Genomic DNA, 114,131 nt, shown 5'->3' with positions numbered 1-114,131 from the left:
TATTCAATGTAGATCATATGCGTCTTCTAATCAATTGTTATGCTGTATAGCTCTCAGAGTACATGCTCATGTGCTCTGATTGATAATTGAATGTCCCTCGTTGGTCAGCGATTTTGGCAGGGGAGGTACACCCGGTCCCATTCCGAACCCGGAAGTTAAGCCCCCTAGCGCCGATGGTACTGCGGAGTTAGTCCGTGGGAGAGCAGGACGTCGCTGACCAACGAGGGACATTTGTATATCGCGTGTCTCTGGTTGGATGTGTGTGAGACATCTGGTTTCTGTTTGTGGGATAAGCTGCTTGAGAACTTTTAGTTGGTATAAATCAACCTTCGAACTTTCTTCGTTCACCATAATTTGCACTATTAAGAGATTCATAATTACTTATTGAACCTTGTCTTTAATAGGTAATTTCTTATAAGTTGTAAATAATCTCAATAATTTTTTCTGCGGCCCATGCTTTGGTCTAAGGGTTTTCTTAAATACGTTGCGCTTTTAATCCACCTTTATTTTATTATTATCTATTTTATTTGTATCAAAACACAAAGCGCATTTCTGTACCAACGCCAAGCTCGCTTTTTATATGAATAGTTGCCGAATGAATGTCGGCTATATGCTTTACGATCGCAAGACCTAATCCAGTTCCCCCTGTTTGGCGTGCATGCGACTTGTCAACACGATAAAAGCGCTCAAAGATACGCGCTTGTTCGGCTTCTGGAATGCCAATGCCTGTATCCTTTACCACGATTGTTGGTCTTGTATGTTCGATAACAACGCATACGCACACGCTACCAGACGTTTTGTTATACGTAAGCGCATTTTGTATTAAATTTTCAAGCATTTCACGCAACAGTGCATAGTTGCCCTGTACTCGCACCGAAGTGCCGCTACACGTTAAGGTTAATCCGCGTTGCTCCGCAATCGGCTGCAATGCTTGAGTTGTTTCGCGCGCTAACATAAGTAAATCCACGTCTTCAAACTTATGCTCAAATTCAGGGTGATCAAGCTCCGACAAGCGAATAGTGTCGCACACAAGCGACAGTAAACGGTGCGAATTTTCCCTAATTTGTGCAGCTACATGCACGGCTTCTTCTGCGTCAACCATCTTATTTTCGATAAGCTCGGCATAACCGCTGATAGCTGTAATGGGTGTTTTAAGCTCGTGCGTTACATTTGCCGTAAAATCTTGTCTGCTTTTTGCAGCAAGAAGGATTTTTTCGTGCTGCTCACGCATTGTTCGTATAAAAGGTTCTAGCTCTTTATACACAGGTGTGCTTGGTGGTAAGTCGTAATTTTTTGCAAGGACATCTAAATGCCCCAGCAAGTCCTTTGTAAGATGTCTGCCTACAAGCACACAAATGAGGAATACAACAAGGACAATTCCTCCAACAATGGGTAGCGTGGCAAAAAAGATGTCGGCAATGGTCTGCACATGCATGGAAAGGCGGACGATTGTTCCGTTGTCCAGCAAAACGGCATAATAATAGGTATCAAAATGCGATGATGCAGAGTGACGCGTACTTTCGCCTTGCCCTTTGTGCAGCGCGTCTTGAATCTCGGGGCGATCAAGATGGTTTGCCATTGAGTGCTCATCAACGTCGTTATCAAAAAGCACGCGACCATCTGCGCGAATCCACGTCATCCGTAAATTATTGTTATCAAGCGAGCCATACAAGCGCTGCACCGATGAGGCATCTTGTGTTTGTCTGAGCGCGTCATTAGTGCAAATGAGCTCTGCGTTAACGCGGATATCGTGCTTGATTTGCTCAAAAAATATACGATAAAACACACCTGTGAGTGCGCACGTGCACAAAATAAGCGCCAAGCACGAAATAATGGCCAAGTGCAGACTGATTTTCTTCTTCATAGCGCCGCTCCCATGCTGCATGCTTATCGTTTTAGAACGCAGATGAACATTCCTTGAAACTAAGTTGCTCCTACGCTGTATGGATATCGTCTGATTTAACGCAATACCCAACACCGCGAACCGTATGCACGTAGCACGACGCGTCCCCTAGCTTTTGTCGCAGTGTTTTAATATGCATATCAACTGTTCTACTTTCGCCCTCAAAATCAAAGCCCCACACTGCCTGCATAAGAACCTCGCGTGTAAACACCAGTCCTTCGTGTAACATAAGGTAGTGAAGTAAATCGTATTCCTTGTGCGTAAGATTAACAGGCGTATCGTGCACGCACACGTAATGGCGCGCGGGATCAAGCATAATTGCACCTACTCGGCACACAGAGTACTTATCGGCAGGCATTTGCGCAGGCGTTTGTGCTCGGCGCAAGAGCGCGCGAATGCGAGAGAGGAGCTCCATAACAGAAAACGGCTTGCGAATATAATCATCCGCGCCGTTATCAAGCCCGCGTATCATATCCATTTCGGTTGTTTTTGCCGTAATCATAATAATGGGGATGTGTGACCATTGGGCGTTGCTTCTTAGAGTACGTGTAATGGTATTACCGTCGGCGTCGGGCAGCATGATATCAAGCAAAATGAGCTGCGGCGTGCGTGTTTTAAGCGCAGCAAAAAAATCGGCGGCACACGAGAAGGCTTGCACGTCGTAGTTACTGTTTTTAAGAGCGATAATTTCAATTTCTTGAATACTCACATCGTCTTCAACAACATAGATACACTCCATCGGTACACTCCATGCTTGTATATCACCTTGCACTAACCAAACCGTCCCATAACATAATCTGCGCAGCGTTCATCATGAGGCTCATGAAACAGTTGGTACGTGCTATTAGTTTCTACCATCTCGCCCAAAAGAAAAAACGCCGTATAATCGGACACACGTGCCGCCTGCTGCATGTTGTGGGTAACAATAACAACAGTATAGTGCTCTTTGAGGCTTGCGATAAGCTCTTCAATTTTAGCAGTTGATATAGGGTCAAGGGCGCTTGTTGGTTCATCCATAAGCAACACTTCTGGCTCAACGGCAAGCGCTCGTGCAATACATAAGCGCTGTTGCTGGCCGCCTGATAAGCTGAGTGCCGAATCGTTGAGGTGGTCTTTTACCTCGTTATAGATGGCAGCGCGTTGTAAGCTGCGCGTAACAATTTCGTCTAAGCTGCTCTTTTTTGTAATACCGTGCACGCGCGGACCATATTCAACATTGTCGTAAATGCTCATCGGAAACGGATTCGGTTGCTGAAACACCATACCAACGCGTTTGCGCAAGCGAATTACGTTACTGTTTGGCGCGTATATGTCTTTACCATCAAGAAGGACGTTTCCGCTGATACGAGCCGAGGACAGCGTGTCGTTCATTCTGTTAAGACAGCGCAAAAACGTGCTTTTGCCACAGCCCGAAGGTCCAATAAGCGCAAGCACACTGTGATTGTAAATGTCGAGCGTAATGTTTTGCAGTGCATGCGTGGCTCCGTAGAACACATTTAGATGAGAAATGTGCATTTTGGTGGAGTGCTGCGCGGACGGCGTTGGAGCTGGCTGCACGCACAGCGCTAGCATTGGAGCTGCTTGCACGTGCGGCGCTGAGCTTTGGGCTCTTTGCACTCCCTCCTGTGCGTCTTGCGCGGTGGTTGGTTGCGTCTCTGTAAAGAATGTCATACGATCTGAACCTTTCTTAGGCTTGTTTTATGCTGGTAGAATGCTTATAGGCAGGTGGTACTATGAAGTTTGAAGAGTTCTAGAACTAGTGCGTGCTATAAGCGCGTGAGTTGCCACATTGATGAGCAGAGTGAACACAAGAAGAATGCAAGCAATGCCAAATGCTGTGGTAAAATCGCCCTGACTGGTAGCACTTAGATAAAGTTGAACAGTAAGAGTTCCACCCGATGTAAACAATTTTGAAAACAGCGCGTCTATACTTTGAGGCAACAGTTTTGCGCTTCCTGCAGTAAAGAGCAACGCTGCGGATTCGGCAACAATGCGGCCAAGCGCCAAAATAACGCCTGTTACTATAGAAGGTGCTGCCACGGGCAACAAAATGGTTCGGATAGTATGCCATTTACCTGCACCTAAGCCAAAAGCGCCAAGTTTATAGCCTTGGGGTACACACGTAAGTGCCTCTTGCGTGTTGCGCGTAATGAGCGGAAGCACCATTAACGCAAGCGTCAGAGCACCGCACAACAGACTATATCCAAGCCGAAGGACTTGTCCAAAAAACAGCATGCCAAATAGTCCAAAAATGATAGAAGGAATGCCAGCAAGAACATCGGTGGCAAAATCTATAACACGCACAAGTTTTTTGTTAGTTGCATATTCTTGCAGGTAAATGGCGCCTCCAACGCCAATCGGTATGGCGATGGCAAGTGTTGCCACCACAATGATGAGTGTATTGATAATATTTCCTGCAACGCCTATGGTGCCTTTTCGTAGTGACGTACTACACGTAAAAAACTCGAGGTTAAGGGCGGGCCACCCTTGGGCAAGTACGTACCCAATTATACCTACCAGTAGCAACACAATAAGAGCTGCTGATATATACACACATGTGTATACGGTGAAATCTGCAGTTGCAACAGCAATTTCATGTGGCAAGCGTGGTGCGCGCACGGCAGTGGACGCGCAGACGTTGGTAGACGCGCCCATGGTGTTGGACACCTGTGCCGCGCCAGAAGCGGGGATAGTGTTATTCTCCATAGCAATGCTTCTTTCGTTTTGTGAGGAGTACGATGCTATTTATGCAGATAATAAACACATACAGTACAACACCTACGGCAAACAACGCCTCTTTATGAAGCCCTTGCGCGTAGCTCATCTCGCTTACGAGCTGGGTTGTAAGCAGGCGCACCGAAGCGAACGGAAGAGGTAGGTTAACGCCACCACCAGCTACCATGCTAATTGCCATGGCTTCGCCCAGTGCTCGTCCAACGCCCAACACGATTGCGGCGAAAATACCTGATTTAGCTGCAGGAATAACAACTTTTACGATTGTTTGTATGCGCGTAGCGCCAAGCGCATACGACGAGGCACGAAGCGATGTGGGTACCGAACGAAGTGCCGACACGCTCATACCTATCATGGTTGGAAGTACCATAATTGCTAGTACGCATACGCACGCAAGCATGTTAGAGCCGCCGGAGTATTGATGTGCTGGATCATTGCTGTATATAGCAAGTTCAGCGTGGTATAGCAGGGGACACAGCACAACCATTCCCACCAGACCATATATTACGGAGGGGATTCCGGCTAACAGTTCTATAAAGCTACTTACGATTGCTGCAACACGCGCAGGCGCAAGCTCCGTTATGTAAATTGAAACAGCAATGCTTAACGGCAGGCCAATGCAAACACTTACCGCCGTTGCAAGAGCAGACGCAAGAATAATATAGTTTATACCGAATACAGGAGGGTTTGTTGTTGGGCTCCACTGTACGCCGCACAGCATATTACCAATACCGATATGCATAAGCGCAGGTAATCCACTTATTAAAATGTATACGCTTATCGAGGCGACCGCGAGCGCCGCGATACACGCGCAAGCTGCGCACACAGTTTGAGCGGCGCGCTCTTGTACACGCTGTTTTTGATGAAGAAGCATATGTCACCTTCTACTGTGCTGTTGCGTCTGCTGTATTTGACTTGGCTGGCATAACACCAGCACGTTGTATTATTTGTATGCCCTCGTCAGATTCTATATATGAAAACCATGCTTGTACCAATGCTGATTGTTCGGACACCGCTCCTTTAGTAGCCATAATAAATGGTCGTACAAGTGGATATTGCTGTGAGGCAATTGTGTCTGCCGTTGGAGCCACGCCATCAAGTACCAGCGCGTTAACCGAGTCAGAAAGAGCGTCTAATGAGATATAACCAATTGCGCCTGGCGTTGAGGCAACTTTTGCAAGTACGGCTCCTGTTGAATCGAGCTCTTGAGCATACACGCAGCTATTTTTAACATCAACAAGCTCTTCAAATGCACTACGCGTACCCGAGGCATTCTCACGGCCGATGACAACGATAGCAGCGTCTGCGCCGCCTACATCACTCCAAGAAGTAATCGAGCGGGTAAAAATTTGTTTGAGCTGGCTTTTTGTAATGCTCGTGCAGGTATTTGCTTTGTTAACGATAACGGCGATACCGTCGAGTGCAACTACGTTCCCAACGATACCCGATGATTTTTCGGCTTGAGAAAGCTCTCGAGAGCTATTAGCAATGTTGCACAAGCCCGACGTAAGCGACTCTATGCCAGCACTGGAGCCCGTGTATTCAACCGAAACACGCACGTTAGGATATGTTTCCATAAATCCTTCGCTAAGCGCTTCGCACATCTTTTCCATGGATGTGCTGCCCGCAAGCGAAATACTTCCCTGTAAATTTGAGCTAGAGGTATCCGCGGTTTTGTCATCTGTCTTTGCACAGCACGTTAATGCTAAGTTAGCAGCACTAGCCAATAGGCCGGCTCCCAAAATACATGCTTGGCGTCGAGTTATATAGTGTGTCATTCGTTCTCCTTTGTGTTGTTTTACGTTATGACTTTGAGCTGTACCGTACGTAGTGTTTGTACGATGCGCTTACATTCATGCTACTAAGTAGATGTAAAGTGCAGGAATTCATTAGGTAAAATTTGGGTAAAGTTATGCAAGGCGCGCGCCAGCCTTTGATGTAATGGACGCGCGGCTATGTGTGGTGTTTTAGTTTGAAGGATAAGCTTGTGAGCAATGTGCACTCTGTGAGCAAAACTGCCCTGAAATCCATGTAATTTGCCGTCAGATGAGGCCCTGGCGACCCCATTTACAAAAAACTTTGAGAAAAATTCGAAAAATACCCCGTTTGACACGAGTTCTGAAGCCAAAAATTGCCCTTCGCGGCGGTTTTAAGACGTTCTCAAAACTTGCTCAATGCGCCTACCTGGTCAAATGAAAAACACATTTTTTGTTCCCATGGCTCTGCGCTACAAAAACTCGTGTCAAATAAGGTTTTTTTCGAATATTAAGCGTAATGTTCTGTAAAGCTGGTTCGAAACTCCGCCGCGGCGCCTAGATGGCGCAGAATCATACTGCGCGCAACACCGAGCTGCACACGACACCGAGCTGCGCGTGCGCTAAGCCATTCCCACAATCAAATTATTCCTGATGCTCGCTATATTTTTTACGGAACTCGTCAAATTGCGCTTGGGCAAGGAGATCCTTTACATGAGCATGGCTTTTTTCGTACATCGTTTGGCCATTTGTGATGAACTTTTGATATCCATGCTCGGCATGCTTAAGGAAAAGATACGCTGCCTCAACGCTCGTTAAAATTATGTGGCGTGAAAAGAGAGTTGAGTGTACAGCACGGCATGAATAGTGGTCACGCGTTTTAGCGCTGGGAGAGAGTTGCCGTTAAAAGGCTTACGATTTGCTTGATAATATGCCATATTATAGTTATTCCAATTGTTCCTTATAATCTCTTCTTATGTAAGCGACTGTAAAATAAGGTATTGTCTGTAAAGGTCCATCTATCGAACAGCTCTCATCTTTAATTGTTTGTCCATAACGGTACGTTCGGGATAAACTCAAAAATGGAAAACCAATTATTAAATTCTTGTCAATAGATTTAAGAAAATAGTATAAAATAATAGCAATATAATCACATAAGATAAGACTTCAATCTTGTCTGACGAAAGGAGGTTCAATTATGAGCCGCACTCATCGCTTAGGGCTTTTTATCGTTGTGGGTATAGCCCTTTCTTTATTTATCCCTACTATTCCTGTTCAAGCTTCAAGCGTAACAGAACATGAGTTAATAAATGAGATTGTACGCACTAATCCAGGTACTACTGAGCACATGGTTATTGAATCTGCCGATAAAATAGCTGAAAGAACAGGTAAAACAAGAGAAGAAACATTGCAAGATATCGTTAAGGAAATTCGTCAAAATGCTCGCTATCGTGACGAGACTCTTGCCGAGATTCGTTTATTACAAACAAAAAGCAATGCTAATAATGAATCAGTTCAACTGCCAACTTCTTATAACAAAGGTGATATGTTTCTTACTCCTGCTTCTACACTAGGAGTAGAACATGGACATATCGGGATTTATGGGGGCTATAATTGGATTGTAGAAGCCCAAGGGCCAGGTAAACTCAGCAGATGGGCTTGGAATTGTGAGGTAGTGGTTCAAAAAGGCACGGTTCTTATGGAGACTACTTGTACACAGGATCAGCAGAATGCAGCAGCCGATTATGCGTATTTCAATTTAGTCGATCGTCCATATAATCTCTATTTTTGGGACAACAAGAATTTAGATTCATATGACCTCAATTGTTCACAACTTGTCTGGATTGCATATATGAAGGGCGCTGGCGTTGATCTTGATGGAAATGGTGGCTCGGGAGTTTTTCCCTACGATATTAAGGAATCAACGTATACAAAGGTTAATTGGGTTGTTGAAACAGCGCCCGATAGTTGTAAAAGAAAAGATCCCTACCAATAATTAAACAATTGTCCAACTATACACAAATGAGGAACGCTATGAAACGTCGAATTTTAGCAGTCATTGCTTGTGTGGTGGTTTGCAGCGCATTGTTTGCTCTCTACTATTTCTTTAAGCCAGCTCCCACTATAAGCGCTCGAGATTTTACTACAAAAGATCAAGCGCTTGCCATACGCCTAACTAGTGTTTATATTGCTGGTGATACAAGCCTCATTCCAAAAACTGGATATACGGTGCTTGCTGATCCTTCTGGTAATATCCGCGCGTTTCAATGTGGCAAGATGGATTCTGCAAAACTCGTCTGGACACATGCTGGTGTCTTTTATGGTGGCCCTGATCAGGAATTCTTTACCAATGAAGAAGGTACAAAAGTTCTTTCTCGCGACATCAAGCTGGCAATAGAATATGCTCGTTATCCACGTAATAACGTGCAAGGGTTTATGGCATTCTATGGAGCGGGAGGATCTCCCGATGGCTATAAACAACCTGTTATTTTAGGGGATTCAGAAAAAACCGAAATCATTGATGTCCGTGGCGGATATATGAGCATGGGAGCGTGTGATGATACGCTTTATGCTATAACGCAAACTATACACGCGCCCAATCTTTTTGATCAAGCCAAAGAGGTCTATCAAAAGCATTCAGGTGTATCAGATGAAGAGCTTGCACAGATAGAAAACTTCGACGTTTTAGTTCAGGCGTATCCAGCAAATCATCCTCAAAACCCGCAGGTGCTTGAAAGTATTCCTTACCGTAGGGGCGTTGTGCATGCAGAAACATGTTATCAGCGCTTAAATGACTGCATCTATCTTTTAAGTTTTAAACTTGATTATCCCGATGGTGAGCCAGGTGACGGCAAGGATCATCGTGCAGGGCATGGCGTGTTAGAAGAGTGGAACCTCAAAGATCACACGTATCGTATTATTGATGTAGTAGATGAAAAAGGCAATTTTGTTGGTTCTAATATGGGAGTTTGCAGAGCCAGAGGCGTTATACAGGGCACCAGCTGCTATTATCTTACGAGTGGTAAGGTGTTTTCAATTGACCTGACAACAGGAGCTGCCAAACAGCTCTATGAGTTCGAAGATCTCCCTGACGGAAAAGACTATGTTAAGTTTGAAATAACACCGTCTGCAGTATATTGCCTTATCAGAGGGAAGGACAAAGATGATCCTCTTGAGTTCTCTCGTTATGTATTTAAGACCGGCACATACGAACATCTATTTGATGTAAGTAGCTTAGCTGAATATCGCAAAAATAATGTAGGCATTAGTGATATTGCCATAAATCCCGCTTGGGAGGAATCGCTGAATAGCGAATAAGCTCTAAACTGATGGGTGCCTTTGTGCGTATAGTGAAGCAAGCGTGCATAGTAAAGTATTACACATAGTGTGGGGCGATACTTATAGAAGGTGGCTTTCTCGCAATGAGGGAGCCATCTTACTTTTTGCTTGCTTATTATGAGGTGGCTTAACAGTATTTAAGCAAACGCCTAGCTACGCAGACCTTTTCAGCCTGTAAATGACCATTCCACTTAACGTGGGTTTTTGGTATGCTGAATATATTCTGCCAGCTAAAACTCACTAGTTACAAGACTTACTAGTTACGATAATACTTGTTAAGGAGGCTAGTATGAAGAAATCTGTGTATCAAGCTATACGATTATTCCTTTTTTCATTATTATTACCTCTTTTAGGACTAATCCTTAACTCACTTAGATTGTTTAACCCAGAAATTGCTTATGACTCACCTGTTTTATTAGTTTTCATAGCTCACGTATTTGGTTTAACAAGACTTGTACTTTACTCAATCGTTGTCAATCAAAAAACACTCGAAAACTTAGGAGTTTGTAAAACCATCGTTATCGCGCTCATCGCACCTGCTATTGATTTATTGATATTACAAGAGTCTCCTCGGCAATTGGGTAATAGCTGGACTTGCACATACATTACATTTTTTGTTACTCTTGAATGTATTCCAACTATAATTCCAATCATTGTTAAAGAGTTTTTACGAAGAAGAAAACAAAAGCGCAAAGCTTAAATGTGCTTGGCATTAGGCTCATGGTACTAACACAGCGCCCCTCACATGGGTTGCATTACGCGATTTTCTATAGTATTTATTGAGAATAAGAAATCTTATATATTTCTGGACACCACGTTTCCATTGTCATCTTACTTTGCTGGCTTAATTTAAATTTCTTATTGAATTGATAGAACGGGTGGGAAAGCTACACTTCCATCAAAACCCTCTCTTTGAAGTCCATTGTTTCAACTATGATAGCTTTCTCGAGGGTCAAGCTCTCGAGTGTGAGCTGGCTTCGCAGCATAATTTACCAACTATTCTCCGCTGTCACCCAACGAGCGAGGAAAATTATAAGCGTCTTGCGCATGATTTGTCTTTGCACGGTTATAAACTCATAACAGACGCGCTCACAGCCTTTTCTTGCACATGGGACTACAGGGTAGTGCATAACCCCCGCTTATCAAAATACCTGCTTGATAAAACTAATGTCGGTGCGCTGTTTGGCTCATGCGGTGGTGATTACGAACCGGCAACTGTGTATGTCATTCGAGATGACGATGGGTCGTTATTTAATTTTGAGGGAGAATATTTCCTCATTGGTGAACAGTTTTTCAGTACGTACAAGCAGCGTGTAAACGATTTCATACAAGAAAAGGGCAATACGTTTACGGGAGAAGCATTCTTTGAATTATATGCTCCGCGCGTCTGTTATGAGGGCCGTCCTGTGGTGTATCGCGTGTTTTATTATTACGGGGAGCCCTTTTTTCAATCCTCGCTCGCGCCAATCCGCGAGCGTGAAAATGATAATAACGAAGATAGAACAGAGCCTGCGCGGAAAGTGCCAACGCCGCCTCAGCAAATGGTAGATGCCTTTAGAAATATAGGGCATAACACATTTTACGCGTGTGATTTCACTCTTATAGCTGGTGGAGGGTGGGTGTGTACCAGAATCTTTGACGGGCAAATGTCTCAAGTATTTAGGCGTCATCACTTAAAAGAGTTTTATGCAGCATTTTCTCAGGTGATTGCTGCTGGACCAAAAATTCCTGCGTGGATTTGGTGCCTAACTGCAACGGTGCGAGCTGAAAATGTTATAGGAGAAGACAAACGGCTTGTCCATGGCACACGACATTTTCGACCTGGTACAAAAGTATTTCTTCATCCACCCAACTGGGATGATCGAGTGGCAGCAATTGGTATTCCTCGATATACTGACAAATATGTCCGCGTTGTTATGAGCACTCATAAACTGGAAAATTTCTCGTTAGAAAAAGTTTCTAATCCCGAATTGGTAGCGGCTCTCCAGCATCCCTATGGTAGTTGGCCGTTTGTTCGTATGGCACAAACTTATGTGGGGCGCGGCGTTTGGGACCAAAGCGATGAATGTAAGCAAAGAATTGAACATACGATAGCGTATCTTACGGAGTCAACAAGCTAGTTTTGTAACTTATGTCGTTGTCCTCAATACAGACTGAACCAGCGGGTGAAGCGGCTGATAAGGTAGAATAGGGATACTTATTCCAGAGGAGAAATATCATGCAATACAAACCTTTAGTAAAATACTTTGATTGCATGGCGGATGGTCGGACTCAAATGGCAGAGGAGTATACTATCGTGTCCGCCGCTAAAGGGAATAGTCTACAGTTAGTACCCCTATTAGCTGTGTTGGTAGGTCTAGGAATACTAGTTTATCGCTTCTGGTGGAACACCTCTGCTCTGTATACCCCATTCTACGCTCCCATGGCGTGTGGGATTGTTGCTGCGTTGATCCAGTTATTGGCTGCCATAATAAACTAACTGAAGAAGAAAAGACTCTTTTTGAGGAGAAAAAAAGACTTGCAAAGTGTAGAAACATGAGTCATTTCATCCGCAAATGCGTTTTGGAAAAGGAAATTTATCAAGTGGATTTAGAGCCTTTCAGAAATTTACAAGGCTTACTTTCCAACGCAACAAACAACATCAATCAGATTGCAAAGTGAGTAATCTCTACCGGCATAATCTATAAAGACGGTATAAACGATATAAAAACAGATTGAACATTTCTCAAAAGAGTTGTGGCAAATTCATTCACTACTTCTGAAAAGAACATCTGAAACGGGAGGTGAATAATAATGGCTATTACAAAAATACACCCTATAAAATCAACCCTTCATCTTGACATTACTTATATTGTTAATGGAGATAAAACAGATGATTAGCTTTTAGCCAGCACTCATAAATGCCACGAATCAACTTCCCACACTCAGTTTTTAAGGACAAGAGAGGGGGAGGGAACTAAGGAAACTGTCCTTGCAAGACGTCTAATTCAATCTTTTTTACCGGGAGAAACAAGCCCTGAAATGGCTCACTAGATTGGTATAAAGCTGTATAAGAATATGTTTAAAGACGAGTACGAATTTGTCTTATCTACTCACGTAGATAAGGGGCATATCCACAATCACATCATCTTCAACAATGTAAATATGGTAACGGGTAGATGCCACCAGTCTAATAAGAAAAGCTGTCATCAAATCAGGTATCAAAGCGACAAGCTATGCAAAGAAAACAACCTATCTGTCATTGATGGGTTTTACGAAAGTTACAAGAAGAAATATAAGACTAACGGTAAATCTTGGTATGAGAATAAACAGACAAAGCGTGGTACTTCTTAGAAAAGCAGGCCGCAATTTGATATTGACTGAATGGTAAAACAGTTTAAGGATTGGGATAATTTTTTAAAGAAAATAGCTGATCTTGGCTATGAAATTAAGTATGGCAAACACATTGCTTTTAAGCCAAAAGATAAGACGAGATTTACAAGTGCTAAAACAATCGGAGAAGATTATACTGAAGAAAGGTTAAAGGAACGCATTGCAGAAATATCGTCTATTAAAACCCCTGCTGTCAAAAAACGCATTGGCAATGTTATTGATATGAACACCAATGTGAGAGTAAAAGAAAGCAAAGGCTATGAATATTGAGCAACCAAACATAACCTTAATATAATGGCTGAGTCTGTTGTCTTTCTCAGAGAACAAGGTATTAAATCCGTTAAGCAACTTGATGAGTACATCCAAAAAGCAGCCGATGAAAGGCAAAATATACAAGAGAAAATCAAGGCTATTGATAAGGAAATGCAGAAGCTTTCTGCTACTATGGAACGAGTTCATACTGTTAAAAAGTATCGAGCCTACTACAAAGAATATAAAGCAGATCCTTCTAATAAGGCATTTTTTGAGGAGCATAAGGCTGAAATCACACGCTACGAAAAAGCTCTTACAAAACTAAAAAGTCCTATTCAAGTCGCCTAATTCAAAGGATATTTAGATAAACTTGATAAATTGCAAGAAAAAAATACCATTATGTAAGAGTATTCTTCTGCAAAATCTACTATGGACGAGCTTTATAAGATACGAAAAAATTACGGAATATATATATGGGTAAGGAGATGGAGAGATAGCCATCTCCTAATAACCCCTGCTGTATCAAGCATCATTCATACATTGTAAAAGCTCATAATTTTGAACATACATCTCACTATTTAGTAAACTATATTTTTCATTTTCTAAAACTTTTATATTTATATTCGAATTGATGCTATAGTCTTTTTCTGAAAATCCTATTGCCGAAACAATTAACTGACTAAATTGATCTGATGATTCCATAATATACTCGACCAATGCCTGCTTCTTCTCCTGGTCTGTTTCCGCATTATTGGGACTATCAAACACCATTGGAAATGTTGTTCCGTCAGGATTAAATTTCTGTTTTAAATCATTGAGTGTTAGATACCATATAACAGTTGATAATGGTTTATTGCTTCCACTTGCACAAAAATTTTTAGATAGTCGCTCATAGCTGTCACTTTCCAACTCATTTAAATTGAATCTTATCTTTAGTTTGTCAATCAAATAATAGTAATTTTCATCAACAGATTTGATTTTATCGTTAACACTTTTAAATTCCTTCTTTAGTGGCTTCAAATCCTCCTTTGTACTGTCTATAATTCTGTGATTAATCGCCAGATCATTATTAATCTCATCGATTAGTTTATTTAATCCTCTAAACTTGATATAATCCTTGATTTCCCTTTTGTTTTTACAAATCTTTTTATCATGTTCCTCCAAAACCAAAGCCAAGTTTGAATATACGCCTTCATTTTTCAGTATTTCGTCTTCAATATGGGCATTTTCTGTTTTTATTGCATCTTTCAGACTAAGAGCATTGTCAATATGATTATACCTCTTACTCCTTAATTCCAAAGTTGAATCTAAAACAGAATGACATTCAGGACAAACTTTTGACTTTAAAATGGTTTTTATTTCCTTTTCTTCTCTTGTCTCAAATTTAGCTATTTGAGACAAAGTGATATTCTGTTCAACTAATTGATTTCTCAAGTCAACAAGCTTATTTCTTACCGAATTCATTTCATTAATCAGCGATGAATATTTTTTAGTTTCTATATTAAGTTCATTTTCTAAGGAGCTACTTGTTTCCGGACATGAAAAACCATCCAAAATTGAATTGGTTCTGTCTTTCATTTTAATTAGTTCTTCAATTTCTTCTTTCTTGCTTTTAATTTCAAGTTCCAATTTATCTTTGGATTTCACAAGTTCGAAATATTCTTTATTATAAATACCCAGATGTGAGTAAATGACATTAAGCTTAAAATTACTAAACTGAGCAAGGCTTTTAAACGAATTGAATTTTGTACCTATGTATTCGTCTTGATCTAAAAAATTCAGCAAAAAACTATATGCAGGTGGTGCTATTACTAATTGATTTGTATTTTTTTGCGGCAACCATATAGAAAAATTAAATAAATTGTCAAAAAAATATGCCAACTCACTTCTGTGAATAGTAGTAAAAATAAGATTACCTTTTAAATTAAATATTTTAAATAATTTTTGAGATCTATAAATCGAAAAACCTTTATTATCCACCTTAAAAAATAATATATAAACCTTATCTTTTTCTCCCCACTTCGAGTCAAAGTGAGAATCTGCACCCAAGGCATGGTATAAGCTTCTTAATAAAACTGATTTCCCTCTATCTGTTCCGTCTATACCACTTGATGTAATAATATTAACTCCTTTTTTAAAATCTGTCGAATAAGCCTCTTTTTTTACAACATCAAATATATATATTTTGTCAAATATAACATTCATTATAAGATTCCTCCTGAAGCATACATATAATAAATCATTATGTATTGAACTGATTTCATATCATTAGTAAATTCCACATCAAAATCGTCATTAAATAATTTTGATATTTCTTTTAAATAATTTTCAATATCATCTAATGAATCCTCATGTTTTGCAATAAAATCATAGATTTTTATTTTTATTACTCGTAAAGACTCACTTTGCTGTATTTCAAGTATATTACCAAGAGCGGTATTATATCTTCTTCGCTTAGCAAATGGCAGATTGTTTATATACTCCTGTGTTTCATTGATTCCATTTTTAGATTCTTTTTTATGTGCATTTAACATTTTATCAAATTCACTTCTCGTAATGCCTTTATTTTTTACAACATCTGCATAAGTACCTAAATCAAATTCATAAGAAGCTTTTTCTTTAACAGAATCAACGACCAGTCTATATAATGCATTCGGATTTTGAGGTTCTTCCCCTTTAATATCCACAAAAGACTTTACTAATTTCCCTCTAATAGAATCCTCTGGATTTAATAAATCCATGTTATCAAATATATAAAATACATTATCTAAGCACACCGTGTTTAATTTTAATTCTGCACACAACTTTTCTCTAACATCATCAAGTACATCTTGATCTAAATCTGCAAAACATTGCTCGGGAAAATCAATTTCCTTATTTTTGATTTTAAGTTGTTTATTGCACACAATTGCTAATTTTATATTGTAGTTTGGTGAGTATAAAGCATATAATTTCCCTAAAATAGAGTTGTTCTCATTCTTGTCTTTCTTACATAAATTATTCGAATTATAATTACCACTTTTTTTCGTCTTAATTTGGTAAAAATCCAATTCATCATCTTTATGTAACTCAATATCACATTTAAAATCAAAAATTATCGTATACTCATTATTCGCTTTATGCTCATCTATTATCTTACTAATTCCCCATAGTAATTCTAATCTAAAGCGATTTTTAGCAATGCTTCCAGATAAATCTTTTGGCAAGTTCATATAGTACTTTTCTCTATCCATAATTAACCTCCTTTCAAAATCTATTTATCAATTCTTATACACTCTACTATTTCCTCAATATCGCAATCCAAAGCATTGCAAATTCTAAGCAAAACATCCGTAGTTACATTCTGTCCATTTTTCATTTTATAGAATGTACTTTTGCTGACTTTTGCTTTTTTCATAAGTTCATTATTTGTCATATCTAAATCAATCATTTTTTTGAACAATCTTTTATAACTGAAAATTTTCATTCTATTCCTCCGCTCAATAAAACTTTCTTTATTTTATTATATCATAAAATATCCTTATCGAATAAATATATTCTCTTTATTCGAACTTTTGCAAAATAAAAAAAGAGCCGGTGCAGTCCTAAGACCACACCGACCATAAATTGATCTCTCAGCTTCTTTTGATGCGTCTTTCTTTTCTTTAGGCTTCTCCTTATCTTCAGCCTGATATTTTTTGATAGCTCCAAGCACAGACTCTTTCTTTTCATCTCGACCTTTCATCTGTTCTTTTGCCTTTAAGAGCTTTGAAGAAAGTATCCTGATGTTAGTATGTTCCTTGCCATTATCGTCAACGGAAGTTCTGATCTGTCCAAAGAGTTTTACAAAATCTCCTGCTTAAAGTCCTTTGGAATATCACTCTTTTCTCCATAAGCGGAGCAGTTGTGATATACCTTATTTCCCGCATCATCTTTAGATACAACAGAGAAATTCGCTATCTTTAAGGCTTCTCCGTTCTTATTTTCCCTTTCAACTACATTGACCTCTCCAACGATATTTCCGACAATATTGATGAGATTATTCTTTTCTTCCTGAACATAAGGTAAGTCTTTTATCTGTCCCTGTTCCCTTAAATCCTCGATCATATAGTCAAATTTCTCATGCAGCAAATTAACGGTGTCATTGTCCATATAAGTCTCATAGAGCTTATCCAAAGCACTTTCATCGTTGATACCTTTTTCCATGCTGATAACCGTCTTAACAAAGTCCTTGTGATTATCACTTACCATATCTTCTATCTGATTTCTCATTGTTTTGTAATCCATGTTTTATCTCCTTTCATGATAAAAGGGAGGTTTCCCTCCTTTATCTTACATATTCCTGTTCTTTTGCAGTTTGTTTTTCTTCTGTTTTACTTTCTTCCTGATAGGCTTTTATCTGTCCTAAGATAGAGGGTTTATCACCCATTTTCTGTGCGGCTTCCTCTTTGGTATGCAAATTATCTTCAACATCATAGGTTGACTCAAAATAATCGCTGTCCTTAAAGTCATTGTCATATCTGTCAGCAATTCCATCATTATCAAGGTCTTTAGAAAGTGGATCATAGAAGTTACCTTCATCATCAATTTCAGGTCCCATTGCTTGCTTTAATTCCTCTTCGGCATTTTCAAGTTGTTCTTTTATGCCGATGAGTTTTTCTTCAAGCCTCTTTAATTGCTCAGGCATTTTCTCAAGAGCATTATCCAGTCTTATGATATTTCTGTCCGCATTTGTTCCAAGCTCTCTGGAATGCTTTGCAGCATCGTTTAAGCTGAAGTTATGCTCATTAGCAAAGAAGTTATAGCTGACCTCTAAATCCATATGTCGATACTGACCGATAACTTTGCTTTCATTAATTTTTACTTTAGAAATAGTTTCAAGCAGCTTTTCTCCAGCTAATTTCTTATCTAATATCTTCTCACCACCGATAGTAATGGAAGTAAACTTTTCCTCTCCTTCTGGTTTCGACTCAATCTCTGATATGTCTTTCTTGACAGCTTCAATGAGTTTTTCTGTTCTTGCGATTTCTTCCGGATAGTTTTTAGCAACCTTTTCCTCTAATCTGTAACGGTTGGACTTATAGTTTGCTTGAAGCATTTTAAGTTTTGTAACTTCATTATCCAAATCCACCTTTTTCTTAATCTTCGGATTACCTGTGGTAAGTGCTTTAAGCTCTGCATAGTTTAGGGAGCTTTCATCCACATCTTCCGCAACTCTGACAGGTGTTTTACTGGTCATATTTGGGTTATAGGACAAAAAGTGTGTAAATGAGTTATTCTGTTGTATAGGGATAAGGATCGCTTGTTGTAGTTCTGACCACACCACAGCGTTTCCATATGGATTGAGAGAACTCCTAGTATGTTTACACTTTTTTGAGTGTACACTATGGATATTGGGTGCACTTTTTAACGATAGAAAAAGCTATCGTTAAAAGGTTTAAAATTGGCTTAATAGCTTGATTCTTGAGTGAAAAATATTACTAGTTTTCCTTATAACCTATAGCAACATTACCTGCTTTATCGATGCCTGGTACTTTAAGATCATCAGAGGCTGGCTTGTCTTTTAAATCAAATTTCCCAACCAAAAATAAAGCTTTAAGTCCTGGACCAGGTAAATTGAACGATGAGTCAACTAACTTGATACGCTTATCTCCAAGAGTGACTTTAGACAAATCATAATGAGAATCAAGAATATCCCGCGACACAAAGAGATACAACTCATCTTTATTCATATAGTTTTCTGGTATACGAAACTCTTCCTGAGACACCGCTACTGTTTCCCAATGATACGAAGCAAGCTCCGCCTTCTCCTCATCGGCAGCGCACCCAGCAAGAGAAAAGAGAGAACCTAGCAGCAAAAGTACAACAAGACAACTTTGAAAAATGTTTTACAAAAAATAGTTTTACTTCTCATAACACTACTAGCCTCCTTTTTTGTAACACCACTTTGTATCAAATACTTATAAAACAGATTATTCAGTAAACAAGATCTACCATCGCTTTGATTACCGTAATAATCTTTACATATATATATTATTTTTTTATTAATTTGTCTAGATAGTAATCACGCTTTATTTCCATAAACTTACGCCTCTCCCTATTTAGAATTATTTCCGTTTCAGAATTTAATCTAACTACATTAGGAGGGATAAGCCCATGTAATTCAACTCTATTTAGGAATAACTCCATAACGGACATATTTTGAAGTTGTATTTACAAAATGAATTTACACCACTTTTAGGGCTTGACCTAAGCTGAGATTCTCCATTCTTTGGTGTCCAAAAGAAATTTGCAAGCTCGATATTGATAAGCTGTTTTCAAAGTGATATATTTATAACACATGTTAGAAATATATCACCTTATAATTTTACCTTAGAAGGAGATTAATATGAAGAAAAAAGTATCAATACTAGAAATTGTAGCAACAAAAATTGTCATTGCCTTATTAGTTGCAGGTTACTATTGGATGTGGAGTAGATCCGATTGGGTGCCCGAATATCGCCAATATTCAGCTTGCTTCGGCGGATTCTTATCCCTTATATTGCTAGCTCATTATCTTAGGGTGCATAAGTACAAGAAAGAATGTTTTGACGAGTTGGCGATAAAAACGCTACACAAATGCGATGCAATATGCCTGAAAGTTCTAACTGTTTTAATGATAATCGTTGCGTATGCGGGAGGGATTTTAGGGCACGTCAATGCAATTTCAACTGCAATGATGGGCTGGCTAATCATCGGAAGCATTATCGCAATCGCAATGCTTCGTACCATGCTGTTCCTTATCTTGAATTCAAAAGGGGTATAGCTATGGCGTTAATGACAAAACTAAAAGATTACCGAGAAAAAGCAAACTATAAACAGTCAGAGTTGGCCGAAATGGTTAATGTCAGAAGAGAAACTATTGTTCATCTAGAAAACGGTAGGTATAACCCGTCTTTGAAATTGGCCATGGATATCGCAAAAATTTTCAAAGTAAAAGTAGAAGATTTATTTGAATTTACTGATGAGTAATCTATTGGGAAGTCTGTCTAAATTTTGAGTGCACACTATGGATATAGGGTGCATTTTTTAACGATAGAAAAAGCTATCGTTAAAAGGTTTAAGACTCGCTTGACAGCGCGTTACATTACAATTGTTCCAGTTGCGTAGCCTGATCTCTTCTCGCGTAAATAACCGCGAGTATTTGGACTTCTCTTTTATTCTCATCAACCCAAAAGTAAACGTAATAATTTTTTACGCGTATTTTTCTAAAACCAAGCTCACCCCACGGCTGCTCATCTATACACTTCACACGATAAGGCATTGTCTGTAAAGATGTCATTTCCGACTTCAACAGCTCGAGCATTCTTTTAGCTATTATCGGCCCTTTTAACTCCGTGGCGATATATTCTCGAATAATCGCAAGATGCTCTTTCGCCTGACGAGTAACTTTTACCTTATACTCATCCATTAAAGACCCTGCTCAAGCTCTTCAAAAACATCATCTATCGGATAACTATCGCCACGAACCGCCTGATCATAACCTTTAGACATCAAAGCATTAAATGTTTTCTCATCCATAGCGTCTCGCGCAGGGAGTGACTTTGGAATAGTAAGCGAAAACGGAATACCCTTATTAAGAATGATTTGACGATAAAACATGTCAATAGCAGTAGCTCTAGGAATTCCAATCGTTTCCAGAATCTGCTCAGCCTTCTGCTTAATATTTTCTTGTATTCTCACATTTACATTCGCTGTTTTAGTAACTGCCATATCAATCAACCTCCGTACCCATATAATAAATTATTGTATCGCATATTGCAACACAATTTACATGAATAAGGTTCCTCGAGCACAATACACGCTTTCCGTGTTCGCGTTCCCACATCTATAGCACGGTCAAGCGCCATGATGGTGGGGAAGCCCCGCCTATTTTTTTTTGAGTTTGAACATAAAAATAGCAGATAAAGGGAAGGAAATGAATTTACACCAAAGTTAAGACTTGACCGTCTAAACCTCATTTTCCTCATTATATTGCTGCAAATTACCTTCAAAACCAGTAATCTTTTCATTCTCGATAAGTAACAAAGAATCCGCTACATTGTTGATAAAGGACGCATCATGCGTCACGAAAAGCAAGGGTCTGTCGTAGCCTTGAAGCAGCTCTTCTAAGGCTTCTATGGCACGAATATCTAAAAAGTTAGTTGGCTCATCCATCACCAAATAATTAAAGTTACCTGTTAGAAGCTTCGCCAATTTCACCTTGGCTTTTTCACCATCACTAAGCACATTCACTTGCTTGAACACATCATTTGTTTTGAAACCTAGACGAGCCAAAATGATTCTCGTCATTGACTGGTCATAGATTGAATAAGGTAATACGTTGTCCAGAATCGTTTTTGTATAGTCGAGTGTTTCTCCTAGCTGACTATAGTAACCAATTCGTAAATTCGGATGTGTCCACGTTTCACCGTTAAGAATCATGTTGCGCAAAGTGGTTTTCCCTGAACCGTTGTCACCTAATAAGGTAACTTTATTTGTATTGTCTATCGTAAAATTGACATTCTTAAAAATCACCTTGCTATCAAAGCTCTTATTGAGATTTTCTGCTCTGATGAGTACCTTGGAATGAATTTTTTCTCGCTCGTCCATATTGAGCTTGATGGCTGCATTTTGATGCGGCTTACTCTTCACCTCTAGTTGATTTACTCTTTCTAAAGTGGCTTTTACCTGTTTGTCGAGCTTCTTCTTATTTTGTTGCCCACCCATTTTATGCAGCCTAGCTTCCGAGTTACCCATCCTTTTGGGTGTGGTTTTTACTTTTGCTGACTGCTGTTTTATTGCATTTGCAACCTGTAAAAGACGCTTCTTTTCTTTTACATAACTCTCATATTCCCTCTCAGCACACTTATACTTCTTTTCTCTTTCGCATAGGTAAAAAGAATAATCACCGCTATAAACCTCAATTTTCCCATTGACCAATTCGAAAATTTTCGTACAGGTTTGATTAATAAAATCTCGATCATGGGAGACAAGAATAAAACCCTTATTGCGAGCATGGAGCCGCTTAGCTAATAGCTTTCTTTGCTTAATGTCTAAATGTGATGTAGGCTCGTCAATAAGCAAAAATGCTTTATTATCAACTAAAAGGTGCTCCAGTTTCAATCTTTGCTGCTCGCCTGGACTACTACAATTCTGCTGAAAACGACGCTGATATATAAAACCGAGTTCATCTTCTAAATTGTTGAGCAAATAACCAATCTCGTCGTTCATTTGAACTCGCCCCGCATAGTCAGTATCAAGACTTGAAAGTATGCGTAAAAAGGTGGTTTTGTCTGTGCCGTTATCACCAATTAAACCAACCTTGTCACAAGCACCAATAGATAGATGATCAATCACAAATAAAGTTCTTGCACCTACAACTTTTGTTAAATCATCAATGCGCATCATAAATCCTCCTTGAAAATACCGAGAGGATTTAACCTCTCTACATTACTTAGAACAGGATTTATTAATTACCATTTTTTGATACCTCCGAAAATAATTGTCACTATCATACCATGTACTCATATATAACTTAGTACCTCAAGCAACTTAACTATCGTCTTACTTATTTCACAAAGCTGGTTGCAAAGTGGGTGCACCTTTTAACGATAGGAGGGGGCTATCATTAAAAAGTTTGAGAATCTATTTTCTACAAAACAATTTTTTATTCTGGTAGAAAATTAAAGCACCTTTTTGTGGTGCTCCCAAAAGTTAGATTTTTGGTCCAATTTTTGGGAGCACTACATTAATTAATTAATTAGGTGTTTTTAATCAATAATTCGATTATAAAACTTACTTGCAATAATATTCGATTGCCTTGTTGACAAATACCGATGTCCCTTCGCCTGCAAACGCATCTATATTTTTCGTAAAATCACCACCAGAAGCATACATCTTGCCAAGTCCGGATAAAATCTCATTCGAGCACTTATAGAAATTAGCTGTAATAAAGTCCTGCAGTTTCTTTACCAAAGCCTGAACTTCAACTGAATCGCTGGGTTGTGATTTTACCTTGCCAAATTCTGCAAAAATCGGCATGAGTTGTTGATGGAGCATTTTTGTTTCCTCGCTGTTTTTCCTTTTTTCTTTAGCTTCAAATTCCTTGAATTCCGGTGTATCTCCCCAATACTCTTTTGCCTGTTTGGCATACTCATCAATTTTGCTTGTGTCAAATGCTGTAAAGTTCATATAGTTACCTCCTAATGCTTTTAATCCCTTTGCTAAAAGAATTAAATTTTCCAAATGCTCTTTTTTCAGGATTAATAATTTGATTTGTTGTTCCAGCACTAAATCTTTGTCGAAATGCTCACTGGTTATTATTTCTTTAATTTCTTTGAGCGGAAATTCCAGAGCTTTAAATAGCAAAATGGATTGTAGTACTTTTAGATTCTCATCACCATACAACCTATATCCTGACTCCGAATAAGCGGACGGTTTTAACAAACCGATTTTGTCGTAATACTGAAGAGCGCGAATACTAATTCCTGCTATCTTACTGACTTCATTCACTGTTTTCATCACTATCTCATCTCCTTCCTTATCGCTAGAATAAAGTATTACGCAACGTCATAGTCAAGTATTTTTGCTAGCATTGCCGTCTAATGCTCAACCTAAGACTGTTGTATTTATACAGCTTCAATCGGCAAACCATGAGTTTCGATTGACACCTGTCACATCTTTTCTTAGTTAATAGTTATGACGTAGATTTGAAATACTTAGGATTGATACATCCTAAAATATAGGGTACAATCTCCTTAAAAGGAGGCTATCGTTATGAATGTAAATACAGATACGCTGATTTCAATTTCTGAAGCCAATCAAAACTTCTCAAAGGTTGCTCGTCTTGTCGATAAATACGGCTCGGCTGTAATACTAAAAAACAACTCTCCGCGCTATGTGATTTTAGAGTTTCCTAAAGCCGATGAGGTTTCTGCTCCAGCTGATGATGAGGTCATGGCTTTATCGGATATGTTCATCAAAAAGAATACAAAAGTCTATGAGGAATTGGCTAAATGAAGTATCTAACCGAAGATCAAGTAGTCAGACTTCATCAAGCTCTGATTGAAACAAGTGGTGGCTCGTTAGGTATTCGTGATGAGGGAATGCTCAACTCTGCGCTAAAAACTCCACTACAGACTTTTGATAAAAGTGAACTTTTTCCTTCACTACTGGATAAAGCCACGCGGCTAGCCTTTGGTTTGATCAAAAACCACCCTTTTATTGATGGCAATAAGCGTATTGGCACCCACGCCATGCTAATCTTTCTAGCTCTCAATGGCATCACGCTTTCTTACAATGATGAAGATTTGATCGATATCATCCTCAAAGTCGCATCTAATCAAGCCAATGAAAGCGATCTTTATCAGTGGATAGAAAACCACCAAGAATAATGTCCCCACATTCGAGAGCATTTTTTAGAACTTGTCAAAGTCTGCCTGACCTGCAAAGCCTACCTTTTATTTTACCTTTTGAGCTATATTTTCCCACTTCACAGGGTGGGTGCAAAGTGGGTGCGCCTTTTAACGTTAACATCCTGTGCACTCGACCCCAGAGCGTTGATATCTTCCCTCATACAGCCAAACTGCGCTCAAAAACCACGCCAAGCCAGCCTAAAGCCGTCGCACGCTAAACCTTTTAACGATAGCCCTCGCTAAGCCCTGCTACATAAGGGCAAACTTGCACCCACCTAATCAGCCTTTGACATCAATACGACAGTCTCGACGTGGATTGAGAGAACAGGTAGTATATCTACACTTTTTGAGTGCACACTATAGATATTGGGTGCACTTTGTAACGATAGGAAAAGCTATCGTTAAAAAGTTTAAGATTGGCTTAATAGCTTGATTTTTGAGCATAAAAAACAGCCTAGAGAGGATTACCCCCCCCCTAAGACAAAGTATTAGTATAGAAATAATATTCTATTTTTCATGTAATATAGTAAAAGTAGTGAATAAAGTACGAGGAGGTAATTTGTGAAGAAAAGATATATGTTGAGAAATATTTTTAAAACCAAATATAATTTCCATAATATTGTTTTAATCGTTTTCATTGGACTATTAGCAGGTTTTTTATCAGGATTGTTCGCTGTAGGTGGGGGAATTGTGATAGTTCCTGCATTAACTGTTTTTATGAAATTTGATCAGCGTCATGCTACTGCTACTTCTCTTGTTGCCATAATTATAACGTCGCTTTGTGGAAGCATTGTTTACGGTTTAGACGGCAAAGTGTCATTTTTATCAGCATTTTTTCTAATAATAGGTTCAGTTTTCGGATCACAAATTGGGGTATATTTTTCACATATTTTGCCTAAAAAAATATTTCCTTGGTGTTTTACACTTTTTGTATTACTAGTTATATGTTCTAGTCAAGTTTGGATTCCGTTAAGAAATGTAGATTTTAATGTTGGTTTTTTAGAAGCTATATGTCTTATATTTATAGGCGTTTTTTCTGGTATTTTTTCAGGTATTTTAGGCGTTGGTGGCGGAGGAATTATAGTGCCATGCGTGCAACTTTTGCTCGGCATGGGAGACCTTATGGCAAGAGGAACTGCTTTGCTTGTCACGCTTCCTACAGCTATAAGTGGTAGTATTGCTAATGCTCGTTACCATTATACTCATTTTACTGAAGGAATTATTATCGGTATTTTTGCGACATTTACTGTAAAATTAGGCGCAATAATTGCGTCCAGTATTTCACCTTTTATATGCAATATATTGTTTTGTATTTTTTTGTTCAGTGCATGCTTACGAATGATATTAAAAACAGGTATTTTAGCTAAGAATAAGCGTGAAAAAGTTTAAGATTGGCTTAATAGCTTGATTCTTGAGCATAAAAACAGCCTAGAGAGGATTACCCCTAGGCTGACTTTTGTAACATTTCAAACGCTCACAGTCTTTTGGCTTTTACGATGCCCTTTCAACATCAACACTAATCTCTGATTTAAAAGTTACGCTGAACCTGTCCTCGTAAACTTTTATTTTCTTGATGTACTTTCTTACCAGCTTCTCGTCATATTCACTAATATCGTGACTCTCACTTTTTAAGAAAATCTTCCATTTCTCTGATTCGTCTTTTAGCATCTGCTTGACCTGCTTTTTCTATAAGAAGCTGCTGTTTCTTACCTTTCAGTTCATCAATCTCGTTGGCAGTTTTCGTGTAGTCTTTTTTAGCTTTAAGCAAGGTTAGTAGTATCGCTTGTTTAACTGCAATTCTTTTATCAACCGTTTCAATCTCGTTTAAGTTATTGCCCGCGATAATTTCTCTAATATTATTCTTCAACGTATCCAATACTTCATCCGATTACCCTAACTAATCACCGGCTAAACAGGACGGACATTGAGCCTGACTTTAAGATTCATAAAAAGAAGTGACTATTACTGACAGAAATCAGTAATAGTCACCCAACGTGAGATATTCAACTATTGACTTGAACCAAACAAAATTCAATCAGTCTTTCGAAGGACAGTCTTAAGCGAGATCACTGTGACACCAATAACAAAAGAGGTAAAACCAATTCTAATAGCAAATGTGCCATCCCATATTAAGGCAACCAGCATCGCGATTAAGGCAACCGTCAAGCCGAATGTCGCTACTTCACGGCAAAAACGAACGAGCTTGTCCATTTCCTTAAACACCTCCTCGTGCACATACTAATAATCAGGTTTCATTTTACCTTTTGAGCTATATTTTCCCACTTCACAAGATGGGTGCAAAGTGGGTGCACCTTTTAACGTTAACATCCTGTGCACTCGACCCTAGAGCTTTGACATCTTTCCCCATACAGCCAAAACACGCTCAAAAACCGCGAGAACCCAGCTTAAAGCCGCTTCGCATTAAACCTTTTAACGATAGCTCTCGCTAAGCCTTGCTACACAAGGGCAAATCTGCACCCACCTAATCAGCCCTAGACATCAACACAACGCTCTCGTCGGTATTTTCCTTAACCCGGAAGTCTTCCGCCTCGACGACTTTCTGGGTTGGCTTACCATTTTCATCTTCAAGATGCGTTAACTCGAAAGTTCGCTGTCCTTCGTATGACAGCGGAATTTTGAAGCGGATTTTCTTGACAATGTCCTCGCCGTTCTTCCAATTGGCGTTTTCGTAAATTTCTATGTGGTCGATGAACGTGGCGTAGAAGCGCTTTTTGGCGTAGTTCTGGACGCCTTTCAGTGCCTGCCCGAAATAAGCCAGATACTCCAAGGCATCATCTGACGATGCCTGCCCCAACTGAACACTTTTGAGCTTAGACGTCGTCTCCTTGATGGACTGTTCCAGCTTAGGTTCAAAGAACTTACTTCTTGCCCGTCTGTTCCTGCCTGAGTCTCTCGCGAGCACGCATTATCTTCTGATAATCGGAATTCGTAAATCCGTCAGCGCGGACAGAGTTTGGGTCATCTGGGTTCCACATCTTCGTCAGTTCGATTGTCGCACCAGTCTTGTTAAAAAACCCTGCGCCAGCTTCCGTGTAGTATACGTTCAGCCCCGTCCCCGTTGTGCCTAGCGTCTTGGTGGAATTGCTGTTCGGCCACGGGTCGCTCTTTGCAACCGAAACGGTCGCCCCTCCGCCGTAGTCGTTGGCAGGCTGGTGGTTAAATATCCACGTATGGTCGTCCTCCTGCCTCACGCTCCACTCGCTGGACTTCCAGCTGGATGGTACGTCAACATAGAAGTAGTCCGTCATGAACGAGTGCCCACTGTTGCTCGCTTTGGTCTCAGCAGCTTTTTGTTCTTCAGCGGCTTTCTCCTCGGCTGCCTTCTTCTCTTCCTCCACCTTCTTGGCCGCTACGGCAGCATTCCTGCGCTTCTGTGCCTTTTCCTTCAAATCGTCAAGCTTGGATGCATCGATTCCGCTGTCCTTCGCTGCGTTATAAGCAGCTTCAATTTGCTCGTCTGTCACCTCTTCCGCAGGGATTGGCTCGATGGTGATTTCCTTCTCAACGTCGGTCTTGCCGTCCTTGGCTATACTTACCTTTGTAACCGCGTCCTTGGTGTCGTAAATGGTGCCGTCCTCTGCGATGGGCGATGCCTCAATCGCAAGGCTGTAGTCGCCCGGCTTGAGCGCTATGTTGGAAGAACTTGAACCTATGTAGAACACGCTGTCCACACCATTGTCCTTGGAATCTTTTCCAGTAGCGTGGACAGAGATTTTTGTGCCCCTATCTGTGTCAAGCCCCTTGGCATTTACGACTAGCGGAACGCCATAGGCCTTCGCCGCTTGCGCGTTGAAGTACAGATATGCACCTCCGTAGCCGACTGCTATTGCTGCTGTGACGCCAATCACTATTGCCACTATGACGCCAATCACCGCCCATAGTTTCGTTCGCTTCTTTTTACCTGATTCATCAGTCATTACTTTTCCTCCGTTTCCTTTCTCATGCTGTGTTCTGTCATTTATGGAATCAACTTGAAGTGCTTAAAAGCCTTGATGATTACATCGTGCTTTTCCTTCGGGCATTGAGGTCGATTTTTAGCAGCCATCCCTTCCTTTTCGTAGGAGAATTGTTTCTCAAGCCCTAGTTCATTTTTCAAAGTTGCGATATATAGTGGCGACACCTTCAGACCGTACTTTTCAAGCACGTATGCCTGAATCTGCTTGTATACCGGCTTTGGCGGTAGTTTCTCACGCTTCAGGTCTTTCATATCAACATCCACATATAAATGTTCTTTGACATTTTGCCGGGTTAAGAGACATACCGATTCTGTATGTGGCGTATGCGGAAACATGTCAACTGGCGTAATGCTTTCAACACTGTATCCGCACCTATAGAATTCGGCTAAATCGCGAACCTGCGTCTGAGGGTTACACGAAATATAGGCTATGCACTTAGGCCGAAGAGATGCAGCTGCTTTTATAAATTCAGGTGTAGACCCCGCACGTGGTGGATCCATAATAATTGCCTCAAAGCGCGACACACCATTGCTCGCATATGCAAAGTCCTGCATAAAACGTGTCGCATCTTCGCATGAGTAAACACAACGTGTTTTTAAGTGATTAAGACGTCTGTTCTTTTTTGCGCGCTCGATTGAATCTTCTACCTGGTCAAATCCTATAACGACCGCGTTTTTTATTTGGCTTGCCACGCAAATGCCAATAGTTCCGCATCCACAATATGCGTCCATAATCCTTATGGTGTGTTTATCTGCTTGTTCGGGTGTTACCTGCTGCGCTTTTCCATGTGCGTGCTCTAAGCCAGATGTATCTAAACGTTTGCTGTCAATAGACGCACCGTGTGACACATAACTCAAGGTATCGCAGTCGCTCTTGCCCGTATTACAGATGCGTTTAATACCGTCAATTGCAGTTTGATACAAAATTTCGGTTTGTTCTGGATTGGTTTGGAAAAAGCTTACAGGACCTATCTCAAAGGTACATCCCAGCAGCTTGTCGTGTATTTTACCCGAGCCAAACAACACAACATTGTAGCTTCCAAGCATAGCATTAGTATTTTTTGGATTTACGTTTTGCACAACGGTTGTAATGTGCGGATATGCCGATAAAATGTCTTGTACCAGCAACTTCTTTTGTGCAAAATTTCGCGTACGTGTAACAATTACAAGCATAATTTCGTTGCAACTTCTACTAAAACGCAAAATAGCGTGGCGCAGTATTCCAATTTGTGTATTTTCGTTATACGCTTTAATGTTTAAACGAGCTGCGTCTTTTGCAATAAAATTGAGAATTTTGCGTGCGCCCGGTACTTCTGACGGGCAAAAATCACACGGGATAATATGGTGAGTTCCAGGTTCAAAAAAGCCGCAGGCAATACCTGACATGCGCGCGTTAGTTTGCACCTTGCTGTTTGATTTTGGAGCACGCGAAGCAAAAGACTCAGGAAGCGGAGCAAAGGGTGTTGCTACCTTGTGCCTAAAACAGCGCGGCATATTGTGAGGCGCTCTGTCTTTTGTGCACTTCATAGGCACAATTGAGCGCAAGAGATCTGCACAGCTTTTGCCCTGCTGGGTCACGAGCGGTTCAAAAAGCTCGCGCATGTATTTATTTTTACGCATAAGCTGTTCGGAATAGGGGATATTCAGCCACTCACAACCGCAATAGTCGCGAGCGCGAGTAGCGGATGCCCTTTTGCGCGTCTCAACCTGTTTATTTGCGTTTTTGCGAGCAGCGCCTGGACGCTTTGGGCGCGCTTGCCTCTTGCCTTGCGCACCTTGATGTATAGCGTATGATGCAGCTGTTTTCTTATGTGCTTTTGCGCGTTTTTGCATGGGTTTTTAAGCCGTCCTGTTCAGATTAGGTACCACGAAGTATCAAAAACCTCGCTTGCTATGAAATTGTATCGTAATTTGCTCAAAAGACGGCTTGAGTTGCTTAAAAGTCTGCACCAAATTCATCTTGAACCTTTGGACAGTGCATAGCGGCTAAGGGCAGTTCTGCAGGCAGCACATAACAGCTACTCCCAACACATAACGGCGCTCAAATTCACCACAAGTTTACCCGCGGACAACGATCTTTGCGCAAGCATTTACGCACGCTCTTTCTTAGCCGCTCATCACGCTCTATACGCTCATGCCCTATATTGTGACGTTGCCCGATATGTTGCTGTTGCTTGTTGTCAATTTACGTATGCTAAAAGACAGTTTTATATAAGTTTGGGTCTTACGCATGCTTGATAAAACTGTGTTGTTCCGCGTTTTATGCACAACCACAAACGCCAATAGATGTTGCTAGGAGGAAGTATGGTACAAGAAATATCGCAGGTAAAAAACTTGGCACTTGTTGGACAAGGTGGAGTCGGTAAAACCATGCTCGCCGAAGCAGCACTCCATTTAAGTGGAAAAACTTCGCGTTTGGGCGGTCATGCTGGCACAAAACCAACACTTGACTATGACCGCGAAGAAGGCGCGCGCGGATTTTCGATTTCAACCACACTTGCCCCCATTACATGGCATTCCTCTTGTATTAACGTCCTTGACGCGCCGTGTTACCCCGATTTTGTAGGCGACGCGTACGGCGCGCTTTCCGCTGCAGAAACAGCAGTGTTTGTTATTGACGCCTCATCGGGTCCTGGTGCTATTACCACGCGTTTGTGGTATGCTGCGCAAGACCTCTCGCTTGCTCGGGCATTGTTTATAAATCGTTTGGATCGCTCGGATGCCGATTGGCAAACAGCACTTGACCGTGCCCGCGAGCTCTATGGCGATCGTTTGGTTCCCGTAACTATGCCTATGGGTTCGGGCGAAAACTTTTTGGGCATTATTGATGTTATTCACATGCGCGCACGCTCACTTAAAGACGGCGTTATCCACGAAGACGATATTCCACAAGCCTATCAAGCTGCTGCTGACGCCGCTCGTGCGCAGCTCATAGAGTTTGTCGTAGAAATCGACGACGACCTTATGATGAAATACCTTGAAGGCGAAGCCGTTACGCAAGAAGAGCTTGAAAATCTTTTGGGTAAGGCTCTGGTCGCGCGTACGTTTGTGCCTGTATTTGCTGGTGCTTGTGTTCGCGAAGAAGGCGTTACGTCACTTCTCAATGCAATTGACGAGTGGTTCCCAAGCATGAGCGATTTTGGTCGGATTCCGCTTATCAACGGCGAAGAGCTTGATATTTCGCCTGATGACACACGCCCTGTTGCGTTTGTTTTTAAATCACTCAACGATGCACAAAATGGCCGGCTTTCATTTGTAAAGGTTCTTGCAGGAACGATTGCACCATCTTGCGAGCTTATATGCGCGCGCACGCGTAAAAAAGAGCGTCTTGGTCATCTGTATCATATGTGCGGAAAAGAGCTTCTCGAAGTAAAAGAAGTGGCAGCAGGCGATGTGTGCGTTGTTCCTAAATTAGATGTTCAAACAGGAGATACTCTCTCTGCTACAGGTAAAGTAGAGGCGGCTTCGTTTAGGTTCCCCAATTCGCTGTACCGCGTTGCTATCGAACCGGATGAGCGCGGCAGTGAGGGCAAGATTTTTGCGTTTATTGAAAAAAGCGCAGCCGCAGATCCTACCTTGCATGTTGATCGCGACGAAGAAACAGGTCAAACCATTGTGTCGGCTATTGGCGAGGCTCAAGTTGCCGTTCTGCTGGATCGCTTGCAAGCGCGGACGGGCTTGCATGCACATGTTGTTGCGTTGCGTATTGCGTATCGAGAAACCATACGCCGCGTGGCATCTGCGCAGGGCAGGTACAAAAAGCAAACGGGCGGTGCTGGTCAGTATGGTGATTGCTGGCTTCGTGTAGAGCCTAATCCAGATAAGGGCTACGAGTTTATAGACGAGGTAGTAGGAGGTCATATTCCGCGCGGCTTTATACCGGCTATTGACAAAGGAGTGCAAGAGTGTTTGCACGAAGGCGTTTTAGCTGGTTATCCGATGATTGATCTTAAAGTTGCCGTATATGAAGGTTCATATCATCCGGTAGACTCAAACGAAATGGCGTTCAAAACAGCAGCGCGTTTGGCGTTTCAAAAAGCGGTTTCACAGGCAGAGGCTGTTTTGCTTGAGCCAATGGCACACATGCGCATCACGGTTCCCGATAGTTACGCAGGCTCGGTGATGGGCGATATCAGCGCATCTCGTGGGCGCGTGGAAGGCATGGACGCTTGTCGTGCGCAAGGATATCAAGGTAGTACCACTATAGAGGCAACAGTTCCTTATGCCGAAGTTGTAGACTATGCAACGCGTTTGCGCTCGCTTTCCCGTGGTACAGGCGAGTACGAGTTATCCGTTTCGGGTTATGAGCAGGTACCCCATGATATTCAACAAAAACTTGCCGACGAGTATGCGCGTCGTAGGAGCGAAGGTCGTTAGAGCTTTCCCAGCGTTCATGTACGCGTGTGTCATCTGTTTGCGTTGTGTTTAGCAGCAAGCGGCATGTAGCGATAGTGCGCGATGAATAGTGCGTACCCGTTTCAACGGTTGCTCTTATCGCATAGAGGAGCAACCGTTTTGTCATGTTTCATGGTATGATGTACAAAGATGTATCGAAAACACTTTGTGATTTTGGGTATGATTAGTCATGCACAGTTGATTACCAACTGTTTGTGGCTCTGTTTTGCACTGCCCTTTCAAGTCTAAGAGGTGCGCTTGCTCGTATGGATACGATCCTGCCTATTGTTGTTACGGTTCTTTTAACCATTGCAAATGGTTACTTTTCTATGGCCGAGATGGCACTTTCTACTGCTAAACGCATACTTATTGAGCACGAAGCGCAAGAGGGCGACAAACGTGCTGCTCGTGTGCTTTTAATCACACAAAATGATGCTGATTTTTTAGCAGCTATTCAAGTAGGAATTACTCTGCTCGGGTTTTTAAGTTCTGCGTTGGCGGCAACGAGTTTGTCTGAACCTCTTGCAACTTTGTTCATCGATCAAAAAATGCCCCCACACCTGTCGCACATGCTGGCCACCGCGCTTATTACGGTTATTGTTTCGTATTTTTCTATCGTTATAGGCGAGCTGGTTCCCAAGCGCATTGCCCTGTCGCGTCCCGAAGAGATCGCAAAGCGTGTGTCGTCCTCAATAGCTGCATTTTTAACTATCAGTAAACCTCTTGTTTTGCTTACATCCTTAAGTGCGCAGGCAGTTTGTGCCGCTTTTGGCATACACAAAAGTGAAAACAGGCAAGACGCTTCAGAAGACGAAATTCGCTATTTAGTTAAAGATTCTGGCGAGCTGTCCGAAGAAGAAAAGTCAATGATTCATGATATTTTTGATCTTGCAGACACCGTTGCTCGCGAAGTGATGATTCCTCGTGTTGATTTAACGGTTTTAGAGGACAGCGCAACGCTCGGTGAGGTTTTGGATGTTATGCAAAAAACGGGATATTCGCGTATTCCCATTTATCACGAAAATATTGACAGAATTGTAGGTATTGCGCACATCAAAGACCTGATAGGGCCGTGTGTTGGTGAACATTGCATGGGAAATCCTGTAGTTGGTTATCTGCGCAAAGCCGAATTTGTTCCCGACACCAAAGACATTATTCCGCTTCTTTCGGAAATGCGCCAAAATCACGAACAAATGGTAATCGTGGTAGATGAATATGGTGGTACCGCAGGCGTTATTACCATTGAGGACATTGTCGAAGAGATTGTGGGCGAAATTGAAGACGAGTTTGACCCCGATAATAAGTATTTAACCAAAATCAACGATCATGAATGGATCGTAGACGGAAGATTTTCGGTTGATGATGCGCGCGAGCTAGGCTGGCCTCTACAAGATGGCGAGGGTTTTGAAACGGTCGCGGGCTTTATTCTCGACATTGCCGATGGTCTGCCCGAACAAGGTTCGGTATTTCATGTTGAGGGCTATACATTTCGTGTACAATCGGTTCGTCGCAAGCGTATTTGTCGACTTCATGTGATAGCACCTCAAGAACCAGCGCCTGCGCCTGAATTGCCAACAGATACTGACGCGTCTAAGTAATTTGTTTTTGTTAAGACCTCTTTTGCGCTCTCACGCAGAACTTATAAAATTCAGCGCCGTTTTTAAGTGTGTGTGTTATGCTTATATGCAATTATGCATTGGTTTGCGCGTGTCTTGTTTGTGCATAGGTGCTGTGCTTTGGTGAAAGGACTACCATGAAAAGCTCTTATCAGTCATCTGTTATTTCTCTTAAGAAAGTAGCCATAGACGCAAAAAAGTTTGTAGCTACCATTGAGCTTAGCTCCAAAGCGCCTCTTATGACGTGCGATGATCTTGAAGCAACTACGCGCATTTACAATCTGTTCCCAGCTATTATTAACCATGTTTGCATGGGCGATGCGTCTGACACGTTCAAAGATGTTATGGGAAATACCGAGCTTGCGCACCTTCTTGAACATGTGTGCGTTGAGCTTTTGGCACAAACCAATCTTGCGGGCGATATCAGTGCAGGTAAAACCTTTATCGCTCGGGAGGATGCGCGCACGTACACGCTTGAATTTATATGCAATGATGATGTTTTGGTAACTGCGGCCTTTTCGAGCGCGATTTGGATTATGAATTGGGCTTTTGGTGGTGCCCGTGGTACTAAGCCAAATGTTGAGGCTATCGTTTCGGGTCTGTGTGCACTTATAGATTCTCTGCCTTCCGAACTTGAACTGCCACCTGAAGCGCGTACATCTGTTGAGGACAGCGCTACTGCTTGTGACAATGCAGAAGGTAAGAGCGACGCTGAGGCTTGTGACAATGCTGAGGCAAGCGACGACGTAGCTTGTGATAATGCCGAGATAAGCGACGTTGCAGATCACAACGGCGATACCAAAGATAACCCAGATGTCGCGGACACTCAGTCTGAGAATGCTCACGACGTATCAGTGGTTGAAAACGCTGATGATGAGGTAGAAAGTGCAGAGAGTGCAGACGCCGAACCAGCTGCAAAAACTCCTGCTGATACAGAATCTGTTGATACAGAGTCTGTTGATACAGCGTCGTCTGCTACAAATTCTGATGCCGAAGCTTCTGATGAGTTGCCTATAGAACCAAAACCAGCACCTGTGCCACAAGAAACTTCTCGTACTACAAGCACAGAAGACGCACCTGCAGATAAGAAAACGTCTCGTCAAAATAAAAGCAACTCAAAACGCGCTGACTTAGACGGTACTATGAAGCTGCCTCGTTCTAGAAGAATACGTTAAACAGTTACATAGCAACACGGCTTACATACACACAATTTTGTTCATCGTCTGCAGTGCGTATGCGTAGCGCAAAATGCATAACGTAGCGGTAAACTCTTGTTTATGGCTGCCAAGTTAGTGTTTGCACACGCCGCGCCATAGACGCCGAGCTCTTTGTATCCTGACTTTTTTATGCAAAAGCATAGTTTAGTGTTATTCACTAAAATTTTTGGTTAAGATATTTATATACGTAATTACACACATATTATTGTGTGAGGGAAATACTTTTTATAATCATTTATTTGTATTATACGTATTGGATCGACGTACTTGCGCGAAGCTGTGCATATTCGTTCAGCCAATATATTTAGATTTTTCTCAATAATTACAAACACATAACAAATATGTTCTGAAATAAAAAAGGGGAGGTTTATGACTACATCAGCAAAAAATACTGAATTATCTTATTCAAATACTCAAATTGTTTCAATTTTAACTAAAAGCATGCGAGAATACACGGTCCCTGCGTTGTTAACGCCGCTTTTTGTAGTAGCACAGGTGGCTTTTGAATGTTCTATTCCGTTTTATACGGCATTTCTTATCGATACTATTAAACAGGGAACAAATCTTCAAACCATTATGTATATGGGAGGTATATTGGCCTGTATTTCTCTGGTGTCACTTGCTTTTGGCATGTTAGCAGGTTACACAAGCTCATATGCAGCGTGTGGTTTGGCAAAAAATTTACGCCACGATATTTTTAAGAGTACGCTTCATTTTTCATTTTCTATTATTGATAAATTCTCGTCTTCCAGTTTAGTAACTCGTCTTACGACAGATGTTATGAATGTGCAGTTTGCAGGTATTCAGATTTTAACGATTGCAATTAGGGCACCTATAGTTATTTGCGCTGCTTTGGTTGCCTCTGTTTTAATGGTTGGCTGGAGCGCTTGGGTTTACCTGGGAACATCGCTTATTATGTGTGTAGGGCTCGCTGTAGTTATATACTTTGGCGTGCGCATTTTTCGCCGTGTGTTTCCTAAGTATGACCGCCTTAATCAAATTATCGAAGAAAATATTTTAGGTATTCGTGTGGTAAAGAGCTTTACGCGCGAGGATCACGAGGCAAAAAAATTCTCCTCTGCAGCTGATGATCTCTTTTGTGATTATACACAAGGCGCGCGATTAATGTCACTAAATGCTCCTCTTATGAGCATGGCAAGTTATACAATGTTTACGCTTGTGCTATTTTTTGGTAGCTATGCAATTATTTCAACACGAGGCACCAACCTTGATATAGGTCAGCTTTCAGCGCTTATTACCTATGGCTTTCAAATTCTTATTGGTTTTCTTATGCTTTCGTTTGTGTTTATTGCAATCGTAATATCCGAAGAAAGCGCTTTGCGTATTTGTGAGGTTCTTCAACAGCAGAATAACATTACAAATCCGCCTACTCCAATAATGCACGTGCCTGATGGATCTATTTCTTTTCGTAATGTTTCATTTAGATATACGCCTACTTCGCAGCATAGGGCGCTCAAAAATGTTTCGGTAGACATACATTCAGGCGAAACGGTAGGCATTTTGGGCATGACTGGATCTGCAAAAACTACGCTCATTCAACTTATTGCGCGTATGTATGACGCGACCGAAGGAGAAGTGCTGGTAGGCGGTCATAATGTTCGTGAATACGATATAGCGTCTTTGCGTAAAAACATTGGATACGTTTTGCAAAAAAGTTTGCTTTTTAGAAGCACTATTAAAGATAATTTGCGCTGGGGTAATCCTTTGGCAGATGACCAAGAAATTATGTCGGCTTGTAAAGCGTCTTGTGCTGATGAATTTATCCAAACGCTTCCGCACGGTCTTGAATCTTTTGTTGAACAAGGCGGCTCTAATTTTTCTGGAGGTCAAAAGCAGCGTTTGTCAATTGCGCGCGCTCTTATTAAACGTCCAAAAATCTTGATTTTTGATGACTCAACTAGTGCTGTTGATACTAAAACCGATGCACACATTCGAGCCGAGCTTGCGCGCTTGTTGCCAGCTACTACAAAAATTATCATTGCACAACGCACGTCGTCTTTGCGCGGTGCTGACAAAATTATTGTAATGGAAAAGGGCGAGATTTTAGCAGTTGGTACGCATAATACCCTTATGCATGAATGCGAATTTTATCGCGAAACGCACCTATCACAAACGCATGAATCTTATGAGGAGGCGATCAATAATGCATAACCAAACATATGAAAAGCACGACGCCGAGCAGCTTGAACGCACTTCGCACAAAGGCATATTGTCCTCAAATGAGCGTAAGAATTCAGAAGATGATAAAAAAGATTTAATGCTTTTTACCACAAATTTTATGCGCCTCATGTCTATGATATTTCATTTTTATCCCTATATGTTTATAGGCATACTACTAACCATACTTACCAGTGCGGTTATTTCTGCGCTTCCTCCTATCTTTATGCAGCAAATTTTAGCTGTCATAGCCAAATATTGGCAGTCGGGTGATTGGCACGCGGCAATTCCTTATATAAGTTCTAGTATTATCGCGTTGATATGTGTATATGTGTGTGCTCTTGCGTCTACTACTATTGGTACTCAACTTTGCGCGGTATTTACCGAATCAACCATCAATAAGCTTAGGAAGCTCATGTTTTCGCACATGGACTCTTTGCCACTTTCGTATTTTGATAAACGCTCTCATGGTGACATTATGTCTATGTACACCAATGATGTGGACGCGCTTAGACAAATGCTTTCGCAAAGCCTGCCCAACGTTGCCATGACGCTGGTTACTATGGTAACTTTAACTGCGGTTATGCTGTATTACAGTGCGTCATTGATGGTAGTGGTAATTCTTGGCGTCGCTTGCACCGCTGCGGTCACAAAAATAGTTGGCAAAAAGAGCGCGGGGTATTTTCTTGCTCAACAAAACGAAACAGGTAATGTAGAGGGTTTTGCACAAGAGTACATGAACGGCCTTAAGGAAATCAAGGTATTTACCCATGAAGCACAAAGTCTTGAGGCGTTTGACCAAGCAAACGAAAAGTTATTTGTAGTTTCACATAAAGCAAATTTAACTGCAAATATGCTTCCACCACTTATTTTTAATATTGGAAATTTGGCGTATGTAATGGTAGCGCTTGCAGGGGGTATATGCCTGCTGTATAACCTACCCAATGTAAGTCTTTCGGGCATGGCGCTCTCACTGGCGGTGGTCATACCGTTTTTGAACATCACTAAGCAATTTGTGGGGCAAATAGCGCAAATATCGCATCAAATCAATTCGATTGTGATGGGTTTTGCGGGAGTATCTCGTATTTTTCACTTGCTTGATGAGTTGCCCGAACAAGACGAAGGCTATGTAACATTGGTTAACGTAGAAAAAGCGTGTGACGCTAAGGGGCAATCTTGCGTGCACGAAGTTGATACGTGTACAAACCTTTGGGCATGGAAACATCCTCATACCGCAAGCCAAGAAGTTACCTATACGCCTTTACGTGGCGACGTTTTGCTGAAAAACCTCGATTTTGCTTATGAACCCAATAGACTCATTTTGCATGATATTTCCATTCATGCACAACCTGGGTATAAAATTGCTTTGGTGGGTGCTACGGGTGCTGGCAAAACAACCATCACCAACCTGCTCAATAGGTTTTATGAGGTTGCAGATGGGAAAATACATTACGATGGTATTAACCTTACCAAGATAAAAAAGCGTGATCTTAGAAAATCTTTAGGCATCGTACTTCAAGATGTAAATTTGTTTACAGGAACAGTTATAGACAATATTAGGTATGGGCGTCTTGACGCGAGCGACGAAGAGTGCATGCAGGCGGCTCATTTAAGTGGTGCTGATACCTTTATAGAACGTCTGCCTGATGGCTATGAAACACGCATTACTGACAACGGTTCTAATTTAAGCCAAGGACAGCGACAGTTGCTTGCTATCGCGCGCGCCGCAGTAGCAAATCCTCCCGTAATGATTTTGGATGAAGCAACAAGTTCTATTGATACTCATACCGAAGAATTGGTTCAAAAGGGTATGGACGCACTTATGCGGGGTCGTACGACCTTTGTTATTGCACATAGATTATCTACCGTGAGAAATGCGGATGAAATTGTGGTATTGGATCACGGCCGTATCGTTGAGCGCGGATCTCATGACGAGTTACTTTTAGCTAAGGGAGTATATTATCAACTGTATACTGGTGCGTTTGAGCTAGAATAGGCATAGAGTGCCAAAAGTGTTTTACATGCGCTGACAAGTACCGTATCAGCTAATTTATAACTAAATACGTGGCGGTACTCATGGTTTTTACGCACGAAAAAGCACTTTTATGTTTCAACTTTGCCATGAGTGCGCTACACTAATATCGCGAGAGATTATTACGTTACATATGAACCTGAATATAACTGTATATTCGGCTTTCAAGGAGGAAATATGAGCGCAAAAGGAACTCTGGGTTTTATTGCTGGTAGCATTGTTGGTGTTGCTGCCGGAGTTGCCGTAGGTATTTTAGTGGCTCCTCGTTCGGGCAAAGAGAGTCGCGCGCTTGCCGCCGATGCAATTAATGATGCATGGGATAATGCAAGAGATTCCTATGAGCGTAATTCAGCATTAGTAAACGATAAATTTGATGCTATGCGCCCAACCATTAGCGCAACTACCGACGAGCTTCGCGCTAAGGTAGATCGTGCGCGCGAGCGCATGGATTTGTTGCGCAACTCGCTTTCTGAAGCTGTTGCAAATTCAACGGCGGCTGTTCATCAGGTTGTGGATCACGAGGGTGAAGGCGCTCATATAGAGGTTGTGGAGTCGGCCGAACCTGCTAACGCCTAGTAATATGCACATATCATGGTAAAGCGTAGCATGGATAGTGCTACGCTTTTTGTATATCCATGTAATGTGTTGTGTCGCATGATCTTTGTTAGATTTCTTTGGGAAAGTGAGAGGCCGTGAGCATAGAACGAATTTCGCAATGTGTGAATAAAAAAGCATATATTATACGCACAAAAACATCTAACGGCGTAACGGTTGAACATAAAAAGCCGTTGGGTAAAGTTCATTTTACCCTGTTTACGCCTGCAGGTGATAGGCTTGTTGGCTTTCTTATTAAACGACCAGATATGCTGTGGATGTTCAAGCGTAAAGATATATTTGTTCCCCTAGATGTGTGCCATTTACAAGGCTCTGAGCTGCACATTCATGCGTCTATGCGCCAATTAGGAAAATCGGCTCTTTCACGCTTAGCTCTTGATTGGGACAGCTGTATCATTTGGCAAGGGATGGATGTTGTATCGCAGGACAAGCAGATGATTGGCCATGTTAGCGACGTGGCGCTTAACGCCAGTTCGGGAGCTGTTTTAGCGTTTATTATCGATGATGGAAAAATTGCCTCGCGCTTAGTTGGACACATTAAAATACCTTTTAGCAGTTATGAATCGTGCGAAAAAGGGCGCGTACTGGTAAACACGCAAGGAATATCAACCGAGCTTTCTAAAGGGTTGGCAGCTGACGCAGGTAAAAAATACGCCGAAGCAAAATATGCAGGTAAAAAGCTTGCCCAACGAGTTAATAACAAAATTGATGAGGTAAGCAGCTCACAAGAATATACCAATGCGGCAAAAAGTGTAGGCCGTCAGATTAAAAAGAGTCGCTCGATGTTTGGCGACTTCTTAGATGAATACAAAAAAGCCAGTAAATAATGTATAGAAAAGTGGTTGTATACAAATAAAATAAGCTTTTATGCAAAGTTGCTACTGTTCTACGCCAAGTTTAAAGTGAGTATATATGAATACAAAGGATTCTTTAACGTCACCATTGCCAGAGGGTAAATCCTTGGCGGTGTGCGATCAAACGCGCGTGCAAACCATTTCGCAAAAATCCAATAGCGTACACGCGCGTTCGTATGGAAGATCTGCCTTTGAGGCGCGCCCCTGTACGCTTGAGCGCCAAGTTATGAAGTATGCCGATGGTTCGTGCCTTATTACCTGCGGAGATACGCGCGTGCTTTGTAGTGCAACGGTGGAAGACACTCTTCCTACTTGGCGAAAATTATCTCACCTGGGATGGGTGAGTGCAGAATATGCTATGTTGCCCGCTTCGGCAAAACGAAGAACACCGCGCGAATACAAGGGGAGAAAAGGCCGTTCGATGGAGATTGAGCGTTTGATTGGTAGAAGTCTTCGCTCGGTTGTTGATTTTTCTAAGTTAGGCGAGCACACCATAACTATTGATTGCGACGTGCTGCAGGCAGATGGCGGTACACGCACTGCGTCAATTGTGGGCGCGTGGGTGGCATTGCATGACGCGTGCCGTAAGATGGTTGAAGCCGACAAGATTGCCCGTTGTCCACTTACGGGGCAAGTTGCTGCAATTTCAATGGGCATTGTGCATGGGGAACTGCTGGTTGACCTTGATTATCCCGAAGATAGCAATGCAGATGTTGATCTCAACGTTGTTATGCGCGACGACGGTGGACTCGTTGAAATTCAAGGTACTGGTGAGCGTGCAACTCTTTCGCGCCACGATCTTAATGCACTGCTTGACGCAAGTGAGCCTGCGCTTACTAAGTTGTTTGCACTGCAAAAATCGGTTACCAATTTTTAAGCGCTTGTGCTGATTTTTAGCGAGCTCACTGCCGTGTTAATTCTTTGTTAGGATAAGATATATCCTTGTGAATTTGTTGCAAAGGAGCTTGTATGGCAAGCGTTGTTGACTTTGATCCAAAATCTACCATTGTTGTTGCAACGGGCAATGCCCATAAAGTTATCGAGATCGAAGCAATCCTTAAGCATGTCCTTCCGCAGTTTTCTTTTGTGGCGCTTCACGACTTGGGCTCTTTTGCTGATCCTGTTGAAGACGGCGCTACTTTTTATGATAACGCGGTTATTAAAGCACGTCATGCCCTTGATTCGGTTGGCTGTATGTATGCGCTTGCCGATGATTCTGGCATATGTGTAGATGCTCTGTCAGGTGCACCTGGTATTTATTCTGCGCGTTATGCGGGCGAGCACGGCAACGATAAAGCAAATAATAAAAAATTATTGGAAGCCTTAAAAGATGTAGACGATGCTCATAGACGCGCGCATTTTCACTGTTCTATTGTGCTCATAAAGCGCGAATGCGACTCTTCGGTTGAACAAATTTTTAGAGGCGAAGGCAATTGCTTGGGCTATATTGCCCATGAAGAAATTGGCGCGCAAGGTTTTGGATATGATCCGCTCTTTTTACCCGATGCAGCCCAGGCAACGCATAGGTCTATGGCGCAACTTTCTTCCGACGAGAAAAACGCAATTTCTCATCGTCGTCGTGCGCTCGAAGATTTGGCGCTTAAGCTCCAGTAGCTTATGTCGGCTGCTGCGTGCTTTTTGCAATTGTAGTGCGAGCGTTCTGCAATCACGCTGTGCTTTGCAATCAAAGCGCGCGTGTGTTTATGGAAATCTTCACAGCTCACGTGCCTTTCGTTCACAACTGGTATTAAATAAAATACCAGTTAAAAAGGATTTTCTGTATAATTTAATACCAGTTACTCATTGTTGCTAAATTTTTTGCCTACTTGCGCGACAATAAAAATATACAAGGCGTTTTGCTGAGCCTTTGGCGCTCGCAATCTTTGCTGTTAAAACCTTTGTTGCTTGTCAGATTTGCGCGTTGGTTATGGAGGACCTCATGAAGATTATTCGTACGCTCAATTACAATGATATGAGCCGTAAAGCTGCTAATGTTATTTCCGCCCAGGTCATTCTTAAACCTAATTGTGTTTTAGGCTTGGCAACGGGCACCACTCCTATAGGCACCTATAATCAGCTGGCACAATGGTATGAAAAGGACGACATCGATTTTTCGCGCGTTTCTACGTATAACTTGGATGAATATCGTGGTCTTTCTCATAGTGATGTGCAAAGTTACCACTATTTTATGCGTAAGAATTTCTTTGACCACATCAATATCGATATTAACAACACGCATGTTCCCGACGGCTCTAATTTAGACGCCGAAAGCGCCTGCCGCTCTTATGACGAGCTGGTCAAGAAGGCAGGCTATCCCGATTTACAGTTGTTGGGTATTGGTCGCAATGGTCACATTGGTTTTAATGAGCCCGACGATCATTTTTCGTGTGGTACGCATTGTGTAGACCTTACCGAAAGTACCATTAACGCAAACAGCCGTTTGTTTGAGCATAAGGAAGATGTTCCTCGTCAAGCATATACGATGGGTATCCAAACCATCATGTATGCTCGTATGATTTTGATTATTGCAAGCGGTGAAGATAAAGCCGACGCCGTATATAACATGTGCTATGGCGCTATCAATCCAAATTGTCCTGCCTCTATTTTGCAGTTGCACAATAATTGCGTGGTAATTGCCGATGAGGCCGCGCTGAGTAAGTGTCCGCGCACTATCTAAGCAGCAACGTTAATACAGGCTCTATGTGGTAATACTACGGTTTTTTTGCGTAAATGCATAAACTGTAATACAATACTAACTTGCGCTATGTCGCTATGTACGAGTTTGCATTGTGGTTGCAAGAAAAAAGAACCTGATGTAGTGATTGGGTGCTTTGAGCTTTGTGTATTTCCATTATCTGGTACTTATTTAGACACGCGCAGCACCTAATGTTAGCGTGTGTATGTTTTCTTAACGCAAGCTTGTTACAGCGACTCTTTAAGACAACAGCACATCCAAAGCGCTACCTGTATTGAGTGGAGGCATGTATGGATAGTTTAACACCTTCTAGTCTACGTGTTGAGGATATTCGCGAAAAATTAAAAACACTTGAACAGCAGCGCATTAAAGTTCGAGCTAATATGGGTAGATCGCGTGTGGTCGATCGTATGGGCATGCTGGTAGGAGTTCACCCGTCACTGTTTGTAGTAGAAACCGAAGAGCGTCGTGGTCGCGTTGAACGTCAATCGTTTCAATATGTTGATGTACTAACGGGCGCGGTTGAGCTTTTTGACGCCGATACGGGAGAGCGCCTGTTTGACTGCGTTGTAGAAGAATTTTAGGCGCTGTAATCGTTTTGTATGAATAATTCGGTGACTTGTTGCGCATCGTATCAAGACGCTGCGCCTGCTTACGCAAAAATCAATCTTCACTTAGGAATATATCCGCATAACGTTGGCGAAAGTGGGTACCATCGTGCCGACTCGGTTATGGCTGCGCTTGAGCTGGCGGATACGGTAACGCTTAGCTATAACGAGCGCGCTCAACAAAATACGGTTGTCATGGATGCAGGCCCCGATGTTGCCATGAAGGATAACACGGCGTTTCGCGCGCTTGAAGCTATGTGCCAAACATTTCATAAACAGCCAGCATATACCGTAACCATACAAAAACATATTCCAGCGCAAGCTGGGTTGGGCGGCTCAAGTTCAGACGCAGCCACCACTATAAAGTTGCTGTGCAAATTTTGGGGGATAGATGCTCTTGACGCGCGCGTGGTGCGTGTGGCTCAATCTATTGGTGCAGATGTTGCCTTCTTTTTACATCCCATTCCTGCGTACTTAAACGGTGTTGGAGCAACGCTGCAAGAATCTTTTGAACATGTACCTTCGATTCCCTGCGTTATTGTTCGCCCTCAGGCAGGAGTGAGTACTCCTGTTGCATATCGTCTTTTTGACGAACATGTTCAGACTGGGGTAGAGACAGAGTTAAAGCCAAGGTCAGAGCTCGGGGCAGAGTTAAAGCAAAGGTTAAATCCAGAGGCAGGAATACAATCGTTTATGCCTCAATCGCCCGATAGGATCATTCAGGCTTTACGTGTGGGCGATGTTTTAGCACTTAATGGACTTTTATACAATAACTTGGCCGAGGCCGTTATCCAGCAAGTTGCGGATATTCGCGAAGTTTTGGCATGGCTGCGCACGCAGCAAGGTATTTCTCATCCTTGTGTAACGGGTTCGGGAAGTGCTGTTTTTGCATTTGCTCAAAGTTCTGCTATTTGTGATGAAATTGCTCTAAAAGCTTCCAAAATGCGGAATTGGTGGGTATATTCTACTAAGACACTTGGATTAAATCACGTTTTTTGATACAGTAAGCACGCATGTGCAGCCCCTTTAGCGTGTTGTATCATGTGTTTTGTTTTGTCGGGTTGTGGCTCAGCTTGGTAGAGCGCTCGGTTCGGGACCGAGAGGTCGCTGGTTCGAATCCAGTCAACCCGACCATTTTTTTCTCCCCGTAAGATAATAGGTGCATGTGCGGTAGTGAGCGGCGCTTTTGGCATTAAGCGTAAAAAGAAAGCTTGTAAAAATACCAAGTAATTGTTAACTTGTGCGTTTATGGGCGAACAAAAGCTATAAACAACTTATATGGTTTTATGTGCCCCCTTACACAAATCATCTTGTAAGGGGGCACAGTTTTTGCGGTGCCTTATGAGAGAAGACGGGGCATAGACTCGATTTTGCGGTTCTGCTGCATATATCAAGCTTATTTAAGGTGTGACAACCTATCGCTCAAAGCCTGATATTCATCCGAATCTCTATCAGTGTTTAAATTCTCTAGGGTCTTGGTGCATAAATCAAGCTCTTCCTTATCTTTTGTTTTTTCTACATGAGCAACCATGGCTTCATAAACGGCATAGGTACTTTGGACAAGTGGATGTGACGCATCGAGACTTTCCTTTTCTTCAGCTTTTGCTAACAATTTACTTTTATCTTGCGCCATTTCAGGCAATAATGAGCCCATTGTTTTTTGCAAATCTGTCTTATTGGTTGAAAAGCCCATTTGTAATAATTCAGGAACTACACCCAGTGTAGAGCTTACATAATTATTACCGTTGAAGCTGTTTGGATTCTTTTCTTTATTCGTAACTGGTGAATTAATCTTATTAGTTAGAAAGACCACTACAAGATTTTGTTCGGGATTAATCATGGTTAGTGTTCCTGTCCAACCTTGATGACCTATGGTATTCGAGCTGGACTGCGTGCCAAAATACCATGCACGGCTATTGCTTGCTTCTCGCCACCAACCTAAACCCCACCTTGCACTTGCAGCGTCTTCTTTTTTGGGTGCGGTAAATGTATCAATGGCGTCTTGTGAGAAGAATTTATGAGTATCCCAACCACCTGTGAGCATTACATTTGCTAGTTTTGCTAAATCAGTTGCGTTTGCAAATAAGCCTGCATGACCGCTTATACCACCCATAGCGTAAAATGCTTTTTCATCATGAACTTGACCTTGCAATGTTTTGGTACGCACACCACTAAATTTAATAGCTCCATCACGCGTATTTCCATTGAGCTCGGTTGCTGCACAATCATCGGGTGAAAATCCGTGTTCAAGAGGATTATATGTTATGTGCGTGAGATCCATTGGTTTCCAAAAAATTGTTGAGAGAAAATCATTTAGGTTTTGACCAGTTGTTTTTTCTACGATAAGCCCTAACAGCATGTAGTCAACATCTGAATAAACGGTTTTTGTTCCTGGTTTATACATGAGCGGTGTTTTGCAAATGGATTCAAGGGTCTTTTGTTTTGTCTCAGACGTTCCGTCAGAACCAGAGTAGAGTACGTTAGTGACGGCTGGATTTGGTTTCTGTTCGCTTTGGTCAAAAGCATCATTGTGATATTGAGGATCTGCAGGAAAACCGGCTTGGTGTCTTAAAATATCGCGAACCGTAAGTTCTTGTTTCCACTTCTTGTTATCCTCTAAGCTTGGATTTTCACCTTTTTTGTAGGTGATGTTGATTGTATCATCGGCAAACTTTTGTCCTATGATATCAACAATTTTTGAATCAAGGTTAAACTTATCGTGTGTTACTAAGTATTGAATTGCATAATTTACTGCATACATTTTGGTGTTAGACGCTAAGTCATAAAGCGTGTCATTGGTAACATCTGGTGCTGTTGTGTTTGCTGTGCCATCTTGGTTGTATGAGTCTGTTTTTCCCCATGCATTTTGATAAATGAGTTTTCCGTCTTTAATTACTGCCATTTGAGCAGAAGTAAACCCATGGTTAATATCAGATATAACTATGTCGGATATAGTATCAAAAACAGATGGTTCAATTCCCACGTCTTCTGGTGCATAACCTGTGAGAACGGTAGGATAGGGTATGTGTACTTTAACGGTGCTATTTTTATCATTAGGGGATATTCCAGTTATTTGTAAGGTATTTATTCCGTCGATCGTTTTATCTGAAATATCAATTTTGTTGGTTTCGCCAGCTTTTATATTGTCTGTACTTATTTTTTTATTGTTTACAAAAAGTTCAAAATGCGCAATATCCTCAGAGGGCTCTACATATATTACTCCTTGATCTTTGAAACCTTTAAAAGAATACATGCTGTTAAGCGCAAGTGTGTCATCTACTGATTTTTGCCAATCAGGAAATGTAATGTCGGCTTGCCATGTTCCTTGTGGTAGTTCTTCTTGAGTGACATTTGCCTGTTCTGCTTGTTGTGTTTGAGAGACTGGAGCATTCAAAGAACAGCCACAAATGCCTAGACCAATCGTAGCAATGAACATTGTTGATAAAGAAACATAGTGCATGGTATTCATACATATCCTCCTTTGATATGAAATGAAAAATGTGTTAAGTCCTCCCGCGGATGACCGAGAGGACTTTTACATATTGGACATGTCGCTATGTACAATTTTCATTATATGAAGAAGGACATGGCTCGCAACAAAAATGCGAGCTTGTGAAAAAGAGTTTCAGAGTCTGAAATGACCGCTTTCAACCAGCCTACAGCCCAGCTCCCAATCAGCTTCCAACCCATACGGTGTAAGGCAGCCCCTCTAGGCAACGATAGAGTCTCCTTGATTTACTGAGCCACTCTTTTTGAAGTTGATGGTCTGCTGTTGCGCGTCGGTAATAATAGTCATAATGCTCATATTATACGTTTGTGAAAGTTTCTTAACATCAACTTCTACCATTGGTTTTCCTGCTTTGACTGTATCGCCTTGGCACACGTCCAACACGCGCAAACCCTCACCATGAGCTTCAACCGTATTGATACCTATATGGACAAGTATCTCAACTCCATCGGGGCGCGTAATGCCAAAAGCATGTCCCGTTGGGAATAAAGCAGATACGCTCCCATCGGAAGGCGAGCACACCGTAATAGTGTCTTCACACGGAGCAATTGCACATGTTTCACCCAGCATTTTCTGTGCAAAAACGGGATCGGGAAGCGTGGCAGCATCAATGAGACTACCTGAACAGCAGGCAATAATATCGGCGCTATTGTTATGAGAAGTGCTGATATGTGTTACATCTGGTGTTGCTTGTGTACACGCGTGCTCATTGCAAGGCGATACTTCAGATGAGTGCTCCAGCGGATTTTTGCACGAGCTGGTTTTAATCAAATGTTTAAACATATTAAACATGGTGCTCTCCCTCCCTTTCGTTCTTTGGTATGTGTTTGACAATACGAGTTTTACTTAAATAGGTAAAGTTTTTCTCGTAATCGCTTACCGCAAATGCCGTATATAAGATATCAATAATGTTGAGCTGCGAAATTCTGCTACTCATTGCAGCGCTTCTAAAAAGTGATTCATTACTGGTGGTATAGAGCAAAACATCGGCCAGTTTTGAAATGGGCGATTCGATACAACGTGTTATCGCAATAATAGGAGTATTATTGTGCTTTAATATTTCGGCGCATGTTAGTGTTTCTGCTGTTTGTCCTGAATATGAAATTACTATTCCTACGTCTTGAGAAGTGCTATTACGCGCTGTTATAAGCTGAAGGTGCCAGTCATCGTTAATTAAACAAGTTTTATTTACGCGCAAAAATTTGAGATTAGCATCTTTGGCGGCAATAAGAGAAGCACCAAGTCCAAACAACAAAATGCGGTCGCACGCTTGCAAAAGTTCAACGGCTTTTTCAATAGTTTCTGGATCAATTAAACGCAGCGCATCATACAGAGAGTGAATATTTTTGAGCGTAATTTTTTTGATAATGCTTTCGAGCGTATCGTTTTGTTTGATGTCTTTGGTATCAAGGGGAAGAATAAGCTTTTCGGTTGCAAGTTCTCGAGTAAGTTCGGTCTTAAATTCTTTAAAGCCCTCAAAGCCAATAGACTTACACATTCTAACCACTGCAGCCGGAGATACAAATGAGCGTGCAGCAAGTGCCTTTACCGACAAGCGATTACTTTCATGAGGGCATTGCAACACGTATCGAGCCACAGCTTTTTCTGCAGGGTTTAGGAATCCAATATTTTCTCGTAAACGAATTATAATATTTTTCATAGGATATTACCTGCGCTTTCTTATAATCGTAATCGTATCACGCCTTATTGGTGCTGCACAATTTAAAGTCCGAAAAATCATAAGTTGAAATAAAGTTTCACGCTTGCGCGCAAATCTTGAAATAAAGTGAAGTCTTAATACACTTAAAGCAAGGAAAGCGTGCGGTGCTATTTATGGGCGCAATACTTATTACGCACAATCATTTATTACGCCAAGTACGTCAGCACATAATTTTTTGAAAGGATGCATGACGTGGACATACAGTTAGACACTATGACAACCGAAACGCGTAATCCTCGGACAATGGAACTTGATCAAATGAGTGCTTTGCAGATTGCGTCCATTATGAACGAAGAAGATGCGCGCGTTCCTCAGGCAATTCGTCCTGAACTTGAAAAAATCGCTTTAGTTGCGCAACGTGGTGCTACGGCCATAAGTTCACATCATCGCATTTTTTACATGGGAGCAGGAACAAGCGGAAGGCTCGGTGTATTGGATGCAGCTGAGTGCCCTCCAACATTTGGTGTTACAAAAGATGTTGTTATCGGCCTTATCGCAGGTGGGGAATCGGCTCTTATCGATGCGGTAGAAGGCGCCGAAGATTCACGAGAGTTGGGTGCTTTAGATCTTAAAAATCGCAATCTTACCTCGGACGATATAGTTGTTGGTCTTGCGGCAAGCGGACGTACTCCCTACGTTATTGGCGGTCTTACGTACGCTCGCCAACAGGGATGTTTTACAGCTTCAATTACCTGCAACAAAGATTGTGAAATCTCGCGTCTTGTTGATGTTGCAATTGAGGCAGTTGTAGGGCCAGAAGTTCTTACGGGCTCAACGCGCCTAAAATCGGGAACTGCTCAAAAGCTTGTGCTCAATATGATTTCTACCACAGCTATGATTTTGTCTGGAAAAGCATATCAAAACCTTATGGTAGATGTTTTACAAAGTAACGAAAAACTTAAAGTTAGAGCCAATCACATTGTTACCGAAGCTACTGGTGTTGATAGCCAGACCGCTGCTCGCGCTCTTCAAGAAGCACAAGGCAGCTGTAAGTTGGCGATCGTGATGATTTTGGGTTCATTTACACGCGCACAAGCAGAAGAAAAACTTTCACGTGCGCATGGACATGTTCGAGAAGCTCTTGCGCAAGCATAGCTTGATCAGTTGCAAACGCTTATGCATACCTACTATAGAGTGTTTGCATTATTGGGTGATAAGGGTATTAAAGAGTGTAAAGCTCACGAAAGGGAGGCTACCATGACCAATGAGGAACTGGTACAAAATGTATTAGTGCATTTGGGAGGTAAAGAAAATGTACGTTTGGCAACAAACTGTCAGACGCGTTTACGTGTTGAAGTTGCAGATGATGCCAAAATAGATGAGGATGCACTTAAAAATGTTGAAGGCGTGCTTGGCATTGTTCACGACCGCACAAATTATATTGAGATTGTGGTTGGACCTGGTAAATGCCGTAAATGCGCTGATATCTGTGCTGCTATGGGTATTGCAACTTCGGAAGAAGGCTTATCTTGTGATAACGACTGGAAAGCCAACAAAAAAGCTGTTAAGTCGCAGCAAAGTGACTCTCGCATAAGATTGATCCTTAAAACTTTTGGCGAAATTTTTGTTCCTCTTATTCCGGGTGTTATTGCCGCTGGTTTGTGTGCTGGTCTTTCGTCTCTTATTCAGCAGCTTAATCCTGGATGGAAATCGGACATGTTCTTTTCGGTGTTGATTCCATTCTTAGGACTTATTAACACGTCATTTTTGGCTTATCTAACGGCATGGGTAGGTTATCGTGCTGCTGAAAAATTTGGAGGAACTCCAATTTTGGGTGGTATGCTGGGTATGATTACTGGTCTTCCAGCAATTAACGATATTTCTGCTGTTGTTGGTTTGTTTAATAAGACTCAGCCGTTGGATGCTATTTTGCGTTCTGGCCGTGGTGGTGTATTAGCTGCTGTTTTGGGCGTATTTCTGCTTGTTAAAATCGAAAAAGCTATTCGCGCTAAAATGCCCGATTCTTTGGATATCGTATTTACTCCAGTTTTAACACTGATTGTTACCTTGATTCCTTATATTTTTGTTGTTATGCCTTTATGCGGATTTATCTCTTCGGGTATTTGCATGGGATTACAACAGCTTTGCATGAGCTCGTCAATTGCTGTACGCATCATTGCTGGTTATATTTCAACTGCCTTGTTCCTTCCTTTGGTTGCTATGGGTATGCATCACGGTCTTGTTGCCATTTACTCTATTCAGCTTGAACAATTTGGCTATGTTACTTTGTATCCTGCGCTTGCTATGGCTGGTGCTGGTCAGGTTGGTGCCGCAATTGCAATTTATCTTAAGGCAAAGCGTGGTGGCAATAAACGTATTTGCAACGTAATTAAGGGTGCTTTACCAGCTGGTTTCTTAGGAATTGGTGAGCCTTTAATCTATGGTGTTACCTTACCTATGGGTCGTCCTTTCATTTCTGCAGGTCTTGGTGCAGGTTTTGGTGGCGCGCTTGTTATGGCTTTGGGCGTTGCAGCTACAACTTGGGGTCCTTCTGGCTTGCTGGCGTTGTTTGTTATGACTGCTGGTGAAGGCGGTGCTATTGCTTCGGTCTTAACTTATGGTGCTGGTTTGGTTGTTTCTTATATCATGGGATTTGTAATTACAAATATTATGGTGAAGAATGAGGAAGTCGCAAATGCATAAAAATCCACTTGGATGTGCGATTTCTTTAACCGAATATAATAAAACCAAAAAACTGCCTGCCGCTCTTTGTGCGGCAGGTGGTGTTTGTGTGTTTATCTCGCTTCATATAGAAGAAGAATTTTGCTCATCGTATACGCAGCAAGTTAAAGATTTATGCGCTTTGCTCTGCTCAAAGCGCGCGCGCATCCTTGCAGATGTTTCTCCAAAAACGCTTGAAATTTTTAAGATGAGCTCTTTTTTTGAGTTAAAGCAAACACTGGGCTTATGGGCCTTGCGTATCGATGATGGTTTAACTCCACAAGAAATTGCCGATTTGGCCAAAACGATGCCTATTGTTGTAAATGCTTCTACCATATGCCCTGATGACGCGCAGTTGATTGTGCAATCTGCTCAAACTTCGTCAAATCCTTTGGTATATGCAATGCATAATTTTTATCCGCGCCCACTAACTGGCTTGGATAGTGCGTTTTTTGATGAGTGCAATGATACCTTAAAACGTTTAGGTATGCATATTATGGCGTTTATCCCAGCGGATAAAGTTAAGCGCATTCCACTTCGAGAAGGATTACCAACGCTTGAACATCAGCGCACGCTTTCGCCGTATGTATCTTTTGCTCAAATGAATATACGCTATGCGATTGATGAGGTTTTTTGCGCCGATCCCGAAATTTCTTCTCATGAACAAGCGCTGATAGATATCTTTATACAACAAGATATGCTTGTGATACCAGCTGAGCTGCACCCAGGTTATGAATATTTGTATCGTAAGATTTTTACCTGCAGAAAGGATAGCCCTTCCTGGCTTGTGCGTTTTGAAGAATCGCGCCAGTATGCTTCGGATCAATCAAAAGGCTCACACTGTATTGAGCCCTTTTGTACAACTTTTCGCAAGCGTGGTTGTATCACGATGGATAACAAACATTTTATGCGCTATCAGGGTGAAATTGAACTTTTACGTAACGATTTTCCAGCTGATACGCGCGTGAATGTTATTGGACGCGTAGACGAGCATTATGTAGAGCTTATTGATCTTATTGGTCGAGGAACACGCTTTATGCTTGTGCCCGCACAATAGTTTGTTTGTTGCTCGTTACACAAGCTTTCCGCTCTCCACATGATAGATCTTATCTGCGCAGTTAAGCGTAGACGTTCTGTGCGAAATAAGCACAATTGTTCGTTTTCTTTTAATTTGGTTAATACTTGTAAGGACGCGTGCTTCATTAAGCGCGTCCAAATTGCTCGTAGGTTCGTCAAGCAGCAACATTGAACCTTGGTGTAAGAATGCGCGGGCAACACCTATGCGCTGACGCTGTCCACCTGATAGTGAGCTTGAGCCTTGGGTTAATACGGTGTCATATCCGTGAGGCAAGCTCATAATAAAATCGTGCAATGAAGCTTGTTTACAAGCATGAACAATCTCATCAAAGCTTGCTGTTGGACGAGCAAGCCTAATGTTGTCTTTTATGCTTTCGCGAAAAAGATACGTATCTTGTTCAACAAGCGCTTGACCAGAACGTAAGCTTGTTGTTGTAATATCTTGTATGGGTGTTTTAGAAATAGTAATAACACCTTTTGATACATCCCAAAAGCGCATTAAAAGTCTGTATAATGTTGATTTCCCCGAACCACTTGCTCCTGTAATACCCACAATAGATCCTTGTGGTATATCGCAGGATACATTCTCTAAAACTGGATTTTGATGGTGCTCATACAAAAAGCTTACGTTTCGTGCGGCTGCATTGTCGCACGAAACACAAGATCCATCTACAACCTGGCGCACTAAGGGCGCCTCGTCCAGCAGCGACAACACGCGTTCTCCAGCAGCAAGGGTGCCTTGTAATGTTGAACCAAGCTTCGCCAATGCGAGTACGGGTCCAAAAGAAGAAAATAACATGCCTGTGGCAATTATGCCGTCAAGAGGCAGAATGATTTCATGAGTTACCAGCGTGTACGTTAAGGCAAGTTGAGACAGGCTACACAGCATAACTACTGCATGAGACACCGATGTACTAAACCCCGTTTGAGCAGCTGTAATCTTTTGAACTTGGAGTAACTCATGCGATTTTTGTATCATGTGCTCTTTTCTAATATCGGTGGCTAAAAACTGATGCGCAACACGAACCCCCTGTATATTTTCGAGCACACAGTTGCTTAATGTAGCAGTTTTAGAACGAAGTTGCTTTCCAAGGCTGCCCATGCGTGTGTATGTCCACAGAGGCAACAAAATACCAGTTACGGCGTAGGAAATTAACGCAACCAATCCACAAAGAGGATGAATACCAGCTAAAAGTATGGTCATGATCGTGCTCACAATGAGGGCAATGAAAATCGGAGATATGGTATGCGCGTAAAAGACCTCAAGCAACTCAACGTCAGAGGTAATAAGTGAAATAAGATTGCCAGCATCAGATGAGCTTAATTTAGCAGGAGTAAGTTCTCTCATTTTGCCAAAAACTTTGTCACGAATATCGGCAAGCAGCTTAAAAGCTATGTAGTGGTTACACAGTTGTTCAAGATAGCGCAGCGCTCCGCGCATGAGTGCAAGACATATAAGTATGCCAATAATCAATGTAAGCGTTGTCTGCGCCGAGTACCCTCCAAAGCTAGAGCTTGGAAGATGCAGAGCCATCCCCAAACCAATAAGGGCGCCTACAGGAATAAAAATAGCGCACAAAAATCCAAGAATACCGCATACGGTTGCCGCTACAACTACGCCTATAAATGAGTGTATAAGCTTTAACATGGCAAGGATGCATGAAAGTGCCGTGCGCTTGTGCTGGCGTATCGGCGATGGATTTGTTGTATGTTGTTGTGCGCTCATTATGCCAGCTCTCCTTGTCTAATTTGTTCAAGCTCTTGTTGAGTTTTCCACATTGTTTGATATGCCAAGCAATGAGCCAACAATTCAGCATGAGTACCTTTTCCTACAAGTTTGCCTTTATCCAGTACATAAATGCAGTCAGCAGGTACAACATTTGCCAATCGATGTGAGATAACTAATACGCCCTTGCTAGATGCAAGTTCAAGGATCGCGTGGTTGAGGTGTTCTTCTGATTCAACATCTATGCTATTGGTTGCTTCATCAAAAATGTAGTATGCGCTGTTATGCAAAAGTGCACGTGCAAAGCACAAACGCTGCTTTTGACCACCAGAAAGGTTAGTTCCTTGCGTTTCTACATGCATTTCAAGTCCGCCGTGTGCTTTGACAAAATCAGCAATGCGCGCCTGTTTGAGTACATGCCAGAGTAGCTCGTCAGAGGCATATCTATCTGCTAACAACAACATTTCTCGTATCGTGCCGCTAAATATATAATTTTCGGCTGAAACGGTGGTTATTGCACGCGATATAGCGTTTGTGCTTATATCATTGATAGAGCGGCCGTTGAGCATGATACTACCCGAAAAATGAGGGTATGCACCTGCAATAAGATGTGCGATAGTTGATTTTCCGCTTCCGCTTGTACCAACAAAGGCGCTCATTCCATGAGTTGGAAGCGTAAATGATACATCATGTAAAACGTTTACAGGCACTTCATTGCTAACATTGTTTTGCAAAGGATATGCAAAGCTTACGTGATCAAATGTAATGGTACAGGTGTCACTCATAGGTGATTTTTGCGCAAGCACAGGTAAATCGTGTATTCCGCGCTTTGTTTCGGGCGTATTCAAAAACATAAATATTTTGTTGCTTGCACTCATACCGTTCATGGCAATATGAAAATATGAGCCAAGCGTGCGCATGGGTATAAAGAACTCTGCAGATAATAGGACGATAAGCAAAAATCCAAACACGTCAAGCGACCCGTTCAAAAGTTGGAAAAACGCTACGCTGATGCCAGCGACCGCTCCTCCAAATGCTGCCACGTCCATCACCATAATTGAATTGAGCTGCATTTTAAGCAGACGCATGGTTGCACGCCGAAAATCCTGTGCTTGTTCGTTCATGGCTTCATGACGCGCTTTGTCGGCATTGTATATTTTAAGTGTTACTAAACCTTGTAAATTTTCGAGAAAAACATCGCCTAAATTTGTATAGGATTTCCAGTATGCACCCATAACGCGTTTGGCAATAGACTGAATAATCATAATAATTGCAGGTATAAGAGGCACAAATACTAAAAGCGCCGCTGCTGCAACTATGTTTACAAACGCCAGTACCACAAATAACGTAAGAGGTGCTAAACACGCATATACAAGTTGCGGCAAAAATTTGCCAAAATATATCTCAAGTTGCTCAGTTCCTTCAACGGTAGTCTGTATCAGTTCTGCTGTTGAAATATTTTGTGCTGATGCCGCATCTAAGCGCGCTAGCTTTTCATAAATCTTGGACCGTAAGACAAGTTTAATGTCACGAGCCGCCGCAAATGAATAAAGCTCTGTTGCGTATGACGAGGCACATTTTAATATGATCGCCGTCGCACAAACACCTAGGCAAGCATATACAGCTATGCTTGTGTGCGTAAGCATAGCTGCTAGGACATATGCCAGTGTGGCCGAAAAGCATATGGTGGCAATAAGACCTATATATTGTGCTGCTACCGTTTTTGCAATTTCTTTTTTTGCTTGTGGAACTAATGTTAAAAGTCGTTTGTCTACCATGATTTTCTCGCTTTATGGTGTGGCGTACTTGAGCTACTCTGCGTTTTTCTATTTAGATGTTCGCAAAAGCTTCGTGCGATTTGTGTCTATCGCTATTGTACAAAATATTGCAAGAGCGCGTATGTGTAGATTTATTGTTATAGATATCCTAACTATTAACTGTATGTTTCATGCATTCTAAACGCACGTAAAACTCGTTATATTGTGAATGTAGGACATGAGTCGGGCGCACCTCACGCCTCGTTGTGTGCATAAGCGCACGTAGGTATCATGTTTTACAGAGCTATACCTTTTATAAAGCGTTTCATTTGGTACGTTCAGAAAGGAAGTTCTGGTATGTCGGATGTACATGTTTTGTCTCGCGACAAAACTAAAGCATCGTTTGTTTCGGCAACTAACGCAGGCGCGCAGCCTTGCGTTGCGGTGGTTATGGGCAGTAAGTCCGATTGGGAAACCATGAAGTTAAGTTGCCAAATTCTGGAAGATTTTAATATTCCTTATTCCAAGCAAGTAATTTCTGCACATCGCATGCCGCTTGAAATGCGTGAATTTGCAGTTGCAGCCCGCAAAAATGGAATTAAGGTTATTATTGCAGGCGCTGGAGGAAGCGCACATTTACCAGGGATAATTGCAGCTCAAACTACACTTCCTGTTTTGGGCGTTCCTGTGCAAACTCACGCACTCCACGGCATGGATTCATTGCTGTCAATTGTGCAAATGCCGGCAGGGATTCCGGTTGCAACGCTTGCAATTGGCGCGGCTGGTGCAAAAAATGCAGGACTTCTTGCCGTACAAATTCTTTCAATTACAAATCATCAACTTGCGGAAAAGCTCGCTGCCTATAGGCACGAGCTTAATTTATCTGCGCGCGAAATGAGTGAGAATCTTGACTAATACAATAGATATAGCCTCATCGCCTGCTAAACAAATTCTACCTGGTCAAACCATTGGAATCATAGGCGGCGGTCAACTTGGTCAAATGCTTGCTCAATCTGCAAAAGAAATGGGCTATCGCGTAGGTATTCTTGATCCGCTAAAAAATTGCTCTGCAGCTCAGGTAAGCGATTTTCACTATCAAAATGAGTATAGCGATGTGGAAGCACTGCGTTCATTTTCCCAAGCATGTGATGTTATTACCTATGAGTTTGAAAATGTTGACACTGGTGTGCTTGACACCTTGCAACACGAGGGAGCACTCTATCTGCCTCAGGGAACAAAACTGCTACGCGCAAGCCAGAACCGCCTCGATGAGAGGCGTTTTTTGTTGGACGCGCATACCATAGTTGCTCCTCATGCGCGTGTTGCTACTCCGCAAGATTTGAAGGAGGGGATTGAGCGCTTGGGCATGCCGTGTGTCCTTAAAACATCTCGTTTTGGATATGACGGTAAAGGTCAGGTAGTCATTAGATCGAAAGATGATATAGACGCAGCTCATAAGCTTATTGAGCAACAGGTATGTTTGTTAGAAGCCTGGATTGATTTTGTGTGCGAAATTTCGGTTATGGTGTGTGGCGACACATTTGGCACCATGGCACTTTTTGAGCCGTCTGAGAATATTCATAAACATAATATTCTGCATGCTTCTGTGGTACCAGCGCGTATTTCAGAGTTTATTCGTGAGCGTGCACGTGCTGAAGCGCTCAAAATTGCCCATGCAGCGCATCTTGTTGGTGATTTAGGCGTTGAGATGTTTGTATTACACGATGGCTCCATCATGATAAACGAACTTGCACCCAGGCCGCATAATTCTGGTCATTACACCATTGAAGCCTGCGATTTTTCGCAATTTGATCTACACATACGAGCCATCTGTGGCATGCATATAGCCCAGCCACATCTGCTTTCACCTGCTGTTATGATGAACGTTCTTGGTCAGCACGTTGAAGGCACCTATAACAGTATGAATGAGCACGCTGACTGGCATTATCACCTGTATGGCAAGGGCGAGGCTCGTTATGCACGCAAAATGGGGCACGTTACCGCATTGTGCAAAGACACTACGCTACAGCTTAAAGCGTTCGATGAATGCGGTATTTGGACAAAAGATAATGTGTAGCCATAGGTTACTGCTGGTAAAGATGGTACATGTAGATGGTTAGTAGGTAAGACAAAACGTACAGCGAGAAAGGATTGTACATGCAAAAGGGGAAACTGTCTTATGTGGGAAAAGCAAAAGATATGTACGAAACCGATGACCCTCGTCTGCTTTGGATGGTCTATAAAGATCAGGCAACTGCAGGTGATGGTGCTAAAAAAGAGCAAATAGCTGGTAAAGGTGAGCTCAATCAAAAAATTACACGCCTTATTTTTGCATATTTAGCTGATCACGGCATTAAAACCCATCTCAAAAAGATTATTTCCGATACAGAAGAGCTTGTTGAAAAACTTGATATGTTTGAGCTTGAAGTTGTGTTAAGAAACCTCGCAGCTGGAAGCATCGTTCGACGTCTTGGTATTGAAAAAGGCACCGAGTTTAAGGGCGGCATGATTGAGTTTTACTATAAATCTGACGATTTGCATGACCCGCTGTTAACAGACGATAATTTGATGTTTATGCACTTGGCAACCCCTGCTCAGCTGCAAGAAATTAAACGTCTTACCCTAGAAGTAAATACGCTGCTCACAGAACTTTTTAAGCGCGCTGGTTTAATATTGGTTGATTTTAAGCTTGAATTTGGTACAAACGCCGATGGAGAAGTTGTATTAGGAGATGAGTTTTCTCCCGATAACTGCAGACTTTGGGATGTACACACGCACGAGAGCTTTGATAAAGATATTTTTAGAAACTCCGACGAAGATATGATTCCCTTCTATAAAGCAGTTTACGAGCGTCTTTGTTCTGCTTTGTCTTAAACCCAACTAAGAGATAGGTTGTTTGATGTATAACGTAGAAATTTATGTAAGTTATAAAGAGTCCATTTTAGACCCTCAAGGTCAGGCAATTAAAAAGGCTGTACATCAGATGAATTATGCTTCGGTGGAAAGCGTGCGTCAGGGCAAATATTTTGAGATGATGCTTGACGATACCGAAGAACATCCTGTGAATGTTGTTGAAGAAATTGCCGACAAATTGCTTGCAAACGTTAACACCGAAAGCTTTGTGTATACCATTTGGCATCATGACAGCGCAACTGGAGAAACAACGTTAATTGCCGATACAAAATGCACGCAAAACAATTCCTCAGCTGCGGATACACACTAAAGGAGCGGGTATGAAATTTGCCGTTATTCAATTTTTAGGGTCTAACTGCGATATGGATATGCTTTGCGCGCTTCGTGATGTTTTGGGCGAAGAAGCACAATACGTACCTGCTTCACAAACTTCACTTGAAGGATTTGATGCGGTTATGTTGCCAGGAGGTTTTTCGTACGGTGACTATCTACGAAGCGGCGCAATTGCTCGTTTTGCACCCATCATGTCAGAAGTTAAGCGCTTTGTTGAACAAGGAAAACTTGTTTTAGGAACTTGCAACGGTTTTCAGATTCTTGTTGAGGCAGGCTTTTTGCCTGGTGCATTTTTGCGCAACACTAACTTACATTTTGTTTGTAAGTGGCAAAAATTAAGGGTTGTCAATAATACAAGTGCATTTTCCTCGGCATTTAAGAAGGATCAAATTATCACGCTTCCCATTGCTCATGGTGAGGGTAATTATTATTGCGACGAACAAACGCTTGCATCTATGCGTGCACACAATCAAATCATTTTTACCTACGAAGGCGAAAATCCTAATGGCTCCGTTGCAAATATAGCAGGTATCACCAATGAGCGTGGCAACGTAATTGGCATGATGCCTCACCCCGAGCGTGCTGTTGAGGAGCTTTTAGGCGGCAAAGACGGTCTTTGTGTATTTAAATCAATGGTTGCAGCATTTAAGAAAGACGAGGTACATGCATGAGTTCCTATGGTAAAGAGCCTACGTGTGAAGAAATTCGTCAAACAAAAATATATAAAGATTGGGCGATGTCCGAAGAAGAATACGAACATGCGTGCAAGATTTTAGGTAGATTACCTAATTATACGGAATGCGGTTTATTTGCCGTTATGTGGAGCGAACACTGTTCATATAAGAATACAAAACCAGTATTGCGTAAGTTTCCCACAAAAGGCCCTCGTGTAATTCAAGGACCAGGTGAAGGTGCAGGTGTTGTTGACATTGGTGATGGATTGGCTGTGGTATTTAAGGCCGAGAGTCACAATCACCCGTCTGCAGTTGAGCCTTATGAAGGAGCTGCTACTGGCGTAGGCGGTATTTTACGCGATATTTTTAGTATGGGTGCGCGCCCCATTGCCGTTTTGGATTCGCTCAGGTTTTCCTCGCTTGATAACGCTCGTACAGAATATTTGTTCAAAGAAATTATTCATGGTATTTCGGGGTATGGCAATTGCATTGGTATACCAACCGTTGGCGGCGAAATTGCTTTTGATGAATCATATCAGGGAAATCCGCTGGTTAACGTTATGTGCGTTGGTCTGATGAAAACGTGCGACTTAAAGCTTGGTCGTGCAGCTGGAGCTGGAAATTCTATCATTTATGTAGGCGCAAAAACTGGTCGTGACGGAATTCACGGCGCAACGTTTGCAAGTGAGGAATTTGATACCACTAAAAAGTCTAAGCGTTCTGCTGTTCAAGTAGGAGATCCTTTTATGGAAAAGCTCCTTTTGGAAGCGTGCTTAGATATCATTACAACTTGTCCTGATGAGTTGGTAGGTATTCAAGACATGGGCGCAGCCGGCCTTGTTTCTTCTAGTTCGGAAATGGCTTCAAAAGCGCATATGGGTATGGAGCTCAACCTTGATTTTGTTCCACAGCGTGAAACACATATGACACCATACGAAATGATGCTCTCCGAATCTCAGGAGCGCATGCTTTTATGTGTTGCAAAAGGTCATGAAGATATAATTATTCAGATTTGTAAAAAGTACAGCTTGGATGCGGTAAAAATTGGTGAAGTTTGCGAAGGACACCAATATAAGCTATATCACAAGGGTAAGCTGGTTGCTGATATTCCTGTTGATGCATTAAGTGAGAATGCACCCGTATATGAAAATGAGTCGCGTGAGCCTCAGCGTATCGCGCAGGCGCTCCAAGAGCAGTATACGCCCTGCTTTACCGATGCGGTTCAGACGCTTAAGAATCTGTTGGCGACTCCTACCATCGCTTCTAAAAAGCGTGTATACGAAACCTACGATACCATGGTACGCACGTCTACGGTTGTGGGGCCAGGCTCATCAGCTGCGGTTATTCGTGTTCGTGGGACTAATAAAGCACTTGCCGCTACCACCGATTGTAACGCGCGCTATATCTATCTTGATCCTTTTGTGGGAGGTCAAATTGCTGTTTGCGAAGCTGCGCGCAATTTAGTGGCAACGGGTGCTCAGCCTTTGGCAATTACAGATTGTCTAAACTTTGGAAATCCAAAAGACCCCGAGATATTCTACGAGATTAAAGAAAGCGCGCGTGGTATTGGCGATGCTTGCTCTGCTCTTAAAACGCCTGTTGTTTCGGGAAATGTATCGCTTAATAACGAGACAAATGGCCACGCTATTATGCCAACTCCTATGATTGGTATGGTGGGCTTGATCGAAGATTTATCGCATATTACTTCTTCTCATTTCAAAAAAGCTGGTGATGTAATTTATACGCTTGGTACAACACACGCCGACTTTAACGGATCTGAGCTGCAAAATCTTGAGTGCGGACGTGTAAGCGGAAAGCTTTTTGCCTTTGATCTTGAGGCGGAAACGCACAATCAAGAGCTCATTTTGCATGCAATTAAAGATGGCTTTGTTTCTGCATGTACCGACGTGAGCGAAGGTGGACTGGCAGTTGCTTTAAGCGAGTGCTGCTTTGAGCATGGCGTTGGAGCTACGGTCACGCTTGATATGCATACGCCGTGCATATTTGCCGAAACGCAATCGCGTTTTGTTTTAAGCGTTCCTGCAGATAAGCGCCCTGCGTTTGAGCAGGCTTATGGAGCTCAATTTAAGCAGGTAGGCTATGTAACCGAAGAAGCAGAGCTACGTATTACAACATTGGATGAGCAGTTGAGTGTTTGCATAGACGAGCTTAAGTGCTGCTGGGAAACAACTATTTCGCGTCACATGTAGGAGCAGGAGATCATATGACCGAAACAACTTTTATGCATGAATATGACGCGCAGGCAGGCGAACTTGTAAGCTGCGATTATCAAGACATTGCTCGTGATGAGCCGCATGAAGAGTGTGGCCTCATTGGCGTGTACCATCACTGTGATGCAAGCCTTTTGAGTTTCTTTGGACTTATTGCATTGCAGCATAGAGGTCAGGAAGGCGCAGGTATTGTAAGTTTTACTCACCTCGGTAAAGATGGAGCGGCACAGCCGCGTGTTTATCAAAAACGTGGTCTTGGTTTAGTAAGTGAAGTTTTTTGCCAACGTAAGGATTTTTCTGAGCTTCCAGGCGATATTGCATTAGGACATGTTCGTTATTCAACTTGTGGCGATGCGTCAATTAATAATATTCAGCCATTTGTATTCAGATTTTCGGATATAAATGTAGCGCTTGCGCATAACGGCAATCTTGTAAACAGCATAACACTGCGGAAACGTCTTGAAGACCAAGGAGCTATTTTTAACTCTACCAGTGACTCAGAGATTTTAATGCATCTTATTCGTCATAGTTCAAAAAGCTCGTTTCATGAGCAGATAAAAGACGCACTTTTTCAGGTAAAAGGTGGATTTACCTATATTTTAGCAACGGGCGATGAGTTGATTGGTGCCTGTGACCCCTGCGGTTTTAGGCCTTTGGTTGTAGGAAAACTGGGCGACGGTGCATATTGTATGGCAAGCGAATCGTGCGCGCTTAATCAAATTGGTGCATCATTTTTATTTGATGTTGAGCCTGGTGAAGTAGTGTTTATTAAAGACGGCCAGGTTACACGCGAATATTATACCAGCCACCATCAACAGGCAATTTGCGCGATGGAGTATATCTACTTTGCGCGACCCGATTCGGTTATTCACGATGTATGTGTTCACACGGCGCGCAAACGCTCTGGTGAAATTCTTGCGCACGAGACTCCGTGTCCGCAGGCCGATTTGGTGATAGGTGTACCCAATTCTTCGCTTTCCGCAGCTATGGGCTATGCTGAAGCGTCGGGTTTGCCTAACGAAATGGGGCTCGTTAAAAATCAGTATATTGGCAGAACGTTTATACAACCTACTCAGGCCGAGCGCCGGCGAGGCGTACGCATGAAGTTGTCGGCGGTGCGCAAGATCGTTGAAGGTAAAAGCATCGTGATGGTTGATGATTCAATTGTGCGTGGCACTACCTCGCGTTTAATTGTTGCGCTGCTCTTTGAAGCTGGTGCGCGAGAAGTGCACGTACGCATTGCGAGTCCTGCTCTTAAATATCCGTGTTTTTATGGAATTAATATTTCGGATACGCGTGAGCTTATTGCAGCAGGTCACAGCCTTGAATACATTAGGTCCTTTATTGGAGCAACATCACTTGCGTATTTAAGTGAGCAAGGTCTTATTAAAGCGATTGATCTGCATGTGGATGCTCCGTATCAAGGTTTGTGTATGGCGTACTTTAACGGTGATTATCCAACACGCTTGTTTGATTACGAGCAGGATTACAAAGCCTCACTTGCCGAGGTAAATCAAGTGCCGCTTAAACATGCTTCGCATATTACCGATCGTGTTCAATAACACAGGCATGCATGTACGATGTGTTTTGCATTCCAAATGGAAAGGATTCTTATGAGCCAAAATGCATATTCTCAAGCAGGTGTTGATGTAGAAGCAGGATATGAAGCCGTATCTCGTATAAAAAAGCATGTTCATGCAACATATCGAAAAGAAGTTTTGGGCGATCTGGGTGGCTTTGCTGGTTTATTTTCGCTTAAAGACTTTCACTTTGACGATCCCGTTTTAGTTTCGGGAACCGATGGTGTTGGTACTAAAATCCTGTTAGCAAAGCAACTTAATCGACTCGATACTGTTGGCATAGACTGTGTTGCTATGTGCGTAAACGATGTTCTTGCACAAGGTGCTGAGCCTCTGTTTTTCCTCGATTACATAAGCGTGGGCAAAAATTCGCCTGAACGTATGGAAGCGTTGGTTAAAGGCGTGTGCGAGGGGTGTAAACAAGCAGGTGCTGCGCTTATTGGCGGCGAAATGGCAGAGATGCCTGGTCTGTATGAATCAGATGAGTTTGATTTAGCAGGTTTTTGTGTGGGCATTGCCGAGCGTCGTGCGCTTTTGCATAAATCGCTGGTGCATGAGGGTGATGTACTTGTAGGATTAGCTTCTTCGGGTGTACATTCAAATGGATTTAGTCTTGTTCGTTCTATTTTAGGTCAATCGCTATCGCAACATCCTGAGCTTTTGGAGCCTACTAAAATCTATGTAAAAAGCGTTCTTCCGCTTGTACAGCAAGGGCTTATTCACGGGATCTCCCATATCACAGGCGGTGGATTTGTTGAAAACATTCCACGTATGTTGCCAAGTGATTTGTGCGCACATATATACGATGGATCATGGGAAAAACCAGCCGTCTTTAGCATGCTTCAAGAGCAGGGTAATCTTGAGTATGCGTCTATGTTTGAATATTTTAATATGGGCATTGGTCTTGTCCTTTCTGTTGGTAAAAGCGATGCCCAAAAGGTAATGGACGCTCTAAAAACCGCAGGTGAACAGGTGTTTGTGATTGGTGAGGTAGAGGAAGCTGATTCTATGGAGTATGGCTCGTCTGCATATTTACAAGATAGGCCACAAATTGTTATAGACACAAAGACCTCCGAGGAGCACTAAGTTATGAGACTTGCTGTTTTTGCATCGGGTTCTGGAACAAATTTTGAAGCAATTTATGATATATGTTGTCGTCAAACGCATGTTTTAGATATTGCGCTTCTTTTTTGTGACAACCCACATGCGTATGTGTGTACGCGCGCTAAAAAATTAGGCGTTCCGCTTGAGGTTTTCTCTCCTTGTGATTTTGCAACGCGTGCAGATTACGAGCAAGCTCTTGTTGCACTTTGCAAGCGCTATAAAATAGATTTTGTGGCATTGGCAGGCTATATGCGTATTTTACATAAGCCTATGTTGGACGCATTTCCCCAAAAAATCATCAACATTCATCCTGCACTTTTACCTTCCTTCCCAGGAGCTACAGCTATTGCAGATGCTTTTGCTGCAAAAGTAAAGATTTCAGGGGTAACCGTTCATTACATTGACGAGGGAATAGACACGGGAACAGTTATAAGTCAAGTGCAAGTTCCTCGCTTTGACGATGATACCATTGATAGTTTTGAAGCGCGTATTCATGAAGCAGAGCATTTGTTATACCCTTCTGTTTTGATAAAAATTGCCTGTAAAAGTACGTTTGATACTGATGAACTCGTGAGTGCGTAACATATCGCACACGAAGCACACGAAGCACACAAAGCACACAAAGCACACAAAGCACACAAAGCACACAAAGCACACAAAGCACGAAAGGATGTCTCATGGACATATTGGTTGTAGGTTCTGGCGGCCGCGAACACGCCTTAGCGCGCTCGTTTGCGAAATCGCCTCAAGTGACACGCGTTTTTTGCGCACCTGGTAATCCAGGCATGTGCGCTGAAAAGATATCATGTGTTCCAATTTCTCAAGATGACTTTAAGGGATTAGCCGATTTTTGCGTACAACATAACATCGATTGGACATTTGTTGGACCCGAGTTACCTCTCTTTTCTGGCATTGTTGATTATTTTGAGGCACGTGGGCTCAAAATTTTTGGTCCAACTCAAAAAGCCGCACAAATAGAATCATCAAAATCATTTGCTAAAGACTTGATGGAAGCACATCACATTCCTACGGCAAAATATTCAGTTCATACATCTTATGAAAGTGCATTAGATGCTGTAAAAAAACAGTGTGTCACCTCGTCTCATTTTGCTCCTATTGTTATTAAAGCTGACGGTCCAGCGGCAGGTAAAGGTGTTATTATTGCTCGTACTTTACACGACGCAGACCAAGCGCTTCAAGAAATATTTACACTTCATGAGTTTGGGAGCCAAACAAAAGTTGTTCTTGAAGAGTTCCTTGAAGGTCCTGAATTTTCGTTCTTTACTCTTGTATATGGCAATAGTCGTATCTATTTACCTTGCGCACAAGATTTCAAGCGCCAAGGTACAGGAGATACTGGCTTAAATACAGGAGGCATGGGCGCGTATACGCCTGTTCCCTTCGTAACGCCTGAACTGGTTCAGCAAACTATTACAACTATCGTTGAACCTACTTTGTCGGCACTGCAACAAAGCGACGCTCAATTTAACGGAGTACTGTACACGGGGCTTATGCTTACAAGCTCTGGTCCTTATGTTATAGAATTTAACGCCCGTTTTGGTGACCCCGAAACACAGGTTATCACATCAGTTTTGGATGAAGATACTGCATCGATGGTGACCGAGTTGCTTAGCGGCACAGATACCAAACGCTTTGCCAAGGCACATGGTTCATGCGTAGGAGTTGTTGTTGCTGCTGATGGTTATCCAAAATCTTATATAAAAAATATTCCACTCACACCTTTTATCAACCCTCCTTCTTCGATTGAATTGATTTATGCTGGAGTAAAGTCGGACACAACGTTAGATACACAAACAGATGCAACACCACGTGAAAAGTTAGACGTAAATCAAGGTGATCTGGTATCCGCAGGTGGTCGTATTCTTATGGCGCTTTCGCAAGGTTCTAGCATTGCACAAGCCCGAAAGCACGTGTATGACTACCTCGATTTGTTAGACCTTCCGCATATGTTCTATCGTTCAGATATTGCACTTAAAGCTCAAAACAACAATGTATAGAGTGTTTCTAACATCTGATGCATGGAGCTTTTCTGCCATCTGATGCATGGAGCTTTTCTGCCATCTGATGTATAAAGTGTTTCTAACGTTTTATTCAGCAATGGCATGCGGTGTATCCAACAACAGGCACGCTTTATACGAAATGAGCAGTGTGTATATAACGTGTTTATGCATGATGACCTCCAATTTGTTGGTTTCTCTGCCTTCCTGTTGCGTGTGGCAATAAGCTTGTTCCTCGCAACAGGGAGTTTTTACCATATTTATGTTTGACGGCAAGCGTGGCATGTGCAAGTTTATATTCGTTAGTGTGCGATTCATCTCCTTCAAAAAGTGTTGGAGTAACTTGTGCTTGGGGCTTAAGATTTCCCAGTGTAATGCAAATTTTGCGTATAAGACGATCTTTATCAACGCGTGTGTCCCACAGCGTATCAAGAATTTGTTCTAGTATGCTGCGTGATGCTGTATGGTATGAAAGCGTATGAGAACAGTGAAGTGTGTGCTGACGATTTTTGAGATAAACAGAATCAATACTGTTTATCTGCGCTAAGGGCGTGTTGGTATACATAACCTCAAGCGTAATGCACGAGCAGGTATTTCTTTCTTCAATAAGACGAAGACATGAGTCATAAATCATTTCTTTACAAATACTTTTTGCTTCTGCTTCGCTATAATCGCGCATAAGTACCTGCCCATTTGATATCGACTGATGTTGTGGTTTGTATGCCTTGATTGAAGTTATGGTGCACAAATCAAGGCCCCAAGCATGATGAATAAGCGTGTGCGCGCCTATGCCAAATTCTCGCAACATAATTTCATTGGGAATGCCACATACGCCATGCAGATCGAACACGCCATAACGTGCAAGTTTTTGTGCGGTGCTTGATCCTATGCCCCATATATCTGTCAGCGGTCGATGATGCCATATATCACGATAAAAGAGCGTTTTGGTAAGAATTCCCATGTGTGCGTTATTGTGTTTTGCGATAATATCCATGGCAATTTTTGCAAGAAACATATTGCTTCCAATACCCGCTGTTGCACAAATATGTTCTTGCTCATATACGGCATCGATAAGCATTTGCGCAATTTGTTGTGACGACATGTTATATCGTTTGATATACGGTGCAATATAGATAAAACACTCGTCTATTGAGTACGGAAAAATATCGCACGGTGCACAAAATTGTTCATAGATAGAGCGTATACGTGCAGAAACATCAACATAGTGCTGCATGCGTGGTTTTACTTTTAAATACGTTATGTCTTTAGGGATCTCGTATACTCTACAACGATTTCGTACACCTTGTGCTTTAAGCGCAGGTGTAACGGCCAAGCAGATGGTTCCTTCTCCGCGATCGGGATCGGCAACTACCAAGTTGGTTGTAAATGGATTGAGTCCTCGATCGGCACATTCAACTGAAGCGTAAAAAGTTTTAAGATCAATGCACATATACGGTAGGGCATCTATATGCTCATACGCGGCTTTTTGCGCGTATAGACCTTGTGTTGCTTTGGCATGTGCTTGGGATGTAGCATTAAAAGGAATGTATCCTGCAAGTGTGAACACCGAGACTCCTTAGAACAAAAGTTCGGAAAACATGTGTTCTAGTATAGAACGCATGTACGATAAAAGCAAGTCTCATTACATGTTATATATGTGTGCAAATATACCTACAAGCCATGGGTTTGCCATATGCTGACACCTTGGCGTAATACTTGAGCATAATACCTTGGCATATAATCCGCCTACGTGCGCATATAACCGTTTAGACGCGCTAAATAATTTGAAAGATGAAAAAATCCAAATAATGGGTTTCGGGCATACCCCATATAATAGGATGATCGCATGCCTGTTGCCGAGCTTCAATTTGTTTGAGCGTAACCTGGGCTTGTTGTGCTGCGCTTCGAAGCACGTCTTGCAAAAGCTTTGTTGACATAAAGTGACTACAACTACAAGTGGCTAGATATCCGCCACGTGGCAGAAGTTTCATGGCATGGTAATTGATTTCTTTGTAGCCTCGCATGGCCGAAGAAATGGTGCTCCTACTTTTAGTAAATGCAGGAGGATCAAGAATTATTACATCAAAAGGGCCGCCTTCGGCATGTGCATAGTTTTTATCCTGCTCCAATTTACGCAGATAGTCCAGAACATCTGCACAGCTACAGTGCACAATATGTTCAACATGGTTAAGACGGGCATTTTCTTGAGCCAGTTTGAGTGCAAGCTCGCTAATATCAACCGCTCGAACAGTTTTTGCTCCTGCGACGGCTGCATTAAGGGCAAATGGCCCAACGTGTGAGAAGCAGTCTAATACGCGTTTACCTGCACATATGCTACGTATTGCTCGTCTATTGTATTTCTGATCCAGAAAAAAGCCCGTTTTTTGGCTGTTTTCTACATCAACAGAAAAAGCTATTCCATTTTCATGCATGATAAGCTGCGATGACGTGGGCACGCTAAGCGCAGGTGACAATTTGGTATACCAGCCCTTATAAAGCGTTAAACCTTCTTTAGTACGCACAGGCGAATCGCAGCGTTCATACAGTGCGCGGATATCTTCGCCAGCCTCGTGCAAAACTTCAACAACAAGCCGATAAAGTAGGTCTTTTATGCGCTCAACACCAACTGTGGTAATTTGACATACCAAAACACTTTCATACCTATCGACTATAAGCCCAGGAATGCCGTCCGCTTCGGAAAAAATAACGCGGCAACAGTGCGTATCATCGGTATGGGGAAGACTTTTTTCTTTCATGCAGCTTACACGGTGTTGCCATGCCCACATAATGCGACGTTTCCAGAACGCTTCGTCAAAACGATCATTAGCGTTTGTGCTTACCATACGTAGACGAATGGTGCTGTTTTGAGAAAGAAACGCCGTACCTCGATACGTTCCATTTTCTTCGCAAACATCTACGAGTGAAGCATTTTCCACTGTTCGCGCAGCTTTATCACGTGTTTCAATTTTTATAACCTCGTCAGCATAGACCCAGCTAAATCCATCTTTAAGCGCTCGCGTGGCCTTTTTGGTAATAGTGGCTATAGGATATGTTCTACTTTGCTTCATCGGCGCTCCTCGGATACGCTTGTTACCGTGTGTTTTAGACAGACCTTCATAATCAACGGTTTATCCATCAGGACAAAACGTTATGCATTATCCCAAATTCGATGTGTAAAAACACCGTCTTCATAGATACCATAACTATGCGTGCCGTCTTTAGGAAGACCAACGCTGCCTGGATTAAAGCACCATATACCTGGGTATGCTGCGCTTTCCTCGTTTATTTTTTTGTGAGTATGCCCAAATATCAAAGCACTTCCTTGCGGAAGAGGCGGCATATGATCACAAGAATTATGAAAACCTGCTCCCCATTTATGTCCGTGTGTGCAAAAGAGTGCGCGACCTTCTATGAGCTTACCATACTCGTCTGTACGCTGAATTTTGGTGCCAATATCGCTATCAAGAGTTTGATCCCATAAAATGTTATATTCTGCTAAACAAGGAAATTCCAAAACCCATTGATCAACTTCTGCTTCGCAGTTACCGCGCACTACAATAAGCTGTTCTTTAATTGAATTGAGCATAGCGATAACTTCTTTATGATTATAATCAGCAGGAAGACTATTACGCGGACCGTGATATAGTAAATCGCCCAACAATATAACACGATCAGGTTGATGCTGGTCAAGCTCATCAATTAAGCGGCGACACCATTGAGCAGCACCATGAATATCCGATGCAATAACGAGCTTCATAAAATCATCTCCATAAATTTGATGAGTGCGCGCACGCACATTAACGCGCGCAACTTGTATCAAGTGTACTACAACTGTATTGTGACCTGTGCAAATACAGAACGTATTCAAGAAGACGCGCTCTTGCGCCTATGCTCAGATATGAAGGTGCGGCGTATAATATCTATGATATGTGGAGATATAAAAAATCTAGTATGAATACACTTAGATTATGTATAGTATTCATATATAGAGGGAACAATTCTGATAGTGCGTGAGAAACGCACCTTTAACGAAATGTAAAACATGCACGATATCCATACAAAGCGTATGTGTGCTTGTGCATGTCATGATGAAAGGATACCAGCTATGAGTAAAGTATTGGGAATCGACCTTGGTACCACAAACTCGGCAATGGCAGTGCTTGAGGGTGGCGCACCTACTATTATTGTAAATGCCGAAGGCGATCGCACCACACCTTCAGTCGTGGGTTTTCGTGCCGAAGGCGACCGTATTGTAGGAAAAGCTGCTAAAAACCAAGCAGTTACCAACCCTACTAACACGGTATTTTCTATTAAGCGTTTTATGGGTCGTCGTTTTGACGAGGTTAGCTCAGAGATTAAAACTGTTCCTTATACCGTTAAAGGCGGTACTGGCAATCGTGCTGTTGTAACCATTAACGGAGAGGACTTTACCCCTGAGCAAATTTCGGCCATGGTGCTTTCTAAGATGAAGGCTGACGCTGAGAAATATTTGGGAGAAAAAGTTACCGAAGCTGTTATTACCGTTCCTGCTTACTTTAATGACGCGCAACGTCAGGCAACTAAAGACGCAGGTAAAATTGCAGGTTTGGACGTTAAGCGTATTGTAAACGAGCCTACGGCTGCAGCACTTGCATACGGTTTGGATAAAAAAGATATTGACCAAAAAGTTCTCGTATTTGACCTTGGTGGCGGTACGTTCGATGTATCGCTGCTTGATTTGGCAGATGGTGTGGTAGAAGTTCTTGCTACTAATGGTGATAACCACCTGGGTGGTGACGATTGGGATCAGCGTGTTATCGACTGGCTGGCAGATAAATTCCAGTCGGATAACAATATTGATCTGCGTAAAGATCCTATGGCTCTTCAGCGTCTTAAAGAGGCTGCTGAAAACGCAAAGAAAGAGCTTTCAAGTGCTCAACAAGCAGACATTAACCTGCCCTTTATTACTGCTGATGCAACTGGTCCTAAGCACCTCAATTACACACTTACCCGTGCCGAGTTTGAGCGCATTACGCGCGACTTGCTTGAGCGTTGCAAAGAGCCTGTTACCAAGGCACTTCACGATGCAAATATTTCAATCTCCGATGTAAATGAAGTCATCCTCGTTGGTGGATCATCTCGTATGCCTGCTGTTCAAGAGCTTGTTAAAACCATTACGGGCAAGCAACCTAATATGAGCGTTAACCCCGATGAGGTAGTTGCTGATGGTGCAGCGGTTCAAGCTGGTGTTCTTACCGGTGATGTTTCGGGCATTTTGCTTTTGGATGTAACTCCTTTAAGCTTAGGTGTTGAAACTATGGGTGGCGTTATGACCAAGATGATTGATCGTAATACAACCATTCCTACCAGCAAAACCGAGATTTATTCAACTGCTGTTGACAATCAAACATCTGTTGAAATCAACGTTTTACAAGGCGAGCGTGAGCTGGCGCGCGACAACAAGAGCTTAGGTAAGTTTAGTCTGACTGGTATCCCTGCAGCTCGTCGTGGAGTTCCTCAAATTGAGGTTACCTTTGATATCGACGCAAACGGTATTGTAAAGGTTACTGCAAAAGATAAGGGAACAGGCAAAGAACAGCAGATCACCATTTCTGGTTCAACAGCACTTTCTGATGATGAAGTAGATCGCATGGTTAAAGATGCTGAATCTCATGCTGAAGAAGATAAAAAGCACAAAGACGAAATTGAAGTACGCAATCAAACAGACTCGCTTGCATATTCAACCGAGCAAACTTTGAAGGATTTGGGTGACAAGGTTCCTGCTGATCAGAAGAAAGCTGCTGAAGATGCGGTAGCTGAAGCTAAGAAGGCACTCGAAGGCCAAGACATCGAAGCCATTAAGGCTGCTGGCGAAAAACTGCAGGAAGTTGGCCATAAACTTGCTGAGATCGCGTATTCAAACGCACAACAAGCAAGTGCACAACAGCCACAAGGTGGCGCTGCAGACGCGCAACAAAAGCCTCAAGATGATGTTGTTGACGCAGATTATGAAGTTGTAGACGACGACAAAAAGAACTAAGCGTTACACGCATAGCTAGTAGCCGGGGCAGTACACAATTTCTGTACTGCCCTCTATACCATAAGGAGGTAGAACGTCTATGATGCCTAAAGATGAAAAACAAGATTTCTCGCACGAAGGTGCAGCGGACGCATCTCAACAGATGCCTCACAGTCATCACGATATCCCATCTGCACATAAGTCGGATGATAAATCACCTGCTCAAGCTTGTAGTTCGTGTGATACTGCTGCGCACGGTACAGAACATTTAGATGCATGTGCCGATGAGGACGCTACCGTAGCTGCAGCTATTGCTGCAGGCGAAAAAGCCGCGCGTGAAGACATTAAGGCAGACTTTGACAAGCTTAAAAAAGAGCATGACGAGCTATCTGGACAATTAGAAGATTTACAAGACACACTTGACGCAAAGTCCAAAGAGGCAGCGGCGGCAAATCAAAAATTTATGCGCCTGCAAGCAGATTGGAATAATTACAGAAGACGTACGGCTCAGGAACGTCTGGACGAGCAAGCGCGCGCAGCCGAAAAACTGGTTCTAAGCCTTTTACCTGTTATTGATGACATGGAGCGCGCAGCTAATCATGCAGCTTCTTTGGATAACAAGGATGATAACTTTACACAGTTTTTGGATGGTATTTCTCAAGTTCACGATAAAATGCTTGCAATTTTGGCAAAAGAAGGCGTTGAGGTTATTGATCCTGCAGGTAAAGCCTTTGATCCTTTGATTCATCAAGCAGTGGGCAGACAAGAAAATAAAGATGTCTATGCCGATACAGTTGCCGATGTATATCAAAAGGGTTATCGCATGGGTGGAAAAGTAATCCGCAATGCTATGGTTACGGTGACGTTTGGAGGCCCTGCTCGTCCTGCAGATACTCAAGACGATGCAACGAGCTCAGACGGTGCTTCTGAACAAGCATAGTGTGCTCAACCTTTGAATTGTTGAAAGGAGGCGCTTGTCAAAATGGCGCAAAGAAGTTATTACGATATTTTAGGCGTATCAAAAAGCGCCACCGATCAAGATATTCGTCGGGCATTTCGTAAATTAGCAGCAAAATATCACCCCGATGCTGGCGGTGACGAAAAAAAATTTAAAGAGATCAGCGAGGCTTATACAACGCTTTCAGATAAAAACAAGCGTCGTGAGTATGATCAAATGTTGCAATTTGGTGGTATTGGCGGTTCGGGTTTTGGGTCCTACGCTTCTGGTGGGCGTGGCTCATCCTATACGTATGCAGCCAATATGGGCAACTGGAATGATGTTTTTACTAACATTCGTAATGGTAATGGTGCGTTTTCAGATTTTGATTTTTCAAGTATTTTTGGGAATGCCGCAGGTTCGCAAGGCTATACGCAACGCAGCACAAAGGGTAGAGATTTAACGTTGTCGCTTACCTTGAGTGCACAACAGGCATATAACGGTTGTACACAGCGTGTGCGCTTTACGATTCCATCCACTAAAGAAACTCAAACGTTAGAGGTAAAAGTTCCTGCTGGTGCTCAAAATGGCGGCAAGCTGCGGTATCGCGGTCGGGGAGAATATGGCATCGGTACCGGCGAACGTGGAGATCTTGTTATTACCACTTCTGTTTCGGATGATCCGCTTTTCCATCGCGATGGCGCAGATGTTCATATGGAGCTTCCTATTAGTATATATGAAGCTATATTAGGCGCTCATATAGACATTCCAACCCCTGATGGTGCCGAGCTTCGTCTTAAGATTCCTGCAGGTACACAAGACGGTAAGACATTTAGATTCAAAGACTTAGGCGCATGTGTGCCTAAGAAAAAAGGTGCACGTGGCTCGCTTTTTGTTAGTGTGCGTGTAAAAATTCCTACGTATCTTTCTGCAAAAGAGCGTGAAACTTTTGAGCGTTTGCGTGATAATGATATGCAAGACTACAGAAAGGACGTGCGTGAGCATGGAGACGCGTGGAAAAAGCGCTAAAGATAAGCCGTTATACATGATCAGTGTTGCAGCCGAACTTACTGGTATGCATCCGCAAACACTTCGTGTCTATGAACAAAAAGGTCTTGTAAATCCTGGTCGTTCGCGCGGAAATACGCGTTTGTATTCCGCTAACGACATAGAGCGCTTAAATCTTATCAGCAAACTCACCGATGAAGGTATTAATCTTGCAGGTGTGGTTCGTATTTTGGATATGCGTGAGCGCTCCGTTGCTCGTGATGAAGAAAACGATGCATTGCGCAAACGCATACGCGCGCTTGAGGATGAAGTCCACGAGCTGCGTATGCGCGAGCGTATAACCGCGCTTGCTCGCTATGATTCTAATAATCCCGAAACAATTATGCGTGGTTTATTATCTGGAGATACTCAAGACGCGTGATATAAACCATTTGGTGTGCGCGTAAGCTAAAGCTAGACTTTACTGTGTTCTATTCGCAGGTAGAACACGCCTTTTCCTTTTATTTTTTGCGTAATTTCTTACTTGTAGGATATGTGTAGACCTATAAATCTAATATGAATACACTTAGATAATGTATAAAGTAAGACTTAAAGGTAATACTTCTTAACAGAGATTGAGCCACGCGCTCAATCGTATAAAACAAATATTCGTAAATTTCATGAAAGAGGTGGTATGTATGCAGCTGTCTATGTGGTCCACTACAGCTCAGGAGTTGCTCCAACAGGCAATCGCCGCAGCTCAAACAGCACATGCATCGCAGGTGTTGCCGCTGCACGTTTTGGATGCGCTTCTTTCATCGCGTGAAAGAAATATATCTGCCATTATCGAAAAAATTGGCGGTGACGCCGGGGCTATCGAGCGCTCAGTGAAAGAGAAGCTTGCTAAGTTACCAGCAATAACAGGGCAAACTGTTCAAACTGAGCTAAGCAATCAGCTCATTGATGTGGCAAATAAAGCCGAGGCATATGCTCATAAACTTACTGATGATTACGTTACAACCGAGCATATTCTTTATGCGCTTGCGTCTACATCGGGTGATGCACAAAAAATCTTGCAAGACTTTGGCATTACTGCACAGCGCATTGCAAAAGTTTACGAAGAATTGCGCGGAAATGATCGCGTAACCTCTGCCGACAGTAAGCCTCAATTTCAGGCGCTTGAACAATACGGCAGAAACGTTTGTGCACTTGCTCGTGCTCACAAGCTTGACCCCGTTATTGGCCGTGTTGAAGAGATCCGTAGGACAATTCAGGTCCTTAGTCGTCGTACTAAAAATAATCCAGTCCTTATTGGCGAGCCTGGTGTTGGTAAAACAGCAATTGTAGAAGGGCTAGCCGAGCGTATTGTTGCAGGCGATGTTCCGTCAAGCATCAAAGATAAAGAGCTTATCGAGCTTGATATGAGCGCGCTTGTTGCTGGAGCTAAGTATCGCGGCGAATTTGAAGATCGTCTTAAAGCAGTGCTTAAAGAAGTAGAAAAATCTCAAGGCCGAATTATTTTGTTCATTGATGAGCTTCATACGATTGTAGGAGCAGGGGCAACAGATGGTGCAATGGATGCAGGCAATATTTTAAAGCCTGCACTTGCGCGCGGCGCGCTCCATGCAATAGGAGCTACAACGCTGGACGAATACCGTAAATATATCGAGAAAGACCAAGCCTTGGCGCGGCGTTTTCAAACGGTGCTGGTAAAAGAGCCTTCTGTTGAGGATACGGTATCTATTTTAAGAGGTCTTAAACAGGCTTATGAGCAACACCATCGTGTTCGTATTTGTGATGCTGCTCTGGTAAGTGCTGCAGATTTGTCTAATCGCTATATTAGTGAGCGCTTTTTACCTGATAAAGCAATAGATCTTGTTGACGAGGCAGCGTCTCGGCTTCGTATGGAGCTTGATTCGATGCCAGCAGATATAGATGCAAAGCAACGCGAGCTTACTCGCATGCAAATTGAGGAGCAGGCGCTTAAAAAAGAGGATGACGATGCTTCTAAGGAACGTTTGAGTGCGCTTCAAAAAGAAATTGCAGATGCGCGTGAAATTCTTACAACTGCACGTGCAAAATGGTATAACGAAAAACACGCAATTGATAAGGTTCAAGATCTTAAATCAAAGATTGAACACGCAAAACGTGATATGGAATATGCCGCACAGACATCGGATTTGGCTCGCGCATCCGAGCTGCGTTATGCAACAATACCCGAGCTTGAAAAGCGCTATCAAGAAGCCGAAGCCGCTTTGCATGACAAGCAGGAAAATGGCGGCTTGCTTAAAGAAGAAGTAACACCTGAGGAAATTGCCGCCGTTGTTTCTTCGTGGACAGGTATTCCTGTTGCAAAAATGATGCAAGGTGAAATGTCTAAATTGCGCGGTTTAGAAGCTGTACTGCATAAGCGTGTTATCGGACAAGACAAGGCTGTATCAGCTGTTGCGGCGGCTGTGCGCAGAAGTCGTGCAGGGCTTGCAGATCCCAATAAGCCATTGGGAAGCTTTTTCTTCCTCGGCCCTACTGGTGTAGGAAAAACCGAGCTTGCTAAAACGCTTGTCTCTACGCTCTTTGACGATGAACGTGCTTTAGTTCGTATTGATATGAGCGAATATATGGAGAAGTTCAGCGTCCAGCGCCTCATTGGCGCGCCTCCAGGATATGTAGGTTACGACGAGGGCGGGCAGCTCACCGAGGCTGTACGCAGGCATCCCTACTGTGTTATTTTGCTTGACGAAATGGAAAAAGCGCATCCTGATGTGTTTAACATTTTGTTGCAGTTGCTTGATGATGGGCGTCTAACAGATGGGCAAGGTCGTGTGGTGAGCTTTAAAAACTCAATCATTATTATGACTAGCAATGTTGGAAGTCAAATTATATCGCAAGCAACGCAGGCAGGTTCATCGCTTACATCTGAAGATGTTAAAAATCGTGTAACGCAGGCATTGCGCGACACGTTTAAGCCAGAGTTCCTTAACCGAATTGACGATATTGTTATGTTTGACTCTCTTAATGCTGCAGCTATCGAGAAAATTGTTGATCTTCAGCTTAAATCAGTCCGCGAGCGACTTGCGCGCGAGCGCATGAGCCTTGTCTTAACTGACGCGGCACATAAGCAACTGGCAACTCAGGGCTTTGATCCTGCGTACGGCGCGCGTCCCCTTAAGCGTCTTATTCAAACGCAAGTGGTAGATACTATTTCTACGCTTATTATTGATGGACGTGTTCATGAGGGAGATACGCTTGTGGTAGATGTAGATGCAGAGCACAATTTTATAGCTCATCCAAAAATGTCTGACGCTCATACAGACCCTGCGCGTGAGGCTTCAACACAAAAAGGGTCTTCTCGCCTTGCGCAGAATATATCTTCTCGTAGAGGAGACAGCACTATCAGAGCCGAACGTGAAGACGACGACGGCTATGACCCGTATTCTGACCGCGCACCTTCGCAAGAAAAACTTTTTGAGAAAAATCCTTGGGATTAGTGAGAAGTACTCTTAGCGAATGACGTTAGTGGATGATGTAAAAGAGAACGATAATAATTGCCACCACGATAAGCGCAGATAAAAACAAAAGTTTATTCATTCGTTGTTGTTGGATGCGCTGTTGTGGCTGGAAAATGGAACGCTTGTTGCGTGGAATTTCAAGATAGTGACCGTATTGAGATTTATTTAAGATCTCGGCATCCTTTCTTGAGATTCTGCGCTGACGGCGCTTAAGAGAAGAAGATTTTATAGTGCGAGAGTCAATGCCAGTAACGTCGAGATTATCAACTTCATCTTCCTGCAAGTCATTAATGGCTTCTTGTGTGTGATGTGGCTTGGTAGGACGTACATAAGGAGCAGGGCACTCGTCTTTGGTATTGTTGGTATAGGTAAAAGGATCTTCTACATAATCTGCAGTTGCGGCGCTGCGCTGCATAGGCTCCTTAGATTCACAAACGTCTTGGGTACTAGACATGTGTTTTTGTTGCGCACGATTGTCACTACCTGATATACCGTGTAAATCTTCTGTCATACAGCACCTCCGACAGCATTTGTTTTCTCACATTATTTATACCATAATACGCGCTTGAACGCGTAACTCTTTTAGGATTTTACATTTCAATACCTAACAATAGTAGACTTAGATTATATATGTGTAGCAATTATAAAAATATATATGAGGTTGTATAATATCTGTTAGTACGGGTACGTACCTATATGAACATAAGAGGTTGTATAACCTCATCGTTTTAAGGAGTGATTCATATGGCTACTTTGGTTCCTTACAATCGTTTAGAGACACTTCGTCGTGCATTTGATCCTTTTGGTGACTTCTTCCAGGAGCCTGTAGAACTTTCAAATTTGTCCGATGCTCATACGTTTAAGATGAATGTTGAAGATAAAGACACTTCCTATGAAGTTACTGCTGAGCTTGCTGGTGTAAAGCGCGAGGATATAGATGTCGAACTTAATGAAGGTCGTCTGTCGATAGCTGTAACTAAGCAAGAAAGCGAAGAGGATAAGCACAAGAATTATCTGTACAAAGAGACATCTTCATGGAGTGCTACGCGTGGTGTTTATCTAAAAGACGCAGCAACACAAGGATTAAGTGCTCGTTTAGCCAATGGCGTGCTTACCATTACGGTCCCTAAACAGCAAGAAAAAGCAAACGTTACTAAGGTTTCAATCGACTAGCTTATTCGCGTTTGGCAAGAGGTGTATGAGTGACGACCATATGCTTATACGTGCGGTATCACGTTGTGTGATATCGCACGTTTTGTTTGGCACTTTTTGTTTTACTGTGATGAACAGGCGTTGTTCATATAATACGGTTACAATATTTTTCTGCATACTATCGTCTTATGTATTTAGGTTGACATTGCACATGACATTGCACCTATAAGCAAACATACAAAGCGCAGTTTTGAGGAGGTATACGTGCCAAGCGTTCAGGCTCGTTTTGCTCATACAACATCTTCTAGGTCTCAAGTGGAAGGATCTTCATCTGCACCGGTGCTTTTGATGGTCTCTGGTGGAGCCGATTCGTCGGCATTAACCCTGTTAGCTGCAACATCGCAGCTTGATCTTGAGGATGGTCGAGGTTGTGCACCAATTGCAAAAGAGCGGCTGCACATTCTTCACGTAAATCACGGACTGCGCGGCGCATCCGCTCAAGCTGATGAGGAATTTGTACTAGAGCTTGCCTCTCATTTTGGCATTGTTTTTCATGTCGCACATGTAGATGTTGCCCGTCTTGCTGCACAAAAAACCTTGTCAGGCGAGAAAAATATAGAAAATGTTGGTCGTATGGTGCGATATAAAGTGGCCTTTGAATTGATAAAAAAACTGTGCCAGCAAACTCATACGCGCGTACAGGACGCCCGTATTCTCACTGCTCATACAGCAAGTGATCGGGTAGAAACATTCTTTTTGAATGCAACTAAGGGGTCGGCACTGTCTGGTTTGTGTTCAATTCCTCGCCGTCGATCAATTATTGTTCGTCCACTTTTGGACACAACGCATGAAGAGCTCTGCGATATGCTTACCCAACATGGTATGACCTGGTGCGAAGATCAAACCAATCACGATACGCATTATGCACGTGCATATATGCGCCACGTTATTGTTCCCAAGCTCAAGCAAAAAAATCCGCATTTGATTGAGCGAATTTGCTCAACTTGCGATATCTTGCGCGATGAAAACAACTATATGGATAACGTAGCGCGTCGTCATCTTGAGTCGCTTATAAGAAGAAAAACGGAAAGCGTATTAGTGCTTGATGCGCTTCGTTTAAGTTCAGAAGATGTGGCTCTCGCGCGCCGTATGGTGCGTCTTGCACTTATGCAGATGGCGTGTGATATTCGTCTTGATACTGCACACATTGAAGCTATTTTGCGCTGTGTTGCTGCTGGTATTGGCTCTTTAAGCCTTGCAAATTCTTTGTCTGTTCGTGTTGAACATGGCATGCTTTTTATTCGCTTAACCACGCATAAGGAGGCGCTTCGTCCTGCATGGATGCGTGTACCAGGTACGTTTTCGTGTACGCGCAATGCCGTGCCCTATACTTTAGCTGCGCGCGTGTACGCGTGTCCTGCTCATATGCAACCCGAAGATTTTGCGCAAAAGCTTTCGCAAAGAACACAAGGTACCCATATAGTATGTGATGCCGAAAAACTTGGATTTGCTCTGGATTCTCGCCCGTCTTTACAGGGAGCTATGTTGTGGGTAGACAGCGCACAGCCTGCAGATGTTATGTGTCCTTTTGGCATGAGCGGAAGATCCAAAAAAATTAGTGACCTCTTAAATGAGGCGCACATTCCCCTTGAGGAGCGACCTCTCATCCCTATTGTTCGCCAAGCTCCCGAAGGAAAAATCGTGTGGGTTGCAAGCATTCGCTCAGATGAGCGTTTTCGTTGTACACCTCGTACTACAGTGATGCTAGAATTAAGTTTTACTCCTGCAAAATAACATTGGAGGAGTATTGGTTTTAGGTGTTCATACTCTGTGAATATGTTCACGTGTAAAAAGTTAGGAGCTATATATCATGAGTGAGCTTCACCCCGATATCGAGCGCGTTATTTTAAGTGAAAACGATATTAAAGCAATCGTAAGCCGTTTAGGTGCCGAAATTTCTAAAGATTACGAGGGCAAAAATCCCCTGTTTATTGCCGTTTTGCGTGGAGCATTTATCTTTGCATCCGATTTGTTACGCGCTGTTACCATACCGTGTGCTATTGACTTTATGGCAGTGTCAAGCTATGGAGATGGGGTAAAAAGCTCAGGTGTTGTGAAAATCCTTAAAGACCTTGATACCAAAATTGAAGGTCGTGACATCATTATTGCTGAGGATATCCTAGACTCAGGTCTTACACTTAAATATCTCATCGAGCTGCTTCGTGCTCGCAAACCTGCTTCAATTCATGTTGCGGCGTTTTCAGTAAAAGATATCCCCAATCATAAACCGGCAATCGAACCACGTTACGTAGGCACACATGTTCCTGATTCCTTTATTGTGGGCTATGGCTTAGATTATGCCGAGCGTTACCGTAACTTACCCTATGTTGGTGTACTTAAGCCTCAAGTTTATTCACATTAAACGCTATAAGAACGTATAAGGAGTTTGTTCGTGTTGGAAAACAGACCAGATCAGAAAGAATCGCCTACACCTGCGCCTGAGCAAAATTCGCAGACAAAACCTTCTCAACAGCAGGCAATCAAACGTGCGGATGCTCATGACAACACTTTGCAACATAATGAGCCTGTCCAAACGCCTGAACGCGAGAATGCATCTCACCAAGAGGATACATCTCACCAAAGCCGTTTCAAAAACCTTAATTTAGATGATTTAAGTGTTGATGAGCTCAACGACATTATCGACGCGTTTTCTAAAAATAAGTCACCACGACGCAAGCGTATATGGATCATCTTTGCGTTGCTTTTAGCTGCGTGGCTTGCGTATTGTGCCTATAATGCCTTTTTTGCTTCACCTCAAGATACCCTTACAACTAATCAGTTTGTTGAAGCGGTTAATCAAGAACAGATCACCAAGGTTGTTTATAAAACTCAAGATAGCAGCATTACAGGCGTTTATACTAATTCCAATGACACTTCGCGTCATTTTAAGACCTATTACATAGGGCACGATAGCCTACAAAAGCTCATGCAAGACCATCCAACAATTGCGTTTAGCATTGACACTTCTGATGATTCCATGATTAAAACAGTGATCTCGGCAATTGTGCCAACGGTTTTGATCGTTGCCGCGCTGTTCTTCCTTATGAATTCGATTTCCGATCAAAACGGACGCGCTCTGTCGTTTGGTAAAGCTCGCGCTCGTGTTGGAGAAAAAAGTCGCCCCAAAACAACTTTTAAAGATGTTGCAGGTATTGATGAAGCTGTTGAAGAGCTTAAAGAAGTGCGCGACTTTCTTAAAGATCCTAAGCGCTATAAAAAATTAGGTGCCAAAATACCGCGTGGCGTGTTGTTAGTGGGAGCGCCAGGAACGGGCAAAACGTTGCTTGCAAAGGCAGTAGCAGGAGAGGCAGGAGTGCCGTTCTTCTCTATTTCGGGTTCAGATTTTGTTGAAATGTTTGTTGGCGTAGGCGCTTCTCGTGTTCGCGACCTCTTTAAGCAGGCAAAACATGCAGCTCCTTCCATTATTTTTATCGACGAAATAGATGCAGTTGGCCGTCAGCGTGGAGCTGGAGTTGGCGGTGGTCATGATGAGCGCGAACAAACGCTTAATCAGTTGCTGGTAGAAATGGATGGTTTTGCAGAGAGTGACGCAGTTATTCTTATTGCCGCAACCAATCGACCCGATATTTTGGATCCAGCACTTTTGCGCCCTGGTCGTTTTGATCGACGTGTTCAAGTTGATCCTCCCGATATCAAAGGCAGAAAAACCATTCTTGAGGTTCATGCTCAAAATAAACCACTTGCACCCGATGTGCGGCTTGGGGCACTTGCAAAACTAACGCCTGGATTTACGGGCGCCGATTTGGCCAATCTTTTGAATGAAGCAGCGCTTCTTACAGCGCGTCGTCATAAGCAGATAATTGGTATGAACGAAATAGAAGAGGCTATGGAGCGCGTGATAGCTGGTCCAGAAAAGAAGGGTCGCGTTATGACCGAAGAGGAAAGACGCACCATTGCCTACCACGAAAGTGGACATGCTCTTGTGGGCCATATTCTTAAACACGCCGATCCTGTACATAAAATTTCAATTATTAGTCGTGGCTCTGCGCTTGGCTATACGCTTCAATTGCCCGAGCAAGATAAAGTGCTTGAAACTAAAAATGCTATGTTAGATCAGTTAGCAGTTATGCTGGGTGGCAGAACTTCCGAAGAGCTGTTTTGCGGAGATATCACCACCGGTGCAAGCAACGATCTTGAAAAGGCTACTAAACTTGCGCGCAAGATGGTTATGCGCTATGGCATGAGCGATGAGCTTGGTGCTCAGGTGTACGGCGAGGCACAACATGAGGTATTTTTAGGTCGCGACTATGCCCATGGTTCTAATTATTCTGCCGAAACGTCTAAGCGCATTGATGATGAAGTTGAGCGCATGATGCGTCGTGCGCACGAACGCGCTGAACAAGTTTTAGCTTCGCGTAAAGAATTGGTACGGACGATGGTTGACGTGCTGCTTGCGCGCGAAACGGTTGAAGGTGAGGCCGTTCAAGCTTTGCTCGATGGTAAGTGGGAACACTATCTTCAAAATCACCCTGAATATATGGAGAACGACATAGACCAAAACGCGGACACAAGTGTACGTGCTTAACCGCGCATGCTATATGTTATGTACGTATAACTTGTAGTTCATAACACTTTTGTGCCTATGTGCTTGAGACGCCGTAATGCTTTGCTGCTTGCGGCGTTTTTTGTAGTATGATTACCATATCTGCAACGCATACATACCGCAGATTAACAACGAGCGAGGAATCATATGGATATTAACCAAACATGTTATCAAGCGGGCTCTTCAAAATCATCTATTCGCGAGCTTGCAGCATTTGCTCAAAAGAGAAAAGCAGAAATAGGAAACGAGAACGTTTTTGATTTCTCAATTGGCAATCCAAGTGTTTCGGCTCCTGCATCGGTCAAGGCTTCTATTCTTAAAAATCTTGAGCTGCCTTCATTAAACCTGCATGGGTATACACCAGCTTCGGGATTGTATGAGGCTCGCCATGCCGTTGCGTGCGCGCTTAATCAAAAATATCATACCGATTACCATCCAGACGATCTTTATCTTACCTGTGGTGCTGCCGCATCAGTATCTATTGCGTTGCATGCGGTTGTTTGCTCAGGTGATGAAGTTATTGTTATTGCTCCTTTTTTCCCTGAATATAGTGTATGGATTGACGCTTGCGGTGCTCGTGAAGTTATAGTTTTAGCCAATCAGCACACCTTTGATATTGATTTTGAGGCACTTTCTGCTGCGATTTCTCCTAAAACTAAAGCAATTATTATCGACTCGCCCAACAATCCTGTAGGCGTTATTTATCCAAAAGAAACGCTTGCTCGTCTTAATGAGCTTATAAAAAACGCTATGAACACGTTTGGTCATCCTCTTTATGTCATTTCTGATGAACCTTATCGCGAACTGAGCTATGGGACATGTGTTCCTTGGGTTCCCGATTATATCCAAACATCTATAGTGTGCTATTCGTATTCAAAATCACTATCTTTACCTGGTGAGCGTATTGGATGGGTTTTGGTGCCTTCGTCTAACCCATATCACGACAAACTTATCCCATCTGTAGCTGGAGCAGGTAGGCGTTTGGGCTTTGTGTGTGCTCCAGCACTATTTCAGCGAGTTCTTATCGATTGCGCGCAAGAACCTGCACCAGTTGAGGCGTATAACACCAATAGGTGCGAGCTCATGCATATTCTAGATGATCTGGGTTATTGCTATATTAAGCCGCAGGGTGCTTTCTATCTGTGGATGCGTGCGCTCGAAGATGATGCCGAACATTTTTCCCTTGTGGCGCGCACGTTTGAGCTTATGCTTGTTCCCTCAAATAGTTTTGGTTGCAAGGGATGGGTTCGTATTGGTTATTGCGCTGATCTAGACACCATTAAGCGCTCACGAAAAGCTTTTGAGCTTCTCAAGCACGCCTATGACAATGAGCACTAACAAGCGTGTTTATGCTGGTTAACGACATGCGCCTGTGCAGACACATGCCACTTTAGTCTACGGGTCTCAAAGGGTTGCATAGCTGCATAAAGCATTGCGTACCGCTTAAGCGCTTCATACACCGCATACCGAAATTCATCGTTTGAGCTTTCAAATTTTGTTATGCTTAGCATAAGACTTTATTTCGTATTCGTCCCCATGCATAAAGAGGTGTATGTATGATACGGATTGCATGTGACACTCATTCTCATACGCTTTTATCACGTCATGCCTTTTCAACCATTCAAGAAAACGTGCATGCAGCTGCTATAGCACGCTTAGAGTTATTGGGCTGTACGGATCACTTTTCTTCGATGATCACCAAAGAAGTTGACCTTGAGCGCGCGCAAACGTATGATTTGCGCGATTTTCAGCATTTTATTAACTATTCTGCATGGCCTTCAAGCTGGGAAGGTGTTCGTGTATTGCATGGCTGCGAAGTTGATATTGTAGACATGGAAGGCCACATTTTTGGCGAAAATATTCCCGTTCGCTATCAAATTGGTGGTCGGCTTTACGATCATGTTGAAAGTTTGGCAGATAAGGTTTGCTCGCAGTGTGATTATGCGCTCGCGTCGCTGCATAATATAGATTTTGCTCGCCAGGCATCTAAGTCTGAGGTCACGCGCATGTATATGAAAACCTTGGATAATCCATACGTGTTAATTTTGGGCCATACGGGTCGTTATGGTGTTGATTTTGATATTAAAGAGCTTTGCGCGTATGCAAAGGAAAAAGGCAAACTTATCGAGATAAACGAGGCAACGCTTGCTGGATATCCAACCAATACCTGCAAAGAAATTGCGCTTTGTTGCGCAGAAACTGAAACTATGATTACCACGGGCTCTGATTCTCACATTTCGATGCATATCGGTCAATTTTCGCACGTTAAAAAGCTTCTGGAAGAAATTCATTTCCCCCAAAAGCTCATCGCAACAACCGATTCGTCAACATTTTTACGCGTTATGCATCATGCGCTCGGCACACAAGAACCCACAAACAATTAGAGTTCTATGCGCTTGTTACAGCTCAAGCTCAAGGCCTACAGGACAATGGTCACTTCCATATATCTCGTTATAAATGGCACTTGAGGTAACCGTGTTGGCTATTCTGTTTGAAACAAGAAAATAGTCGATTCTCCAGCCTGCATTTCTTTCGCGCGAACGCATGCGATAACTCCACCAGCTGTATGCTCCTTCAAGCGTGGGGTGTGCAGATCTAAAGGTGTCGGTAAATCCTGCACCTAAAAGGCTCGAAAAGCCTGCGCGCTCTTCATCAGAAAAGCCTGCATTTTCGTGATTCGACGCTGGGTTTTTAAGGTCTATTTCTTGGTGTGCAACATTAAAGTCACCGCAGGTTATAACGGGTTTTTGAGCATCTAAACCTACCAAAAATTCGCGATACGCCTTATCCCATTCCATGCGCTCATCCAGGCGGGCAAGCTCGTTTTTAGAGTTGGGCGTGTAAACGTCTACAAACCAAAACTTTTCAAACTCCAAAGCACAAACACGCCCTTCGTTATCTGCTGCCTTGCAGCCTATGGTATGAATGGTTGATAGGGGCTTTTCACGAGAAAAGACAGCTGTTCCCGAATAACCTTTACGCTCAGCATAGCTCCATGTTTGCGTATATCCATCCAAATCGAGATCTACTTGTCCTGCCTGTAATTTTGTTTCTTGGATGGCAAAAATATCGGCATTGAGTGTCGAAAAAATTTCTAAAAAACTTGGTTCTTTTTTAAGCGTCGCTCGAAGCCCGTTTACATTCCACGATACAAAACGATACGGGTGTTTTTGTGACATATGCGATCTCCTTTATATTGCGTCGTGCACTTTGTGTAGTATAGAGATACCTACATGCCGCACGCGCTCGACATTTAGATCTTGCATGGTACGTGCGCTTGCATGGGTAACATTTCTTAAGAGGAAGTATTGCCCAACTGTGTACCATATTACATGTTTGCTTAAAAGGATAGAAGATATTCATATGAACAAGAAATGCTCCAATAGTGTTTATGCTCCAGGTTTATCTGCTGATATGGATGAGCAGCAGTTGCAAAAAATCCAAGATGGTGTTCGCCTTATTTTAGAGGGTTTAGGAGAAGACACCGCGCGTAGCGGCCTGCTCGATACGCCGACTCGTGTTGCTCGTGCGTTGCACGAGTTTATGCAGCCAACGCGTCTAACTAATCAAACTATTTTTGAAAAATCTTTTAATGCGCAATGCAATGATATTGTGGTGGTAAAAAACATTGCATTTTCTTCGTTGTGTGAGCATCATCTATTGCCGTTTTACGGTGTGGCTCATATTGCATATTTACCAAGCGCCGATGGCCATGTGTGCGGTTTATCTAAACTCGCACGTATTGTTGATAAATATGCTCATCGCCTGCAAATTCAGGAGGGTCTAACCCAGCAAATTGCCGAGGCAATTATGGATGGTACGCACGCGCAAGGGGTATATGTATGCATGGACGCAACGCATACCTGCATGTCGCTTAGAGGCGTCTGTAAACGCGAGAGCACCACGCGCACACAAAGCACGCTTGGCGTGTTTACCAACATGGATAAAAAACAGGAAGTTATGCGGTTATTATTCGGGTAAAATAGAAGAAACCGATACAATTCGCGCATTTGGAGGGCTTATTTATGCTACGTCAAGATTATTCCGTTTGGCATTGCGGACAGCATGATATTTCACTATCACGTCCTCGCATTATGGGTGTATTAAACGTCACGCCTGATTCTTTTTCAGACGGTGGAGAAAATCTTGACGCAACAAAAGCCATTGCTCACGCATTGCGCATGCTCGACGAAGGTGCAGACATTATCGACGTTGGGGGAGAGTCAACGCGGCCTGGACATACGCCTGTAAGTGCCGAAGAAGAAGCACAACGTGTGGTGCCGGTTATTCGAGGAATCTTAGAGCAAGCGCCCCAAACTGTAATTTCTATTGATACACGTCATGCGTCCGTAGCAAAAATGTGCGTTCGTTTGGGTGCTTCTATTATCAACGATGTTACGGGCTTTTCGGATCCCGAAATGATTAAAGTAGCTGCTCAAACCGATTGCGGCTGCATTATTATGCATTGGGAAAAATTTAGCAACCAGCCCATGCGAAAATCCGTTCAACTCGATAGCACACGTCCCGTACGTGAACGTATTGTTCCTCAAAGTTCGCGCCGTTTTACGCTTCCTGACGAAGGCCCCATTATGCGCTCAATTATGGGATTTCTAGGAGATCAAGCGCGCCTTCTTATGCGTGCAGGTGTTAATCACAACAGAATTTGCATAGATCCAGGACCGGGCTTTGATAAAGACGCCAACGAAAATGTAATTATTCAACGCGCTATGCACAAGCTTGTTTCTATGGGATACCCTGTCTTAACTGCCGTTTCTCGTAAAAGATTTGTAGGAGCGCTATCTTCGGTGGCAGTTGCTAATCGTCGCGATAGTGCAACGATGGGTATATGCATTGCTGCAATTGCTGCTGGTTCTCGAATCGTGCGCGTCCACAACGTTAAAATGGCAGCAGAAGTTATCAACGGTTACTGGTCTTGTTCGCAACCCGATGCGCGTCAAGCATTTATTGCGCTTGGTTCAAATACGGGCGATTATATGGCAAATCTTACCTTGGCGGTAAAACGAATCAACGAGATCCCACTTACAGGCGTTGTGCAGGTAAGTCATGTCTACGAAACCGAGCCAGCGTACGGCATTGCAACAAAAGTTGCAAACGCGGTGGTTGAAGTTCGCACCGAGCTTGCACCGCTTTGCTTGCTTGATGAGCTTATGGCAATTGAAAAAGAACTTAAACGCACACGTTCAGCTAAGTCGCGCACGCCGCAGCCGCGTACTATTGATTGCGACTTGTGCTATGTTGAAGGCGAAACACACGCAGGGCAAAAGCTCACTTTGCCTCATCCGCGCCTTGCCGAGCGTGATTTTGTGCTTGTGCCTATGGAAGATTTAATGCACGATCCAGCTCGCTTTCTTTCTCACGCAGGAATTGAGGTTTTGCCTTCCGAACAAAGAGTTGGCCATGTTATAGCAGACTTGGGCACCGTTGACTGGGAGTAGTATGAGCTGGGATAACACTAAAGATAGGACTTCTCATGAGCCGTTTTGTATTGCGCACGTACGTATACGGCCACAGGTTCCACAGCATCTCATAAGTGGCTTGCCTTGGATTTGTTCGTTAGGCATTTATGACGCATGCGCCAATACGCTTAATCATCAGGCACACATTTGTTGGCCATATCGTGTTGAAGTTGAGTTATATTACGAGCGCTTAACCTTTGATATTGTGCATCACGGTGGATGTGATGAAGGTGGCGTGTTTGTTGATATCGACATTATTTGCCAAGGTGATACACCCACCGTTCAGGCGCTTCCTGTTAATTTTGACACCATTTTGCAATCTTGCCTTATGGATCGTATTACCGCATGGCAGCATGCGCTTTCAAAGACACCAGCTGTTGCAGGCCCGCTTGCTTTTGTAGCGTCGGAATATTTTGATCATGTTGATCATATGGGACATGCAATTGCAGTTCATCCCAAAGACGGAAGTGCTCCATATACAGCTACCCTTGCTGGAGTAGACGTATGGGGTAGAGCTGTAGTAACGCTTAGCGATGCAACAGAGCGTACCTTAGCCCCCGAGCAAGCATCTTTGTGCGTGGCTTTATAAATTAAAATTCAACCTTGCAAATTATTTTTAAGTAAGGTATAACGGGTGTGAGTTTGTTTTGCACGTGTTGTTCGGCTTATGTTTACCCGTGCAAGCCTTGCTTTGGTGGGTGTTTAGCGCCTGCAACAAACTTAATTTATACATCAACTATAAGGAGGTGGGATGTATGGACGCACACAGTACAGGTCACAGTAAGAGCAAAAGTCATAGTTGCTCTTGCGGTCGAAGTAGACGTATAAATAGTTGCAAAGAAGTGCATATATCTCATCTTTGCCTGATGGTCACATATACATGTGGCACAGGAGTTGATGCTTATGAAGAACATCTGGAGCACTGTCAAACGCATTAATAACCGTAAGACCTTATCGTCATCACAAACATTTTCATCTCAAGATACTCGTGCCATTATTTCAAAACGTAAGCGTTTTGATGGTAGTGGATTATCTCAGAAAAATACGGTAGACGTTTCGCACGAAGAGCGTCTTACATTTGCGGCTACACACAGTAAAACTGCGGTGTTGGGCTATGTACAAAGCTCGCAAGAAGGTTTAACTGAGCGCGAGGTCATCAATCATCGTGCGCGTTACGGCACCAATTACATTATGCATAAACGCGAAAAAAGCCCAGTCCATCAACTTATAGAAGCGTTTATCAATCCCTTTACCGCTATATTGTTCGTGCTGGCAATTATATCTGGACTTAACGATGTTGTATTCCCGCTGCTTTCAATGTTTGACCAAACACCCGATGATTGCAGCTACACAACAGTTGTTATTATTGTTGTTATGGTAACCATTTCGGGATTACTGCGCTTTATTCAAGAGCTTAAGAGCAATAATGCTGTTCATCAGCTTATGGTGATGATTAAAACTACCTGTTCTGTTCTTCGTAAAGGCGATACAGACCAGCCTACAAACGAGCAACTTGTGCACCGCGAGACTGCTGTGCGTGAAATACCTTTGGACGAATTAGTTGTAGGAGATCTTATCTATTTAAGCACGGGTGATATGGTACCTGCTGATGTTCGCCTCATCGAAACTCACGATTTGTTTGTTAATCAGGCATCTTTAACGGGTGAAAGCGAACCTGCAGAAAAAATTGCTGCAACACAAGCGCACCAAGCGAGTGTAACCGATTACGTCAATATTGCTTTTATGGGGACAAATGTTATATCCGGAAGCGGTTGGGCAATTGTGGTGTCTACCGGCATTCATACGCTTTTTGGAAGCATGACTCGTGCGCTGGACGAAAAAGATCCTCAGACAAGCTTTGCAAAAGGAGTTAACGCGGTAAGTTGGGTGCTTATTAGATTTATGCTGGTTATGGTGCCCATTGTATTGATGATCAACGGTTTTACCAAAGGCGACTGGGTGGCTGCATCGCTGTTTGCAATTTCGGTTGCGGTAGGTTTAACGCCAGAAATGCTTCCTATGATTGTTACCACGTGCTTAGCCAAAGGCGCCGTTTTAATGAGTAAAAAGCAGACCATTGTAAAGAATCTTAATTCTATTCAAAATTTTGGTGCTATGGATATTCTTTGTACCGATAAAACAGGAACGCTTACTCAAAACGATGTTGTACTTGAATATCACTTAAACATTCACGGCGAAGATGACTTACATGTATTAAGAAGTGCATATCTTAATAGCTATTTCCAAACGGGATACAAAAATCTTATGGATGCAGCCATTATTAAGAAAACCGAGGAAGTAGAATCCGCTGATAAAGAGCTTGAGGATCTGTCAGAAGCGTACACCAAGCTTGATGAGATACCATTTGACTTTAAGCGTCGCCGCTTGTCTGTGGTTGTAAGGGGCTCCGAAGGCTCTACGGTAATGGTTACTAAAGGTGCTGTTGAAGAAATGCTTTCAATTTGCACGCAGGTTAGAGACGAAGACGCTGTAAAAGATCTTACAGCGGAAGTAAAAACCAAGATTTTACACATGGTATCTTGCCTTAATGACCGCGGATTTAGAGTCCTTGCGCTTGCGGTAAAAGACAATCCTTCACCTGTTGGCGCGTTTAACGTTAGTGACGAATGTTCGATGTGCTTTTTAGGAATCCTTGCATTTCTTGATCCACCAAAAGAAAGCGTTGCTTCTACACTTGCAGCTCTTCGTAGCCATGGTGTAACTACCAAGATTTTGACGGGCGACAACACGCAGGTTACACGTACTATTTGCAAAGCCGTAGGTTTGGAAGTGAGCTCCATTCTTGAAGGCAGCGATATTGAAGATTTAAGCGATACACAGCTTTGTGAACGCGCACAAACAACTACTGTTTTTGCAAAGCTTACGCCCGAACAAAAGGCTCGTATCGTGCGTGTTTTGCGCGAATGTGGTCACACTGTTGGGTATATGGGTGACGGCATTAACGATGCGGCTGCTATGAAACAAGCCGATATTGGAATATCGGTTGATAGTGCGGTTGACGTGGCAAAAGAGTCGGCTGATATCATTCTGCTACAAAAGGATCTAGGCGTTTTAGAGCAAGGTATTATTGGCGGTAGAAAAACGTTTGCCAATATGGTGAAGTATATAAAGATGACGGCATCTTCTAACTTTGGTAATGTGCTTTCGGTACTTATTTCTTCTGCAATGCTTCCGTTTTTGCCTATGCAAAGTATCCAGCTCATTTTGCTGAATCTTATTTATGATCTTTCCTGCACAGCTATTCCTTGGGATGGGGTAGATCGCGAGATGATCGAGCGTCCACGTGCGTGGAATGCGTCATCCATCGGTAAATTCATGATCTGTTTTGGACCTATAAGCTCAATCTTTGATGTGCTTACGTTTGCCGTTATGTTTTTAGTGATATGCCCGCTTTGCGTATCAGGCGGTATTGTATGGTGGGATTTACCAAGCGTATATAGCGGCGCGCAACTTACAAATGTAAGAGCCGCATATTGCATGCTTTTCCAAACGGGCTGGTTTGTTGAGTCTATGTGGAGCCAGACGCTGGTTATTCATATGATTCGTACGTCAAAGATACCGTTTATTCAAAGTAATGCATCGTGGCAACTTACTTTGTGCACTTCGTGCGCTATTGCTCTCTTAACGCTGATACCGTTTTCGCCGTTAGGAGCTGTTTTGGGATTATGCCCTCTACCTTTAATCTACTTTGCGTATTTAGCGATATGTGTCTTGTTGTACATGGTGCTCACAACGCTTTGCAAAAAACTGTACATTCACCATTATGGTGAGTTGCTCTAGGTTTAGCACGTATTTTTATGCACGATAATGCCTCTTTGTGTTGGGGTCATTATCGTGCATATATTATGGTGTACGTGTTATCGCGTATGCTCACTATGTTTTGCGCGCCATGTCCTAATTTGGTAGATACCGCGAACGGTGAGATCAGGGTCTACGTTTTCAAATAAGGTGGTTGCACCAGCCACCATGTTTGCGCAGCCTCCCGTAGCTATGACATGGGCATCTGGTTCGTCAAGCTCAGCTTTTATTCTGCTTACCATACCTTCAACCTGTGCTGCAGCACCAATAATAATTCCTGATTGTATGTTGGTTTCGGTAGTAGTCCCTATGGTTGCCGATGGCACTACTAACGGCACGCTCGATAATTTTGCAGCACGTGCAAATAGAGCGTGCGCCGAAAGCAAAAGTCCGGGCATAATAACGCCACCGCAAAATCTGCCCTGTTTATCAACAATATCAATATTAGTAGCAGTTCCAAAATCGACGACAATAGATGAGGGCCCATACGTGTTATACGCACTTACCGCATTGGCAACACGATCGGCACCTACCTCATGGGGGTGAGGAACGCAGATTGGTATGCCACAGTCTTGTGTTGCATCAATAACGTAGACATCAGCGCTTTGAGAGATGCGTTTCATCGCGTGTGACCATTGTTGCGTAAGTAAAGGTACCACGCTTGCAATTGCAACATGGCATATGTGACCTAGGTCTACGTTTGACATACGAAAAAACCCATCCAGATGCATTTGGAGCTCATCGGGGGTATTACTCGAAGTTGTAGTCATACGCCATAGATGAATAAGCGTTCCTTGCTCATTAAACAGACCAAGATTTGTTTGTGTATTTCCGACATCAATTGCAAGCAGCATGAGGCAAGTTCTTTCTCTAAGGGACGTGCTTATAATTTTATACAAGCATTAAAGGAACAACATCTTATGTAGGTAAGCCCTTATAGGTGGCACTTTGTGCGTTGAGTATTAGTTATCGCTTGCCCGAAAGATAAAGTTATCAATAAGACGAGTTTTCCCTATGTATACTGCAATCGCGCACAAAGCTGTTTTGTCTTGTTCAATTTCCGTAATTTTGGTAATCGTGTCAAAATCAACCATTTTAACGTAATCAATACGTGCAAGTGGCTCGGCTTCAATTATGTTTCGCATAGTGCCCACAATTTCTTGTGCATTACGAATTCCTCGCTGTGCCATATCTTGACCTGCAAAAATAGCTTTTGACAGGCAAAGTGCAGCCTTGCGTTCATCTGGAGAAAGATACGTATTGCGCGAACTTTTTGCGAGGCCATCTGCCTCGCGAATAATAGGGCATCCAATAATTTTTATATCAAAATTAAGATCTTTGACCATACGCTTAATAACAGATAACTGTTGCGCATCTTTTTGTCCAAAATACGCACGATTTGGTTGGACGATGTTAAAAAGTTTTGAAACTATCGTACATACGCCTCTAAAATGAATGGGGCGTGAAAGGCCACATAATTCCTGCGTAAGCCCTTCAACACTTACATACGAGCATGCGTGAGGAAGATACATTTCTTCTGGCTTGGGATTAAATAAAAGGCTTGCACCTGCGCGTTCACAGCAGGCGCAGTCGCGCTCTAGATCACGAGGGTAACTTTCAAGATCCTCACCCACACCAAATTGTGTAGGATTTACAAAATCTGATACAACTACAAAATCATTTTCAGCTGAGGCACGTTTTATAAGACTTTCATGGCCTTCGTGGAGAAAACCCATGGTAGGAACAAGTGCAATTGTTTTGCCTTGTGCTTTTTGTTGAGCAATTATCTTTCTTACTTCGCAAATTGTGCTGACAACGTTCATGTGAACTCCTTTATGCGACACATCGTGTTGTAATAAAACTTGCGCACGTTATATGCGCGTACACTCATGATTTGCAGTAAGAGGATCTACTGTCTAAAATCGAGCTCATTTTACCATGTGAGGCTGTCTTAAGAAACCTCATACAGGTATCGGTATCATCGATGTGCTTCTCGCACCGACACGCGCGCCTAAAACGTGGTGAAACTATGTGATTTAGCGTGCTCATCGCGCTAAAAATTAATTTTGGCGACAAACATACAAAACTCTGCTAAACTGATAAGGCTTTTTATCTTCATGTGCTAAAGCAGATGAAGATGACATCCAAGCCTGATCGGAAACCAGGCAAACAAGAAGGAGTCCTGTCATGAAGCAAGGTATTCATCCAAATTATGTAGAGTGCACAGTACGCTGCACGTGCGGCAATACATGGCAAACACACTCTACTAAATCTGAGCTTACTATCGATTTATGCGATAAGTGCCACCCGTTCTATACCGGTCAACAAAAGCTCGTTGACACCGGTGGACGTGTTCAGCGCTTCTCTAACAAATTCGGTGGAGCTGCTGCAGCTCAACTTAAGGCTGCTCAAGAAGCTAAAGAGGCAAAAGCTGCTAAAGCTGCAGAAGAAGCAGCTGCTCAAAAAGCTGCTGCCGAAGAAAAAGCTGCTAAAAAAGCAAAACGTGCTGCTGAGTTTGAAAAGCGCGCTGCAGCTAAAGCAGCTAAAGAAGCTGCAAAGCAACAGGCAGACGCTGCTGCTGCTCAAGATGCAGTTGAGCAAGCTGCCGATAAAACAGAAGACGCAGCAAAGGATGCTGAATAACAGCAGTTTTGCGCTCTGTTAACCTACCGAACTTACATATGCCGGTATCAGGAGCACCTATCTGAATAAGAAGGTGCTCTTTTTTCAGAGAAATTTTCTTCGTGAACTTGTAGATATTGCAAGCATCCATCTGTTATTGGGCATATAGTAGTTTGTACCTACTTTTGTACCTAACTTTATGTTCTTCGTTACAGCTTTGAGGAGCTCATATGCGTGACAAACTTGAAAAGCTCATTGCCGCTTATGCCGAGCTTGAAAAGAAAATGATCGATCCTGCAATTGTTGCCGATCCAAAAGAATATGCTCGTATAGCAAAAGAGCACGCACGCCAAGGCGATCTTGTTGCGCGTGCACGCGAATATCTTCAAGCACTTGATGACATTGAAGCAGCTAAAGAAATGCTTCACGATGCCGATGCAGACGAGCGAGAAATGTTGCAGGAAGATATTGCTGCAAATGAAGAGAAGCTTCCTGCGCTTGAAGACGAAATTAAGATCATGCTTATTCCGGGCGATCCCAACGATGAAAAAGATACTATCGTAGAAATTCGCGCAGGTGTTGGCGGAGATGAGGCAGCTATTTTTGCTGGTGATCTGTACAAAATGTACGAGCGCTTTGCTGAAAGTAAAAATTGGAAAGTTGAAATTCTCTCGTCGAGCCCATCGGAAGTAGGTGGCTTTAAGACCATCGAATTTAAAATGTTGGGCGAAAAAGTATATTCTGTTATGAAATACGAGTCAGGTGTACATCGTGTTCAGCGCGTTCCAAAAACCGAAAGCCAAGGTAGAATCCAAACTTCAACCGCAACGGTCGCCGTTTTACCTGAGGCCGATGAAATTGATATTCAAATTGATCCCACCGATTTACGCATAGACACCTATTGCGCGTCAGGCCCTGGTGGTCAGTGCGTCAATACTACGTATTCTGCTGTTCGTATAACGCACCTACCAACAAATACAGTTGTACAGTCGCAAGATCAGCGTTCTCAAATTCAAAACCGAGAAGTTTGTATGCAAATGCTACGCGCTCGCCTGTATGAGATGGAACTCGAAAAACAGCAAGAAGAGCAGGGTGCTGCGCGTCTTTCTCAAATTGGACACGGCAATCGTTCCGAGAAAATCAGGACGTACAATCAGCCGCAAGATCGTGTAACCGACCATCGTATTGGCTTTAATGCAACGTATAACGGTGTTCTGCTTGGAGATACGCTTATTTCTATCATCGAAGCCCTTGCTGCAGCTGAGCGTGCCGAAAAACTTGCAAAAGCCGTGTAAATAAACGTATGAATCAAACTGTCTGGACTATCAAATCAATTCTTTTGTGGACAACAGCCTACTTAACAAAAAAGCACGATGAACACCCTCGTTTATCAGCAGAAATACTGTTAAGTTCTGTTATGGGGTTTTCTCGCGTTGAACTCTATTTACACTATGATCAAGTGTTAGATGCAAGCCAACTTAACGCTATGCACCAACGTGTAGAAGCGCGCTCTCAGGGAAAACCTCTTCAGTATATTACAGGAGAAATGCCGTTCAGACATATTATTATGCAATGCAAGCCTGGTGTTTTGATTCCTCGTCCCGAAACAGAAGTTTTGGTAGATATTGGAATCGCTGCACTTAAAGAGGCTCATGAATACCATCGTCAGCCACGCGTGTTAGAAATAGGAACAGGAAGTGGCTGTATTGCTTTATCGCTTGCGTCCGAGGTTGACAGTTGTACGGTACTTGCTACCGATGTTTCTCAAGACGCTTTAGAGTTAGCTCAACGTAATTGCCAGGCGCTTCATTTGGAGCATCGCGTAACGTTTGTTTCTTGTAGCATTGCACAAGGTGTTAATCCATCTTATTATGGCCAATTTGACCTGCTTATTTCTAATCCTCCCTATGTTCCAACCTCGGCGGTTAAAACTTTACCTGCCGAAGTTGCTCTGTTTGAGCCTCATCTTGCTTTAGATGGAGGCAAAGACGGTCTTGATATCTTTCAAAAAATTTTGGAAACCGCGCCACATATGCTGCGCCCTGGTGGTATGTTATGTGTTGAGCTTTTTGAAGATAATGTTGACAAAGCCCAAGCGCTCTGTGTTGCTTCAGGCGTTTGGCAAAAAGTTTATATTGAACGCGACCTTACACATCGCAAGCGTTTTTTGGTTGCTCGGTTAAAGGGAGATTTTGGAGCTATGACCACGCAGGAACACCAGTTAAAAGCCCAACGTGAAAACAAGATTGTAAAGGTTGACCAGAATAATCCTGATCCACAGATTATTGATAAGGCGGTCGATGTTCTTGCACACGAAGGTGTCATTATTACTCCCACCGATTCTGTGTATGGTATCGGCTGTGTTGCTTTGCCTCATAACGCTGCACATAAGAGAACTTTTGAAATTAAACATCGAGATCTTCGACAAACGCTTCCCTGGCTTATAGGAGATGAGTCCGACCTCATGCGCTATGCAGTAGATGTCCCTGCATGGGCACAAAAGTTAGCGCATACGTTTTGGCCTGGCGCTTTGACCTTGGTGGTAAAAGCATGTGATGACGTTCCTCAAGAATACGTTCACGCGGATAATAAAACTATTGCTCTGCGTTTGCCAGACTCCAATGTTGTTCGCGCGCTTGCACGTAAGCTGTCATGTCCGTTGGCTATTACCAGCGCAAATACACACGGTGCTGATGCAGCTATTTCGGGAGCCACGCTTGAAGATCGCCTGATAGATGAGGTTGATTTAGTGCTAGACGCAGGATCTGCACCTTTGGCAGTTGCTTCAACTATTGTTGATTGCACACAATCGACCCCTAAAATTTTAAGAATTGGTGCAATTGATCCTCATGATATTATGGAGGCACTTAGCGCCCAAGCATAGTGGTACGCTATAAGCGTAGAAAAATTGTACATACTTATAGAAAGGCTGCATCATGAAAGTTGCCATCGGTTCAGATCATGCTGGTTTCGAGCAAAAACCTGCGCTTGTTGAATGGCTTACATCGCTTGGCTACGAAGTTATTGATTTAGGCCCTACAACAGATGCTCGTTGTGATTACCCCGATTTTGCTGATAAAGTTGCACGTTATGTTGCAGAAGGAAAAGCAGATCGAGGTATTTTAATATGCGGCACTGGTATTGGAATGGCTATAACTGCAGATAAAGTTAAAGGTGTTCGCGCAAGCTGTATTCAAACGCCTCATTTTGCCCACTTGTTCCGCGAGCACAATAACGGAAATGTTGTTTGCATATCGGGTCGTTTTACCCCGTACGAAATAAATCGCGATATTGTTAAAGAGTTTCTTACCACCGAGTTTGCAGGTGGTCGTCATGCTGGCCGTGTTGATAAAATCATGCGCGAAGATGACGATGCATTTTGCGGTGTGTGCGCGTAACTCAAGGTTTGCAAAGCCAGCTTACGCGCTTGATAGTTGGTTATCATAACAAGTGGAGCTTTGTTTCCACTTGCACAGAGCACGTCAGAAAGGACGCATCATGGAATTTGACAGCAAACGTTTTACGATTATTGATCATCCACTTGTACAGCATAAATTGCATCTTCTTCGCGATGAAAATACGTCAACCAAACAATTTCGTGAGCTGGTAAGTGAGCTTGCTATTTTTGAAGGCTATGAAGCTATGCGCGATTTTCCTTTGGAAGACGTCGACGTTAAAACTCCATTAGAAGTTGCTCACTGTAAAAAGATTTCGGGCAAAAAAGTTGCCATTATTCCAATTTTACGTGCTGGTTTGGGTATGGTCGATGGTATTTTGCAACTTACTCCGTCTGCACGTGTGGGGCATGTTGGTATGTATAGAGACCCCGATACACATGAGCCTCATCAGTATTATTGCAAGTTCCCCGAAGATATCGAAAATCGTACCTGCTTAGTGGTTGATCCTATGCTTGCAACTGGAGGTTCTCTTACCGCTGCTATTCATTTTCTGCGTGAGGCAGGCGTAAAAGATATTCGTGCACTCACCTTGGTGTCTGCACCTGAAGGTGTTAAAGCAACGCTTGACTTTGATAAGGACGTCCGCCTGTTTACGTGCGCTCTTGATCGTCAACTTAACGAGCACGCCTATATTCTTCCTGGTTTAGGTGATGCGGGCGACCGTATTTATGGAACTAAATAAAAGGCACAACGCAGGTTGTATATTGTTTTGTTGACATCTATCGTGTTGTGGTTTGGCTCAACAAAACAAACTGCTATGCGTATTACCTGTTCATTCAATTCAAACGATTAACATGTGACGTATACCTATAATGCCTATGTCATTATAGGTATACGTGTATATGTGCACATTTTGTATCAAATGCGTGATGATGACTTCAGGTAATGGACAAGCTTAAGAGATAAGACTAGACTTTCTAAACTTGGTTAAGGAAATTGGTTCTTGCCGTGTGTATTTGTGCTTTGCGTAGCTGTATACTGGTGTGTGTTACGCGTACGTATTGCATAAGGGAAAGACCAAATATGAATGAGTTTACAACAATTGTAGCAGGCTTTATATGGTCGGTTGTGGTAACTCTTTCGTCCCTTATCGTGGTTGAAATATGTTATCGGTCTACGCGCGATATAAAAAATCGTAGCACATGGGCTTTTGGTAGTACTATAATTTCATTCGTATTGCTTGTTATAAGCATGTTTGTTGTGTACATATACGAGTTAGCATCGGTGCTTTATTTTGGTGTGGCAGTTGTATGTGGATTTGTAGCATGTTGGTTTATTGAGACAATGTACATATGTTGTAGGTTTAAGCATACGCAGGTAAAAGGAAAAGGGGTGAACAATGAATCCGCTGTCTAACTTATCGGAAGCTATGGATGAGCTTATTAACAGTTTTATGGCTCAGACGGTTTTTGGTTCAAGTTCATGGGGTATGACGCAGTACATTTTTTGGATGTTTGTTGCAATCATCGTCTATGTTGTTGTTATATTTCAGTTTAAAAAACGTCAAGCGGAGAGTTTTGTTCCTCACGGTTGGTTTGTAAATCTTGTTGAACTCGCTATTGACTTTGTTAGAAATGACATGTGCAAAAGTGTGTTAGGTGCAACGTGGAAAAAACACTTTCCTTTTCTTGCGACAGTTTTTTTCTTTGTGTTATTTAATAATTTGATGGGTCTTATTCCTGGCTGTAAACCTGGAACAGGAACTATGGGTGTAACTATTGCTGTTGCAACCTGCTCATTTTGCTATTTTGTAGTAGTTGGTTGTAAACTTAAAGGAGTGTGGGGTTACATTAAAAGCCTAGCCCCCGAAGGCGTTGCACTTCCTTTACAGTTGCTCTTGGGTATAATCGAAGCGTTCTCTACATTTTTACGCCTTATTACTTTGGCTGTTCGTTTATTTTGTAATATGTTTGCAGGACACGTTGTTATGGGTACGTTTGCAGTACTTGCTGCATTGTTTGTCGAACCCATGCTGCAAGATGTTACCGCTCAGACAATGGCAAATGCTTCAACTTCAATTTTTTGGGTTGGAGTATTGTTAGCTATATATATGGTTGAAATACTTGTTGCGGTAATTCAAGCATATGTATTTACGCTGCTTTCTACCGTCTATATTCAATTGGTAGAATCCGAGCATTAGACAGCATTACATATTGGTGTGTCCATGCGCGCGCCAATTAATGTGGACTCGTTCATAAAAGAACGAATGAAAAAGGAGGAACTGTGGGTGTTTTAGGATATGCAGTATGTGTTTTGGGCGCTGCAGGAGGAATCGGTTTGGCAGCATCAAGTGCTATGAAATCTATGGCTCGCCAACCAGAAGTACAAGGTCGTCTGTTTACCACCTTCATTCTTGCGTCTGCATTTATTGAAGCATTGGCATTGATCGGCTTTGTTGTAACTCTTATTGTTAAATAAGGATGTACCAAGAATGTCAGGTAAAGGCATGAAATTTTACAATCACTCGTTGATTACCAAAACTGCAGGTGTCACTGTTTCGATGATGCTTGGAGCTTCGGTGTGCGGCGCAACTTCGGCGTTTGCAACCACACCTGGTGGAGCAGATATCCTTCTGCCTAAGCCTGCAGAATTTTTGCCGGCACTTGCAGCTTTCTTAGTCGTTTGGTTTATTATGGCTCGTTTTGCGTGGCCCTCTATCGTAAAAATGATGGAAAAGCGCGAGCTCAAAATTAAAGGCGATCTTGACAGCGCTGAAGAGGCAAAGCTTAAAGCGGAACAAGATCGTAAAGAAAGCGCTAAAACAATCGGCGATGCACAAATTAAAGCTGCCGAAATTATTGCAACAGCAAAACGCGAAGCCGAACAAGAACGCGAGCACATTCTTGCTGATGCGCAGCGTAATGCTTCGGGTCTTATCGAGAAAGCACGTGATGCAATTACCACAGAGCGTCATAAGGCAATGATTGAGCTTTCTGGCTTTGTTGTTGATTTGTCGGTAGAAATTGCAGGCAAAATTATCGGAAATAGTTTAAGTGAAGCACAACAACGAGATCTTGCAGAACATTACCTCCACGAGGTAGGTGCAAAACATGACGAAGAGCAAGCATAGCGACGAGCGCAAATCTGAGGAATACGCGCGTGCATTGATGGACGCTGCGCAAAAAGAAGGTCGCTTAAATGATGACCTTGTGCAGTGGAAGCATGCAGCTAAGTTTTCTTCTGAGGTTTTTGAAACTATTCGTGCAATGTACGATGCAAACGATCTTGGTTTGGTAACTAACGTAGAAAATGCATATAAGCATATCTTAGATACGCATGACAATACTGTTTTCGTGACAGTTACCACAGCTGTTGCTATGGATGACGAACTTCGCAATAAAGTTTGTGACTACATGTCAAAGCTTGTAAAAGCGCCTGTGTTCCTCGTAGAACGTGTTGATAAATCCATTATTGGTGGTCTTATCGTTGAGGTAAAAGGTAATCGCTATGATGCGTCTGTTCGTTCTCAGCTTGCAACAATTAGAAAGAAACTTTCTCAAACGTACACGGGAAGTGAGATGTAATGACTGACAAAATAAGTTCAGACCTTATAATTGACGGGCTTCGTCGTCAACTCTCACAAATTAATGCAACTGTAGATCGCCAACAGGCATCAGTTGTTACCGAGGTCGGCGATGGTATTGCCCATATCTCGGGCCTTAAAGCAGCTATGGCAGGCGAACTGTTGCAGTTTACCAGCTCATCCTCGGGCAAAAGTGTGTACGGTCTTGCACAAAACCTAGACGAAGACGAAATTGGAGCCGTTTTATTTGGCGATGTTAACTCAATTCGTGAAGGCGACGAGTGTCGTACTACAGGACACGTTATGTCTATTCCCGTTGGTCATGCTATGCTTGGTCGCGTGGTTAACCCGCTTGGTGTTCCTATCGATGGTTTGGGCGCAATTCCAACTACGCATGAACGTCCAATTGAATTTAAAGCACCAGGAATTATGGAACGCCAGCCTGTATGTGAACCAGTACAAACGGGTCTTTTGGCAATTGATGCTATGGTTCCAATTGGTCGAGGGCAGCGTGAGCTTATCATTGGTGATAGAAAAACAGGTAAAACAGCTATCGCTATTGATGCAATTGTTAACCAGCTCAACACCGATATGATTTGTATTTATGTTGCTATTGGTCAAAAGGCATCAACCGTTGCTTCTATTCGAGAGACGCTTCATCAAAAAGGTGTTCTTGATAAAACAATTATTGTTGCAGCTACTGCAGCTGATTCGGCTCCTTTGCAATACATTGCACCTATGTCGGGAGCTGCTATCGGTGAGTACTTTATGTATAACGATGTAAACGGTAATCCTGCAGATGAAAACCACCCTGGTGGTCATGTGCTTGTTGTATATGACGACCTCTCAAAGCAAGCTGTTGCATATAGACAAATGTCGTTAACATTGCATCGTCCACCTGGACGTGAGGCATATCCTGGTGATATTTTCTATCTGCATTCTCGTTTGCTTGAGCGCGCGTGCAAACTTAGTGATGCACGTGGTGCAGGTTCGCTTACGGCACTTCCTATCATTGAAACTCAAGAGGGCGATGTTTCGGCTTATATTCCAACCAACGTAATTTCTATTACCGATGGTCAGATTTATTTGCAATCTAACCTCTTCTTCCAGGGTCAGCGTCCTGCTGTAGACGTTGGAATTTCCGTTTCTCGTGTAGGTGGTGCTGCACAAATTAAATCTATGAAACAAGTTGCAGGTACGCTTCGTCTTGATTTGGCAAGTTATCGTGAAAAGCAAGCTTTCTCGCAATTTGGTTCCGATTTGGACGCCACCACACAGTATCAGCTTACTCATGGCGCACACATGACCGAAATGCTTAAGCAACCACGCTATCACGCGCTTGACGTAGCAGATCAGGTTCTTACCATTTATGCTGCCAAGGAAGATTTCCTCGATGATATTGACCTTGTTCATGTTCCTCTCTTTAGAGATGAGCTGGCAGAATTTATGAAACTTGAGCACGACGACATTCGTCAAAAAGTTGTCGCACAAAAGATCGACGATGAACTTGCAGCACAAATTAAAGCTGCACTTACAGAGTTTAAAGAGCGGTTTATGCTTAAGCATGCCAATAAAGAGGTTTCGGTAGACGTTATTGAGCAAGCGGAATATACAGCTCAAGCCGAAGAAGCTGAGCAGAGCGCGGAGCAGGAGTAACGTCTTATGGCAAATCTTCGCGAGTTACAAAGGCGTATGAATTCAATTACGTCAACCATGCAGATTACGCGCACGATGTCGATGATTTCAACGGCGCGTATTCAGCATGCGCTTGCAAATGCCGAGGCTGCTGCTGCATATAAGGACGCTATTACCAACATGCTCTCTCATGTCGCATGTGCTCATTTTGACACGGCGCAGCCACTGTTGGCTACTCATGAAGAAGAAAAGAACGTTCTTTTTATCCTTATAGCATCGGATCGTGGCTTGGCTGGAGGTTTTAATTTACAACTTCAGCATGAAGTTGAGCATCGTATGAAGGCTCTTCATGCAAAGGGGATAGGCACATCACTTATTACCTGTGGTAGAAAGCCAACCGAGTACTTTACGTTTCGCGGCGTCAAACCCGACGTTTCATTTGTGGGGATTTCTTCTGAACCAACAAGCGATGAGGCCGATCGTATTGCTTCGTTTGTGATGAATGGCTATATCGAGCAAAGCATAGACCGTGTTATGCTTATGTATTGGCATGCTAAAAACCGTGTTGATCAGGTCCCAGTGTACGAGGAACTTTTACCTGTTAGCCGTGAGCGTTTGCGCATGCCTAACCAGCCCCGCATTGAAAAGGCAGTATCTACGGTAAAACCACAGCCGTATACTTTGTATGACTTTGAACCTTCTGCACAGGTTGTGCTTCATGATTTAATGCCAGCCTATCTTAAAACGGTTATCTTTCATGCATTGCTTGATAGCGCTGCTGCCGAACATGGTGCCAGACGTCGAGCCATGCAGTCAGCTACAGATAGTGCTCAAGACATGCTTAACAGTTTGTCGCGCACGTATAATCGTGAGCGCCAAGGAGCTATTACAACTGAGCTCAATGAAATTATCGGTGGTGCTTCCGCATTGGAGGACAACTAATGGAACAAGTTATGAACGCTGAACATACGCTTTTAGAGAATGCTGCACGCAATCAGCATAACCGCAGTGTTGGTGAAGGTGTTATTGTTCGTATTGTAGGGCCTGTTGTAGATGTTAAATTCTCAAAGGATCTCCCTAACATTTATACAGCGCTTAAAGTTGACGCTCAAACGCCACAAGGTCGTGTCAAAACCATCTTGGAAGTAGAATCACAGCTTCCTGGAGGTGTGGTACGTACCGTTGCTATGTCGTCTACCGATGGTTTACAACGTGGCCTTAAAGTACATGATACGGGTCATCCTATGATGATGCCCGTAGGTAAGTCTACGTTGGGTCGCGTGTGGAATGTTATGGGCGAGCCAGTTGACGGTAAGGGCATTCCTTCCGACGTTGATTATTATCCTATTCATCATCCAGCACCTGCATTTGATGAGTTAACCACTCAAACCGAAATTTTTGAAACAGGCATTAAGTCCATCGACTTACTTGAGCCTTATGTTCGTGGTGGAAAAACTGGTTTGTTTGGTGGTGCAGGCGTTGGTAAAACTGTTTTAATTCAGGAATTGATCAATAACCTTGCTCAAGAGCACGGCGGTACTTCAGTGTTTACGGGCGTTGGCGAGCGTACTCGTGAGGGTACCGATCTCTATCTAGAAATGACCGAATCGGGCGTTATTAATAAAACTTGTTTGGTCTATGGACAGATGAATGAGCCACCTGGAGCACGTTTACGCGTCGGTCTTGCAGGTCTTACAACTGCAGAATATTTCCGCGACCAAGGTCAAGATGTTCTGCTCTTTATTGATAACATCTTCCGCTTTTCTCAAGCTGGATCAGAAGTTTCTGCATTGTTAGGACGTATGCCATCTGCAGTAGGTTATCAACCTACGCTTGCAACCGAGATGGGAGACCTTCAAGAGCGTATTACCTCTACAAAAGAAGGTTCCATTACATCGGTACAGGCTGTATATGTTCCTGCTGACGACTTAACAGACCCTGCGCCTGCAACAACGTTTACGCACCTCGATGCTACAACCGTTTTGTCGCGTTCCATTACCGAGCTTGGTATTTATCCCGCTGTAGATCCACTTGCAAGCTCGTCTTCGGCGCTAGATCCATCTATTGTTGGCGAAGAACACTATCGTGTTGCTATGGCTGTTCAAGAGATTTTGCAGCAGTATTCAGATCTGCAAGATATTATTGCAATTTTGGGTATGGACGAGTTGTCCGAAGAACAGCAGCTCGTTGTTGCTCGTGCTCGTAAAATCCAGCAGTTCCTCTCGCAATCCTTCCATGTTGCAGAGAAGTTTACTGGTAATCCTGGACAATATGTTTCGGTAAAGGATACTGTTCGTTCGTTTGCAGCAATTATTGATGGTGAATGTGACGACTTACCAGAACAGGCATTTCGTTACGCGGGAACTATCGAAGACGTACGCAGACGCGCGGAAGCCATGAAAGATAGTACGCACTAAGTAAGTTTTACTACACGAATTGGGAGATACAATCACAATGGCCGAGTTAACATGCCAATTTGTTCGACCTGACAAACTCATATATGAAGGTCTCGTCAAGAGTCTCATTTTGGTTACAAAAAACGGTGAGCTTGGCGTGTGGCCTGGTCATGCAAACGAAATTTGTTCGCTTGGTGATGGTGTTGTACGCCTGCACCATCTTGATGAAGATGGTGGCGGCACTGATAACGTTGTGGTATCGGGAGGCTATGCCGAAATTGGTCCTGATGGTGTTATTATTCTTGCCGATCATGCCCGTCTTGCAAATGATATTGATCCCGATGTGGTTACTGAAACCAGACAAAAAGCACTTGATGCGCTTGAAAATTTGGATGACAGTGATAACCGTAGTGCCTATTACGAACAAAAAATCAAATGGTGTAATATGCTTCTAAAGGAAGAACAAAAACTAAGAGAGGGTTAATATTTCTTTAGTTTATTGTTGTTGCATTCATTTTATATATGCGTAAGTTACGTTTATAACGCTTAAGAGCATTGCATATGCAATGCTCTTTTGTTATTCTTCTTCACGCATATTTTAAGCTTCTTTTTGCGGGCGGGAAAATGTGCAGCTGCTGCATTTTGGGAGTAAAATAAGCATAGATACTAAACCTTAGACATAAGTATATTCAAGGAGGAAGTATGGAAGTCATACGTGTTGAAGGCGGCTATCCTATAACAGGAGAAGTGGCTGTTGAAGGAGCAAAAAATTCCGCGCTCAAGCTTATGGCTGCAACTATATTGGCTCCTGGCGTTACCACGCTTACCAATGTACCTGATATTTCTGATGTGCATGTAATGGGTAAAGTACTTACCTATTTAGGTGCTAAAATTACGGTAAAAAATTTACACGAACTCGAAATTGATACAACCAATATTAACCGTTGGGATGCACCTTATCATCTTGTTGCTCAAATGCGTGCTTCAACTGCTGTTTTAGGGCCTCTTCTTGCTCGTTTCCATAAGGTTGTTGTTGCTATGCCAGGCGGCTGCAATATTGGTGCTCGAAAAATCGATATGCATATTTTAGGTTTAGAAGCCTTGGGAGTTACCTTTGATATTAACCACGGTAATATTCATGCCAAGGATGAGCACGGACTTCGCGGCACCCTGGTTTCTTTGGAATTTCCAAGTGTTGGTGCAACCGAAAATCTTATGATGGCTTCTGTGCATGCGCAAGGTGTAACCACCATTGAAAATGCTGCTCGTGAGCCCGAAATTGTTGACTTGGCTAACTTTCTTCAAGAAATGGGTGCAAAAATTAAAGGAGCAGGTACGCCCATTATCGAGATCGAGGGCGTATCAGAGGAGCTTCATCCTGTCGAATGCCATAAGGTGGTTGGCGATCGTATTGAAGCAGGAACATTTATTGCGCTTGGCGGTTTATGCGGAGATCCCGTTGAAGTTAAAGGATTTAATCCTAAGCATTTATCACTTGTATTAAAAAAGTACGAGATGATGGGTTTGTCCATCGAACAAGGAAACGATTTTGTACGTGTTCAACGCAAACAGCCTATCAATTCTGTTGATATCCAAACATTACCGTATCCTGGTTTTCCCACTGACATGCAGGCGCAAACCGTCTGTCTTTTGGCTCTTGGTAACTCAAGTTGTGTTGTAACCGAAAATGTATTTGAAAACCGTTTCATGTTTGCAAGTGAGCTACAGCGTATGGGTGCCGATATTCGTCTTGAAGGTCACCATGCCGTTATTCACGGAATTTCTCATTTCTCTGGTACCGATGTTAAATCGCCCGATTTGCGCGGAGGTGCCGCGCTCGTGATGGCGGGTCTTGTAGCAGACGGTTATACTACGGTTTCTGCGATACAGCATATTGATAGAGGATATGAAAACTTTGTTCCAAAACTACAGAAGTTGGGCGCTCATATTCAAAGGTTGCAGGTAGCAGACGAAGAAATGTAGGCATTTTATGTATACAATTCACGCCTTAAGCGATTAAAATGTGTGCTGACGCAGATCTTTAATTACAATGAAATAAAATAACTATATGTGGTACATGTCCTAAAGACGTATTACAGTGTGCAATATTGGATGGGGATTCATTGCATAGGGAGAGAGACTATGTCCAACACGACAGAAAACGCGTGGCATCGCTTAACCATGGCGAGCGAAGATTATTTAGAAACTATATACCGCATCATGCAGGAAGAAAATGCTTTTGATGGGATTCGATCAAAAGACGTTGCAGATCAGCTTGAAGTTTCAAAAGCAAGCGTTAATAAAGCACTAAATGTTCTCAAAGAAAACGGCTACGTTGAACAGAATCGTTATGGTCGCATTCAGCTAACCACTACAGGTAAAGAATATGCTGCTCATATTTGGCGTTGCCATCGTATGATTCGTTCATTTTTGGTGCAGGATTTAGGTGTAACAAGCGAAATTGCCGATAACGAAGCTTGTCTTATGGAGCATGCTATTTCCACTGACACACAGAACAGGTGGCTTGCCTATTTGGATAAGCAAGGCATAACTATTGAGGAATAGTAGAAAACTATTGGTATAGAAGCCTTTCGGGGACTTTAGTACTTTTGTCTGTTTTGTGCTACCGTATCAAATAGATATACGGTTAGTATAAACTTTTATGCATACATATTCTTTTATGCAAACTAATAAGGCATAAAAATTATCCGTGCATTTGTGTATCGGTGCAATCACCGTGTAAGAAAGGAACCACTATGAAGGCCATTATTCCTGCGGCAGGACTTGGTACTCGCTTTTTACCTGCTACTAAAGTAACTCCAAAGGAATTATTGCCGGTTCTTAACAAACCCGTTATTCAATATGTCGTAGAAGAAGCGCTTGAGCCCGATGACGTTGACGGTGTAGTTATTATCAATTCTCACGAAAAGCCTCAGATAGATTCTTATTTCCAGCATAACGAAATTCTTGAGCGGTATTTAAACGATCGCGCAAAGAATGCAGAAGCTCAAATGGTACAAGAATCTGAATCTTTGCCTATAAACTTTGTATATCAAGATAAGCCGTTAGGCCTAGGTCATGCAGTTCATTGTGCAGCTCCTTATACCAACGACGAACGCTTTTTTGTGTTGTTAGGCGATTATTTTGTTCCCGATCGTCAAATGTGCGTGCGCATGAAACAAATTTCAGACGAACACGCAGGAGCGTCTGTTATTGCGGTTGCTTGTGTTCCCCAAGATCAGGTAAGTAGGTACGGTATCATTGCAGGCAAACAGGTAGGCACGCTTAAAGGTTATGAAGGTGCTGCCGCAGATGAAGAAGGTGCTGTTTGGAAGATTTCTGGTTTGGTCGAAAAGCCCAAGCCCGAAGAAGCGCCTAGTCATCTTTTTATTGTTGGCCGTTATTTGCTGACTCCACGCGTAATGGAGCTGCTTGCAACTCAAGGCGTGGGCGCTGGCGGAGAAATTCAGCTTACCGATGCTATGGAGCGCGTGCTTGCCGAAGAAGAAATGTACGCACTGGTTGTCGACATTAACGAAGGTTGCGACACGGGAACTCCAGCCGCTTGGGCTGCAACAAACGCTCGTATAGCTCTGCTTAATCCCGAGATTCGTCCAAAGTTCATTGAGGCTCTTAATGATGACGCTCTCTCAGTTTTAAAATCGGCACTGTAGTGGATAGTACGATAAAGACAGCAATGAAAACAGCAACGAACGTGATCATAGATTTGGCATTATATGTGTCAATACATTCTATAATCGGTGCATTTTGCAACAATCGAGCCAGAACGTTTTTAGGTAATCGAAATGAATATTGTACATTTTGGATCTAATGGCTGGCATGCTCGTTTTGATGAAGCTTTCACACCTCAAGCTCTTTATAGTGTTGCTCTGACGCTTGCTCGTATATATGAGGCTGAAAAAACTCGCTCAACTATTCTTGTAGGCTATGACACCAGAAGTCAATCGCGCATGCTTGCCTATGTTGTAGCTGCGACGATGGCCGATCAGGGATTTTATGTTCGCGTTTTGAATTATGCGGTAACAACTCCCATGATAAGTTTTATGATGAGCGATTCCTCTTATGCACTGGGTATTATGCTTTCTGGTGCCGATTATGCGGGAACTTACGGCGGCGTCGTGTTGCGCGCGCGTGGAGGCGGCCTTGTTGCTGCTAACATATGGTCTCAGCTTGACGGCCTTGTTGAACAGGCAATTCCCGATGAAACGCAACAGCTTATCACAGCACTTACCAATCACGAAATTGCTTTAGAAGACCTTGATCACACGAGCAATGCCCCGCGTCAAGATGTGCGTTCGCTCTATAAAAAAGAGATTCTTACCTTTGTAAAAAACATGGCACCACATGGTTTGTACCGTCCACTTACCGTTGTGCTCGACTATATGCATGGAGCAACAAGCGGCATTGCTGCCGAATTGTTTGAGGCTCTTGGTTGTAAAGTCATTACTACACGCCAAGACACGCGCGATGATTTTGGCGGCGTACATCCCTGTCCAATTAAACCGTGGACTAAGCATAGCTATGAAGTTTTACGCTCAGTGCATGCTGATGTAGCAGTTATTTATGATGGTGACGGGATGCGTTTTAGCTTAATAGATAACGAAGCCCAGCAAGTGCCGCTTCACCTTATTGCTCCATGTATTCTTGATTTTCTCGTACGCTTTTGTGGCGAGCGTGGACGCGTGGTAACTACACAGGCTAGCTCAGTAAGAATCTGCCGTCTTGCCGAACGGCTTAACTGCGAAACAAGCATTGTGCCCGTAGGTTACGCGCGCATTGCCGATGAACTTACCGAACGCGATGTCTTATTAGCCTCTGATGAATATGCAGGTATATGTGTTCCTGGTTTTGGTATATGGCGCGATGGTATATTAGGGTCGCTGCTTGTAATTCGCTATCTGCAAATGAGAAACGAGGCACTTCATACAATTATTGCCACGATGAGCTCTGACCTAGGCAATATGGACTATATCCGAAAAGATTTACGCCTCGATCCAGCCAAAATGCAAACATTTTCTACCATGCTACCTGGCGTTAACCCTGCAAGTATTGCGCAAAAAACTCCTTGTGCAGTAAGCCATGCCGATGGTTTACGTCTTGCGTTTGACGATGGATCATGGATTATGCTGCGTCCTTCTCGTACACAGCCTACAGTTCGTATTTATGCCGAAGCGCCTAATTTAGCCGAAAGAAACGAGCTCTTACGCGCAGCATACGCGCTTGCCCAAAGTAAGCTTTAGAAATATGTTGTCCGCGGTACGGTAGATAAAGGCTTACAAACTCAGCACCGTAGGAATTGTTTCTAAAATATGTACAGATTATGAAGAAACAAGGCGTAGGTTTAGATATATTGATATAGAATTGTTTTTGCTTTCTAAGTCTTTCACATCTCATCTACCGTTCAAAGTTATAAAAGACCAGCTTATAATATCTATAGAGCTATAATACATCACCAATAATTGATGGATTCCCTCCCTAATTGTGTCGATGGCGTGAAGACTTAAATTCTCGCACACATTGCCTATTGTTTCGCGTATAGTAATTCCTCGCGCCGCACAGACGCTACGTTGTCTCGTGAGCGCACACTGAACCTTGAAAACTGGATACTGTGATTGAGAAATCATAAAAGATAGCTAAGCAAATTCGAATTTATATAAGTATTTATACGTCAATTTTTTCGAACCAAGCGAATCCAGATCAGCGATCATATGAGCAAGA

Annotated in this window: 103 protein-coding genes, 1 tRNA gene and 1 rRNA gene; 72 read left to right on the top strand and 33 right to left on the bottom strand. The window is 42.7% G+C overall.

The genetic code is table 11. The annotated features are described in order from the left end of the window. Nucleotides 1-103 precede the first annotated feature (103 nt). Nucleotides 104-219: ribosomal RNA gene (gene rrf, locus HMPREF0091_RS05770) — 5S ribosomal RNA — on the top strand. 313 nt (nt 220-532) lie between these two features. On the opposite strand, the gene HMPREF0091_RS05765 is transcribed toward rrf, so the two are convergent. From HMPREF0091_RS05765 to HMPREF0091_RS05740, 6 genes are all read right to left on the bottom strand, one after another. Then, nucleotides 533-1,864: a sensor histidine kinase gene (locus HMPREF0091_RS05765; RefSeq protein ID WP_010241704.1), complete on the bottom strand. Its 1,332-nt coding sequence runs from the start codon at nt 1,862-1,864 to the stop codon at nt 533-535. A gap of 70 nt (nt 1,865-1,934) precedes the next feature. Then, complete coding sequence (locus HMPREF0091_RS05760; RefSeq protein WP_029575167.1) at nt 1,935-2,642, bottom strand: response regulator transcription factor; 708 nt, start codon at nt 2,640-2,642, stop codon at nt 1,935-1,937. A 32-nt stretch (nt 2,643-2,674) separates the two neighbouring features. Continuing rightward, nucleotides 2,675-3,574 carry a phosphate ABC transporter ATP-binding protein PstB gene (gene pstB, locus HMPREF0091_RS05755; protein ID WP_006303385.1) on the bottom strand — a complete coding sequence of 300 codons (900 nt, stop codon included), beginning with the start codon at nt 3,572-3,574 and terminating at the stop codon, nt 2,675-2,677. A gap of 60 nt (nt 3,575-3,634) precedes the next feature. Next, a complete protein-coding gene (gene pstA, locus HMPREF0091_RS05750) occupies nt 3,635-4,609 on the bottom strand; it encodes a phosphate ABC transporter permease PstA (RefSeq protein WP_006303384.1) in 975 nt (324 codons plus the stop codon). Beyond that, a complete protein-coding gene (gene pstC / locus HMPREF0091_RS05745; RefSeq protein ID WP_006303383.1) occupies nt 4,599-5,510 on the bottom strand; it encodes a phosphate ABC transporter permease subunit PstC in 912 nt (303 codons plus the stop codon). The genes pstA and pstC overlap by 11 nt, the downstream gene beginning before the upstream one ends. Before the next feature lie 10 nt (nt 5,511-5,520). After that, nucleotides 5,521-6,414: a phosphate ABC transporter substrate-binding protein gene (locus HMPREF0091_RS05740; protein ID WP_006303382.1), complete on the bottom strand. Its 894-nt coding sequence runs from the start codon at nt 6,412-6,414 to the stop codon at nt 5,521-5,523. 1,174 nt (nt 6,415-7,588) lie between these two features. Between HMPREF0091_RS05740 and HMPREF0091_RS05735 the strand changes: the two genes are divergently transcribed. The 8 genes from HMPREF0091_RS05735 (at nt 7,589) to HMPREF0091_RS06370 (ending at nt 13,701) form a co-directional block, all read left to right on the top strand. Then, nucleotides 7,589-8,386, top strand: coding sequence for a hypothetical protein (locus HMPREF0091_RS05735; RefSeq protein WP_006303379.1), 798 nt, complete (start codon nt 7,589-7,591; stop codon nt 8,384-8,386). 38 nt (nt 8,387-8,424) lie between these two features. Then, nucleotides 8,425-9,708 (top strand): hypothetical protein, encoded by a 1,284-nt coding sequence (locus tag HMPREF0091_RS05730; RefSeq protein WP_035434652.1) that lies wholly within the window; start codon nt 8,425-8,427, stop codon nt 9,706-9,708. 310 nt (nt 9,709-10,018) lie between these two features. After that, on the top strand, nt 10,019-10,429 hold the full coding sequence (locus tag HMPREF0091_RS05725; protein WP_006303377.1) for a hypothetical protein: 411 nt from the start codon (nt 10,019-10,021) through the stop codon (nt 10,427-10,429). A 424-nt stretch (nt 10,430-10,853) separates the two neighbouring features. After that, nucleotides 10,854-11,849, top strand: a complete 996-nt coding sequence (locus HMPREF0091_RS05720; RefSeq protein WP_010241699.1) for a hypothetical protein — start codon at nt 10,854-10,856, stop codon at nt 11,847-11,849. A 415-nt stretch (nt 11,850-12,264) separates the two neighbouring features. Beyond that, nucleotides 12,265-12,390, top strand: a complete 126-nt coding sequence (locus tag HMPREF0091_RS06385; RefSeq protein ID WP_006303374.1) for a hypothetical protein — start codon at nt 12,265-12,267, stop codon at nt 12,388-12,390. A gap of 372 nt (nt 12,391-12,762) precedes the next feature. Next, nucleotides 12,763-13,062 carry a relaxase/mobilization nuclease domain-containing protein gene (locus HMPREF0091_RS06380; RefSeq protein WP_438830560.1) on the top strand — a complete coding sequence of 100 codons (300 nt, stop codon included), beginning with the start codon at nt 12,763-12,765 and terminating at the stop codon, nt 13,060-13,062. 30 nt (nt 13,063-13,092) lie between these two features. Continuing rightward, nucleotides 13,093-13,371 carry a hypothetical protein gene (locus HMPREF0091_RS06375; RefSeq protein ID WP_006303372.1) on the top strand — a complete coding sequence of 93 codons (279 nt, stop codon included), beginning with the start codon at nt 13,093-13,095 and terminating at the stop codon, nt 13,369-13,371. Nucleotides 13,372-13,395: 24 nt separating this feature from the next. Continuing rightward, nucleotides 13,396-13,701, top strand: a complete 306-nt coding sequence (locus tag HMPREF0091_RS06370; protein WP_006303371.1) for a hypothetical protein — start codon at nt 13,396-13,398, stop codon at nt 13,699-13,701. Between the two features lie 174 nt (nt 13,702-13,875). Here the strand turns inward: HMPREF0091_RS06370 and HMPREF0091_RS05705 are convergent, their stop codons facing one another. The 7 genes from HMPREF0091_RS05705 to HMPREF0091_RS05675 all read right to left on the bottom strand — a co-directional run bounded on the left by HMPREF0091_RS05705 (nt 13,876) and on the right by HMPREF0091_RS05675 (nt 19,190). Then, entirely contained in the window at nt 13,876-15,558 is a 1,683-nt protein-coding gene (locus HMPREF0091_RS05705) for a coiled-coil domain-containing protein (protein WP_006303370.1), read from the bottom strand. Beyond that, entirely contained in the window at nt 15,558-16,586 is a 1,029-nt protein-coding gene (locus tag HMPREF0091_RS05700) for a DUF4297 domain-containing protein (RefSeq protein WP_006303369.1), read from the bottom strand. The genes HMPREF0091_RS05705 and HMPREF0091_RS05700 overlap by 1 nt, the downstream gene beginning before the upstream one ends. 20 nt (nt 16,587-16,606) lie before the next feature. After that, nucleotides 16,607-16,819 (bottom strand): helix-turn-helix domain-containing protein, encoded by a 213-nt coding sequence (locus tag HMPREF0091_RS05695; protein WP_006303368.1) that lies wholly within the window; start codon nt 16,817-16,819, stop codon nt 16,607-16,609. Nucleotides 16,820-16,873: 54 nt separating this feature from the next. Beyond that, nucleotides 16,874-17,077 carry a hypothetical protein gene (locus HMPREF0091_RS06365; RefSeq protein WP_006303367.1) on the bottom strand — a complete coding sequence of 68 codons (204 nt, stop codon included), beginning with the start codon at nt 17,075-17,077 and terminating at the stop codon, nt 16,874-16,876. A 98-nt stretch (nt 17,078-17,175) separates the two neighbouring features. Continuing rightward, nucleotides 17,176-17,619: a hypothetical protein gene (locus HMPREF0091_RS05685; protein WP_006303366.1), complete on the bottom strand. Its 444-nt coding sequence runs from the start codon at nt 17,617-17,619 to the stop codon at nt 17,176-17,178. Nucleotides 17,620-17,659: 40 nt separating this feature from the next. After that, nucleotides 17,660-18,658: a V-type ATP synthase subunit I domain-containing protein gene (locus tag HMPREF0091_RS05680; RefSeq protein ID WP_232235990.1), complete on the bottom strand. Its 999-nt coding sequence runs from the start codon at nt 18,656-18,658 to the stop codon at nt 17,660-17,662. A gap of 154 nt (nt 18,659-18,812) precedes the next feature. Next, nucleotides 18,813-19,190, bottom strand: a complete 378-nt coding sequence (locus tag HMPREF0091_RS05675) for a hypothetical protein (RefSeq protein WP_006303364.1) — start codon at nt 19,188-19,190, stop codon at nt 18,813-18,815. A 530-nt stretch (nt 19,191-19,720) separates the two neighbouring features. On the opposite strand from HMPREF0091_RS05675, the gene HMPREF0091_RS05670 reads away from it, so the two are divergent. Further along, the gene (locus HMPREF0091_RS05670; RefSeq protein ID WP_006303362.1) at nt 19,721-20,137 is read left to right on the top strand and encodes a hypothetical protein; all 417 of its coding nucleotides are present in this window, start codon (nt 19,721-19,723) and stop codon (nt 20,135-20,137) included. A gap of 2 nt (nt 20,138-20,139) precedes the next feature. Next, nucleotides 20,140-20,343, top strand: a complete 204-nt coding sequence (locus tag HMPREF0091_RS05665) for a helix-turn-helix transcriptional regulator (RefSeq protein WP_006303361.1) — start codon at nt 20,140-20,142, stop codon at nt 20,341-20,343. 115 nt (nt 20,344-20,458) lie between these two features. On the opposite strand, the gene HMPREF0091_RS05660 is transcribed toward HMPREF0091_RS05665, so the two are convergent. From HMPREF0091_RS05660 to HMPREF0091_RS05645, 4 genes are all read right to left on the bottom strand, one after another. Continuing rightward, complete coding sequence (locus HMPREF0091_RS05660; protein WP_006303360.1) at nt 20,459-20,782, bottom strand: type II toxin-antitoxin system RelE/ParE family toxin; 324 nt, start codon at nt 20,780-20,782, stop codon at nt 20,459-20,461. Beyond that, nucleotides 20,782-21,084, bottom strand: a complete 303-nt coding sequence (locus tag HMPREF0091_RS05655) for a type II toxin-antitoxin system RelB/DinJ family antitoxin (RefSeq protein WP_006303359.1) — start codon at nt 21,082-21,084, stop codon at nt 20,782-20,784. Before HMPREF0091_RS05655 ends, HMPREF0091_RS05660 begins: the two co-directional genes overlap by 1 nt. Nucleotides 21,085-21,321: 237 nt before the next feature. Beyond that, the gene (abc-f, locus tag HMPREF0091_RS05650) at nt 21,322-22,761 is read right to left on the bottom strand and encodes a ribosomal protection-like ABC-F family protein (RefSeq protein WP_006303358.1); all 1,440 of its coding nucleotides are present in this window, start codon (nt 22,759-22,761) and stop codon (nt 21,322-21,324) included. Nucleotides 22,762-23,148: 387 nt separating this feature from the next. After that, nucleotides 23,149-23,874 (bottom strand): MerR family transcriptional regulator, encoded by a 726-nt coding sequence (locus tag HMPREF0091_RS05645; RefSeq protein ID WP_006303357.1) that lies wholly within the window; start codon nt 23,872-23,874, stop codon nt 23,149-23,151. Between the two features lie 255 nt (nt 23,875-24,129). Here HMPREF0091_RS05645 and HMPREF0091_RS05640 point away from each other — a divergent pair, with 255 nt between their 5' ends. The 3 genes from HMPREF0091_RS05640 (at nt 24,130) to HMPREF0091_RS05630 (ending at nt 26,156) form a co-directional block, all read left to right on the top strand. Beyond that, on the top strand, nt 24,130-24,372 hold the full coding sequence (locus tag HMPREF0091_RS05640) for a prevent-host-death protein (RefSeq protein ID WP_004106718.1): 243 nt from the start codon (nt 24,130-24,132) through the stop codon (nt 24,370-24,372). Beyond that, nucleotides 24,369-24,746, top strand: a complete 378-nt coding sequence (locus HMPREF0091_RS05635) for a type II toxin-antitoxin system death-on-curing family toxin (RefSeq protein WP_006303356.1) — start codon at nt 24,369-24,371, stop codon at nt 24,744-24,746. Before HMPREF0091_RS05640 ends, HMPREF0091_RS05635 begins: the two co-directional genes overlap by 4 nt. Nucleotides 24,747-25,328: 582 nt before the next feature. Next, nucleotides 25,329-26,156 (top strand): sulfite exporter TauE/SafE family protein, encoded by an 828-nt coding sequence (locus HMPREF0091_RS05630; protein WP_006303355.1) that lies wholly within the window; start codon nt 25,329-25,331, stop codon nt 26,154-26,156. A 232-nt stretch (nt 26,157-26,388) separates the two neighbouring features. Here the strand turns inward: HMPREF0091_RS05630 and HMPREF0091_RS06315 are convergent, their stop codons facing one another. The 4 genes from HMPREF0091_RS06315 to HMPREF0091_RS05605 all read right to left on the bottom strand — a co-directional run bounded on the left by HMPREF0091_RS06315 (nt 26,389) and on the right by HMPREF0091_RS05605 (nt 30,576). After that, nucleotides 26,389-26,643: a hypothetical protein gene (locus HMPREF0091_RS06315; RefSeq protein ID WP_006303353.1), complete on the bottom strand. Its 255-nt coding sequence runs from the start codon at nt 26,641-26,643 to the stop codon at nt 26,389-26,391. Between the two features lie 606 nt (nt 26,644-27,249). Further along, on the bottom strand, nt 27,250-27,582 hold the full coding sequence (locus HMPREF0091_RS05615; protein ID WP_010241853.1) for a hypothetical protein: 333 nt from the start codon (nt 27,580-27,582) through the stop codon (nt 27,250-27,252). A 64-nt stretch (nt 27,583-27,646) separates the two neighbouring features. Next, entirely contained in the window at nt 27,647-28,705 is a 1,059-nt protein-coding gene (locus tag HMPREF0091_RS05610; RefSeq protein WP_006303350.1) for a hypothetical protein, read from the bottom strand. A 41-nt stretch (nt 28,706-28,746) separates the two neighbouring features. Further along, on the bottom strand, nt 28,747-30,576 hold the full coding sequence (locus tag HMPREF0091_RS05605; RefSeq protein WP_006303349.1) for a class I SAM-dependent RNA methyltransferase: 1,830 nt from the start codon (nt 30,574-30,576) through the stop codon (nt 28,747-28,749). A 471-nt stretch (nt 30,577-31,047) separates the two neighbouring features. Between HMPREF0091_RS05605 and HMPREF0091_RS05600 the strand changes: the two genes are divergently transcribed. The 13 genes from HMPREF0091_RS05600 to HMPREF0091_RS05540 all read left to right on the top strand — a co-directional run bounded on the left by HMPREF0091_RS05600 (nt 31,048) and on the right by HMPREF0091_RS05540 (nt 46,087). Next, nucleotides 31,048-33,120: an elongation factor G gene (locus tag HMPREF0091_RS05600; RefSeq protein ID WP_010241850.1), complete on the top strand. Its 2,073-nt coding sequence runs from the start codon at nt 31,048-31,050 to the stop codon at nt 33,118-33,120. 284 nt (nt 33,121-33,404) lie between these two features. Then, on the top strand, nt 33,405-34,736 hold the full coding sequence (locus HMPREF0091_RS05595; RefSeq protein ID WP_006303346.1) for a hemolysin family protein: 1,332 nt from the start codon (nt 33,405-33,407) through the stop codon (nt 34,734-34,736). 155 nt (nt 34,737-34,891) lie between these two features. Continuing rightward, entirely contained in the window at nt 34,892-35,929 is a 1,038-nt protein-coding gene (locus HMPREF0091_RS05590) for a cyanophycin synthetase family protein (RefSeq protein ID WP_006303344.1), read from the top strand. A gap of 411 nt (nt 35,930-36,340) precedes the next feature. Then, nucleotides 36,341-38,143 carry an ABC transporter ATP-binding protein gene (locus HMPREF0091_RS05585; RefSeq protein WP_006303343.1) on the top strand — a complete coding sequence of 601 codons (1,803 nt, stop codon included), beginning with the start codon at nt 36,341-36,343 and terminating at the stop codon, nt 38,141-38,143. Beyond that, on the top strand, nt 38,136-40,145 hold the full coding sequence (locus HMPREF0091_RS05580) for an ABC transporter ATP-binding protein (protein ID WP_006303342.1): 2,010 nt from the start codon (nt 38,136-38,138) through the stop codon (nt 40,143-40,145). The genes HMPREF0091_RS05585 and HMPREF0091_RS05580 overlap by 8 nt, the downstream gene beginning before the upstream one ends. Nucleotides 40,146-40,358: 213 nt before the next feature. Continuing rightward, complete coding sequence (locus tag HMPREF0091_RS05575; protein WP_006303340.1) at nt 40,359-40,757, top strand: YtxH domain-containing protein; 399 nt, start codon at nt 40,359-40,361, stop codon at nt 40,755-40,757. A 116-nt stretch (nt 40,758-40,873) separates the two neighbouring features. Beyond that, complete coding sequence (locus HMPREF0091_RS05570; protein WP_010241846.1) at nt 40,874-41,623, top strand: PRC-barrel domain-containing protein; 750 nt, start codon at nt 40,874-40,876, stop codon at nt 41,621-41,623. Between the two features lie 85 nt (nt 41,624-41,708). Further along, nucleotides 41,709-42,527, top strand: coding sequence for a ribonuclease PH (gene rph / locus HMPREF0091_RS05565; RefSeq protein ID WP_006303338.1), 819 nt, complete (start codon nt 41,709-41,711; stop codon nt 42,525-42,527). 92 nt (nt 42,528-42,619) lie between these two features. After that, complete coding sequence (gene rdgB / locus HMPREF0091_RS05560; protein WP_006303337.1) at nt 42,620-43,264, top strand: RdgB/HAM1 family non-canonical purine NTP pyrophosphatase; 645 nt, start codon at nt 42,620-42,622, stop codon at nt 43,262-43,264. 325 nt (nt 43,265-43,589) lie between these two features. Next, nucleotides 43,590-44,327 carry a glucosamine-6-phosphate deaminase gene (nagB, locus tag HMPREF0091_RS05555; RefSeq protein WP_029575177.1) on the top strand — a complete coding sequence of 246 codons (738 nt, stop codon included), beginning with the start codon at nt 43,590-43,592 and terminating at the stop codon, nt 44,325-44,327. A gap of 308 nt (nt 44,328-44,635) precedes the next feature. Then, nucleotides 44,636-44,929 carry a Veg family protein gene (locus HMPREF0091_RS05550; protein ID WP_006303335.1) on the top strand — a complete coding sequence of 98 codons (294 nt, stop codon included), beginning with the start codon at nt 44,636-44,638 and terminating at the stop codon, nt 44,927-44,929. Between the two features lie 18 nt (nt 44,930-44,947). Then, nucleotides 44,948-45,952, top strand: coding sequence for a 4-(cytidine 5'-diphospho)-2-C-methyl-D-erythritol kinase (locus HMPREF0091_RS05545; protein WP_006303334.1), 1,005 nt, complete (start codon nt 44,948-44,950; stop codon nt 45,950-45,952). A 58-nt stretch (nt 45,953-46,010) separates the two neighbouring features. After that, nucleotides 46,011-46,087: transfer RNA gene (locus tag HMPREF0091_RS05540), tRNA-Pro, on the top strand. Nucleotides 46,088-46,349: 262 nt separating this feature from the next. Here the strand turns inward: HMPREF0091_RS05540 and pbp4b are convergent. The 3 genes from pbp4b to HMPREF0091_RS05525 form a co-directional block, all read right to left on the bottom strand. Next, nucleotides 46,350-48,422, bottom strand: a complete 2,073-nt coding sequence (pbp4b, locus tag HMPREF0091_RS05535) for a penicillin binding protein PBP4B (protein WP_010241845.1) — start codon at nt 48,420-48,422, stop codon at nt 46,350-46,352. A gap of 240 nt (nt 48,423-48,662) precedes the next feature. Beyond that, nucleotides 48,663-49,253 (bottom strand): PTS sugar transporter subunit IIA, encoded by a 591-nt coding sequence (locus HMPREF0091_RS05530; RefSeq protein WP_006303332.1) that lies wholly within the window; start codon nt 49,251-49,253, stop codon nt 48,663-48,665. Then, nucleotides 49,246-50,121, bottom strand: coding sequence for a MurR/RpiR family transcriptional regulator (locus HMPREF0091_RS05525; protein ID WP_006303331.1), 876 nt, complete (start codon nt 50,119-50,121; stop codon nt 49,246-49,248). The genes HMPREF0091_RS05530 and HMPREF0091_RS05525 overlap by 8 nt, the downstream gene beginning before the upstream one ends. Nucleotides 50,122-50,364: 243 nt before the next feature. Between HMPREF0091_RS05525 and murQ the strand changes: the two genes are divergently transcribed. From murQ to HMPREF0091_RS05510, 3 genes are all read left to right on the top strand, one after another. After that, the gene (gene murQ, locus HMPREF0091_RS05520) at nt 50,365-51,276 is read left to right on the top strand and encodes an N-acetylmuramic acid 6-phosphate etherase (RefSeq protein ID WP_006303330.1); all 912 of its coding nucleotides are present in this window, start codon (nt 50,365-50,367) and stop codon (nt 51,274-51,276) included. A 102-nt stretch (nt 51,277-51,378) separates the two neighbouring features. Further along, the gene (locus HMPREF0091_RS05515) at nt 51,379-52,824 is read left to right on the top strand and encodes a PTS transporter subunit EIIC (protein ID WP_010241841.1); all 1,446 of its coding nucleotides are present in this window, start codon (nt 51,379-51,381) and stop codon (nt 52,822-52,824) included. Next, the gene (locus HMPREF0091_RS05510; RefSeq protein WP_006303328.1) at nt 52,817-53,899 is read left to right on the top strand and encodes a MupG family TIM beta-alpha barrel fold protein; all 1,083 of its coding nucleotides are present in this window, start codon (nt 52,817-52,819) and stop codon (nt 53,897-53,899) included. Before HMPREF0091_RS05515 ends, HMPREF0091_RS05510 begins: the two co-directional genes overlap by 8 nt. A gap of 15 nt (nt 53,900-53,914) precedes the next feature. Here the strand turns inward: HMPREF0091_RS05510 and HMPREF0091_RS05505 are convergent, their stop codons facing one another. Then, the gene (locus HMPREF0091_RS05505) at nt 53,915-55,645 is read right to left on the bottom strand and encodes an amino acid ABC transporter ATP-binding/permease protein (RefSeq protein ID WP_006303327.1); all 1,731 of its coding nucleotides are present in this window, start codon (nt 55,643-55,645) and stop codon (nt 53,915-53,917) included. Continuing rightward, the gene (locus HMPREF0091_RS05500) at nt 55,645-57,423 is read right to left on the bottom strand and encodes an ABC transporter ATP-binding protein/permease (RefSeq protein WP_006303326.1); all 1,779 of its coding nucleotides are present in this window, start codon (nt 57,421-57,423) and stop codon (nt 55,645-55,647) included. The genes HMPREF0091_RS05505 and HMPREF0091_RS05500 overlap by 1 nt, the downstream gene beginning before the upstream one ends. A 336-nt stretch (nt 57,424-57,759) precedes the next feature. Between HMPREF0091_RS05500 and purE the strand changes: the two genes are divergently transcribed. From purE to purD, 10 genes are all read left to right on the top strand, one after another. After that, the gene (gene purE / locus HMPREF0091_RS05495; protein ID WP_010241836.1) at nt 57,760-58,317 is read left to right on the top strand and encodes a 5-(carboxyamino)imidazole ribonucleotide mutase; all 558 of its coding nucleotides are present in this window, start codon (nt 57,760-57,762) and stop codon (nt 58,315-58,317) included. Next, complete coding sequence (purK, locus tag HMPREF0091_RS05490; protein WP_006303324.1) at nt 58,301-59,479, top strand: 5-(carboxyamino)imidazole ribonucleotide synthase; 1,179 nt, start codon at nt 58,301-58,303, stop codon at nt 59,477-59,479. Before purE ends, purK begins: the two co-directional genes overlap by 17 nt. A gap of 80 nt (nt 59,480-59,559) precedes the next feature. Beyond that, the gene (gene purC / locus HMPREF0091_RS05485) at nt 59,560-60,276 is read left to right on the top strand and encodes a phosphoribosylaminoimidazolesuccinocarboxamide synthase (protein ID WP_006303323.1); all 717 of its coding nucleotides are present in this window, start codon (nt 59,560-59,562) and stop codon (nt 60,274-60,276) included. 25 nt (nt 60,277-60,301) lie between these two features. Continuing rightward, entirely contained in the window at nt 60,302-60,625 is a 324-nt protein-coding gene (gene purS, locus HMPREF0091_RS05480) for a phosphoribosylformylglycinamidine synthase subunit PurS (RefSeq protein ID WP_006303322.1), read from the top strand. 10 nt (nt 60,626-60,635) lie between these two features. Then, nucleotides 60,636-61,319 (top strand): phosphoribosylformylglycinamidine synthase subunit PurQ, encoded by a 684-nt coding sequence (gene purQ / locus HMPREF0091_RS05475; RefSeq protein ID WP_006303321.1) that lies wholly within the window; start codon nt 60,636-60,638, stop codon nt 61,317-61,319. Next, a complete protein-coding gene (purL, locus tag HMPREF0091_RS05470) occupies nt 61,316-63,532 on the top strand; it encodes a phosphoribosylformylglycinamidine synthase subunit PurL (protein ID WP_006303320.1) in 2,217 nt (738 codons plus the stop codon). The genes purQ and purL overlap by 4 nt, the downstream gene beginning before the upstream one ends. A gap of 14 nt (nt 63,533-63,546) precedes the next feature. After that, the gene (gene purF / locus HMPREF0091_RS05465; RefSeq protein ID WP_006303319.1) at nt 63,547-65,115 is read left to right on the top strand and encodes an amidophosphoribosyltransferase; all 1,569 of its coding nucleotides are present in this window, start codon (nt 63,547-63,549) and stop codon (nt 65,113-65,115) included. A gap of 51 nt (nt 65,116-65,166) precedes the next feature. Next, the gene (gene purM / locus HMPREF0091_RS05460; protein WP_010241829.1) at nt 65,167-66,219 is read left to right on the top strand and encodes a phosphoribosylformylglycinamidine cyclo-ligase; all 1,053 of its coding nucleotides are present in this window, start codon (nt 65,167-65,169) and stop codon (nt 66,217-66,219) included. 3 nt (nt 66,220-66,222) lie between these two features. Further along, nucleotides 66,223-66,819, top strand: coding sequence for a phosphoribosylglycinamide formyltransferase (purN, locus tag HMPREF0091_RS05455; protein ID WP_006303317.1), 597 nt, complete (start codon nt 66,223-66,225; stop codon nt 66,817-66,819). Nucleotides 66,820-66,914: 95 nt separating this feature from the next. Further along, entirely contained in the window at nt 66,915-68,255 is a 1,341-nt protein-coding gene (purD, locus tag HMPREF0091_RS05450; protein WP_006303316.1) for a phosphoribosylamine--glycine ligase, read from the top strand. A 166-nt stretch (nt 68,256-68,421) separates the two neighbouring features. Here the strand turns inward: purD and HMPREF0091_RS05445 are convergent, their stop codons facing one another. The 3 genes from HMPREF0091_RS05445 to yfcE all read right to left on the bottom strand — a co-directional run bounded on the left by HMPREF0091_RS05445 (nt 68,422) and on the right by yfcE (nt 72,012). Beyond that, entirely contained in the window at nt 68,422-69,822 is a 1,401-nt protein-coding gene (locus tag HMPREF0091_RS05445; protein ID WP_006303315.1) for a Y-family DNA polymerase, read from the bottom strand. 208 nt (nt 69,823-70,030) lie between these two features. Continuing rightward, nucleotides 70,031-71,323, bottom strand: a complete 1,293-nt coding sequence (locus HMPREF0091_RS05440) for a class I SAM-dependent rRNA methyltransferase (RefSeq protein ID WP_006303314.1) — start codon at nt 71,321-71,323, stop codon at nt 70,031-70,033. Between the two features lie 80 nt (nt 71,324-71,403). Then, nucleotides 71,404-72,012, bottom strand: coding sequence for a phosphodiesterase (gene yfcE, locus HMPREF0091_RS05435; protein ID WP_006303313.1), 609 nt, complete (start codon nt 72,010-72,012; stop codon nt 71,404-71,406). A gap of 348 nt (nt 72,013-72,360) precedes the next feature. On the opposite strand from yfcE, the gene dnaK reads away from it, so the two are divergent. From dnaK to clpB, 5 genes are all read left to right on the top strand, one after another. Continuing rightward, complete coding sequence (gene dnaK / locus HMPREF0091_RS05430; RefSeq protein WP_010241825.1) at nt 72,361-74,274, top strand: molecular chaperone DnaK; 1,914 nt, start codon at nt 72,361-72,363, stop codon at nt 74,272-74,274. A gap of 79 nt (nt 74,275-74,353) precedes the next feature. Beyond that, a complete protein-coding gene (locus HMPREF0091_RS05425) occupies nt 74,354-75,193 on the top strand; it encodes a nucleotide exchange factor GrpE (RefSeq protein WP_006303308.1) in 840 nt (279 codons plus the stop codon). A 42-nt stretch (nt 75,194-75,235) separates the two neighbouring features. Beyond that, a complete protein-coding gene (locus HMPREF0091_RS05420) occupies nt 75,236-76,219 on the top strand; it encodes a DnaJ C-terminal domain-containing protein (RefSeq protein ID WP_006303306.1) in 984 nt (327 codons plus the stop codon). Further along, complete coding sequence (locus HMPREF0091_RS05415; RefSeq protein WP_006303304.1) at nt 76,194-76,619, top strand: heat shock protein transcriptional repressor HspR; 426 nt, start codon at nt 76,194-76,196, stop codon at nt 76,617-76,619. The genes HMPREF0091_RS05420 and HMPREF0091_RS05415 overlap by 26 nt, the downstream gene beginning before the upstream one ends. Nucleotides 76,620-76,875: 256 nt before the next feature. Further along, nucleotides 76,876-79,665 (top strand): ATP-dependent chaperone ClpB, encoded by a 2,790-nt coding sequence (gene clpB / locus HMPREF0091_RS05410; protein ID WP_035434649.1) that lies wholly within the window; start codon nt 76,876-76,878, stop codon nt 79,663-79,665. A 25-nt stretch (nt 79,666-79,690) separates the two neighbouring features. Here the strand turns inward: clpB and HMPREF0091_RS05405 are convergent, their stop codons facing one another. Beyond that, nucleotides 79,691-80,197 (bottom strand): hypothetical protein, encoded by a 507-nt coding sequence (locus HMPREF0091_RS05405; RefSeq protein ID WP_006303302.1) that lies wholly within the window; start codon nt 80,195-80,197, stop codon nt 79,691-79,693. Nucleotides 80,198-80,430: 233 nt separating this feature from the next. On the opposite strand from HMPREF0091_RS05405, the gene HMPREF0091_RS05400 reads away from it, so the two are divergent. From HMPREF0091_RS05400 to HMPREF0091_RS05375, 6 genes are all read left to right on the top strand, one after another. Continuing rightward, a complete protein-coding gene (locus HMPREF0091_RS05400; protein ID WP_006303301.1) occupies nt 80,431-80,859 on the top strand; it encodes an Hsp20/alpha crystallin family protein in 429 nt (142 codons plus the stop codon). 243 nt (nt 80,860-81,102) lie between these two features. Next, the gene (gene tilS, locus HMPREF0091_RS05395; RefSeq protein WP_006303300.1) at nt 81,103-82,632 is read left to right on the top strand and encodes a tRNA lysidine(34) synthetase TilS; all 1,530 of its coding nucleotides are present in this window, start codon (nt 81,103-81,105) and stop codon (nt 82,630-82,632) included. 76 nt (nt 82,633-82,708) lie between these two features. After that, the gene (gene hpt, locus HMPREF0091_RS05390) at nt 82,709-83,260 is read left to right on the top strand and encodes a hypoxanthine phosphoribosyltransferase (protein ID WP_006303299.1); all 552 of its coding nucleotides are present in this window, start codon (nt 82,709-82,711) and stop codon (nt 83,258-83,260) included. A gap of 30 nt (nt 83,261-83,290) precedes the next feature. Beyond that, nucleotides 83,291-85,444 carry an ATP-dependent zinc metalloprotease FtsH gene (gene ftsH / locus HMPREF0091_RS05385; protein WP_006303298.1) on the top strand — a complete coding sequence of 718 codons (2,154 nt, stop codon included), beginning with the start codon at nt 83,291-83,293 and terminating at the stop codon, nt 85,442-85,444. A gap of 165 nt (nt 85,445-85,609) precedes the next feature. Next, nucleotides 85,610-86,800, top strand: a complete 1,191-nt coding sequence (locus HMPREF0091_RS05380) for a pyridoxal phosphate-dependent aminotransferase (protein ID WP_006303297.1) — start codon at nt 85,610-85,612, stop codon at nt 86,798-86,800. A 218-nt stretch (nt 86,801-87,018) separates the two neighbouring features. Continuing rightward, complete coding sequence (locus HMPREF0091_RS05375) at nt 87,019-87,846, top strand: PHP domain-containing protein (RefSeq protein WP_006303295.1); 828 nt, start codon at nt 87,019-87,021, stop codon at nt 87,844-87,846. 15 nt (nt 87,847-87,861) lie between these two features. On the opposite strand, the gene HMPREF0091_RS05370 is transcribed toward HMPREF0091_RS05375, so the two are convergent. After that, nucleotides 87,862-88,641, bottom strand: coding sequence for an exodeoxyribonuclease III (locus tag HMPREF0091_RS05370; RefSeq protein WP_006303294.1), 780 nt, complete (start codon nt 88,639-88,641; stop codon nt 87,862-87,864). Between the two features lie 184 nt (nt 88,642-88,825). On the opposite strand from HMPREF0091_RS05370, the gene folE reads away from it, so the two are divergent. The 4 genes from folE to mgtA all read left to right on the top strand — a co-directional run bounded on the left by folE (nt 88,826) and on the right by mgtA (nt 94,740). Continuing rightward, entirely contained in the window at nt 88,826-89,443 is a 618-nt protein-coding gene (gene folE / locus HMPREF0091_RS05365) for a GTP cyclohydrolase I FolE (protein WP_010241247.1), read from the top strand. A gap of 44 nt (nt 89,444-89,487) precedes the next feature. Further along, nucleotides 89,488-90,918, top strand: coding sequence for a dihydropteroate synthase (gene folP / locus HMPREF0091_RS05360; protein WP_006303292.1), 1,431 nt, complete (start codon nt 89,488-89,490; stop codon nt 90,916-90,918). A gap of 1 nt (nt 90,919) precedes the next feature. Continuing rightward, entirely contained in the window at nt 90,920-91,528 is a 609-nt protein-coding gene (locus tag HMPREF0091_RS05355) for a hypothetical protein (RefSeq protein WP_006303291.1), read from the top strand. A 314-nt stretch (nt 91,529-91,842) separates the two neighbouring features. After that, entirely contained in the window at nt 91,843-94,740 is a 2,898-nt protein-coding gene (gene mgtA / locus HMPREF0091_RS05350; protein WP_010241239.1) for a magnesium-translocating P-type ATPase, read from the top strand. 77 nt (nt 94,741-94,817) lie between these two features. Here the strand turns inward: mgtA and HMPREF0091_RS05345 are convergent, their stop codons facing one another. Then, nucleotides 94,818-95,612, bottom strand: a complete 795-nt coding sequence (locus HMPREF0091_RS05345; protein WP_006303289.1) for a type III pantothenate kinase — start codon at nt 95,610-95,612, stop codon at nt 94,818-94,820. 108 nt (nt 95,613-95,720) lie between these two features. After that, complete coding sequence (gene panC / locus HMPREF0091_RS05340; protein WP_006303288.1) at nt 95,721-96,581, bottom strand: pantoate--beta-alanine ligase; 861 nt, start codon at nt 96,579-96,581, stop codon at nt 95,721-95,723. Between the two features lie 364 nt (nt 96,582-96,945). Between panC and rpmE the strand changes: the two genes are divergently transcribed. From rpmE to HMPREF0091_RS05250, 17 genes are all read left to right on the top strand, one after another. Then, on the top strand, nt 96,946-97,401 hold the full coding sequence (rpmE, locus tag HMPREF0091_RS06340; protein ID WP_006303286.1) for a 50S ribosomal protein L31: 456 nt from the start codon (nt 96,946-96,948) through the stop codon (nt 97,399-97,401). A 209-nt stretch (nt 97,402-97,610) separates the two neighbouring features. Then, nucleotides 97,611-98,675 carry a peptide chain release factor 1 gene (prfA, locus tag HMPREF0091_RS05330; protein WP_006303285.1) on the top strand — a complete coding sequence of 355 codons (1,065 nt, stop codon included), beginning with the start codon at nt 97,611-97,613 and terminating at the stop codon, nt 98,673-98,675. An 8-nt stretch (nt 98,676-98,683) separates the two neighbouring features. Further along, nucleotides 98,684-100,264, top strand: coding sequence for a peptide chain release factor N(5)-glutamine methyltransferase (prmC, locus tag HMPREF0091_RS05325; RefSeq protein WP_006303284.1), 1,581 nt, complete (start codon nt 98,684-98,686; stop codon nt 100,262-100,264). A 52-nt stretch (nt 100,265-100,316) separates the two neighbouring features. Further along, nucleotides 100,317-100,778 (top strand): ribose 5-phosphate isomerase B, encoded by a 462-nt coding sequence (gene rpiB, locus HMPREF0091_RS05320; RefSeq protein WP_006303283.1) that lies wholly within the window; start codon nt 100,317-100,319, stop codon nt 100,776-100,778. A 100-nt stretch (nt 100,779-100,878) separates the two neighbouring features. Continuing rightward, the gene (gene upp / locus HMPREF0091_RS05315) at nt 100,879-101,520 is read left to right on the top strand and encodes a uracil phosphoribosyltransferase (RefSeq protein ID WP_006303282.1); all 642 of its coding nucleotides are present in this window, start codon (nt 100,879-100,881) and stop codon (nt 101,518-101,520) included. Nucleotides 101,521-102,177: 657 nt separating this feature from the next. Then, nucleotides 102,178-102,978: a F0F1 ATP synthase subunit A gene (atpB, locus tag HMPREF0091_RS05305; protein ID WP_006303280.1), complete on the top strand. Its 801-nt coding sequence runs from the start codon at nt 102,178-102,180 to the stop codon at nt 102,976-102,978. Between the two features lie 83 nt (nt 102,979-103,061). Further along, entirely contained in the window at nt 103,062-103,256 is a 195-nt protein-coding gene (atpE, locus tag HMPREF0091_RS05300; protein ID WP_006303279.1) for an ATP synthase F0 subunit C, read from the top strand. A gap of 13 nt (nt 103,257-103,269) precedes the next feature. Then, on the top strand, nt 103,270-103,908 hold the full coding sequence (atpF, locus tag HMPREF0091_RS05295) for a F0F1 ATP synthase subunit B (RefSeq protein ID WP_006303278.1): 639 nt from the start codon (nt 103,270-103,272) through the stop codon (nt 103,906-103,908). Continuing rightward, complete coding sequence (locus HMPREF0091_RS05290) at nt 103,889-104,362, top strand: F0F1 ATP synthase subunit delta (RefSeq protein WP_006303277.1); 474 nt, start codon at nt 103,889-103,891, stop codon at nt 104,360-104,362. Before atpF ends, HMPREF0091_RS05290 begins: the two co-directional genes overlap by 20 nt. Continuing rightward, entirely contained in the window at nt 104,362-106,017 is a 1,656-nt protein-coding gene (gene atpA, locus HMPREF0091_RS05285) for a F0F1 ATP synthase subunit alpha (RefSeq protein WP_006303276.1), read from the top strand. Before HMPREF0091_RS05290 ends, atpA begins: the two co-directional genes overlap by 1 nt. A 6-nt stretch (nt 106,018-106,023) precedes the next feature. Then, a complete protein-coding gene (gene atpG / locus HMPREF0091_RS05280; RefSeq protein ID WP_006303275.1) occupies nt 106,024-106,938 on the top strand; it encodes an ATP synthase F1 subunit gamma in 915 nt (304 codons plus the stop codon). Nucleotides 106,939-106,949: 11 nt separating this feature from the next. Continuing rightward, complete coding sequence (gene atpD / locus HMPREF0091_RS05275; protein ID WP_050770500.1) at nt 106,950-108,413, top strand: F0F1 ATP synthase subunit beta; 1,464 nt, start codon at nt 106,950-106,952, stop codon at nt 108,411-108,413. 37 nt (nt 108,414-108,450) lie between these two features. Then, nucleotides 108,451-108,876 carry an ATP synthase F1 subunit epsilon gene (atpC, locus tag HMPREF0091_RS05270; protein WP_006303273.1) on the top strand — a complete coding sequence of 142 codons (426 nt, stop codon included), beginning with the start codon at nt 108,451-108,453 and terminating at the stop codon, nt 108,874-108,876. 218 nt (nt 108,877-109,094) lie between these two features. Continuing rightward, on the top strand, nt 109,095-110,375 hold the full coding sequence (gene murA, locus HMPREF0091_RS05265) for a UDP-N-acetylglucosamine 1-carboxyvinyltransferase (protein ID WP_006303272.1): 1,281 nt from the start codon (nt 109,095-109,097) through the stop codon (nt 110,373-110,375). 159 nt (nt 110,376-110,534) lie between these two features. Beyond that, complete coding sequence (locus HMPREF0091_RS05260) at nt 110,535-110,957, top strand: metal-dependent transcriptional regulator (RefSeq protein ID WP_010241707.1); 423 nt, start codon at nt 110,535-110,537, stop codon at nt 110,955-110,957. Nucleotides 110,958-111,148: 191 nt separating this feature from the next. Then, a complete protein-coding gene (locus HMPREF0091_RS05255) occupies nt 111,149-112,066 on the top strand; it encodes a UTP--glucose-1-phosphate uridylyltransferase (protein ID WP_006303270.1) in 918 nt (305 codons plus the stop codon). Nucleotides 112,067-112,198: 132 nt separating this feature from the next. Beyond that, nucleotides 112,199-113,653 carry a phosphohexomutase domain-containing protein gene (locus HMPREF0091_RS05250; protein WP_006303269.1) on the top strand — a complete coding sequence of 485 codons (1,455 nt, stop codon included), beginning with the start codon at nt 112,199-112,201 and terminating at the stop codon, nt 113,651-113,653. The last annotated feature ends 478 nt before the right edge of the window (nt 113,654-114,131 follow it).

The organism is Fannyhessea vaginae DSM 15829 (assembly GCF_000159235.2).
Taxonomy (GTDB): Bacteria; Actinomycetota; Coriobacteriia; order Coriobacteriales; family Atopobiaceae; genus Fannyhessea; species Fannyhessea vaginae.
This window is presented reverse-complemented; position numbering and strand designations above follow the sequence as displayed.

What these genes read in the sequence shown, in the direction of transcription:
- purS (WP_006303322.1), top strand. Translation starts at nt 60,302, where the DNA reads ATGTATAACGTAGAAATTTATGTAAGTTATAAAGAGTCCATTTTAGAC.
- atpA (WP_006303276.1), top strand. Translation starts at nt 104,362, where the DNA reads ATGACTGACAAAATAAGTTCAGACCTTATAATTGACGGGCTTCGTCGT.
- HMPREF0091_RS05255 (WP_006303270.1), top strand. Translation starts at nt 111,149, where the DNA reads ATGAAGGCCATTATTCCTGCGGCAGGACTTGGTACTCGCTTTTTACCT.
- purF (WP_006303319.1), top strand. Translation starts at nt 63,547, where the DNA reads ATGACCGAAACAACTTTTATGCATGAATATGACGCGCAGGCAGGCGAA.
- HMPREF0091_RS05685 (WP_006303366.1), bottom strand. Translation starts at nt 17,619, where the DNA reads ATGGATTACAAAACAATGAGAAATCAGATAGAAGATATGGTAAGTGAT.
- HMPREF0091_RS05575 (WP_006303340.1), top strand. Translation starts at nt 40,359, where the DNA reads ATGAGCGCAAAAGGAACTCTGGGTTTTATTGCTGGTAGCATTGTTGGT.
- HMPREF0091_RS05735 (WP_006303379.1), top strand. Translation starts at nt 7,589, where the DNA reads ATGAGCCGCACTCATCGCTTAGGGCTTTTTATCGTTGTGGGTATAGCC.
- atpC (WP_006303273.1), top strand. Translation starts at nt 108,451, where the DNA reads ATGGCCGAGTTAACATGCCAATTTGTTCGACCTGACAAACTCATATAT.
- yfcE (WP_006303313.1), bottom strand. Translation starts at nt 72,012, where the DNA reads ATGAAGCTCGTTATTGCATCGGATATTCATGGTGCTGCTCAATGGTGT.
- HMPREF0091_RS05440 (WP_006303314.1), bottom strand. Translation starts at nt 71,323, where the DNA reads ATGAAGCAAAGTAGAACATATCCTATAGCCACTATTACCAAAAAGGCC.
- HMPREF0091_RS05725 (WP_006303377.1), top strand. Translation starts at nt 10,019, where the DNA reads ATGAAGAAATCTGTGTATCAAGCTATACGATTATTCCTTTTTTCATTA.
- dnaK (WP_010241825.1), top strand. Translation starts at nt 72,361, where the DNA reads ATGAGTAAAGTATTGGGAATCGACCTTGGTACCACAAACTCGGCAATG.
- rpiB (WP_006303283.1), top strand. Translation starts at nt 100,317, where the DNA reads ATGAAAGTTGCCATCGGTTCAGATCATGCTGGTTTCGAGCAAAAACCT.
- HMPREF0091_RS05700 (WP_006303369.1), bottom strand. Translation starts at nt 16,586, where the DNA reads ATGGATAGAGAAAAGTACTATATGAACTTGCCAAAAGATTTATCTGGA.
- HMPREF0091_RS05670 (WP_006303362.1), top strand. Translation starts at nt 19,721, where the DNA reads ATGAAGAAAAAAGTATCAATACTAGAAATTGTAGCAACAAAAATTGTC.
- atpB (WP_006303280.1), top strand. Translation starts at nt 102,178, where the DNA reads ATGAATCCGCTGTCTAACTTATCGGAAGCTATGGATGAGCTTATTAAC.
- HMPREF0091_RS05250 (WP_006303269.1), top strand. Translation starts at nt 112,199, where the DNA reads ATGAATATTGTACATTTTGGATCTAATGGCTGGCATGCTCGTTTTGAT.
- HMPREF0091_RS05585 (WP_006303343.1), top strand. Translation starts at nt 36,341, where the DNA reads ATGACTACATCAGCAAAAAATACTGAATTATCTTATTCAAATACTCAA.
- purM (WP_010241829.1), top strand. Translation starts at nt 65,167, where the DNA reads ATGAGCCAAAATGCATATTCTCAAGCAGGTGTTGATGTAGAAGCAGGA.
- pstB (WP_006303385.1), bottom strand. Translation starts at nt 3,574, where the DNA reads ATGACATTCTTTACAGAGACGCAACCAACCACCGCGCAAGACGCACAG.
- HMPREF0091_RS05550 (WP_006303335.1), top strand. Translation starts at nt 44,636, where the DNA reads ATGGATAGTTTAACACCTTCTAGTCTACGTGTTGAGGATATTCGCGAA.
- HMPREF0091_RS05635 (WP_006303356.1), top strand. Translation starts at nt 24,369, where the DNA reads ATGAAGTATCTAACCGAAGATCAAGTAGTCAGACTTCATCAAGCTCTG.
- HMPREF0091_RS05345 (WP_006303289.1), bottom strand. Translation starts at nt 95,612, where the DNA reads ATGCTGCTTGCAATTGATGTCGGAAATACACAAACAAATCTTGGTCTG.
- pstA (WP_006303384.1), bottom strand. Translation starts at nt 4,609, where the DNA reads ATGGAGAATAACACTATCCCCGCTTCTGGCGCGGCACAGGTGTCCAAC.
- HMPREF0091_RS05400 (WP_006303301.1), top strand. Translation starts at nt 80,431, where the DNA reads ATGGCTACTTTGGTTCCTTACAATCGTTTAGAGACACTTCGTCGTGCA.
- HMPREF0091_RS05590 (WP_006303344.1), top strand. Translation starts at nt 34,892, where the DNA reads ATGAAAAGCTCTTATCAGTCATCTGTTATTTCTCTTAAGAAAGTAGCC.
- HMPREF0091_RS05515 (WP_010241841.1), top strand. Translation starts at nt 51,379, where the DNA reads ATGACCAATGAGGAACTGGTACAAAATGTATTAGTGCATTTGGGAGGT.
- HMPREF0091_RS05605 (WP_006303349.1), bottom strand. Translation starts at nt 30,576, where the DNA reads ATGCAAAAACGCGCAAAAGCACATAAGAAAACAGCTGCATCATACGCT.
- HMPREF0091_RS05405 (WP_006303302.1), bottom strand. Translation starts at nt 80,197, where the DNA reads ATGACAGAAGATTTACACGGTATATCAGGTAGTGACAATCGTGCGCAA.
- folE (WP_010241247.1), top strand. Translation starts at nt 88,826, where the DNA reads ATGAACAAGAAATGCTCCAATAGTGTTTATGCTCCAGGTTTATCTGCT.
- pbp4b (WP_010241845.1), bottom strand. Translation starts at nt 48,422, where the DNA reads ATGAATACCATGCACTATGTTTCTTTATCAACAATGTTCATTGCTACG.
- HMPREF0091_RS05580 (WP_006303342.1), top strand. Translation starts at nt 38,136, where the DNA reads ATGCATAACCAAACATATGAAAAGCACGACGCCGAGCAGCTTGAACGC.
- HMPREF0091_RS05760 (WP_029575167.1), bottom strand. Translation starts at nt 2,642, where the DNA reads ATGGAGTGTATCTATGTTGTTGAAGACGATGTGAGTATTCAAGAAATT.
- purQ (WP_006303321.1), top strand. Translation starts at nt 60,636, where the DNA reads ATGAAATTTGCCGTTATTCAATTTTTAGGGTCTAACTGCGATATGGAT.
- atpF (WP_006303278.1), top strand. Translation starts at nt 103,270, where the DNA reads ATGTCAGGTAAAGGCATGAAATTTTACAATCACTCGTTGATTACCAAA.
- HMPREF0091_RS05500 (WP_006303326.1), bottom strand. Translation starts at nt 57,423, where the DNA reads ATGGTAGACAAACGACTTTTAACATTAGTTCCACAAGCAAAAAAAGAA.
- prfA (WP_006303285.1), top strand. Translation starts at nt 97,611, where the DNA reads ATGCGTGACAAACTTGAAAAGCTCATTGCCGCTTATGCCGAGCTTGAA.
- rdgB (WP_006303337.1), top strand. Translation starts at nt 42,620, where the DNA reads ATGGCAAGCGTTGTTGACTTTGATCCAAAATCTACCATTGTTGTTGCA.
- folP (WP_006303292.1), top strand. Translation starts at nt 89,488, where the DNA reads ATGCTACGTCAAGATTATTCCGTTTGGCATTGCGGACAGCATGATATT.
- HMPREF0091_RS06375 (WP_006303372.1), top strand. Translation starts at nt 13,093, where the DNA reads ATGGTAAAACAGTTTAAGGATTGGGATAATTTTTTAAAGAAAATAGCT.
- HMPREF0091_RS05705 (WP_006303370.1), bottom strand. Translation starts at nt 15,558, where the DNA reads ATGAATGTTATATTTGACAAAATATATATATTTGATGTTGTAAAAAAA.
- prmC (WP_006303284.1), top strand. Translation starts at nt 98,684, where the DNA reads ATGAATCAAACTGTCTGGACTATCAAATCAATTCTTTTGTGGACAACA.
- mgtA (WP_010241239.1), top strand. Translation starts at nt 91,843, where the DNA reads ATGAAGAACATCTGGAGCACTGTCAAACGCATTAATAACCGTAAGACC.
- purN (WP_006303317.1), top strand. Translation starts at nt 66,223, where the DNA reads ATGAGACTTGCTGTTTTTGCATCGGGTTCTGGAACAAATTTTGAAGCA.
- HMPREF0091_RS05695 (WP_006303368.1), bottom strand. Translation starts at nt 16,819, where the DNA reads ATGAAAATTTTCAGTTATAAAAGATTGTTCAAAAAAATGATTGATTTA.
- atpG (WP_006303275.1), top strand. Translation starts at nt 106,024, where the DNA reads ATGGCAAATCTTCGCGAGTTACAAAGGCGTATGAATTCAATTACGTCA.
- HMPREF0091_RS05380 (WP_006303297.1), top strand. Translation starts at nt 85,610, where the DNA reads ATGGATATTAACCAAACATGTTATCAAGCGGGCTCTTCAAAATCATCT.
- HMPREF0091_RS06385 (WP_006303374.1), top strand. Translation starts at nt 12,265, where the DNA reads ATGAGTCATTTCATCCGCAAATGCGTTTTGGAAAAGGAAATTTATCAA.
- HMPREF0091_RS05530 (WP_006303332.1), bottom strand. Translation starts at nt 49,253, where the DNA reads ATGTTTAATATGTTTAAACATTTGATTAAAACCAGCTCGTGCAAAAAT.
- hpt (WP_006303299.1), top strand. Translation starts at nt 82,709, where the DNA reads ATGAGTGAGCTTCACCCCGATATCGAGCGCGTTATTTTAAGTGAAAAC.
- HMPREF0091_RS05525 (WP_006303331.1), bottom strand. Translation starts at nt 50,121, where the DNA reads ATGAAAAATATTATAATTCGTTTACGAGAAAATATTGGATTCCTAAAC.
- HMPREF0091_RS05425 (WP_006303308.1), top strand. Translation starts at nt 74,354, where the DNA reads ATGATGCCTAAAGATGAAAAACAAGATTTCTCGCACGAAGGTGCAGCG.
- HMPREF0091_RS05355 (WP_006303291.1), top strand. Translation starts at nt 90,920, where the DNA reads ATGAGCTGGGATAACACTAAAGATAGGACTTCTCATGAGCCGTTTTGT.
- murQ (WP_006303330.1), top strand. Translation starts at nt 50,365, where the DNA reads ATGCATGACGTGGACATACAGTTAGACACTATGACAACCGAAACGCGT.
- HMPREF0091_RS05290 (WP_006303277.1), top strand. Translation starts at nt 103,889, where the DNA reads ATGACGAAGAGCAAGCATAGCGACGAGCGCAAATCTGAGGAATACGCG.
- HMPREF0091_RS05260 (WP_010241707.1), top strand. Translation starts at nt 110,535, where the DNA reads ATGTCCAACACGACAGAAAACGCGTGGCATCGCTTAACCATGGCGAGC.
- rph (WP_006303338.1), top strand. Translation starts at nt 41,709, where the DNA reads ATGAATACAAAGGATTCTTTAACGTCACCATTGCCAGAGGGTAAATCC.
- HMPREF0091_RS05655 (WP_006303359.1), bottom strand. Translation starts at nt 21,084, where the DNA reads ATGGCAGTTACTAAAACAGCGAATGTAAATGTGAGAATACAAGAAAAT.
- HMPREF0091_RS05640 (WP_004106718.1), top strand. Translation starts at nt 24,130, where the DNA reads ATGAATGTAAATACAGATACGCTGATTTCAATTTCTGAAGCCAATCAA.
- HMPREF0091_RS05740 (WP_006303382.1), bottom strand. Translation starts at nt 6,414, where the DNA reads ATGACACACTATATAACTCGACGCCAAGCATGTATTTTGGGAGCCGGC.
- HMPREF0091_RS05545 (WP_006303334.1), top strand. Translation starts at nt 44,948, where the DNA reads ATGAATAATTCGGTGACTTGTTGCGCATCGTATCAAGACGCTGCGCCT.
- HMPREF0091_RS05510 (WP_006303328.1), top strand. Translation starts at nt 52,817, where the DNA reads ATGCATAAAAATCCACTTGGATGTGCGATTTCTTTAACCGAATATAAT.
- HMPREF0091_RS05595 (WP_006303346.1), top strand. Translation starts at nt 33,405, where the DNA reads ATGGATACGATCCTGCCTATTGTTGTTACGGTTCTTTTAACCATTGCA.
- HMPREF0091_RS05505 (WP_006303327.1), bottom strand. Translation starts at nt 55,645, where the DNA reads ATGAGCGCACAACAACATACAACAAATCCATCGCCGATACGCCAGCAC.
- panC (WP_006303288.1), bottom strand. Translation starts at nt 96,581, where the DNA reads ATGAACGTTGTCAGCACAATTTGCGAAGTAAGAAAGATAATTGCTCAA.
- purE (WP_010241836.1), top strand. Translation starts at nt 57,760, where the DNA reads ATGTCGGATGTACATGTTTTGTCTCGCGACAAAACTAAAGCATCGTTT.
- nagB (WP_029575177.1), top strand. Translation starts at nt 43,590, where the DNA reads ATGAAGATTATTCGTACGCTCAATTACAATGATATGAGCCGTAAAGCT.
- HMPREF0091_RS05645 (WP_006303357.1), bottom strand. Translation starts at nt 23,874, where the DNA reads ATGAAAACAGTGAATGAAGTCAGTAAGATAGCAGGAATTAGTATTCGC.
- abc-f (WP_006303358.1), bottom strand. Translation starts at nt 22,761, where the DNA reads ATGATGCGCATTGATGATTTAACAAAAGTTGTAGGTGCAAGAACTTTA.
- HMPREF0091_RS05665 (WP_006303361.1), top strand. Translation starts at nt 20,140, where the DNA reads ATGGCGTTAATGACAAAACTAAAAGATTACCGAGAAAAAGCAAACTAT.
- HMPREF0091_RS06365 (WP_006303367.1), bottom strand. Translation starts at nt 17,077, where the DNA reads ATGAAAGGTCGAGATGAAAAGAAAGAGTCTGTGCTTGGAGCTATCAAA.
- upp (WP_006303282.1), top strand. Translation starts at nt 100,879, where the DNA reads ATGGAATTTGACAGCAAACGTTTTACGATTATTGATCATCCACTTGTA.
- purD (WP_006303316.1), top strand. Translation starts at nt 66,915, where the DNA reads ATGGACATATTGGTTGTAGGTTCTGGCGGCCGCGAACACGCCTTAGCG.
- HMPREF0091_RS05765 (WP_010241704.1), bottom strand. Translation starts at nt 1,864, where the DNA reads ATGAAGAAGAAAATCAGTCTGCACTTGGCCATTATTTCGTGCTTGGCG.
- HMPREF0091_RS05370 (WP_006303294.1), bottom strand. Translation starts at nt 88,641, where the DNA reads ATGTCACAAAAACACCCGTATCGTTTTGTATCGTGGAATGTAAACGGG.
- murA (WP_006303272.1), top strand. Translation starts at nt 109,095, where the DNA reads ATGGAAGTCATACGTGTTGAAGGCGGCTATCCTATAACAGGAGAAGTG.
- purL (WP_006303320.1), top strand. Translation starts at nt 61,316, where the DNA reads ATGAGTTCCTATGGTAAAGAGCCTACGTGTGAAGAAATTCGTCAAACA.
- HMPREF0091_RS05610 (WP_006303350.1), bottom strand. Translation starts at nt 28,705, where the DNA reads ATGACTGATGAATCAGGTAAAAAGAAGCGAACGAAACTATGGGCGGTG.
- HMPREF0091_RS06370 (WP_006303371.1), top strand. Translation starts at nt 13,396, where the DNA reads ATGGCTGAGTCTGTTGTCTTTCTCAGAGAACAAGGTATTAAATCCGTT.
- HMPREF0091_RS05375 (WP_006303295.1), top strand. Translation starts at nt 87,019, where the DNA reads ATGATACGGATTGCATGTGACACTCATTCTCATACGCTTTTATCACGT.
- rpmE (WP_006303286.1), top strand. Translation starts at nt 96,946, where the DNA reads ATGAAGCAAGGTATTCATCCAAATTATGTAGAGTGCACAGTACGCTGC.
- pstC (WP_006303383.1), bottom strand. Translation starts at nt 5,510, where the DNA reads ATGCTTCTTCATCAAAAACAGCGTGTACAAGAGCGCGCCGCTCAAACT.
- atpD (WP_050770500.1), top strand. Translation starts at nt 106,950, where the DNA reads ATGAACGCTGAACATACGCTTTTAGAGAATGCTGCACGCAATCAGCAT.
- HMPREF0091_RS05660 (WP_006303360.1), bottom strand. Translation starts at nt 20,782, where the DNA reads ATGGATGAGTATAAGGTAAAAGTTACTCGTCAGGCGAAAGAGCATCTT.
- purC (WP_006303323.1), top strand. Translation starts at nt 59,560, where the DNA reads ATGCAAAAGGGGAAACTGTCTTATGTGGGAAAAGCAAAAGATATGTAC.
- HMPREF0091_RS05730 (WP_035434652.1), top strand. Translation starts at nt 8,425, where the DNA reads ATGAAACGTCGAATTTTAGCAGTCATTGCTTGTGTGGTGGTTTGCAGC.
- clpB (WP_035434649.1), top strand. Translation starts at nt 76,876, where the DNA reads ATGCAGCTGTCTATGTGGTCCACTACAGCTCAGGAGTTGCTCCAACAG.
- HMPREF0091_RS05600 (WP_010241850.1), top strand. Translation starts at nt 31,048, where the DNA reads ATGGTACAAGAAATATCGCAGGTAAAAAACTTGGCACTTGTTGGACAA.
- HMPREF0091_RS05415 (WP_006303304.1), top strand. Translation starts at nt 76,194, where the DNA reads ATGGAGACGCGTGGAAAAAGCGCTAAAGATAAGCCGTTATACATGATC.
- HMPREF0091_RS05420 (WP_006303306.1), top strand. Translation starts at nt 75,236, where the DNA reads ATGGCGCAAAGAAGTTATTACGATATTTTAGGCGTATCAAAAAGCGCC.